Origin of the sequence: Mesorhizobium sp. M0778 (genome assembly GCF_040320105.1) — a bacterium.
GTDB lineage: Bacteria > Pseudomonadota > Alphaproteobacteria > Rhizobiales > Rhizobiaceae > Mesorhizobium.
This window is the reverse complement of the sequence record NZ_JAMYPA010000014.1, coordinates 1-112,530: the sequence shown is the minus strand read 5'-3', so window position 1 is coordinate 112,530 and position 112,530 is coordinate 1. Positions and strand designations below refer to the sequence as shown.

The 112,530-nt window shown below is 61.1% G+C and carries 112 protein-coding genes and 12 pseudogenes (1 of these 124 only partly in view); 63 read left to right on the top strand and 61 right to left on the bottom strand.

What is annotated here, in order from left to right:
• On the bottom strand, positions 1-921 hold the 5' portion of the coding sequence (locus tag NKI22_RS20210) for an ABC transporter substrate-binding protein (RefSeq protein ID WP_031194862.1). The gene continues 558 nt to the left of window position 1, outside the view; the window shows 921 of its 1,479 coding nt (coding positions 1-921); its start codon is at positions 919-921; the stop codon falls past the left edge of the window.
• Between the two features lie 208 nt (positions 922-1,129).
• Here NKI22_RS20210 and NKI22_RS20205 point away from each other — a divergent pair, with 208 nt between their 5' ends.
• The 6 genes from NKI22_RS20205 (at position 1,130) to NKI22_RS20180 (ending at position 8,831) form a co-directional block, all read left to right on the top strand.
• Complete coding sequence (locus NKI22_RS20205) at positions 1,130-1,840, top strand: GntR family transcriptional regulator (RefSeq protein ID WP_023721827.1); 711 nt, start codon at positions 1,130-1,132, stop codon at positions 1,838-1,840.
• A gap of 55 nt (positions 1,841-1,895) precedes the next feature.
• Positions 1,896-3,062 (top strand): mandelate racemase/muconate lactonizing enzyme family protein, encoded by a 1,167-nt coding sequence (locus tag NKI22_RS20200; protein WP_352958755.1) that lies wholly within the window; start codon positions 1,896-1,898, stop codon positions 3,060-3,062.
• A 52-nt stretch (positions 3,063-3,114) separates the two neighbouring features.
• Positions 3,115-4,476 carry a mandelate racemase/muconate lactonizing enzyme family protein gene (locus NKI22_RS20195; RefSeq protein WP_352958753.1) on the top strand — a complete coding sequence of 454 codons (1,362 nt, stop codon included), beginning with the start codon at positions 3,115-3,117 and terminating at the stop codon, positions 4,474-4,476.
• An 18-nt stretch (positions 4,477-4,494) separates the two neighbouring features.
• Positions 4,495-5,694 (top strand): mandelate racemase/muconate lactonizing enzyme family protein, encoded by a 1,200-nt coding sequence (locus tag NKI22_RS20190; protein WP_352958751.1) that lies wholly within the window; start codon positions 4,495-4,497, stop codon positions 5,692-5,694.
• Positions 5,695-6,313: 619 nt separating this feature from the next.
• Complete coding sequence (locus tag NKI22_RS20185; RefSeq protein WP_352452313.1) at positions 6,314-6,742, top strand: YybH family protein; 429 nt, start codon at positions 6,314-6,316, stop codon at positions 6,740-6,742.
• A 1,018-nt stretch (positions 6,743-7,760) separates the two neighbouring features.
• A complete protein-coding gene (locus NKI22_RS20180) occupies positions 7,761-8,831 on the top strand; it encodes a tetratricopeptide repeat protein (RefSeq protein WP_352958749.1) in 1,071 nt (356 codons plus the stop codon).
• Between the two features lie 56 nt (positions 8,832-8,887).
• Here the strand turns inward: NKI22_RS20180 and NKI22_RS20175 are convergent, their stop codons facing one another.
• Positions 8,888-9,049 (bottom strand): hypothetical protein, encoded by a 162-nt coding sequence (locus NKI22_RS20175; protein WP_352958747.1) that lies wholly within the window; start codon positions 9,047-9,049, stop codon positions 8,888-8,890.
• 147 nt (positions 9,050-9,196) lie between these two features.
• On the opposite strand from NKI22_RS20175, the gene NKI22_RS20170 reads away from it, so the two are divergent.
• The 8 genes from NKI22_RS20170 (at position 9,197) to NKI22_RS20135 (ending at position 16,366) form a co-directional block, all read left to right on the top strand.
• Positions 9,197-9,808 carry a cupin domain-containing protein gene (locus NKI22_RS20170; RefSeq protein WP_352859530.1) on the top strand — a complete coding sequence of 204 codons (612 nt, stop codon included), beginning with the start codon at positions 9,197-9,199 and terminating at the stop codon, positions 9,806-9,808.
• A 116-nt stretch (positions 9,809-9,924) separates the two neighbouring features.
• Positions 9,925-10,863: an ABC transporter substrate-binding protein gene (locus NKI22_RS20165; RefSeq protein ID WP_352790407.1), complete on the top strand. Its 939-nt coding sequence runs from the start codon at positions 9,925-9,927 to the stop codon at positions 10,861-10,863.
• Positions 10,864-10,937: 74 nt separating this feature from the next.
• Entirely contained in the window at positions 10,938-11,735 is a 798-nt protein-coding gene (locus NKI22_RS20160) for an ATP-binding cassette domain-containing protein (protein WP_023721835.1), read from the top strand.
• The gene (locus NKI22_RS20155) at positions 11,732-12,736 is read left to right on the top strand and encodes an ABC transporter permease (RefSeq protein ID WP_352548565.1); all 1,005 of its coding nucleotides are present in this window, start codon (positions 11,732-11,734) and stop codon (positions 12,734-12,736) included. Before NKI22_RS20160 ends, NKI22_RS20155 begins: the two co-directional genes overlap by 4 nt.
• A gap of 4 nt (positions 12,737-12,740) precedes the next feature.
• Positions 12,741-13,829 carry a phosphotriesterase family protein gene (locus NKI22_RS20150; RefSeq protein WP_352958743.1) on the top strand — a complete coding sequence of 363 codons (1,089 nt, stop codon included), beginning with the start codon at positions 12,741-12,743 and terminating at the stop codon, positions 13,827-13,829.
• 27 nt (positions 13,830-13,856) lie between these two features.
• Positions 13,857-14,627 (top strand): glutamine amidotransferase, encoded by a 771-nt coding sequence (locus NKI22_RS20145; RefSeq protein WP_352958741.1) that lies wholly within the window; start codon positions 13,857-13,859, stop codon positions 14,625-14,627.
• Positions 14,628-14,630: 3 nt separating this feature from the next.
• Positions 14,631-15,539, top strand: a complete 909-nt coding sequence (locus tag NKI22_RS20140) for a ribokinase (protein WP_352885508.1) — start codon at positions 14,631-14,633, stop codon at positions 15,537-15,539.
• A complete protein-coding gene (locus NKI22_RS20135; RefSeq protein WP_352958739.1) occupies positions 15,536-16,366 on the top strand; it encodes a BtpA/SgcQ family protein in 831 nt (276 codons plus the stop codon). The genes NKI22_RS20140 and NKI22_RS20135 overlap by 4 nt, the downstream gene beginning before the upstream one ends.
• Before the next feature lie 111 nt (positions 16,367-16,477).
• Here NKI22_RS20135 and NKI22_RS20130 read toward each other — a convergent pair.
• A pseudogene (locus tag NKI22_RS20130) lies at positions 16,478-16,725 on the bottom strand (type II toxin-antitoxin system Phd/YefM family antitoxin).
• A gap of 694 nt (positions 16,726-17,419) precedes the next feature.
• Here NKI22_RS20130 and NKI22_RS20125 point away from each other — a divergent pair.
• Complete coding sequence (locus NKI22_RS20125; protein WP_352483924.1) at positions 17,420-18,442, top strand: LacI family DNA-binding transcriptional regulator; 1,023 nt, start codon at positions 17,420-17,422, stop codon at positions 18,440-18,442.
• Here NKI22_RS20125 and NKI22_RS20120 read toward each other — a convergent pair.
• Both NKI22_RS20120 and NKI22_RS20115 read right to left on the bottom strand, forming a co-directional pair.
• Positions 18,430-19,407: an alpha/beta hydrolase gene (locus NKI22_RS20120; protein ID WP_352548573.1), complete on the bottom strand. Its 978-nt coding sequence runs from the start codon at positions 19,405-19,407 to the stop codon at positions 18,430-18,432. The genes NKI22_RS20125 and NKI22_RS20120 overlap by 13 nt on opposite strands.
• Positions 19,408-19,422: 15 nt before the next feature.
• Positions 19,423-20,571: a Gfo/Idh/MocA family protein gene (locus tag NKI22_RS20115; RefSeq protein ID WP_352496437.1), complete on the bottom strand. Its 1,149-nt coding sequence runs from the start codon at positions 20,569-20,571 to the stop codon at positions 19,423-19,425.
• A gap of 433 nt (positions 20,572-21,004) precedes the next feature.
• Between NKI22_RS20115 and NKI22_RS20110 the strand changes: the two genes are divergently transcribed.
• Genes NKI22_RS20110 through NKI22_RS20085 form a run of 6 tightly spaced genes read left to right on the top strand, consistent with a single transcriptional unit; the run spans position 21,005 to position 26,227 of the window.
• Positions 21,005-21,778 carry a sugar phosphate isomerase/epimerase family protein gene (locus NKI22_RS20110; RefSeq protein ID WP_352496446.1) on the top strand — a complete coding sequence of 258 codons (774 nt, stop codon included), beginning with the start codon at positions 21,005-21,007 and terminating at the stop codon, positions 21,776-21,778.
• 10 nt (positions 21,779-21,788) lie between these two features.
• Positions 21,789-22,865 (top strand): Gfo/Idh/MocA family protein, encoded by a 1,077-nt coding sequence (locus NKI22_RS20105; RefSeq protein ID WP_352548576.1) that lies wholly within the window; start codon positions 21,789-21,791, stop codon positions 22,863-22,865.
• The gene (locus NKI22_RS20100) at positions 22,865-23,683 is read left to right on the top strand and encodes a sugar phosphate isomerase/epimerase family protein (protein WP_352496436.1); all 819 of its coding nucleotides are present in this window, start codon (positions 22,865-22,867) and stop codon (positions 23,681-23,683) included. Before NKI22_RS20105 ends, NKI22_RS20100 begins: the two co-directional genes overlap by 1 nt.
• On the top strand, positions 23,683-24,516 hold the full coding sequence (locus NKI22_RS20095; RefSeq protein ID WP_352718084.1) for an alpha/beta fold hydrolase: 834 nt from the start codon (positions 23,683-23,685) through the stop codon (positions 24,514-24,516). Before NKI22_RS20100 ends, NKI22_RS20095 begins: the two co-directional genes overlap by 1 nt.
• Positions 24,513-25,235 (top strand): ribulose-phosphate 3-epimerase, encoded by a 723-nt coding sequence (locus NKI22_RS20090; RefSeq protein WP_352790388.1) that lies wholly within the window; start codon positions 24,513-24,515, stop codon positions 25,233-25,235. Before NKI22_RS20095 ends, NKI22_RS20090 begins: the two co-directional genes overlap by 4 nt.
• Positions 25,235-26,227: an ROK family protein gene (locus NKI22_RS20085; RefSeq protein ID WP_352548581.1), complete on the top strand. Its 993-nt coding sequence runs from the start codon at positions 25,235-25,237 to the stop codon at positions 26,225-26,227. Before NKI22_RS20090 ends, NKI22_RS20085 begins: the two co-directional genes overlap by 1 nt.
• Positions 26,228-26,324: 97 nt before the next feature.
• Here the strand turns inward: NKI22_RS20085 and NKI22_RS20080 are convergent, their stop codons facing one another.
• Complete coding sequence (locus NKI22_RS20080) at positions 26,325-27,086, bottom strand: DeoR/GlpR family DNA-binding transcription regulator (RefSeq protein ID WP_023721854.1); 762 nt, start codon at positions 27,084-27,086, stop codon at positions 26,325-26,327.
• 234 nt (positions 27,087-27,320) lie between these two features.
• Here NKI22_RS20080 and NKI22_RS20075 point away from each other — a divergent pair, with 234 nt between their 5' ends.
• From NKI22_RS20075 to NKI22_RS20045, 7 genes are all read left to right on the top strand, one after another.
• Positions 27,321-28,127 carry a beta/alpha barrel domain-containing protein gene (locus NKI22_RS20075; RefSeq protein ID WP_352496431.1) on the top strand — a complete coding sequence of 269 codons (807 nt, stop codon included), beginning with the start codon at positions 27,321-27,323 and terminating at the stop codon, positions 28,125-28,127.
• Complete coding sequence (locus NKI22_RS20070; protein ID WP_352718079.1) at positions 28,124-29,062, top strand: PfkB family carbohydrate kinase; 939 nt, start codon at positions 28,124-28,126, stop codon at positions 29,060-29,062. Before NKI22_RS20075 ends, NKI22_RS20070 begins: the two co-directional genes overlap by 4 nt.
• A 149-nt stretch (positions 29,063-29,211) precedes the next feature.
• Entirely contained in the window at positions 29,212-30,357 is a 1,146-nt protein-coding gene (locus NKI22_RS20065) for an ABC transporter ATP-binding protein (protein ID WP_023721857.1), read from the top strand.
• A 698-nt stretch (positions 30,358-31,055) separates the two neighbouring features.
• Positions 31,056-32,309 carry an ABC transporter substrate-binding protein gene (locus NKI22_RS20060; RefSeq protein WP_352958734.1) on the top strand — a complete coding sequence of 418 codons (1,254 nt, stop codon included), beginning with the start codon at positions 31,056-31,058 and terminating at the stop codon, positions 32,307-32,309.
• Between the two features lie 158 nt (positions 32,310-32,467).
• Complete coding sequence (locus tag NKI22_RS20055; RefSeq protein WP_198030552.1) at positions 32,468-33,349, top strand: carbohydrate ABC transporter permease; 882 nt, start codon at positions 32,468-32,470, stop codon at positions 33,347-33,349.
• 6 nt (positions 33,350-33,355) lie between these two features.
• A complete protein-coding gene (locus tag NKI22_RS20050) occupies positions 33,356-34,204 on the top strand; it encodes a carbohydrate ABC transporter permease (protein ID WP_352591001.1) in 849 nt (282 codons plus the stop codon).
• Positions 34,205-34,258: 54 nt separating this feature from the next.
• The gene (locus tag NKI22_RS20045; protein ID WP_352590998.1) at positions 34,259-34,498 is read left to right on the top strand and encodes a ricin-type beta-trefoil lectin domain protein; all 240 of its coding nucleotides are present in this window, start codon (positions 34,259-34,261) and stop codon (positions 34,496-34,498) included.
• 87 nt (positions 34,499-34,585) lie between these two features.
• On the opposite strand, the gene NKI22_RS20040 is transcribed toward NKI22_RS20045, so the two are convergent.
• From NKI22_RS20040 to NKI22_RS20020, 5 genes are all read right to left on the bottom strand, one after another.
• Positions 34,586-34,984, bottom strand: coding sequence for a type II toxin-antitoxin system VapC family toxin (locus tag NKI22_RS20040; protein WP_352516340.1), 399 nt, complete (start codon positions 34,982-34,984; stop codon positions 34,586-34,588).
• Positions 34,981-35,247 (bottom strand): AbrB/MazE/SpoVT family DNA-binding domain-containing protein, encoded by a 267-nt coding sequence (locus NKI22_RS20035; protein WP_352718076.1) that lies wholly within the window; start codon positions 35,245-35,247, stop codon positions 34,981-34,983. Before NKI22_RS20035 ends, NKI22_RS20040 begins: the two co-directional genes overlap by 4 nt.
• Positions 35,248-35,647: 400 nt before the next feature.
• Positions 35,648-36,256, bottom strand: a complete 609-nt coding sequence (locus NKI22_RS20030; protein ID WP_352718074.1) for a 2-hydroxychromene-2-carboxylate isomerase — start codon at positions 36,254-36,256, stop codon at positions 35,648-35,650.
• Between the two features lie 645 nt (positions 36,257-36,901).
• The gene (locus tag NKI22_RS20025; protein WP_352718072.1) at positions 36,902-38,032 is read right to left on the bottom strand and encodes an S-adenosylmethionine:tRNA ribosyltransferase-isomerase; all 1,131 of its coding nucleotides are present in this window, start codon (positions 38,030-38,032) and stop codon (positions 36,902-36,904) included.
• Positions 38,029-38,751 (bottom strand): SDR family NAD(P)-dependent oxidoreductase, encoded by a 723-nt coding sequence (locus NKI22_RS20020; protein WP_352718070.1) that lies wholly within the window; start codon positions 38,749-38,751, stop codon positions 38,029-38,031. The genes NKI22_RS20025 and NKI22_RS20020 overlap by 4 nt, the downstream gene beginning before the upstream one ends.
• Before the next feature lie 316 nt (positions 38,752-39,067).
• On the opposite strand from NKI22_RS20020, the pseudogene NKI22_RS20015 reads away from it, so the two are divergent.
• Both NKI22_RS20015 and NKI22_RS20010 read left to right on the top strand, forming a co-directional pair.
• Positions 39,068-39,277: pseudogene (locus NKI22_RS20015) on the top strand (LacI family transcriptional regulator); the annotation flags it as partial.
• 349 nt (positions 39,278-39,626) lie between these two features.
• A complete protein-coding gene (locus NKI22_RS20010; RefSeq protein ID WP_023721868.1) occupies positions 39,627-39,776 on the top strand; it encodes a hypothetical protein in 150 nt (49 codons plus the stop codon).
• 178 nt (positions 39,777-39,954) lie between these two features.
• Here NKI22_RS20010 and NKI22_RS31485 read toward each other — a convergent pair.
• The 7 genes and pseudogenes from NKI22_RS31485 to NKI22_RS19980 all read right to left on the bottom strand — a co-directional run.
• Positions 39,955-40,091, bottom strand: a pseudogene (locus NKI22_RS31485) (integrase); the annotation flags it as partial.
• 161 nt (positions 40,092-40,252) lie between these two features.
• On the bottom strand, positions 40,253-41,998 hold the full coding sequence (locus NKI22_RS20005) for an adenylate/guanylate cyclase domain-containing protein (RefSeq protein WP_352958730.1): 1,746 nt from the start codon (positions 41,996-41,998) through the stop codon (positions 40,253-40,255).
• 344 nt (positions 41,999-42,342) lie between these two features.
• The gene (locus NKI22_RS20000; protein WP_352516339.1) at positions 42,343-42,537 is read right to left on the bottom strand and encodes a hypothetical protein; all 195 of its coding nucleotides are present in this window, start codon (positions 42,535-42,537) and stop codon (positions 42,343-42,345) included.
• A 106-nt stretch (positions 42,538-42,643) separates the two neighbouring features.
• Entirely contained in the window at positions 42,644-42,829 is a 186-nt protein-coding gene (locus tag NKI22_RS19995) for a hypothetical protein (protein ID WP_156948243.1), read from the bottom strand.
• Between the two features lie 70 nt (positions 42,830-42,899).
• Positions 42,900-43,328 (bottom strand): SgcJ/EcaC family oxidoreductase, encoded by a 429-nt coding sequence (locus NKI22_RS19990; protein ID WP_352496563.1) that lies wholly within the window; start codon positions 43,326-43,328, stop codon positions 42,900-42,902.
• Positions 43,329-44,210: 882 nt separating this feature from the next.
• Entirely contained in the window at positions 44,211-45,269 is a 1,059-nt protein-coding gene (locus NKI22_RS19985) for an adenylate/guanylate cyclase domain-containing protein (protein WP_352496562.1), read from the bottom strand.
• A 200-nt stretch (positions 45,270-45,469) separates the two neighbouring features.
• Complete coding sequence (locus NKI22_RS19980) at positions 45,470-45,925, bottom strand: SRPBCC family protein (RefSeq protein ID WP_352496561.1); 456 nt, start codon at positions 45,923-45,925, stop codon at positions 45,470-45,472.
• A gap of 111 nt (positions 45,926-46,036) precedes the next feature.
• On the opposite strand from NKI22_RS19980, the gene NKI22_RS19975 reads away from it, so the two are divergent.
• Positions 46,037-46,333 (top strand): helix-turn-helix transcriptional regulator, encoded by a 297-nt coding sequence (locus NKI22_RS19975; RefSeq protein ID WP_352496560.1) that lies wholly within the window; start codon positions 46,037-46,039, stop codon positions 46,331-46,333.
• A 52-nt stretch (positions 46,334-46,385) separates the two neighbouring features.
• Here the strand turns inward: NKI22_RS19975 and NKI22_RS19970 are convergent, their stop codons facing one another.
• Positions 46,386-46,556: a hypothetical protein gene (locus tag NKI22_RS19970; protein WP_023723176.1), complete on the bottom strand. Its 171-nt coding sequence runs from the start codon at positions 46,554-46,556 to the stop codon at positions 46,386-46,388.
• A 103-nt stretch (positions 46,557-46,659) separates the two neighbouring features.
• Here NKI22_RS19970 and NKI22_RS31480 point away from each other — a divergent pair.
• Together NKI22_RS31480 and NKI22_RS19965 are read left to right on the top strand one after the other, a co-directional pair.
• Positions 46,660-46,809 (top strand): annotated as a pseudogene (locus NKI22_RS31480) (ISNCY family transposase); the annotation flags it as partial.
• Entirely contained in the window at positions 46,760-46,999 is a 240-nt protein-coding gene (locus NKI22_RS19965) for a hypothetical protein (RefSeq protein ID WP_352496569.1), read from the top strand. The pseudogene NKI22_RS31480 and the gene NKI22_RS19965, both read left to right, overlap by 50 nt.
• 130 nt (positions 47,000-47,129) lie before the next feature.
• Here NKI22_RS19965 and NKI22_RS19960 read toward each other — a convergent pair whose 3' ends face one another.
• From NKI22_RS19960 to NKI22_RS19935, 6 genes are all read right to left on the bottom strand, one after another.
• On the bottom strand, positions 47,130-47,846 hold the full coding sequence (locus NKI22_RS19960) for an ABC transporter ATP-binding protein (protein ID WP_352496559.1): 717 nt from the start codon (positions 47,844-47,846) through the stop codon (positions 47,130-47,132).
• Positions 47,843-48,589 carry an ABC transporter ATP-binding protein gene (locus NKI22_RS19955; protein ID WP_352958725.1) on the bottom strand — a complete coding sequence of 249 codons (747 nt, stop codon included), beginning with the start codon at positions 48,587-48,589 and terminating at the stop codon, positions 47,843-47,845. The genes NKI22_RS19960 and NKI22_RS19955 overlap by 4 nt, the downstream gene beginning before the upstream one ends.
• Positions 48,586-49,572, bottom strand: coding sequence for a branched-chain amino acid ABC transporter permease (locus tag NKI22_RS19950; RefSeq protein WP_352496557.1), 987 nt, complete (start codon positions 49,570-49,572; stop codon positions 48,586-48,588). Before NKI22_RS19950 ends, NKI22_RS19955 begins: the two co-directional genes overlap by 4 nt.
• Positions 49,573-49,580: 8 nt before the next feature.
• Positions 49,581-50,453: a branched-chain amino acid ABC transporter permease gene (locus tag NKI22_RS19945; RefSeq protein WP_352496556.1), complete on the bottom strand. Its 873-nt coding sequence runs from the start codon at positions 50,451-50,453 to the stop codon at positions 49,581-49,583.
• A gap of 161 nt (positions 50,454-50,614) precedes the next feature.
• Positions 50,615-51,883 carry an amino acid ABC transporter substrate-binding protein gene (locus NKI22_RS19940; protein WP_352496555.1) on the bottom strand — a complete coding sequence of 423 codons (1,269 nt, stop codon included), beginning with the start codon at positions 51,881-51,883 and terminating at the stop codon, positions 50,615-50,617.
• Positions 51,884-52,511: 628 nt separating this feature from the next.
• The gene (locus tag NKI22_RS19935; protein WP_084643179.1) at positions 52,512-53,321 is read right to left on the bottom strand and encodes a class I SAM-dependent methyltransferase; all 810 of its coding nucleotides are present in this window, start codon (positions 53,319-53,321) and stop codon (positions 52,512-52,514) included.
• 270 nt (positions 53,322-53,591) lie between these two features.
• On the opposite strand from NKI22_RS19935, the pseudogene NKI22_RS19930 reads away from it, so the two are divergent.
• Positions 53,592-53,760: pseudogene (locus tag NKI22_RS19930) on the top strand (integrase); the annotation flags it as partial.
• Positions 53,761-53,883: 123 nt separating this feature from the next.
• Here the strand turns inward: NKI22_RS19930 and NKI22_RS19925 are convergent.
• Entirely contained in the window at positions 53,884-54,402 is a 519-nt protein-coding gene (locus tag NKI22_RS19925; protein WP_352958722.1) for an RES family NAD+ phosphorylase, read from the bottom strand.
• Positions 54,399-54,788 (bottom strand): antitoxin Xre/MbcA/ParS toxin-binding domain-containing protein, encoded by a 390-nt coding sequence (locus NKI22_RS19920; RefSeq protein WP_031195508.1) that lies wholly within the window; start codon positions 54,786-54,788, stop codon positions 54,399-54,401. Before NKI22_RS19920 ends, NKI22_RS19925 begins: the two co-directional genes overlap by 4 nt.
• A gap of 45 nt (positions 54,789-54,833) precedes the next feature.
• Between NKI22_RS19920 and NKI22_RS19915 the strand changes: the two genes are divergently transcribed.
• Positions 54,834-55,073: a hypothetical protein gene (locus tag NKI22_RS19915; RefSeq protein WP_352790366.1), complete on the top strand. Its 240-nt coding sequence runs from the start codon at positions 54,834-54,836 to the stop codon at positions 55,071-55,073.
• Between the two features lie 341 nt (positions 55,074-55,414).
• Here the strand turns inward: NKI22_RS19915 and NKI22_RS19910 are convergent, their stop codons facing one another.
• Complete coding sequence (locus tag NKI22_RS19910; protein ID WP_352958719.1) at positions 55,415-56,098, bottom strand: phosphotransferase; 684 nt, start codon at positions 56,096-56,098, stop codon at positions 55,415-55,417.
• Positions 56,099-56,265: 167 nt separating this feature from the next.
• Between NKI22_RS19910 and NKI22_RS19905 the strand changes: the two genes are divergently transcribed.
• Entirely contained in the window at positions 56,266-56,445 is a 180-nt protein-coding gene (locus NKI22_RS19905; protein ID WP_023723152.1) for a hypothetical protein, read from the top strand.
• An 87-nt stretch (positions 56,446-56,532) separates the two neighbouring features.
• Here NKI22_RS19905 and NKI22_RS19900 read toward each other — a convergent pair whose 3' ends face one another.
• Both NKI22_RS19900 and NKI22_RS19895 read right to left on the bottom strand, forming a co-directional pair.
• Positions 56,533-57,099, bottom strand: a complete 567-nt coding sequence (locus tag NKI22_RS19900; RefSeq protein ID WP_352915321.1) for a type II toxin-antitoxin system VapC family toxin — start codon at positions 57,097-57,099, stop codon at positions 56,533-56,535.
• A gap of 1 nt (position 57,100) precedes the next feature.
• Positions 57,101-57,517 (bottom strand): hypothetical protein, encoded by a 417-nt coding sequence (locus NKI22_RS19895; protein ID WP_352915323.1) that lies wholly within the window; start codon positions 57,515-57,517, stop codon positions 57,101-57,103.
• Positions 57,518-58,245: 728 nt separating this feature from the next.
• Here NKI22_RS19895 and NKI22_RS19890 point away from each other — a divergent pair.
• Complete coding sequence (locus tag NKI22_RS19890) at positions 58,246-59,292, top strand: NAD(P)-dependent alcohol dehydrogenase (protein ID WP_352958717.1); 1,047 nt, start codon at positions 58,246-58,248, stop codon at positions 59,290-59,292.
• Positions 59,293-59,535: 243 nt separating this feature from the next.
• Here NKI22_RS19890 and NKI22_RS19885 read toward each other — a convergent pair whose 3' ends face one another.
• The 4 genes from NKI22_RS19885 to NKI22_RS19870 form a co-directional block, all read right to left on the bottom strand.
• Entirely contained in the window at positions 59,536-61,287 is a 1,752-nt protein-coding gene (locus tag NKI22_RS19885) for an alpha/beta fold hydrolase (protein ID WP_352958715.1), read from the bottom strand.
• Positions 61,288-61,349: 62 nt separating this feature from the next.
• Positions 61,350-62,030 carry a hypothetical protein gene (locus tag NKI22_RS19880; protein WP_352848479.1) on the bottom strand — a complete coding sequence of 227 codons (681 nt, stop codon included), beginning with the start codon at positions 62,028-62,030 and terminating at the stop codon, positions 61,350-61,352.
• A gap of 201 nt (positions 62,031-62,231) precedes the next feature.
• Positions 62,232-63,905 carry a LuxR C-terminal-related transcriptional regulator gene (locus NKI22_RS19875; RefSeq protein ID WP_352484299.1) on the bottom strand — a complete coding sequence of 558 codons (1,674 nt, stop codon included), beginning with the start codon at positions 63,903-63,905 and terminating at the stop codon, positions 62,232-62,234.
• An 801-nt stretch (positions 63,906-64,706) separates the two neighbouring features.
• The gene (locus NKI22_RS19870; RefSeq protein WP_352484298.1) at positions 64,707-65,777 is read right to left on the bottom strand and encodes an NAD/NADP octopine/nopaline dehydrogenase family protein; all 1,071 of its coding nucleotides are present in this window, start codon (positions 65,775-65,777) and stop codon (positions 64,707-64,709) included.
• A gap of 230 nt (positions 65,778-66,007) precedes the next feature.
• Between NKI22_RS19870 and NKI22_RS19865 the strand changes: the two genes are divergently transcribed.
• The 16 genes from NKI22_RS19865 (at position 66,008) to NKI22_RS19790 (ending at position 83,039) form a co-directional block, all read left to right on the top strand.
• Positions 66,008-66,991 (top strand): LysR family transcriptional regulator, encoded by a 984-nt coding sequence (locus NKI22_RS19865; protein WP_352484297.1) that lies wholly within the window; start codon positions 66,008-66,010, stop codon positions 66,989-66,991.
• Entirely contained in the window at positions 66,988-68,457 is a 1,470-nt protein-coding gene (locus NKI22_RS19860; RefSeq protein WP_352848475.1) for an NAD(P)-binding domain-containing protein, read from the top strand. Before NKI22_RS19865 ends, NKI22_RS19860 begins: the two co-directional genes overlap by 4 nt.
• On the top strand, positions 68,454-68,936 hold the full coding sequence (locus NKI22_RS19855) for a CMD domain-containing protein (protein WP_352848472.1): 483 nt from the start codon (positions 68,454-68,456) through the stop codon (positions 68,934-68,936). Before NKI22_RS19860 ends, NKI22_RS19855 begins: the two co-directional genes overlap by 4 nt.
• The gene (locus tag NKI22_RS19850) at positions 68,933-69,496 is read left to right on the top strand and encodes a peroxidase-related enzyme (protein ID WP_352817334.1); all 564 of its coding nucleotides are present in this window, start codon (positions 68,933-68,935) and stop codon (positions 69,494-69,496) included. The genes NKI22_RS19855 and NKI22_RS19850 overlap by 4 nt, the downstream gene beginning before the upstream one ends.
• Positions 69,497-69,551: 55 nt before the next feature.
• On the top strand, positions 69,552-70,292 hold the full coding sequence (locus NKI22_RS19845) for an amino acid ABC transporter ATP-binding protein (RefSeq protein WP_031212966.1): 741 nt from the start codon (positions 69,552-69,554) through the stop codon (positions 70,290-70,292).
• A gap of 24 nt (positions 70,293-70,316) precedes the next feature.
• Positions 70,317-71,144: a transporter substrate-binding domain-containing protein gene (locus NKI22_RS19840; RefSeq protein ID WP_352484295.1), complete on the top strand. Its 828-nt coding sequence runs from the start codon at positions 70,317-70,319 to the stop codon at positions 71,142-71,144.
• A gap of 69 nt (positions 71,145-71,213) precedes the next feature.
• Positions 71,214-71,930 carry an amino acid ABC transporter permease gene (locus NKI22_RS19835; protein ID WP_031194989.1) on the top strand — a complete coding sequence of 239 codons (717 nt, stop codon included), beginning with the start codon at positions 71,214-71,216 and terminating at the stop codon, positions 71,928-71,930.
• A 19-nt stretch (positions 71,931-71,949) separates the two neighbouring features.
• Positions 71,950-72,642: an amino acid ABC transporter permease gene (locus tag NKI22_RS19830; protein WP_352958711.1), complete on the top strand. Its 693-nt coding sequence runs from the start codon at positions 71,950-71,952 to the stop codon at positions 72,640-72,642.
• Between the two features lie 782 nt (positions 72,643-73,424).
• Positions 73,425-74,336: a carbohydrate ABC transporter permease gene (locus NKI22_RS19825; protein WP_352484292.1), complete on the top strand. Its 912-nt coding sequence runs from the start codon at positions 73,425-73,427 to the stop codon at positions 74,334-74,336.
• Positions 74,336-75,235, top strand: coding sequence for a carbohydrate ABC transporter permease (locus NKI22_RS19820; RefSeq protein ID WP_023722149.1), 900 nt, complete (start codon positions 74,336-74,338; stop codon positions 75,233-75,235). The genes NKI22_RS19825 and NKI22_RS19820 overlap by 1 nt, the downstream gene beginning before the upstream one ends.
• 45 nt (positions 75,236-75,280) lie before the next feature.
• A complete protein-coding gene (locus NKI22_RS19815) occupies positions 75,281-76,810 on the top strand; it encodes an ABC transporter substrate-binding protein (RefSeq protein ID WP_352717637.1) in 1,530 nt (509 codons plus the stop codon).
• 65 nt (positions 76,811-76,875) lie between these two features.
• Positions 76,876-78,405, top strand: a complete 1,530-nt coding sequence (locus tag NKI22_RS19810) for a xylulokinase (protein ID WP_352915338.1) — start codon at positions 76,876-76,878, stop codon at positions 78,403-78,405.
• Positions 78,398-79,723, top strand: coding sequence for an iron-containing alcohol dehydrogenase (locus NKI22_RS19805; protein WP_352484289.1), 1,326 nt, complete (start codon positions 78,398-78,400; stop codon positions 79,721-79,723). The genes NKI22_RS19810 and NKI22_RS19805 overlap by 8 nt, the downstream gene beginning before the upstream one ends.
• A gap of 80 nt (positions 79,724-79,803) precedes the next feature.
• Complete coding sequence (locus NKI22_RS19800; RefSeq protein WP_023722153.1) at positions 79,804-80,886, top strand: ABC transporter ATP-binding protein; 1,083 nt, start codon at positions 79,804-79,806, stop codon at positions 80,884-80,886.
• On the top strand, positions 80,887-81,942 hold the full coding sequence (locus tag NKI22_RS19795; protein ID WP_352915341.1) for an NAD(P)H-dependent glycerol-3-phosphate dehydrogenase: 1,056 nt from the start codon (positions 80,887-80,889) through the stop codon (positions 81,940-81,942).
• Positions 81,943-82,040: 98 nt separating this feature from the next.
• Positions 82,041-83,039, top strand: a complete 999-nt coding sequence (locus tag NKI22_RS19790; RefSeq protein ID WP_352642023.1) for a sugar-binding transcriptional regulator — start codon at positions 82,041-82,043, stop codon at positions 83,037-83,039.
• A 52-nt stretch (positions 83,040-83,091) separates the two neighbouring features.
• Here NKI22_RS19790 and NKI22_RS19785 read toward each other — a convergent pair whose 3' ends face one another.
• The 5 genes from NKI22_RS19785 to NKI22_RS19765 form a co-directional block, all read right to left on the bottom strand.
• Positions 83,092-83,823 (bottom strand): ATP-binding cassette domain-containing protein, encoded by a 732-nt coding sequence (locus tag NKI22_RS19785; RefSeq protein WP_352484286.1) that lies wholly within the window; start codon positions 83,821-83,823, stop codon positions 83,092-83,094.
• Between the two features lie 2 nt (positions 83,824-83,825).
• Positions 83,826-84,806 carry an ABC transporter permease gene (locus NKI22_RS19780; RefSeq protein WP_031194994.1) on the bottom strand — a complete coding sequence of 327 codons (981 nt, stop codon included), beginning with the start codon at positions 84,804-84,806 and terminating at the stop codon, positions 83,826-83,828.
• Between the two features lie 204 nt (positions 84,807-85,010).
• Positions 85,011-85,994, bottom strand: coding sequence for a sugar ABC transporter substrate-binding protein (locus NKI22_RS19775; protein ID WP_352848460.1), 984 nt, complete (start codon positions 85,992-85,994; stop codon positions 85,011-85,013).
• Positions 85,995-86,033: 39 nt separating this feature from the next.
• Entirely contained in the window at positions 86,034-87,239 is a 1,206-nt protein-coding gene (locus NKI22_RS19770; RefSeq protein ID WP_352915350.1) for a mandelate racemase/muconate lactonizing enzyme family protein, read from the bottom strand.
• A 15-nt stretch (positions 87,240-87,254) separates the two neighbouring features.
• The gene (locus NKI22_RS19765) at positions 87,255-87,974 is read right to left on the bottom strand and encodes a FadR/GntR family transcriptional regulator (RefSeq protein ID WP_352958709.1); all 720 of its coding nucleotides are present in this window, start codon (positions 87,972-87,974) and stop codon (positions 87,255-87,257) included.
• Between the two features lie 351 nt (positions 87,975-88,325).
• Here NKI22_RS19765 and NKI22_RS19760 point away from each other — a divergent pair, with 351 nt between their 5' ends.
• Positions 88,326-89,315 (top strand): Tim44 domain-containing protein, encoded by a 990-nt coding sequence (locus NKI22_RS19760; protein WP_502897706.1) that lies wholly within the window; start codon positions 88,326-88,328, stop codon positions 89,313-89,315.
• Positions 89,316-89,591: 276 nt separating this feature from the next.
• On the opposite strand, the gene NKI22_RS19755 is transcribed toward NKI22_RS19760, so the two are convergent.
• Entirely contained in the window at positions 89,592-90,707 is a 1,116-nt protein-coding gene (locus NKI22_RS19755; RefSeq protein ID WP_352484281.1) for a Fic family protein, read from the bottom strand.
• Positions 90,708-90,952: 245 nt separating this feature from the next.
• Positions 90,953-91,324: pseudogene (locus tag NKI22_RS19750) on the bottom strand (MarR family winged helix-turn-helix transcriptional regulator); the annotation flags it as partial.
• A gap of 42 nt (positions 91,325-91,366) precedes the next feature.
• On the opposite strand from NKI22_RS19750, the pseudogene NKI22_RS19745 reads away from it, so the two are divergent.
• Positions 91,367-91,616: pseudogene (locus tag NKI22_RS19745) on the top strand (RES domain-containing protein); the annotation flags it as partial.
• On the opposite strand, the pseudogene istA reads toward NKI22_RS19745, so the two are convergent.
• The 4 genes and pseudogenes from istA to NKI22_RS19715 all read right to left on the bottom strand — a co-directional run.
• A pseudogene (istA, locus tag NKI22_RS19740) lies at positions 91,617-92,171 on the bottom strand (IS21 family transposase); the annotation flags it as partial.
• Between the two features lie 968 nt (positions 92,172-93,139).
• Entirely contained in the window at positions 93,140-93,385 is a 246-nt protein-coding gene (locus NKI22_RS19725) for a DUF982 domain-containing protein (RefSeq protein ID WP_352496211.1), read from the bottom strand.
• A gap of 451 nt (positions 93,386-93,836) precedes the next feature.
• A complete protein-coding gene (locus NKI22_RS19720; RefSeq protein WP_023722169.1) occupies positions 93,837-94,088 on the bottom strand; it encodes a DUF982 domain-containing protein in 252 nt (83 codons plus the stop codon).
• A gap of 350 nt (positions 94,089-94,438) precedes the next feature.
• A pseudogene (locus tag NKI22_RS19715) lies at positions 94,439-94,645 on the bottom strand (hypothetical protein); the annotation flags it as partial.
• Positions 94,646-94,711: 66 nt separating this feature from the next.
• On the opposite strand from NKI22_RS19715, the pseudogene NKI22_RS19710 reads away from it, so the two are divergent.
• Positions 94,712-95,499 (top strand): annotated as a pseudogene (locus NKI22_RS19710) (class I SAM-dependent methyltransferase).
• A gap of 55 nt (positions 95,500-95,554) precedes the next feature.
• On the opposite strand, the gene NKI22_RS19705 reads toward NKI22_RS19710, so the two are convergent.
• The 14 genes and pseudogenes from NKI22_RS19705 to NKI22_RS19640 all read right to left on the bottom strand — a co-directional run bounded on the left by NKI22_RS19705 (position 95,555) and on the right by NKI22_RS19640 (position 103,495).
• Entirely contained in the window at positions 95,555-95,899 is a 345-nt protein-coding gene (locus NKI22_RS19705; protein ID WP_023722173.1) for a hypothetical protein, read from the bottom strand.
• A 126-nt stretch (positions 95,900-96,025) separates the two neighbouring features.
• The gene (locus NKI22_RS19700) at positions 96,026-96,202 is read right to left on the bottom strand and encodes a hypothetical protein (RefSeq protein WP_023722174.1); all 177 of its coding nucleotides are present in this window, start codon (positions 96,200-96,202) and stop codon (positions 96,026-96,028) included.
• Between the two features lie 193 nt (positions 96,203-96,395).
• Entirely contained in the window at positions 96,396-96,530 is a 135-nt protein-coding gene (locus tag NKI22_RS19695; protein ID WP_156948257.1) for a YHYH domain-containing protein, read from the bottom strand.
• Positions 96,531-96,655: 125 nt separating this feature from the next.
• Positions 96,656-96,883, bottom strand: coding sequence for a hypothetical protein (locus NKI22_RS19690; RefSeq protein ID WP_023722175.1), 228 nt, complete (start codon positions 96,881-96,883; stop codon positions 96,656-96,658).
• A 444-nt stretch (positions 96,884-97,327) separates the two neighbouring features.
• A pseudogene (locus tag NKI22_RS19685) lies at positions 97,328-97,592 on the bottom strand (hypothetical protein); the annotation flags it as partial.
• Between the two features lie 4 nt (positions 97,593-97,596).
• On the bottom strand, positions 97,597-97,878 hold the full coding sequence (gene cutA / locus NKI22_RS19680; protein ID WP_023722176.1) for a divalent-cation tolerance protein CutA: 282 nt from the start codon (positions 97,876-97,878) through the stop codon (positions 97,597-97,599).
• Between the two features lie 75 nt (positions 97,879-97,953).
• Positions 97,954-98,903 (bottom strand): annotated as a pseudogene (locus NKI22_RS19675) (IS481 family transposase).
• Between the two features lie 983 nt (positions 98,904-99,886).
• Positions 99,887-100,096, bottom strand: a complete 210-nt coding sequence (locus tag NKI22_RS19670) for a hypothetical protein (RefSeq protein WP_084643038.1) — start codon at positions 100,094-100,096, stop codon at positions 99,887-99,889.
• A 269-nt stretch (positions 100,097-100,365) separates the two neighbouring features.
• Positions 100,366-101,214 carry an NAD(+) synthase gene (nadE, locus tag NKI22_RS19665; protein WP_352484276.1) on the bottom strand — a complete coding sequence of 283 codons (849 nt, stop codon included), beginning with the start codon at positions 101,212-101,214 and terminating at the stop codon, positions 100,366-100,368.
• A gap of 20 nt (positions 101,215-101,234) precedes the next feature.
• Positions 101,235-101,858 carry a cysteine hydrolase family protein gene (locus tag NKI22_RS19660; RefSeq protein ID WP_023722180.1) on the bottom strand — a complete coding sequence of 208 codons (624 nt, stop codon included), beginning with the start codon at positions 101,856-101,858 and terminating at the stop codon, positions 101,235-101,237.
• A complete protein-coding gene (locus tag NKI22_RS19655) occupies positions 101,855-102,169 on the bottom strand; it encodes a hypothetical protein (RefSeq protein WP_352496216.1) in 315 nt (104 codons plus the stop codon). Before NKI22_RS19655 ends, NKI22_RS19660 begins: the two co-directional genes overlap by 4 nt.
• Entirely contained in the window at positions 102,166-102,396 is a 231-nt protein-coding gene (locus tag NKI22_RS19650) for a hypothetical protein (protein ID WP_352958706.1), read from the bottom strand. Before NKI22_RS19650 ends, NKI22_RS19655 begins: the two co-directional genes overlap by 4 nt.
• A 16-nt stretch (positions 102,397-102,412) precedes the next feature.
• The gene (gene xth, locus NKI22_RS19645) at positions 102,413-103,189 is read right to left on the bottom strand and encodes an exodeoxyribonuclease III (protein ID WP_352484272.1); all 777 of its coding nucleotides are present in this window, start codon (positions 103,187-103,189) and stop codon (positions 102,413-102,415) included.
• A 123-nt stretch (positions 103,190-103,312) separates the two neighbouring features.
• Entirely contained in the window at positions 103,313-103,495 is a 183-nt protein-coding gene (locus NKI22_RS19640) for a DUF3606 domain-containing protein (protein ID WP_031195005.1), read from the bottom strand.
• A gap of 364 nt (positions 103,496-103,859) precedes the next feature.
• Here NKI22_RS19640 and NKI22_RS19635 point away from each other — a divergent pair, with 364 nt between their 5' ends.
• Positions 103,860-104,270 (top strand): hypothetical protein, encoded by a 411-nt coding sequence (locus tag NKI22_RS19635; protein ID WP_352484271.1) that lies wholly within the window; start codon positions 103,860-103,862, stop codon positions 104,268-104,270.
• Positions 104,271-104,738: 468 nt separating this feature from the next.
• On the opposite strand, the gene NKI22_RS19630 is transcribed toward NKI22_RS19635, so the two are convergent.
• Positions 104,739-104,906 (bottom strand): hypothetical protein, encoded by a 168-nt coding sequence (locus NKI22_RS19630; protein ID WP_352484270.1) that lies wholly within the window; start codon positions 104,904-104,906, stop codon positions 104,739-104,741.
• A gap of 945 nt (positions 104,907-105,851) precedes the next feature.
• Entirely contained in the window at positions 105,852-107,630 is a 1,779-nt protein-coding gene (ligD, locus tag NKI22_RS19625) for a DNA ligase D (protein ID WP_352484269.1), read from the bottom strand.
• A 157-nt stretch (positions 107,631-107,787) separates the two neighbouring features.
• Between ligD and NKI22_RS19620 the strand changes: the two genes are divergently transcribed.
• The 6 genes from NKI22_RS19620 to NKI22_RS19595 all read left to right on the top strand — a co-directional run bounded on the left by NKI22_RS19620 (position 107,788) and on the right by NKI22_RS19595 (position 112,376).
• Positions 107,788-108,030, top strand: coding sequence for a DUF982 domain-containing protein (locus tag NKI22_RS19620; RefSeq protein ID WP_352915355.1), 243 nt, complete (start codon positions 107,788-107,790; stop codon positions 108,028-108,030).
• A gap of 361 nt (positions 108,031-108,391) precedes the next feature.
• Positions 108,392-108,634 (top strand): type II toxin-antitoxin system Phd/YefM family antitoxin, encoded by a 243-nt coding sequence (locus tag NKI22_RS19615; RefSeq protein WP_031195006.1) that lies wholly within the window; start codon positions 108,392-108,394, stop codon positions 108,632-108,634.
• On the top strand, positions 108,634-109,050 hold the full coding sequence (locus NKI22_RS19610) for a type II toxin-antitoxin system VapC family toxin (protein WP_352484267.1): 417 nt from the start codon (positions 108,634-108,636) through the stop codon (positions 109,048-109,050). The genes NKI22_RS19615 and NKI22_RS19610 overlap by 1 nt, the downstream gene beginning before the upstream one ends.
• Positions 109,040-110,212, top strand: coding sequence for a tyrosine-type recombinase/integrase (locus tag NKI22_RS19605; RefSeq protein ID WP_352484266.1), 1,173 nt, complete (start codon positions 109,040-109,042; stop codon positions 110,210-110,212). Before NKI22_RS19610 ends, NKI22_RS19605 begins: the two co-directional genes overlap by 11 nt.
• A gap of 192 nt (positions 110,213-110,404) precedes the next feature.
• Complete coding sequence (locus NKI22_RS19600) at positions 110,405-111,079, top strand: protein-L-isoaspartate(D-aspartate) O-methyltransferase (RefSeq protein ID WP_352484265.1); 675 nt, start codon at positions 110,405-110,407, stop codon at positions 111,077-111,079.
• Positions 111,080-111,671: 592 nt separating this feature from the next.
• Positions 111,672-112,376, top strand: coding sequence for a Crp/Fnr family transcriptional regulator (locus NKI22_RS19595; RefSeq protein WP_352484264.1), 705 nt, complete (start codon positions 111,672-111,674; stop codon positions 112,374-112,376).
• Positions 112,377-112,530 lie beyond the last annotated feature (154 nt).

Here is a 112,530-nt window from a genome sequence, read left to right as displayed (position 1 = left end):
GGGCTGGTTATCGGCCTGCTGGTTGGTGAGCGCCGAAACCGGAACCGACTTGTCGCGAACATACATGTCGTAGGAGGCTTGCAGCGCCGCCTTGCTCTGGGGACTATCGAGCTGGACCTGCTCATAGGTCGGATTCGCGGTGGCTTCGTCGAAGACGCCGCCGCCATAGGCCCACAGCTGTGGCATGAAACGGTACGGCGTATTGCCGGCATTCTTGCGCGCCACGAGGCCGTAGCCGGCAATGCCGAGCTTGTCGTGGATCTGCTTGGAATATTTGACGACGTCTTCCCAGGTTGCCGGAGCCTTGTCCGGATCGAGACCCGCACGCTTGAAGATGTCGGCGTTCCAGATGAACGCCATCGTCTCGTTGTTGGTCGGAATGCCGTAGGTCACGCCCTCCCAGGTCACGGCCTTCATGGCGCCGGGCCAGAAATCCTCGGTCGAATACCCCACATCCTCTGGCTTGAGCGGCGCCAGATAGCCCTTTGAGGCGAACTCGGTACCACCCAGGATTTGCAGGCGGACCGCCATCGGCGCGGCATTGCCCAGGAGCGCCGTGCGGAACTTGTCGAGAAGGTCGTTATAGGTGAGGGCTTGTTCCTCGAGCTGGATGTTCGGATAGGTTTTGCGGAAGGTCTCGAAGAAATCCTTGTAGTACTGGCGCAGGAGGTCGGGGTCGCCCTCGAACACGCCCTGATACCAGAAAGTCAGCCGCCCCTTGTAGTCGAGCGGGGTGACCTTGGCGCAATCGGCCGCCGTGTCAAAATCCTGTGTGCCGGCGATGGAGCGCACATATTCCGGCGACCACTTGCTGAGGTCGACCGGTGGCGCAGCCAGCGCCGATGTGGGCATCAGGGATGCCATCAAAGCAGTGACGACAGTGCCGCGCAGGACCGCACTGCCGAGCGTAATCCTCGTCATAGGTATCCTCCCTGGTTCTCCCATGCCGCCCTGCGCCAAGGCAAAGCGGTCCTTGCTCGTTTCGATCGCGAGGATGCTCAATGTATCCTCCCGATCCCTTGGTACGTTTTCAGATCATGGATTGCCTGTCAACGCGCAGGATCGTACATTGTTTGCGAAAGCCGTGTGTGATATCGGGCAAGGTATGTATTAAGTTGGGGAGCCGGCCTTGGCCGAAATAAGCGATTTCAAAGCTATGCCACCTGTGGGCACCGATCCCATCGGAGCCTCCAGCGAGGGCGCCTCGCTTTATGAATTGATCAGGGAAGACATCATCGAGGGACGGCTCGCCGCCAACGAACGGCTTGTGGTCACCGATCTGGCCCGGCGTCACGGCACCTCGACCAATCCTGTGCGCGAGGCCCTGCAGCTGTTGCGCGGCGAAGGCTTTGTCATCTTTGTCGCCAACCGCGGGGCACGCGTCCGACCCATTGATCAGGATTTTGTCCGGGATATCTACGAGATCGGTGTTCTGATCGAGCCAGCCCTGACACGATGGTTTGTGAATATGGCTACCGGCGAGGACATTGCCGAACTCGAACGTCTCCAAGGCCTGATTGAAGAGAACAACTTCGCCGACACATTCAGGCACAGTGAGCTGGATACCGCTTTCCACACCGTGATGTACCAGCGGCACTATAACCGCCACGCCGCCGAGCTTTGGTGGAAGCATCGCGAAGTGCTGCGAGCCGTGAGCCGTCGTTTCAACTTCACGCTGGCGCGACGTGCCGCGATCATGCGCGAGCACCGCGAACTCATCGCGCTCGTAAAGGCGGGAGAGGCCGACAAGGCGGCCGAACTCGTCTCCCGCCATGTCGAGGGCTCGGGCCGGCATATTCTCGAACAGATGCGTGCGCGCAACGCCGCTCGGGCCGGATAGAATATCCAGTCCAGAACATCGTTAGGCTGACCATTTTCAGACAAAGGTAGTTGCGATGAAAATCACGAGCATTCGGCCGTGGCTGATCAAGTCCGATGCTTCTTATTGGGGAGAGTTCCTGTTCGTCGAAGTGACGACCGACAAGGGAGTGAGTGGCTGGGGAGAGATCACCACCACCACAAGGCTCGCCAACCGCGCTCTCTGCACGATCCTGCGGCAGATCGGTGTCGCCGTGACAGGCGAGGATCCAGCGCGTATCGAGCATCTCTGGCACAAGATCTTCCGCAGCTTCACCTACATGGGCAGCCGCGGCGCCGCCGTCGAATGCGTGAGCGCCATCGATATTGCCCTCTGGGACATCCGGGGCAAAGTCCTTGGTAAGCCGATTTACGAGCTGCTGGGCGGACCAGTACGCGATGAAATCGCGCTCTACACCCATCCCAACCAAGCCAAATTCACGAGCAAGGAAGCCGTGGTCCGCGAAATTCTAGACATTGTCGAGTCCGGACACACTGCGCTCAAGTTCGATCCTTACCCGCACCAGGGTCGCAGCGCCGATGGTCTGCCTCGCGAACAGCGGGACGGCTACCTCGATGGCAGCATGACCCGCAAGGACGAGCGCGAAGCCGCCGAACTCACGGCTCTGATCCGTGAAACGGCGGGACCCGATGTCGACATTCTCATCGATGCCCATGGCCGCTTCGACGTTCCCACCGCCATTCGCCTCTGTCGGAGCCTCGAGGAAGCCGGTCAGATCGACTGGTTTGAGGAGCCCTGCCCGCCCGAGAGCCTTAACGCCCTCAAGCAGGTGCGTGAGAAGGTCAATACCGCCATCTCGTGGGGCGAGCGCGGCCACACGAAGTGGGATTTCGTGCCGGTACTTGAGAACAAGCTCGCCGACTACATCATGCCCGACGTCACCTGGACCGGCGGCATTACCGAACTCAAGAAAATTTCTGCCCTATGCGAAGCCTACTACGTCCCGGTCTCGCCACATGACGCCGCGGGACCGATCAATGTGGTTGCGGGAGCACAGGTGATGATGACCGTCCCCAACTTCTACAAACTCGAAACGTCGGAGTGGAACCTGGGCAAATACGATCACCTGATCGACAGACCACTCGACATTTCGAACGGCAGCCTCAAGCTGACGTCGAAGCCTGGTCTCGGTATTGAGATGGACCGCGACTATCTGCAGGCCCACGAGATTGAGCTGGGCTAGCAACACTCTATGCCCAGGGTACGGGGCGACAAGCCGAAAACGAGGATAAGTCATGGCAAAGACAGGTGGCGCCGACGAGGCGCTCAATCGGGTGAACGCGAACTCCAGGCCATCTCAGCTTCGCATCACCGACATGCGGGTAGCCGAAATCGTCGGCGCGCCGTTCACCTCAACCCTGCTCAAGATTTACACCAATCAGGGCATCGTCGGACTTGGCGAAGTGCGCGATGGCGCCAGCGCCACCTACGCGCTGATGCTGAAGAGCCGGCTGCTTGGCGAGAACCCTTGCGACATCGACCGCCTGTTTCGCCGGATCAAGCAGTTCGGTGGGCACGGCCGGCAAGGCGGCGGCGTCTCGGCGGTCGAAATCGCGTTGTGGGATCTCGCCGGCAAGGCCTATGGCGTGCCCATCTATCAGATGCTTGGCGGCCGGTTTCGGGAGAAGGTGCGCCTCTATTGCGATACCGATGCGACCGTGCCGAGCGGCACCGAGACCGGCAAGCGCCTCAAGCAGCGCATGGCGCTTGGCTTCACCTTCCTCAAGATGGATCTGGGGCTGATGCAGATCGCGGATGTACCCGGTGCGGTCGTATCCCCTGCCGGCTCACTTGAAGGGTACCGCGTCCACCCCGGCCGCGGCCCGGTCAAGACCACGGAGGAGCGGCGCGCCCGCAATGCCGCGTATGATTTGCATAATGTCCCCCACCCGTTTACTGGCCTCCACTTTTCCGACAAGGGCCTCGACCTGCTTGAGCAGTACATTGCCGAGGTTCGCGAAATTATCGGCATGGATGTTCCGCTCGCCATCGACCATGTCGGCCACATCTCACTGCAGAACGGTATTCGCCTCGCGAGGCGGATTGAAAAATACGTGCCAGCCTGGCTCGAGGATGTGATCCCATGGCAGTACACCGAGCAGTACCGACAACTGCAGGCCGCCACCACGGTGCCGATCTGCACCGGCGAGGACATCTACCTTAAGGAGGGCTTCGAGCCTCTGCTCAAGAGCGGCGGCCTCTCCGTTATCCACCCAGACCTGCTCACCAGCGGGGGCATTCTGGAGACCAAGAAGATCGGCGACATGGCACAGGATCACGGCGTCGCCATGGCCATCCATATGGCCGAAAGTCCTATCGCCGCAATGGCCGCGGCACATGTCGCGACCGCGACCGAAAACTTCATGGCGCTCGAATACCACTCTGCCGACGTCGACTGGTGGGACGATATCGTCGCCGGCGTTTCCAAGCCGCTCGTGAAGGACGGCTTTATCACTGTTCCGGACAAACCTGGCCTGGGGATTGACGACGTCGTCGACGAGGTGATCTCGCAGCATCTGCAGCCGGGTGTCACCGGCATCTGGCAGCCCACGGATCACTGGGACGACGAGTATTCCTGGGACCGCACCTGGAGCTGAGGCGAAAAACAACCGAACATGAAGATCACCGACCTCCGCTGCGCCGTCATCGGCAGGCATCCCATCGTCCGCATCGTCACCGACGAGGGCCTCTATGGCCTGGGCGAAGTCGAGTTCACCAAGACCTATCTCAAGCCCTGGGTCCTGCATTTCCGCGAGGCGCTGATCGGCGAGGACCCGACCGACGTCGAGCGGGTGATGCTGAAGATCCGCCAACGCGGCTCTTTCAAGCCCTATGGCGCGGCGGTAAGCGCTATCGAGCATGCGCTGTGGGACATTGCCGGCAAGGCCGCAGGCGTGCCGGCCTACAAACTGCTCGGCGGCAAGGTGCGCGACAAGGTGCGCGTCTATAACGGCTCGATCCGCCAGAAACGCACGGGCGACCGGCCGGAGGATTACGCCGCTGACGTCAAATGGATGATGGAGCAGCCGCAGAACTTCTTCATGATCAAGCAGGGAATCTCGTTCCACTCCGACATGAAGGACACCATCGAGGGCTTTCACTACGGCGTGACGCAGAAGAAGGCCGGCTATCACGGCGCCATGGATCAGGGCGTGATCAGCGAGCGCGGTTTCAACCACATGCTCGACTGCGTGATCGCGATGAAGGAAGTGCTGGGCGACAAGGTCAGCCTGGCGCTCGACTGCGGCCCGGGCTGGATGCTGCCCGACGCGATCAAGTTCGCGCGCGCGGTCGAGAAGTACAATTTGATGTGGCTCGAGGACATGCTGACCGGCGACTATGTGCCGTGGGTCAATCCGCAGGCCTATCGGGAGCTGACCACCTCCACCTCGACGCCAATCCATACCGGCGAGCAGATCTATCTGCGGCACAATTTCAAGGAGCTGATCGAAACTCAGGCGGTGCGCATCATCGGCCCCGATCCTGCCGATATTGGCGGCATTGCCGAGCTCAAATGGGTCGCCGAGCACGCCTATATGCACTCGATCCTGATGGCACCGCACGGCACCGCGAACGGCCTTCTCGGCCTCGGCGCGCTGATCAATGTCTGCGCCACCCTGCCCGCCAACTACATCGCGTTCGAATACCCGAGCGCCTCCGACCCCTGGTGGGAGGATCTCGTAATCGGCCTGCCGTCGCAGATCGTGAAGGACAGCATGGTGGACCTGCTGGAAGCGCCGGGGCTGGGCCTCGATATCGACGCCGAAGCAGCCAGGAAGTATCTCGGGGAAGAGGATGCGGGCTTCTTCGACTGAACCGTCCTTCTTGCGCCACCCTGCACACGCGCACTGATTCTCGCAAATTGGCACCGGAATGACCGTTTCGGGCCGACAGCGGACTGTCGGCTTTTGGACACATGGGGCGAATAGCGGAAGTTGAACTGGAAAGCGCCATATGTGTCGGATTGGCCCACATCACACGGCGTCACGGGCCACCAATCCTAGCCGAACGGCATTGGCCGATTTCCACCGCACCAAACTGTCTTTTTCATGGGTCGAAGTGAGGCGATCCACGCCGACTAACTCGTGAACCACGCGGCATAATGCTGGTGCACGAGTGAAGCCAATAATCGAAATTCTCATGCCGCGTTGGTAACTCGGCTTGAACTAAAGACGCCACCCGCCATGCCCCAACTCAACGCGGTTGATCTCGTTCGACCAGCCATCTTACTGGTCGGTCCCTTAGTCGTATTGGCACTCGCGGTGGGCCACTAGAGCCCCGATGATGCGATGTCCGGCAGATGAGGGGCTCATCACTCTTGATACCACGATGCAACAGCAGCTAGGACCGGCCATGTTTGTCACGAATGGTGGCGTGTCGATGTCGGATTGATCGCCCCGGCCTCGTCGTTCCAGAAAATGAAGGAGCAACTATATGTCTGAAAAGGAAGTCTTGTCTGTCATCCGGGGCCAGGAAGACGCAACTGCCAAGGGGGACGCCCGCGCCAACGTCGATGCCATGGACCCGGATGTCGTGGTTTTCGATCTGCCGCCGCCGCTTGCCTATCGAGGCGAACAGGCACGCGACATCGAAGGGATAAATGCTTGGTTTGCAACGTGGCGCAACGGTGTCACCGTTCACATGGCTGACCCGCAGCTCATAATCGACGGCGATCTTGCAGTGGCCTTCGGGCTGTCGCGCATGACTGGCATTAAGACCGATGGCACAAAGGTCGACTCCTGGAGCCGGCGAACCATCGTGCTAAGGCGCGTCGCCGGTTCTTGGAAAATCATCCACGAACATGCCAGCTTCCCTATGGCTATGGACGGAAGTGGGCGCGCTGTGACGGATCTCTTGCCGTAGTTCCGGAACGCCTAATGTCCTCAATAGGGATGTCGGCTTTCACGCGGCAGGGGTTAGTAGGTGAACGGTCGATTTGTGAGGCGCAGAGCAGACAGGCGGCTTTCGAACCGGAGCGACAAGAGCAGACCTTTGTTCGGCGCAAATGTCGTCCTGACCTGACCCAACGTGGTCTTTCGGCTGCGAGCGTCGCTGGCTGGAGCTGCGTTACTCGATCGGAGGCCAATGGTGTTTTCAATGGAACGCTAATATACATGGAAACCCCAACGAGCAGCGCCTGCCAGATATTTGAGGAATGCCATGCGAAGGCTCATCTTCACGGCAATGTGTATCGCCGCCGCAACAGCAGCTAACGCCCATGATTGGTACGAAGACAAGATTGACCCGCAGACCAAATTCAAGTGCTGCGGTGGTTCGGATTGCCGCGCCGTACCTCGGTCTTCGGTGCGGTCCAGGGTAGACGGTGGGTACACTTATTTGCCGCATAATTTCACCATCCCACGGGACCGTGTACAGGAATCCCCGGATGGACAATACCATATCTGCGAGAATAAATATGTTGTAACCAATCAGCTGTATTGGCGTTGCTTCTTCGCACCTCGTGTCGATGTGTCTATACTTCTAAAGCGCTAAGGCAAATACCACGCTCCGCTTCCGCAATTCACCTTCGCAAGGTGCCAGGCCATTAATTCTGTTGGACTTTCTTTAGAAGTGTCGAAGCTCAAGTTACGTGATTTCGTCCTAGTCCAGGCCCACTTTGGCTGCGCGGTCCCGAGCGCGAGCAAGCCCACAACCTCGCGATCAGCTCAAGTCAATATTTATCAGCCCATCTTCTTAGCGGCGATGCCTTGCGCAGAACCAGAATTTGTTTGATCAAATTGGCAGGAGACCAACAACCCGCAATAGTGATCCGAAATCTGCTGACATGATGTTTGACAGGCGGCCAATCGAACGGTCAATTCAAGCGGGACATCGGGTACTGGCCGGTCTCGTTTTGCTGCTTGCGCTCGGCGCTCCGACCTTGGCTGAGGACGGCGACGATTGCGGTGGCGCCGCTGCAGGCTCACAGCGGATCGCGGCCTGCACGCGGATCATCGAGGACAGGACGCGAAGCCCGGGCAGTCGCGCCATCGCTTACCACAACCGGGCTATGGCCTGGATCGACAGCGGTGACAATGACCAGGCCATGGCGGACTACGACAACGCCATCGCTCTCGATCCGAACGACACTGATGCCTACAACGAGCGTGGGCTGCTGTGGCTCGAGAAGGGTAAGAACGACAGCGCTATCCGCGATTTCGACCGGGCGATCGAGCTTGACTCGGGGAAAGCCATGGCCTTTTACAACAGAGGTCTCGACTGGGCTCACAAGGGCGACGACGCTCACGCCATCGCCGACTACAGCCACGCAATCGAGCTCGATCCGGCATATATGGAGGCCTACAACAACCGCGGCTTCGTCTTCAACAGGATGGGGGAATTCGACCGCGCCATCGCTGATTTCGACGAGGCGATCAGACTCAACCCCCGACACCCGTTCGCCTACAACAACCGGGCCATCTCCTGGGGCGCAAAGGGTGATGCAGAGCGCGCCGTCGCTGACTACAGCCAGGCGATCACGCTCGATCCGACCTATGTCAACCCTTATGGAAGCAGGGGAATTTACTATTTCTACGGCCCGGAACCGGCCAAAGCGCAAGCCGATCTTACAACGGCGGCGACACTTGCACCCGACAATGCCTACTATGCGATCTGGGCGGATCTGGCCGAGCTGCGCGGTGGCGGCGCCAGCCATTTGCGCCGTGTGGCCAGCAAGTTGGACATGACCAGATGGCCGGCGCCGTTGGTTCGCATGTTCCTTGGCGAGCAGTCGCCCGAAGCAGCCTTGGCCGCGGCCGACGATCTCGTCCCGAGCAGGAGGCGCGGAAATCTGTGTGAGGCCAATTTCTACGCGGCGGAATTCCACCAGCTCAAGGGCAATGCCGACAAGGCTTTGCGACATTACCGGCTAGCCGTGCGCCACTGCCCCAGGGATTTTATCGAGTACGTCGCGGCTACCAAGAGCCTGCGCGCCCTGGGCGTAACTCCATAGGGCGCTGCCGCGGGTGACTTCTGGCGGACTCCGCGAATTCGGTGACAGTCCAGATTTTATCGTGTCGGCACGGTCGTGGTTGTGTAGATTGGCTGTGTGGCCGTCTTGCAGGCATTGTTGTTCCAGGTCCACTCGCCACGTGACGCAACGCGGTAGCGGCTGGCGATTTCGGCCACGATGGATAGCCATGCGATAAGGACAACTGGGCGCGGGGTCATCAGCGCGATTCATGCGAGATTAGCATTCGCCAGATGCGGGAGGTCGGCTGCAGTCTCGAATTTGACGCATCAGCACTTGCAAATCGTCGGCCGAGGTCTTTTGCTCGCGCGATAGTTGCCCTTGACCGTTGAATGGTTGGCGAACAGATGAATAAAATCGATCGACGGCGGCCAGAGTCGGAAACGGACGCCACCGTAAATGCCGCGAGACTTGGAACTCGGCTGCGCCTCGCCCGCCAGACACGCGGCATGACGCTGAAGAGCCTGGCCGCGGCTGCGAATTGCTCGGAAAGCCTGCTGTCCAAGATCGAGAACGGCAAGGCTTCGCCGTCCCTGCCCATGCTTCACCGTCTGGTTGAGGTTCTCGACACCAATATCGGCTGGATGTTCGAGCAGGTCGACGACGACGAAGCGATCGTGTTCCGGGCGGGCGCGCGGCCGTTGATCGCGCTCGACGCGTTACGGCGCGGCGAGGGAATCTCACTCGAACGCATCATCCCGTATTCGGCCGGCCACCTCTTGCAATGCAACATCCATCACATCGAGGCAGACGGTGAGAGCGAAGGTCCAATTCAGCATGCCGGCGAGGAAGTCGGCTACGTCCTCGCCGGCCGGGTCGAACTGATCGTCGACGGCAAGCGACATGCTCTCGCCACCGGCGACGCCTTCGTTTTCAGGTCGGAGCTGCCACATCATTACCGCAATATCGGCAAGGAACGCGCCAGCATCTTCTGGGTCAACACGCCGGCGACTTTCTGAGCAACGCTCAGCGTTCATTTGGATTGACAAATATTCAAGTCTCTTGAATGCTTGCCTCGTGCCTGTAGCACCAACGGGAACCAGCCGGTCTGGTCCGCAAGCAAGGGGAACCGAAAATGCGTCTGTTCAAACTTCTCGCCGGCTGTGCCGCCGCCATTGCCATGGGCTCGGCAGCCATGGGATCGGCGCTTGCCGATACGTTCGCACTCGTCAACATCAACCAGCAGGCCCTGTTCTTCAACCAGATCAACGAGGGCGCGCAGAAGGCAGCCGACGCCGCCGGCGCCAAGCTGGTTATTTTCAACGCCAACAATGTGCCGAGCGCGCAGAACGACGCGATCGAGAACTACATCACGCAGAAAGTCGACGGCATCATTCTGGTCGCCATCGACGTCAACGGCGTCAAGCCCGCGATTACTGCGGCCAAGGCGGCCGGCATTCCCGTCATCGCCATCGACGCGCAGATCCCCGACGGCGACAACGTTTCGTTCATAGGTGTGGACAACACCAAGGCCGGCGAGGACATCGGCAAATTCTACGCCGACTATGTTAAGACCGAGATGGGCGGCAAGGCCAAGATCGGCATCGTCGGCGCACTCAATTCATTCATCCAGAACCAGCGGCTCGACGGGTTCAAGAAGGCGGTGACCGAAAGCGGCCAGACCGTCACCTTCCTGGACACGGTCGACGGCCAGAACGTTCAGGAGACGGCGTTGAGCGCTTCGGAAAACCTGATGACCGCCAATCCGGACATGAACTCGCTCTATGCAACCGGCGAACCCGCCTTGCTCGGCGCCGTTTCGGCTGTGACCAGCCAGGGCCGCACCGGCGACGTCAAGGTGTTCGGCTGGGATCTGACCAAGCAGGCCGTTCAGGGCATCGACGACGGCTGGGTGGTGGCGGTCGTGCAGCAGGATCCGGCAGGCGAAGGCAAGGCCGCGGTCGAAGCGTTGGGCAAGCTCAAGAAGGGCGAGAAAATCGACCCGATCATCAATATCCCGGTGACGATCGTGACCAAGAAGAATGTCGACCAATACCGCGCGATGTTCAAGTAAACTGCGTCGGCGACCGAGCCGCGGCGCCGCCTGAAGCTGCGCCGCGGATACCTGGCAATCGCGTGGAATCCCAGATGAGCAGTGGCCAGACCTATCGGGTGCGGATGAGCGGCATCTCAAAGCGTTACAACGCCATCCAGACGCTCGATGATGTGTCGCTGACGCTGAAGCCGGGCGAGGTGCTGGGGCTGGTCGGCGACAATGGCGCCGGCAAGTCGACATTGAGCAAGGTGCTGTCGGGGGCTGTGGTTCCCGACGCCGGCACCATCGAGATCGACGGCAAGCCGGTGATCTTCAGCTCGCCGGCGGACGCACGTGCGGCGCGCGTCGAGATGGTCTACCAGGACCTGTCGCTCTGCGACACGGTCGATGTCGCCGGCAATCTGTTTCTCGGCCGCGAGCCGCGCCGCCGCATCGCCGGCATTTCCTTTCTCGACAAGAAGCGCATGCACGACGAGACGCGCCAGATGCTCGATCGGCTCGGTATCGTCATTGCCGACACGCGGCTCAAGGTCGAAAACCTCTCCGGCGGGCAGCGCCAGTCGATCGCCATCGGCCGCGCCGCCTCGTTCGAGCCGGCCGTGCTGATCATGGACGAGCCGACGGCAGCGCTTGCGGTGGCCGAGGTCGAGGCGGTGCTCGAACTGATCCGCGCGGTCAGCGCGCGCGGTGTCAGCGTCATTTTGATCACCCACCGGCTGCAGGACCTGTTCCTCGTCTGCGACCGCATCCAGGTCATGTATGAAGGGCGCAATGTCGCCGAGCGGCTGATCGGCGAGACCAATATCGAGGACGTGGTCAATCTGATCGTCGGCCGCAAATTCAGTGCGCGTTCCGCCACCAACGGCTATCGCGGTGGAGCGCCGGCATGAGCGATGCGATCCACGCTGCCCAGCCCTCACGAGTGCGCAAGGGCACCTGGCGCGATGCGCTGCTCGCCAATGGCAGTGTCGTCTCGATCGCGCTGTTCTTTCTGGTCGTCTGCATCATCTTCTCGGTGGCGACCGACGCCTTTCTGACGTCGCCTAATCTGTTGAACATCCTGCGGCAGTCGGCGCCGCTGCTGATCGTCGCCGCGGCAATGACTTTCGTCATCACCACTGGCGGCATCGATCTTTCGGTCGGCTCGGTACTGGCGCTGGTGGCAACGCTGTCAGCGACGCTCTTGCAGTTCGGCCTGCCATGGCCAGTCGTTATCCTCGCCATGTTGGCGCTCGGTGCCCTGCTTGGCGCGGTGCAAGGCTATTTCGTCGCCTATGAGGGCATCCCGTCCTTCATCGTCACGCTTGCCGGGCTTTCGGTGATCCGTGGCGTGGCGCTGCTGATCACCGGCGGCTATTCGATCCCGATCGAGCCCGGAAGCGCTTTCACCGTGCTGGGCCGTGCCTGGTTCCTTGGCGTGCCGGTGCCGGCGCTGATCGCGCTGGCGATCCTGGCCATCGCCTATCTCGCCTTCAACGAGACGCCGTTCGGCCGCTATGTCACCGGCATCGGCGCCAACGCTGAGGCGGTGCGGCGCGCCGGCGTCAACACGCGGCAGACGACGCTCTTCGTCTATGTGATTTCCGCCACCGCGGCAGCCCTTGCCGGGATCATCATTGCTGCCCGGCTTGGATCGGGATCTTCGAATGCCGGACAGGGTTTCGAGCTGGAAGTCATCGCCGCCGTCGTGCTCGGCGGCACCAGCCTGTTCGGCGGCCGCGGAACGATCATTGGCACGGTGCTCGGCGCGCTGACCGTGGCCGTCATCGGCAACGGCCTGATCCTGGCGCATCTGTCGCCTTTCCTGACGCCGATTGTCACCGGAACGATCATCCTGGTCGCCATCTGGCTGAACTTCCGCCTGTTCCGCGGCGCCGTGCGGAGCCGTTGAGCCGATGGGCGGTCTGTTCGATGACGCGGTGCCCGGCCAGCGGCTGGCGATCGGGGTCGAAACCGGCCATGTGATGACCGTGCTCGGCCCGGTTCCGGTCGAGGAGATGGGCATCACGCTGATGCACGAGCACATCTTGCTCGATGGCGCACGCAGCTGGAAATGCCCCTGCCATCCCGATGACATGGCGGTCGCCGAGCAGCCAGTGAACATCGAGATCATCGGCGAGTTGCGCATGAACCCATACGTCAACCGCGACAACGTTTCGCTCGACGACGCCGACCTGGCGCTGTCAGAGCTGCAGCGCTATCGCGCACTGGGCGGCCACACCGTCGTCGATGCCACCAATATCGGCATCGGCCGCGATCCCGAAAAGCTCGCCCGCATCAGCCGCATGTCCGGCCTGAAGATCGTCATGGGCACCGGCTTCTATCTCGAACACACCCATCCCGAATGGCTGAAGGCCATGGATGTGGACGCGGTGACCGAATTCATCGTCAGCGATGTCGGCGGCGGCGAGACGCAGCCGCCGATCATGGCCGGGCTGATCGGCGAGGTCGGCGTCAGCAAGGATTTCACCGCCGAGGAGCGCAAGTCGCTCAAAGCTTCGGCGCGCGCTTCGCGCATCACCGGCGTGCCGCTGTCGATCCATCTGCCGGGCTGGGAGCGGCTGGCGCACGAGGTGCTCGATATCGTCGAGGCCGAGGGCGCCGATCTCCGCCATACCGTGCTCTGTCACATGAACCCGAGCCACGACGACCCCGACTACCAGACAAGCCTCGCCCGGCGCGGCGCGTTCCTCGAATACGACATGATCGGCATGGACTATTACTATGCCGACCAGGACGCGCAATCGCCCTCCGACGAGGAGAACGCACGCGCCATCGCCGCCCTTGTCGAGGCCGGTTTCGGCGACCGCCTGCTGTTGTCGCAGGATGTCTTCCTCAAGATCATGCTGACGCGCTTCGGCGGCTTCGGCTATGGCTATATCCTGAAGCATTTCATACCGCGCCTGAAACGCCACGGCGTCGAGCAGGCGGCCATCGACCGCATGCTGATCGCCAATCCGAAAAGCGTATTCGCGCGGCTCTAAGCGGCCTGGAATTACACGGGAGTTCAAATGTCCAAGAAGAAGATCCTGCTTGCCGGCGAATCCTGGGTGTCGACCGCGACCCATATCAAGGGTTTCGACCAGTTCCCGACCGTCACCTACCACACCGGCGCCGACGAATTGCTGGGCGCGCTGAAGGCGACCGATTTCGACGTCACCTTCATGCCGGCGCATGAGGCGCAGCGCGGCTTTCCGCAGACGATGGAGGCGCTGTCGGCCTATGACGCGGTCGTGCTATCCGACATCGGCGCCAACACGCTGCTGCTGCATCCCGACACCTGGGTCCACTCGAAGCCGACACCGAACCGCCTGCGCCTGCTGCGCGATTATGTCAGCGGCGGCGGCGGTCTGTTGATGTTCGGCGGCTACTATAGTTTCCAGGGCATCAATGGCGGGGCGCGCTACCGCAAGACGCCGGTCGAGGACGTGCTGCCTGTGAACTGCCTGGCCTATGACGACCGCGTCGAGGTTCCGGAAGGTTTTGCGCCCGTACCGAAACCAGGGTCGACACATCCCATCCTCAGGGGCCTCGGTTCGGACTGGCCGATCCTGCTCGGCTTCAACGAGGTGAGGCTGAAGGACGGTGCGGAAATTCTGGCTACCGTGTCGTCGGACTATGGCTCGCTGCCGCTGCTCGTCACCGGCCACTATGGCAAGGGCCGCACCGTGGCCTGGACATCCGATGTCGGGCCGCATTGGCTGCCGCCGCAGTTCATCGCCTGGCCAGGCTACAAGACCCTGTTCGAACAGATGCTGGGCTGGGCGACCGGTGAGAGCTGAGCCATGCGCGTCCACGTCGTCGGCAATGCCTGCGTCGACACCATGTTTCGCGTCGGCCGCTTCCCGGCCGTGGGCGAGACCTTGAACGCCGTGAGCTACGCTGACGGCCTCGGCGGCAAGGGCGCCAACCAGGCGGTCGCGGCAGCGCGGACTGGTGCAGAGGTGACGTTCTGGACGGCGCTCGGCAAGGACCGCGAAGGCGCATGGATCAGGAGCTGGCTCGACAGCGAACTGTCAGACCTCGAGGTCAGCGAATTCGAGCTGCCGAGCGACCGCTCGACCATCGTCGTCGATGGAGGCGGCGAGAATTTTATCGTCAGCGGCGTCGCCTGCAGCGAAGCGTTCGATCCGATAGAACAAACTGCGCTTGCCCGCTGGATCGCGCCCGGCGACATGCTCGTCTGCCAGGGAAATTTGCCCCTCGCCGCGACCAATGCCTGCCTCCGAGCAGCAATGGAAAACGGCGCGCGCACCGTCCTCAACGCCAGCCCCATCGATGCGGCATCTGTGCCCGATCTCGGACTGGCGGAGGTTTTGGTGGTCAACCAATCCGAAGCGCAAGCCCTGACCGGCCAGAGCGATATGGCAGCCGCCGCCCGGGCGCTGGCGGCCAGAGGCGCAGGTATTGTCGTGATCACGCTCGGCGGCGAAGGCTGTCTCGTGCTTGGTCCGGACCAGACGGAACCGCTTCGCTTGCCGGCGCCGCGCGTCGAAGCACTCGACACCAGCGGCGCCGGCGATGTGTTCTGCGGCTGCCTCGCCGGCGGGCTTGCCCGGGGCATGCCGGTCACCTCGGCACTGGAGCTGGCGCTCGCCGCCGCCGCAATCGCCGTGACACGGCCGGGCACGCTGGCATCCTGTCCTTCCGCCTCCGAGATGGCGGCGCTCATCGATCAAATGGAGCTCTCATGACCCAGATCGGCCAATCCGGCGGCGACGCGCTCGTGGACCTTTTCGGCCGCACCAAGGTGGTGATCGGCGTCGTTCACCTGGCGCCGCTGCCCGGCGCGCCGCGCTATGATGGCGAGGCGATCGAGGCGATTTACCAGCGCGGGCTCGACGATGCCCGGGCCTATCTCGATGGCGGCTGCGACGGCGTCATCGTCGAGAACCATGGCGACATCCCCTTCGCCAAGCCTGACGATATCGGACCGGATACGGCGGCCTATATGGCTGTCGTCTCAGACCGCATCCGCCGCGAGCTCGGCAAGCCGATCGGCATCAATGTGCTGGCCAATGCCGCCATCCCGGCCTTGGCGATCGCTAGCGCCGCCGGCGCCGGCTTCGTCCGCGTCAATCAGTGGGCGAATGCCTATGTCGCCAATGAGGGCTTTGTCGAAGGCGAATCGGGCCGTGCGGCACGCTACCGCGCCAGGCTGCGCGCCAACGGCATCCGCATTTTCGCCGATGCCCATGTCAAGCATGGCGCACACGCCATCGTCGCCGACCGCCCAGTGGAGGAACTGGTCAAAGACCTGGTCTTCTTCGACGCCGACGCCATCATCGCCACCGGCCAGCGCACCGGCCACGCCGCGGATTTGGGCTACATAAGCATGATCAAGCAGGCCGCCGGCCTGCCGACGTTGGTCGGCAGCGGCGTGACGCCGGACAACGCCAACGATATCCTCGCCATTGTCGACGGGGTCATCATCGCCAGCGCGCTGAAGCACGACGGCGTCTGGTGGAACCAAGTCGACTCTGCTCGAGTAAAGGCGTTCATGGGTGGTCTGAGGCGATAGCTGACTTCAACCCCCCACCGCACCGAAGGGCCGCAGTCACCCGCGCGAGGGGCGGGAGCTCTTCGGGCTCGCCCGCCGCCCAGAGCAAAAGATGGGCATCGAGCAGAAGTTTCATGCGTCGCCGCCAAACAGCTTCCCGATTTCCTCATCGGCCATGCGATCAACCTCGTCTGGAACTGAAAAAACTGCCCGGCCATAAACCCAACGCGACGCATTTCGCCGGCCGCAGGTGCGTCTATGGCAACGACCTTCACCATCGGCTTGCCGGATCTCGCAATTATGAAGGATTCAGCTTTGACCGCCCTGTCGACAAGACGAGACAGATGCGTCTTGGCCTCGTGAATATTGACGGTGTGCATTGCGGGCCCCGCGACTTAGTCCATGCAACTTAGTCTACTCGGGCCGATCTTCAACTATTGAGCGACTTCCTCGCGCCTAGCCGGCTCCTAGCAAGGAAGGGATTTCGACCTAATGACCCGAATTCGCCGTTAGGAATGGCTTGATCAGGATGGTAGCTTCGCTCAACCACAGCAACGAAGTCGAGGCGATCGTTCGATGCTTGTGGGGAAGGCATATCGTCCAGTAGTGTCGTTGGACGCCCGTTTCGACTTCGATGCCGCCGATCTTCACGGATCTCGAGACACAGTAACTGTTTGGAAGTCCCGCATCGCCTCTGCGGATTCGGAGTTGCCAGCCCCAATTCCTTTGGCAAGCCTGTTTGAAGCTGGTTTAGCTGTTCATCGTAGCGTGCCGGCACCACAGGGTCACCGCGCAGGGGTGTCGGCTGATCTCGACAAGGATCTCGCCGGACTGACCAGTTTCTCCATCTCGCGGAATTCGTTCCGGCGCTGCGCTCCCGCCTCGCCGCGAGACTCGAATTTTCCCATTGCTCACCCAAAGATGAATACCGCTTTCACCTTTTGCGTCAATTTATAAATTTACGCATGGAAACTCTTGGACATTATCTGTAAATTCTCGCCTTGCAGTTTGCACGCCTGGCGGGCAGCGCCGAGGAACCACCCGGGAACGGATGTCCGTGACGAGAGGATTTCAATGCCGATGACGCACAAGACCATGGAGGATTTCGCGCGCTCCTGCGGCGTCTCCAGGCCGACCTTGTCGAAATATTTCGAGGATCCAACCAGCGTCAAGCCGGCGACGCGAAAGCGGATCGAGGAGGCACTCCGCTCGTCCGACTATCAGCCCAATCTGTTTGCCCGCAACCTGAACCGCAAGCGGACCCGCAGCATAGGCATCGTGGTGCCGACACTCGCCGATCCTTTCTATTCCGAGATGGTCAGCCGCATCGAACTCAGGCTGCGCCACGAAGGCTACTGGCCGATCGTGATCTCCTCGCACGGCTCGCGCGAACTCGAAGTGGAAGCGACGCGAACCATCCTGTCACTAAAAGTTTCCGGTGGGCTGATCGCGCCGCTCGGCCTGCGCTCGGACCACCGTGCGCTGGAGAAGCTGACGCAGGCCATACCAATCGTCTATTTCGACACCTATCTCGAGAGCGGCACGCCATTCGTCGGCAACAACAACAGCCAGAGCGTTTCGACGATCGTCGATTACCTCTGCCGCTCCGGCGACGCGCCGGTCTATTTCGACATCCCGCACGTCAATCACAATACGCGCGAACGCCTGCACAACTATGTAAGCGCCATGCAACGGCTCGGGCAAGAGCCGGTGATCATTGGCGACACCCATGAATACACCTGGGATTTCGAACGGATCGGCTACCAGCAGATGGAGGCAATGCTCAGCACTGGTGGCTTGCCGGGTAAGACCATTTTGTGCGCCAATGACCGCCTGGCCTTCGGCATCATGGCGGCCGCCTATTCGCAAGGTCGCAAGGTCGGCCGCAAAAGCGATTGCGACCTGCGCGTCGCGGCCCATGACGACCACCCGCTCAGCCGCTACACCTGTCCTGCCTTGACCACCATGGCGCAGGACTTCGCCGCTATGGCGGGACGCAGTGTGGAGACGCTGCTGGCCCTGCTTGATGAGGACGGGACTGCGGTTGCACCCAAGATCAATCTCGACGCGACGCTGGTCATGCGTCAATCGGCCTGAGCATTTCCAAAGGCGAGATCGAAGCCGCGCCATGCGCCGACCGCCGCGCTGACCGCTTGCCGTGCAGCCGGGCCATGGCGGCCCATCGAGACGAAGCCGTGGATCTGGCCATTCCAGCGGCGCAGGGCGACCGGCACTCCTTCATCTTCCAGACGCTTCGCGTAGGCCTCGCCTTCGTCGGCGAGAATGTCATGGCCGGCGATGGCAACAAAGGCCGGCGCCACACCGGCAAGGCTGGCCGCCTTCAGCGGCGACACGCGCCAATCGTCGATATCGCCGGCATGGGTGACATAGTGGTCGCGGAACCAAGCCATGGTTGCCGCAGTGAGACCAAAACCCTCGGCAAAGCGGCAATAGCTGTCGGCCGTCTGCGAGGCGTCCGTATTCGGGTAGAACAGCAGCTGCGCCGTCGGCGGATTCTTGTTTTCGCGCGCGAGCAGGGAGAGCACCGTGGCGAGGTTGCCGCCCGCACTGTCGCCTGCGACAGCGATGCGCTTCGCGTCGACGCCGAGATCGTCGACGGCACTTTGCATGAAGGCAAGCGCCACGCGGCAATCCTCGATGGCCGCCGGGAACTTGTGCTCCGGCGCCAGCCTGTAGTCGGGACAGACGACGACGCAGGCGGCCATGTTGGCAAACCAGCGGCAGATCTCGTCATGGGAGTCGAGATTACCGATCACCCAGCCGCCACCATGCAGATAGAGCAACGCCGGCGCGCCGTGCGCGGAAGCTCCTAGCCCGCGATAGATCCTGAGCGTCAATGGGCCGCTTGTTCCGGCGATGGTGCGCTCGGTCAGCGAGGCGACCGGCTCGCGTTCGCCCTGCAGTGTCGGAAAGCCCTGCTCATAGGCGTGGCGGGCTTCCTGAGGGCTGCCGGCCTCGAACGGCTTGGCGGCCGCCTGCCGGCCGAGGTCGAGCACATGCCGGGCTTCCGGATCGAGCAAGGGCGAAGGCGATATTGTCATGGACGGCCCCCAAACTCAGGCAAGCAGGCTTGCCGCCTCGTCCTCCGCAAGGAGTGGCGGCTGATCGACGGTTCCATTGACTGCAACCGACTCGCGGCTTTCTCCCGAAGCGAGGGTCGCTTCCATGATCTCCAGCACATGCAGCGCAAGGTCGCCGGACGCACGCGGCTTTCTTCCGCTCAACAGCGCGCGTGAAAGGTCGGCGACGCCGAGCATGCGGTAATTGGCGCGATCGGGCGCGGCGAAGGGCCAGTTGCGAGCGCCGTAGAGTTCGCTCTCGCTTGTGAAGTCAGCCCAGTCGGCTCCGCGCTCCGAAAGCGAGACGGTGCCGCCGAATGTGTCCGGATCGGGCAGCTTGAGCGAGCCTTCCGTGCCATGCAGTTCGATCGGATGGTTGGAGTGCTTGAAGACGTCCCAGGAGGCGCCGAAGGCGACGGTAACGTCTGAGCGGAATTCCAGCAGCGACAGGATGTTGGTTGGCGTGCCGACCTTGAAGGTGGTGTTCCTGTAGGGACCCTCTGCGGTGATCAGGCGCTCCTCCTGGCCACGCGTTGCCATGGCCATCACGCGGCCGACCGGCCCGAGCAGGTTGACCAGCATAGTCAGGTAATATGGCCCCATGTCGAAGACCGGGCCGCCACCGGGTTGATAATAGAATTGCGGATTGGGATGCCAATGCTCCATGCCGCGCCCCATCATGAAGGCGGTGCCGGTCACCGGCCGGCCGATCGCGCCCCCGTCCATGAGGCGGCGCGCCCGCCGGCCGGCGGCGCCAAGAAACGTGTCGGGGGCCGAGCCGAGCAGCAGCCCGCGCTTCGCCGCCTCCGTGACAAGACGGCGACCGTCGTTGGCCGAGGTCGCCAGCGGCTTTTCGGTGAAGACATGCTTGCCCGCCGAAAGTGCTGAAAATGAGATGTCGAAATGCGCCGACGGGATGGTCAGGTTGAGGACGAGGTCGATCTCCGGGTCGGCCAGAAGCGCGTCGACGCTGAGCGGACGGATGCCATATTCGCTGGCGCGCAAGGCCACCATGTCGGCGGAAATGTCGGCGCAGGCGCGCAGTTCCACCTCACCGAACAGAGCCGCATTGCGCAAATAGGTCATCGAGATGTTGCCGCACCCGACAACGCCGATGCCGAGCTTTGTCTTTGATTTCCCGTGCATTTCGATCGTACCTCCCAACACGTCAGCGGCCTGGACCGCTGCGAACGGATCACATTCGCAAGCCGCTATACAACATTTTAAATATTGACGCGCGTAAAATTGTTATAGAACATGCGAAAATGCTGACGAACGTCGGGCGCGCTGCCGGCCCTGGGAGGAGAAATGACTGACATGAAAAATCGGCCGGCCGCCGGCTCGAAGCCCGTGCTCATGTGATGATCGCCGACCGCCGGCAATTTCTCACTGGAAGCGCCGGGCAGCTGGTGCAGTAGCGCGGCTTGCGCGCAGGACTGGGCGTTCGCCGGACTCGCGCCAGTCGCGCGCCGAGCTTTGCCAACACCGCCTCGGGGGAGGCTGACGCAGGGCGGCATCAAGGAAGGAAAGGACGGTCGTGAAAAACCTGAAAGTCGGTTGCCAGACTTTTACTTGGGAAATGTTGGGAGACCGCTTTGCCGGCGGCCCCGACGATCTCGTGAAGGCGATCGCGGATGGCGGCTATGCCGGCATCGAGATCACCGACACGATGATCGGCCGCTATGCCGGCAGGCCGGCGGAATTCGCCACCGCACTGAAGGCGACCGGCCTCACCCTCGTCTCCTTTGCCTTCGGTTCGAAGAACGGCTTCACACTGAAGGAGCAGATCGGCGCCGACCTCGAGGCCGCGAAGCGCTGGATCGACTTCGCCGCCGCTTTTCCGGGCGCGATGGTGTCGATGGGCTCGGCCACCGTCGTCTCGGACGGCCGACGCGACGACAGGTTCGCCATCGCGGCCGAGATCTACAACAGGGCGGGTGAGCTCGGGCGCAAGGCCGGCGTCGATGTCGCGGTACATCCGAGCTCGCACCACAACACGCTGCTGTTCGACCGCGCCGATTACGACCGTATCTTCGGGCTGATCGATCCGTCGCTGGTCGGTTGGGTGCCCGACACCGGCCATATATTGCGCGGCCACAACGACATGATCGACACCCTCACAACCCATCGCGACCGCATCCGCTACGTTCACCTGAAGGATGTCGATGCCAGCGGCACTTGGGCAATGCTTGGCAAGGGCGTCTGCGACACCCAGGCAGTGATCGCCATCGCCAGCGCCGCGCCCAACTTCAACGGCTGGCTGGTGTTGGAGGAAGAATCCGACACCGCTGCCGCAGATCCGGCCGCCGCGGTCAAGACCAACCGCCAGACGATGCGCGGCTACGGCGCGTGAGGAACAGATCATGATCCGGAAACAAGACCGCCGCCTTCGTGTCGGTGTGCTCGGCTGCGGGCCGATCGCGCAATTCGCCCATCTCGAATCCTGCGTCAAAGCAAGGAACGCCGACCTCTATGCTATCTGCGATGCCGCCCCCGACCTTTTGGCGCGCATGGGCGCGACCTATGAACCTGAGAAGATGTATGGCGACTACGACGCCATGCTGGCCGACCCGGAACTGGAGGCGGTGATCGTCGCGACCTCGGACGCCTATCACGTGCCGATGGCGATCAAGGCGCTCGAGGCCGGCAAGCATGTGCTGTGCGAGAAGCCGATCGGCGTCTCGGTCGAAGAGGGCCAAAAACTCGCCGACGCGGTCAAGCGCTCCGGCAAGGTGCTGCAGGTCGGCCACATGAAGCGCTTCGACCCGGCTCTTGAGGCGGCGCGCGATTTCGTCCGCGACGAGATGGGCGAGATACTGGCGCTAAAAGCCTGGTATTGCGATTCCACCCACCGCTACACCAACACCGATGCCATCCAACCGCTGCCGGTCAGCAGCCGGCTGGCGCGCAAGCCGGCCGGTAATCCGAAGGCCGATCTCAGGCGGTACTTCATGCTTGCGCATGGCTCGCACCTCGTTGACACCGCACGCTTCCTGTGCGGCGAGATCCTCGCGGTGCGCGCCCGTCTCAACCAACGTTTCGGCGCCTATTGCTGGTTCGTCGAAACGGAATTCGCCAACGGAGCGCTTGGCCATCTCGACCTGACGGTGGCTGTGCGCATGGACTGGCACGAGGGCTTCCAGCTCTACGGCGAAAACGGCTCGGTGATCGCGAAGACTTTCAATCCCTGGTACTTCCGGGCAAGCGAGGTCGATATCTTCCATGAGAAGGATGCAACGTCGCGCAAGCCGCTTGGCGCGGACGGCCATTTCTTCCGACGCCAGCTCGAAGGCCTCTCCGACACCGTGCTTGACGGCGCGCCGCTGCGTGGCGCCGACGTCGAGGACGGCCTCGCCTCGATCCGCGCCATGGTGGCGATCGCCCGCTCGGTCGAAACCGGCCAACGCGTCGAGATTGCTGGCGTAACAGGAGCGGTCTGATGGAGATCGGGGTGTTCGCCAAGACCTTTCCGGGAAGCGAGCCGGCCGGTGTGCTGGCCGCGGTGCGCGACGCCGGATTTGCCGTTACCCAGTTCAACCTTGCCTGCGCCGGCCTGCCGTCGATGCCGGATGCGGTGCCGGATCACGCCATCAGCACTATTGCGGCTGCGTCTGATGCCTCCGGCGTCGCTTTGGTGGCGCTGTCGGGCACCTACAACATGGCCCATCCGGACAGGACGGTGCGCCACGACGGCCTGCGCCGTCTTGGCGCGGTCATCGAGGCCGCGGCAGCGCTTTCGGTTCCGCTCGTCACCCTGTGCACGGGAACGCGCAACGCGGACGACCAGTGGGCGCATCACCCTGGCAATGCCGATCCGTCGGCCTGGGCCGATATGGCAAGCGAGATGGAAAAGGCGCTTGCTCTGGCCGAGCATCACGGTGTCGATCTCGGCATCGAACCCGAACAGGCCAACATCGTCACATCGGCAGCGGACGCGATGCGCCTTATCGCAGAGATGGGCTCGAAGCGGCTGCGCATTGTGCTCGATCCGGCGAACCTGTTCGAACAGGCGAGCACAGGGCAAGCACGCGCCGTCGTCGCTGCAGCAGTCGAAGGCACCGCAGGCCACGTCGCCATGGCCCACGCTAAGGACCGTTTCGCCGACGGCCGCTTTGCCACCGTCGGCCGCGGCGTCGTCGACTTCGCCGATTTCGTCGCCCGGCTCAAAGTGTCAGGCTTTGACGGGCCGCTGGTCACGCACGGCCTTTCAGCCGAAGAGGCACCAGGCGTCGCCCGGTTCCTGAAGGGGCTGGCCTGATGGCGCGCCCGGCCACCTTGTTTCGCGACGATGCCACGCTGCGGATTTCCGATGAGGGCGACGGGCTTGCCGTCGTCTTCCAGCACGGACTGGGCGGCGGCGAGGCACAGGTCGCGCAGGCTTTCCCCATCGACGCCGGCTGCCGGCGCATCACGTTGGACTGCCGCGGACACGGTGAGTCCGATCTAGGCAGCCGCCGACCGTTTTCAATGGCGATGTTTGCGGACGATGTTCTGGCCGCCGCCGACCAGGCCGGCCTGGACCGTTTCGTCGCTGGCGGCATTTCCATGGGCGCCGCGATTGCGTTACGCCTTGCCTGCCGTTGTCCGGACCGCGTCGCCGGCCTGATGCTTGTGCGGCCGGCCTGGACGTTCGAACGCGCGCCAGTGAACCTGCAGCCGATCGCCGAGGTCGCCGGCCTCATCCTCGATCATGGCCCCGACAAGGCCAGGACGATCTTCTCGCGGTCTGAAGTCGCCGCGCGCCTGCAGAGCGAGGCACCAGACAATCTCGCCTCGCTGTTCGGTTATTTCGACCGCCCGGATGCAGCATTGTTTGCGCAAGTCCTGGCCGACATCGCTGCCGATGGAGCTGAGGTCTCGGCAAGCGACGCCGCCACCCTTGGCATTCCTGTGCTGGTCATCGGCAATACTGTGGATGCGGTGCATCCACTATCGGCCGCGCATACACTTGCGGATGCCATCCCCGGCGCGGCCTTTATGGAGATCGCCGCCAAGGCGCTCGACGGCAAAAGGCATTTCGCCGAGCTGCAGGCCGAGATCACCACGTTCCTTCACGCCCACTTCAACATCCGGAGCCTTGTTGCGTCATGACGAGCAAATCCTTATCCGGCCGTGTTGCCATCGCCGCCTTGCCGCGCAACCGGCTGCTCGGCGAGTTTTCCCTGTGGTCGGCCGACCTGGCCAACATGGAGCGCGATCTGAAGCGCATAGACGCTTATGTCGACCTGCATCACATCGACGTCGCTGACGCCCGCTTCACCCCCGGCTTCCTGTTCTTTCCGGATCTGGTGGCACGGATCGCCAAGCTGACGACAAAGCCGATCCATGTGCATCTGATGGTCGAAGCGGAAATCGTCGAGGAGCAAACGCGCCAGTTCATCGAGGCCGGCGCCGACCTCATCAGCGTCCATGCTGAAAACGGCGAGGCCGGGTTGCGCGCCGTGCGGCTGGCGCATGAGCTCGGCGCCGAGGCCGGCGCGGTGCTCAGGCTGGAAACGCCTGTCTGCGCCGTCACGCCCTTCTTGCCCGAAGTTGCCTTTGTGACGCTTCTCGGCACGTCGATCGGCGTCAAGGGCCAGGCGCTGTCCGATCAGGCCTGCCCGCGCCTGATCGAGGCGCGCGCGCTGATGCGAAAAGCAGGTCGAGAGAACCAAATCATCTTGGCTGCCGATGGCGGAATCCGACACGAGACGGTGCCGCGCCTGCGTGCTGCCGGGGCCGAAACGGTGGTGCTCGGATCGCTGGCGTTCGGCGACCCCGACCTTGCGCAACGCATGGCCTGGCTGCATGGGTTGAAGGTCACCGCCTGATGACCAAAGTTGCGCTTGCATTCGATCTCGGCGGAACGGAGCTGCGGGGCGCGCTGGTCGAGCGCAACGGTCGGGTTGTCGCCCGCGTTTCGGCGCCGACGTTGGCGGGTGCGGGATCGGAAGCGGTGATCGGCCAGATCATCTCACTTGCTGGCAGGCTTTTGGTCGAGCGGCCGCAGGCAGAGATTGCCGGCATCGGCGTCTGCGCGCCGGGGCCGCTCGATCCCAAGGCCGGGATCGTGATCGCGCCGCCGACGCTGGCCGGCTGGCACGACGTGCCGCTGCTCGACATTCTGGGCAGGCATTTCGGCCTGCCGGTGCGGCTGGAGAACGACGCCAATGCAGCCGCGCTGGGCGAATGGCGTTTCGGCGCCGGCCGGGGTAGCGGATCGGTGGTCTTCGTCACCGTGTCGACCGGCATCGGCGGCGGCGTTGTTGCCGATGGCCACATCTATCATGGCCGACGCGGGCTGGCAGCCGAGATCGGCCATATGACCATCACCGGCGAAGGCGACCGCTGTTTCTGCGGCGCCATCGGCTGCTTCGAGGCGGTGGCATCGGGAACCGCGCTCGGGCGGCATGCCACGCGGCTGACGGCTCCCGGCGACGGCTCACTGCTCAGGCGTCTTTCCGGCGACGGCGATGTCTCGGCCAGGCACGTCGTCGAGGCCGCTCGCGCCGGCGATATCAGGGCCCTGGAACTGGTCGAGGCCGAGGCGAAGTGGCTGGGCATCGGCTTCACCAATCTGTTGCACCTCTACTCGCCTGATCTGATCGTGATGGGCGGCGGCCTCGCCAACGGCTTCGATCTGCTGGCGCCGCTTGTCAGGGGCACCGTCGAAGCGCGGGCGATGCCCGCCTATCGCGATGTGCCGATCGTACAGGCGCAGCTCGGCGACCAGGCCGGCCTGGTCGGCGCGGCAAGCCTGATCCTGCGGGAGGGCAAGCCAGGAACGTCACTGGCAATGGCGCAGAACGACGAGAGAAGATGACGCCGGCACTCGCCGGGAGCGCTTCGGCCGCAGCGAATTCGAACTCCGGCGTCAAACGCAGCGCGGCACCGAGAGGCTGATGGCAGACGGAAGGCACTCACACGTAGCGCACTTCGACTCCCAGCTTGTCCAATCGGCTACGAATCCCATACGGCATACCAGTGTCGGTGATGATCAGATCGACACGTGACAACGAGAATGCCTTGGACGAGGCGCCGATATCCCATTTGCTTGAATCTGCCACAAGGATCACACGCCTGGCCATACGAACCAGGTTACGCTTCGTACGTGCAATGTCTTCTGAGACATCGACGACGTCGAATGAGTGATCTATCGCATGCGCGCTGACGAATGCCTGGTGAGCCACAAGACCGCCCACGGCCTTGTCAAAATCCGACACGATCGTGCTGACCGTCTCGGGATAGACCCGACCGCCTATCATATGCACGTCCAGTCCGGGACGATACATCAGATGCTGCGCGATGTTCATCGCGGTTGTCGCTACTACGACATTGCTGACCGGAGGCATCTGCATTGCGACCTGCAGCAACGTCGAGCCGCTGTCGAACACCACGGACTGGTTGTCTATGATCTGGCGCGCCGCCATCTGCGCGATACGCCGTTTGGCATCGAAGTTGCGGTACATCCGTTCTTCGAAGGCCGCGGCGGGCGAATCAGCGGGCAAGGCAATTGCGCCGCCATGCGTTTTGATCAACTGCTTTTTTGCGTCCAGAATTTCCAGGTCGGACCTAATGGTCACCTCGGACACGCCGAAGTTTTCCGCCAGTTGGCTGGTGCGCGCCTGGCCGGTCCGTTGAAGCTCGAGCATGATCTGATGTCGTCGTTGTTCCGCCAGCATGTGTGACCCCGAATTGCTGTTTGAATAGCTGCACGCTAACCTTTCGAAAATCGAACCCCAAACCGGCAAGCGTTTGCGAATCCTTGGGATAGCGCGTCATCGTAGCGAACGCTAGCGGTCGCAATCGCAATCTTATATCAAAACGAAAGAAATCGAAATATTGAGTATTGTTTTGCTTTCGAGTTAGGGTCCCTCTCAATGTCAGATCAAAAATCGCGAAGGGACTGCACCGATATGGGCCTTGGAACTAAAATTCGCTTGTCGCGGCTGTTCTCGCATCGATCTGGAAACCTGTTCGGTGGTGCGGTCGACCATTTCGTAGGCTATGGCAACGTCCGTGAGGGCGGCCTTGCGGATCTCCCCGGCGCGCTCAAGCGAGTGATGGCCGGAGAGCCAGATTACATCAGCATTCAGCCTGGTGCGGCGCGTCATCTGTGGCCGGCTTACGCCGGCAAGGCGGCGCTGGTCATTCAGGCGGGGTGCTTTACGCCCGACGATCGGATCAGTCAGTTGATCGCGACACCCGAAGATGCCGTGCGCTACGGTGCCGATGCGCTGGCCGTCGCCATTCCGGTGCGGGGCGATACCGAGGGCCACTACATTCGCTGGCTTACCGATACGGTCAACGCTGCTGCTCGTTTCGAAATGCCGGTCGTTGCGCATGTTTATCCGCGCGACTATTCAAACGGCTGCAAGATCGTCTTCACGCCCGACGAGATCGCCTATGCAGTTAGGATTGGCTTTGAGACCGGCGTCGACGTGATCAAGGTCGGATACACTGGGGACTTCGACTCATTCAAGGAAACGGTCGCCACTTGCCCGGTTCCCATCGTTATCGCCGGCGGCCCGAAGACCGAGGATCTTCTGGGCGCTCTGACCCAGACCTCTGAAGCCCTGCGCGCCGGCGCGAAGGGTGCGGTCGTGGGGCGCAATTTGTGGGGGCATGGTGACACCACGATGGCAGCGCGTGCGTTCAAGGGCGTCATTCACGACGGGATGGCGCCGCAAGACGCTTTGGCGGCTGCGGCACGTGAGCCGTGACCGGCGATCTTCAGGTCTTGGGCTTCGGAGCCTTGGCGATTGACGACATCATCTATGTCGACAGCCCGCTGGGTGCCGGCAAAGGGAGGGTGACAAATCGCACGAGGGACCACGGCGGCAATGTGGCGACGGCACTCGTTGCTGTCGCCAAGTTGGGCGGGCGTGCCGGTTTCATCGGCTGGCTGAGCGATCAGCCACATTCAGATGTCAGCGCCCGCGAACTTGAACGACACGGTGTCGACATATCGTTCGCGCCACGTCGTTCCGATGCCAGGCCGATCCGGTCGGTGATCACTGTGGCGCCTAATGGTGACCGGTTCATCGCCTATGATGATGATGTGCCGCACGGGACCTCGGATGCGCTGGCCGACAGCGTCCTTGCGCAAGCCCAGGTACTGTTGATCGACGGCTACGCCACGCAGGCGGAGATGGTCGTTGCTCGTGCCCGCACGCTGGGTCTGGCGGTGATCGCCGATATTGAGTGGACAATCGGACCTGCAACCGACCGATTGATCCGCCTATCAAATCACCTCGTATTCCCTCTGGAATTTGCGCAGACCTATACAGGCGAAAAAGAGGCGACGGCGATCCTGCGCAAGCTGTGGTCGGATGACCGCTCCGCGGTCGTGTTGACCGATGGCGATCGAGGCGCCTACCTCCGGCAAAGGGACGATGCCGTTTTGTGGCACGTTCCGGCCTACAAGGTCAGGGCAGTGGACACGACCGGCGCGGGGGATTGTTTCCATGGGGCCTATGCCTTTGCCCTTACACAGGGAAAGCAGCCTGTCGCCTGCGTTATTTATGCAAACGCCGCGGCCGCGATCTCGGTAACGGGCCGCGGTGGCCGTATGGCTCTGCCAGACCACAATGCCTGTCTCGCGTGGATGGCGAAAGAAAATGCGCCTGTGCCCATACCGATTACGTCGCCAGACTGAGAATTCATCGCTCGGATATTGCCGCTTCTGGGGGAACGTCCGGGGAGCGCGCCTTGGCTGCGCCGATGACACTGCCGGTTCGATCTGCAGTCGCGCTGGGTGGAGGCTATTCGACGTTTAGCTAGCGCAGATAATAGGGAGGATGTGACGTGGCCGTTGTTGTGTTGGACAAGATTTGCAAGACCTACGGGACGAAATTCCAAGCAATCAGGGATCTTAGCCTGACGATAAACGATGGCGAGTTCCTCATTCTCGTTGGCCCTTCGGGATGCGGAAAATCGACTGCCTTGCGCATGATCGCGGGGCTGGAAGAGATCAGCAGCGGAACCCTGAGCATTGGCGGCGAGAATGTTGAGGATCTGGCGCCGAAGGACCGCGATATTGCGATGGTCTTTCAGAATTATGCCCTTTATCCGCATATGACAGTGTTCGACAACATAGCCTTCTCGATGAAGCTTGCGGGGAAGAGCAAGGCCGAGCGCACGAAGCGCGTCCATGAAATTGCAAAGACCCTGCAATTGGAAACGCTGCTCGACAGTAAGCCGGCGGCGCTGTCAGGCGGACAACGCCAGCGGGTCGCCATGGGGCGCGCGATGGTGCGCGAACCGGCGGCCTTTCTCATGGATGAACCCTTGTCAAACCTCGATGCCAAGCTGCGCGTGCAAATGCGCGCGGAAATTGTCAGCCTGCAAAGACAGTTGGGGGTGACCACGATTTATGTAACACACGATCAGACCGAAGCCTTGACCATGGGCGACCGGGTTGCGGTCTTAAAAGGCGGTGTGCTTCAGCAGGTCGACACGCCAAAGACACTGTACAATCGGCCAATCAATGCCTTCGTGGCGGGTTTCATCGGGTCGCCGTCGATGAACCTGTTCGAAGGCCGTTTGCACAATGGCAGGATCGACCTGCCGACCTTTTCGATCCCGGTGCCGACGAGTGCGTTTGAGCGCTCGCCTGGTCTGACCGCCTTCGAAGGCAAGACACTCATCTTCGGCATACGCCCCGAGGATCTCTACGACAGCAGTCTGGAATCGGGATCGCGCCATGCCACTCTGCCGGCAATCGTAAAGTCGACGGAGGAATTGGGATCCGAGCTTGTCGTTCACCTGAGTGTCGATGCGGTTCGAATCGATTCCGGCGACCCAGATGCCGTTGAAGATCTAAGCGGTGCGGCAAACGCCGTAGCGAGGTTTGAAGCCGTCAGCGCGGTCGGGCCGGGCGAGTTGATTAATCTTGCGATCAACGCGGCCAAGTTGCACTTCTTCGATCCCCAGACGCATCTCGCAATTTAGCGTGATCCGCGAGGGTTGATCCGGAAAGAATCGGACGCGCAAATTTCGTTAGACGCTGGCTCCACTCTGGTGTGCGAACCCTCGCTCGACCATCAAATCGGTTGGTTGAGGGTTATTTTAAGGCCGTGACTTCTAAGCTGCCAGATCGTAGCCGGCCAGGAGCCAAGCATTCGTGGGCGACTAAGATCGTTGGCTTTGCATCAAGGGAAATTTCGGGCCGTCCTCCTTGGCAAACGGTGCAACCCTGCTCGACATCGTTCAGCGTGCGACACGCCGATTTTTTCACCGGGAGCTCGAGATCGTCTCGTGCCCATTGGTCACCCAACAAAGCGACCAAGAGTCGCCTGAACGCCGTCTAAATTGCGACGTCTTCGCAAGTGCGTGACCTCGCCGAAAGCCCGCTTTTCCGTCCGATCGATGCGCCTTTCATTTGTTTTCTTTTTAGCAAACTGGCTTTCGTTTGGTTACGAAATTAGCCGAGAAATGCGACGCGAGCAATGTGTACAATGGAAAAAATACGCCGGAAAGACTCAGAGAAAAGCGCATATTATTCAACTGCTTACATTTATTTCTGGCTTCCCATTTTCCCAGCCATTCTTCACGATCCCAGTTCTTGATTGACACAAAGACCCGGAAGGGAACCTAGTTTGATCGCGATCGGGAGGATCGAGCCAAAACATTGCTCCGAGGAGGGAAACATGAACGTCAGTAAATATATTGTAGCGGCTTCGTCCGCTGTGGCCGTCTGGGTACTATCTGCCACCTGCGCCTTCGCTGAGACCAATCTCGAATTCATCCAATGGTGGGAGCCCGAACTGCCCGCTGGCGCTCTGCGTGGCATCATGGATGAGTTCGAAGCTAAAAACCCTGGCATCAAGGTGACGCTTGTCAGCGGCCCCTACTCCGCCACCCATGATCAGATCGTGGTCGGCGCCGCGTCGGGTACGCTCAGCGATGTCGTCGGCCTGGACGGCGCATGGGTCAACGGGCTTGCAAAGCAGGGCGCAATCGCGTCGATGGACAGCCTAATGGCCGACGCCAAATATGACCCGAGCCAGATCGCTGACATCATCAAGGTCAACGGCCAAAGCGTCATGTTCCCGCTAGCCTCGTTCGTATACCCGGTCTTCGTCAATCTCGATCTGGCCAAGGCTGCCGGTGTCGACAAGATGCCGACTACCCGCACAGAATTCGCCGCTGCCGCGAAGAAGATGACCAATACGGACAAGAACGAATACGGGTGGGTGCTGCCGCTATCGCTGCAAAATCCCGGCGGCATCCAGAACGACGTGATGTCTTGGGTGTGGGCTTCCGGGGCGTCGATGCTCAAGGACGGTAAGCCCGATGTGGAAAATAGTGCCGTGGTCGGTACGCTCGAATACATCAAGTCCCTGCAGGACGCCGGCGTCATATCGCCAGGCATCTTTGCCAAGAAGGAACAGGACAAGGTCGAAGAGTTCGTCAACGGCCGCGTTGGAATGATGATCGACTCGCTGGCACATATCAATCTTATCCGCCAGCGCAACCCCGATCTCAAGTTCGGCATCTCTGCCCTGCCTGCGGTTGATGGCTATTCGGGTAAGCGCGGACTGCCCTATGCCTCGTGGGGCATCGGCATCAGCAACAGCACCGAGCACAAGGCTGAGGCCTGGAAGCTTGTTGAATATCTGATGAGCCCGGAAGTGAACGGCCGCCTGGTATCGCTCGCAAACGCCTTTCCAGGCAATGTGCACGCGAAGCCTGACTTCTCGAAATCGGACCCGCTATTTGAGGAAGCCTTCAAGATCTACCAAAGCGGCCACCTGGCCAACGAATTCGTGGGCCTGCCCGTCGCCGAGGACCTGATGCGAGACATGAACGTCGAAGTGCAAAAGATGTTCGACGGCCAGCAAACCGCAAAGGACGCGGCTGCCAATACGCAAAAGCAGTGGTTGGTTGACTTCGCCAAGTAGGCGCAGCTCCAGACAATTCCGGCAGCGCGATATGGTTCTATCGCGCTGCCGCTGCATCGTAACCAGACGATACGTTCCTACGATCAAACGGGTTACACCTCATGAGCCTCGCCAACGAAGGTCTGATCGTCACGCCAACGAAAGTGCGCAAGCGTGGCATGATCTCTTACAAGACAAGAAAGAGGCTGATCCCGCTGTTTTACGTGGCACCAGCCACGTTTTTGTTTTGCCTGCTCATGCTGTTTCCCATGATCACGGTCCTGCGCTATTCGCTGATGGACGGCGCGATCATGAAAAAGGACGCTGCTTTCGTAGGGTTGCGGAACTACGTGACGATCTTCGCAGATCCGGTTTTCTGGCAGTCGGTCGGGCAGACCCTCTATTTCACGGTGATGAGCGTCATTTTCCATCTTCTAATCGGCTTGGCCTTCGCGCTCTTGCTGAACACCCAACGCGTCCATCCGGTGATTAGAAGCATTCTGCGTGTTCTCTACATCTTGCCCTGGCTCTTTACGGCAGTGATCATCGCGATCATATGGCGGTTGCTTTTGGATCCCAACGGCGTGGTCAACAGCATCCTGATGGCGCTCCATATCGTCAACTTCAAGGTCGAGTGGTTCTCCTCGACGAAAACCGCGCTCCATGCGTTGACGTTTGCGAACATCTGGGCGGGATACCCGCTTTACATGGTCAGCTTGCTCGCCGGTCTGCAGGGCATCCCCAAGGACCTTTACGAGGCCGCAGGCATCGATGGGGCCAATGAGTTCCAAAAGTTCCGGTACATCACGATTCCGCAGCTGATGCCGATCATCATCAGCATCGCCTTGCTGGATTTCATCTGGACGATGCAGGTCTTCCCGCTGGTCTGGATGACAACGGGCGGTGGCCCGATCCATGCGACCGAGGTGCTAAGCACATATACCTATAAGCTTGCGTTTTCGAGTTACGAATTTTCACAAGCCTCGGCGAGCGCGATCTTCATCCTGATCATCTCGATGGGCGCGACTTACTTCTACATCAAACACCAGAAGGCCAGGTGACCGGCAATGGCAAAGCGCTCTTCTTTCAAAAACACCGTATTGCCCACCGTACTGACATATCTGGGGCTCGCGGCCGGTCTGGTCTTTGCAGGTTTTCCCATCCTGTGGATGTTTTTCACTTCGTTGAAATCGAACACCGAGATCTTTGCCCTACCGCCGAGGCTGCTGCCCGACCATTTCACCAACGTAGCCTACCTTTCGATCTTCAATGATCCGGTCAAGGTGCGCTTCTTTCTCAACAGCTATCTCGTCGCGGGAGTGGTAACGCTTCTGACGCTGCTGGTCGCCATTCTTACGGCCTATGGCTTCAGCCGCTATTCATTCCGTTTTAAGAATACGCTTAACGTCTTCATCATCAGCACGCAGACCGTCCCGCCGATCACGCTTCTCATCCCCTATTTCGGCATGGTCGTCGCCTTCGGCATTTTCAACACCTATTTCGCGCTGATTCTAACCTACATGGTGTTCACCCTGCCTTACGCAATTCTGCTGATGACCGGCTATCTCAATACCCTGCCAAGGGAACTCGATGAGGCGGTGTTGGTCGATGGCGGGTCAAGTTGGACAGCGCTGTGGCGTGTGGTTATCCCTCTTTCAGTGCCTGGCATCGTCGCGACTGCGGTCTATACGTTTCTGTTGGCGTGGAATGAGTTCCTCTTTGCGCTCACTTTGACGAAGTCGACAGACATGCGGACCGTTCCAATCGGTATCGAGTTGCTAATGGGCCAACATGCGTTCGAATGGAACGAGATGATGGCAATGAGCGTGCTGGGATCGCTCCCGCTTCTGATCCTGTATCTGATTGCACAGCGTTATTTCCTCGCAGGCTTGGCCGCCGGGTCGGTGAAGATCTGAGCGGCTGGACTCCCAGTTCGCCGCTCTCGTCATCCCGTTGAGGGATTGGCCGGAATGGTGTTGCTGAACACAAACACCCCCAATGTCCGGCTACCCGGTTCGAACGTGATCGTCCATTCCTGCCAGCAGGGAAGCAATCAACGCTGGGATCATACTGGCGGCCAACTTAGGAGTCGTGCTTCCGGCCTATGCTTGACCGCGCATGACGGCGCACAGTTCACTATGGAAAGCTGCACTCCCGGCACGCGCAATCAGATTTGGCACCTGCCTCTCCTGCCTGCCGCACCTAGATGATTGTGGCACGGGACAAACAGAATTCGATTCCTCGCAGCAGCCTCTAACAGACGCGACAGCGCAGTGCGAAAGACCACCGCGGAAAACTTAGGAAAGAAGCTGTACGGATTGTCCCTGCGCCGAAAGCAGTTTGGCGGCCTTCCGGTCAAACGAGACGAAAGTCTCCCCGCCAAGCCAGCCGCCGTCAAAAGCGATCACGCCGTCCGCGAAATCGCCGCCGGCATCGAGGACTGACAGCCCTGCCTCAACTGCCGGCCGGTTGACGACAACATTCGCGGTGTTCAGCAACGCCCGGATCGCCGCGGCAATATTTTCGCGCTCTGTCTGGTATTGCCTGGCCAGAACCCAGGCGAACTCGCACAAGGCCTGCAAGCTCACGGCCACGATGTCCGCTTTGGCCAGCAGGTCGACGGCAACGGCCGCCTGCCCCTCATCATCGGCGACATAGGCGCGCAGCAGCACATTCGTGTCGGCCGTAACCCTCATTCCTTGCCGGACCCGGCCGCGGCGCCCGCTTCCGCTATCGCCTCGTTGATCTCCTCGATGCTGAGCACCTGGCCGTCCGTCTTGCCTCTGAGGAAGCCGTGGAGGTCCCGGAACGACCCTTTCGCCCGTGCCGCCTTCAATTCCGCCCGACCGTCGGGCAGCAGATCAAGCTCGATCTTCTCGCCCGGCTTGATGCCCAGATGTTGCAGCACGTCCTTGCGGAACGTCACCTGTCCCCTTGTCGTCACTGTTAACGTTGTCATATTAAACATTTCCTGTTCATCGCAATAAGATAATGCAAATCTGCATTATTATCAATGCAGATCGTCGGGGCCAAGCTTGGCGTCCATGCGGCGACAGAATCGGATTCCTGCCGTTTAGAAAGCCGCCAGGCACTGTGGATTCGCTCTCGCCCCCTAGTTCGGCAGATTCGTTGATTTCCCAACGTCGAGTGGATCACGAACGGTCGCTTCGAGTATCTCGAGATAGCTTTTTCGACGTTGCGGCCGGTCTGGACCGCTGCCCTCCATCTGCTCTGCGATCTTCTTCAGATTTTCCGCCGCCGGCCAGAAACGACCATCACCTTGGCGAATTCGCTCATAGCGGACAAACAGGGCAGGTCAGCCACGATTGGCGGATCCAAGGGGCTCGCGCACTTCCGTGCTAATGGACATCTTGCAACCGATGCCGACCGGTTGCCCAAGAAAGCGCTTCTTCGAGCCGGTCGTCTCCCCAAAAAGTTTCGCCATTTACCACGAACGCAGGCGAACCGAAAATTCCGTATTCGCGCGCCGCATCGGTTTCCATCTTGAGCCGCTCGTGGGCGGCGGGTGCGTTGGCCTGAGCGATCACCGCATCCACGTCTTTGCCGAGTGGCCGAAGCACGTGTTCAAGGTGGGCTCTGTCGCCGAGGGCCACGCCCTCCAAATACCAAGCCTTGAAGCTCTCGATTGTATAGTCCTCACACCAGCCGCCTTCCGCGGCGACCATAGCAACCCTGTTGGCCAGAAGGTCGGGGTCGGTTGGCCAGATGGGTGCATTTACGAAGGGTAGCGCGTGAGTTCGCGCCCTGCGCTGCACGTCACGCCACATGTATTTGACCTTGGCGGTCTGCGAGCGAAGCGCAATGTTGTTTTCCGCCATGACGGTGCGGACATTGAATGGACGCCATCTGACGGTAATGCCAGCGTCCCTCGCCAAAGGGCCGATACGCATGACGGAGAGGTATGCATAACCACTCCCAAGGAAATAGAAAAATTCGAGTTGCCTCATCCGCTGTCTCCTCGACACTGTCTGGAGCCCGGGCGTTCACGCGATCGTCGACGCCACCACTACGCTGCCAGCTGCCCTTACCAAGACTTCACGCGTCGCCTCCCAGTTTCCTGGTCGTCATGGCGCATCGAAGGCATCCTGCCCAAACATCAGGGTAATTGCTGAGTTCCTGTATTGCGCAAGCGAGATCCCTGTCTTCGCTCTGTGAAAAGGCTTGCCGAATTGCTTCCCAACCACGCAACGTTACAGTGGAAGAGACGATCCACCTGGCATCTTCCGCCTAGGCTGAAGCACAAGCTGCTGCCTTGAACCGATTCACGAGCTGCAACGTATTCTCTCGTGATTGGGCAAAGTCTAAGCTAAAGCCAACTATGGCCTCCTGCCTCCCGACGCACACTATCGCCCAACGTTGGAGCGTAGGCAATATTGTATTAGCGTCAACTTGAATACCGCCATCGTCGCTCCCGGCTCACCCTGGCGCGGCGAATAGGCATTGGTGACGTGGTGGCGATCACCGCGGCACAGGGCGCGGGCCTATCCGCGTCTCAGCCGCAGCTCGCGCGTGACTCCCGGCGGCGAAATTCGAACTCCGGACCCCTAGAGTCGAAGTTACTAGTGTCAAAATAGTTGTTTTAGATGAATTACTTAATCAAAATGTCGTTTTCGAAAGCCTTGGAAATCCAAGATCATCGGATCGCCTAGAGTAGAGGCTTCGTCTCGCGCACTTCCTGGTTCTGTCCGCGATCGATCCAGCCGTTGGCGATTGAGCAGCATGGAATCGCCGAATTCATGCGTGCGATATCGGTGCTCGGCGAAGGCCGCGGAGGCCTTGGCGAGCAGAGCATCGTCGGCAAAGGCGCGCAGCAGCTCGAAATGGCTTTCGCCGGGCTGGTGGACGCCTGTTAGAATCGCATCGACCACGCGAAGTGGGGTGCCCAGCGCGATGCGCCCGGTCGCAATGCCGTTTGCGGCACGCACATTGCCGTCGGGGTTGGCAGCTGCCTCAAGCGCGCGCACCACGCTCGTGCCGATTGCGATAATGCGGCTGCCGCGGAGCTTCGCCCGCGCGACCTGGGCCGCGGTGCGCTCGGGAATGCGGTACGGCTCGTCGAAAGGGAGGCGCAAGTCGAGCGCGGGGTCCCCGGTGGAAGACACGCCCGCGGCATGCGTGAGTGTTGCGAAGCCCACGTCTCGCCGACGCCAGGCCTGGAGCGTGCGCCAGTCGAGTGCGAACCCTGCCGAGGGCGCCTCGAACGCCACCGGCCCGGCGGCAATCTTCGTCCAAACATTCCAAAGTGCCAACGGTTCGCGAACATTGGCATATTGGATCGGCCGGCCGTGCTGCGCCACTCCTGCAAGCACCGCTGCGCGGTTGCCTCGGAAGCGCAATTCGAGAAGGCGAGGATGGTCGAGAAGGCGCTCTATGACGGCTTCAAGCCGGCCGAGCCGGAGGTGATCGCCTGGTGATAGCGGGGGCGGAGGCAGCCGATTTTCCGTGCGCATGCGGTGATCGCCCGCGCCGAAGGCAATCGCCAGGAAGTTGGTTGGGTCGGGAAATGTCAGCCAGCCTGCCAGGCGGATCTCGATCGCCTCGTCGCTGGGAAGGTGCGTGCCGCGCAAGCTGGCAGGCAAGGTCGCGGCGTCATTGGCGATGACAAGATCGCCGGCATCGAACAGTATCGCGAGTTCAGTGCGCGGCAGGTCGCGCGTCGCGCCGTCCGCCTCCACGACGAGCAGCCTGGCGGCGCGCCGATCCGGACGGTCGGCGGCAATCATCCGCGTGTCTCGGCGAGAAGTGTTGCGCCGGCCGGCAACGTATCGAGCATCTTTTCGATGATCTCGGCAGCAGCCAGGTCGGGACGCTTCAATGTCGACGGATCGGCGTCAGGAAGCGCCAGCGCGTGCAGCGGGGTGTCCATATCGCCGGGGTCGAGCGCGAGGTGCCGGATGCCGTCGGCCTTCGCCTCCTCGTCCCAAATCGCCGTCAGGTGAGCAAGAGCGGCCTTGCTCACACCATACGCGCCCCAGCAGGGATAAGCGTTCACCGCCGCGTCGCTGGAAATGTTGATCACCAGCGCGCCACGGTCCTCGCGCGCGGACGCGGCAAGTGCACCGAACAGTGCTTTCGTCAGCCGGAACGCGCCGACGAGGTTGACCGCGAGCGCTTTTTCCAGCTCCTCGCACTCGGTATCGGCAAGGAGCGCCAGTGGAACGGGCCCGAGGCTCGACGCATTGTTGATCAGAACGTCGAGCCCGCCTAGGCTCGCGGTGACCTGCAACGCGATCGGGTAGATGTCGTCTTTTTTGCCGACGTCGCCGACGATGCCATGTGCGCCCGTCTCGTCAGCGATGCGTTCGACGTTCGCGGCAGTGCGGGCAACGAAGGCGACGAACGCACCCTCTCTGGCAAGCTGCCGGACAAGGGCCAGTCCTAGGCCGGACGTGCCGCCGGTGACTGCTACACGAAGTCCCTGAAGATCAATGTTGGTCAGCATTGACGATACTCCTTCAATCCGTACAACTTATTGGTACAAGCTGAAGTTAACTTGAGGTCAAGCATTCATTCCGTGGATCGATGCCGACCAGACTCACGTATCGAGGCGCACCTTCGCCTTGTCGGCCAGCGGGCTGATCGCATGCGAGCGGGCCGGAACGGGCGCAAGCGCAGCCGCGATCATGCCGAGCCGGATCGCCTTATCGTCTTGACGCCGCGTATTGGCTGTCGATCGAGGCGATCGGCTCCGAGTTCACCGTGATTATCAGGCCGGTGAAGGAAGCGTGTCGCCGTGCAAGCGCCATCGGGTTGCGGCGGCGGAAACAATTCTCAGCCTCGCCGAACGCCACCAGTACACTACCAATCTGCAGGCGCGGGGCTTGGGAGGCTCGCGATCGGGCCTGGTCGGACTGATGCCGCCCATCCACGACAATCGCTACTTCTCCGCCATGGCGCAGACTTTTGAGGGACATGTGCGCAGCCGGGGCCAATGCTCGGTCGTGGTCAGTGCCAGCCGCGACCAGGAGAGGAACGGCGGACGCGGAGACGTTTTCTCGATGACGGCGGCTTCTCCGGCTGACCAAGGCCCACCGGCTTCACTCAACCAAAGAAATATGATCATGATCTGGACCGAGACGATCGGCTTCCTCGGAAGCTTCTTCGCCGTTCTCACCTACTCAATGAAGCCTCAATGAAGCCATGCTGTGGCTGCGCATAACGGCGGTGCTGAGATGGTTTGTGCTTTGCCGCCTATGGCGCCCCTCATCGGCAGCTTACCCTGAGCCTGATGGAACTGGTGCTGCTGCCGGTTAATGCCTGGCGCCTGTTCGAACTTCTCCATCAAACTCAGCCGGGCCGGATTCAGGGGGCCCGAAAATGCCAACACCGCATCTCTGGCTGCTGCTCCGGTGGGCGCTTTCCCTCTGGGTGCTCGGCCGGATCTGGCTTGTGATCGCCGCTAGCGACCGCTTTCAGGAAGTGGCAGAGCTCGTCTCAACCGCCGAGACGAGGCGCAAATTCGCCTAGCGCCTCAACGCCGCATAGTTCCGCCTTTGATGGGCGACAGTGGACCGGCGGTTTTCGGGATGACCATCTTCCATGCCGAACGGCTGTGATGCGACGCATTGCGGAAATCGAGCCCCGTAACTGAGCGGTGGCTTTCAGAACATGATGACCTCTCCGCGAAGTCGAGAGGCCATCGTGATCAGATCTCGGTTCCCTCGGCGATGTGAGCGCGTCCCCGACCTCGACATCCGGATGGCGAACCGTATTCTCGATCTCGGTGTGCCCAAGCAGGATCTGAACCGCCCGGAGGTTGCCTGTTGCCTTATAAGAAGCGGATCGAAACCGGAAGTTCGACGCGAATTCAACGGAGAGCTCGCCGGCTGTTCACGCTGCTCTACGCGCTCAGTCCTAAGACAAGCCGCCAGAGAACTGGCCTTCCAGAAGCGACGCAGGTCAAGGGAACGTCGCCTCGCCGGGCATCTTTGCAACTGCGACGATCACTCTGGCACGCCGGAGATGCCCAGCGCCTCGACATAACGCTCGGCGAACACCTCGTCCAGCCACGGGTTGATCTGTCTCTGCAGGGTGAGCGTGTAGGTCGGGAACGCCTTCATAAGACGCCGCGCCGCCGCCTGCGCCTCGTCCAGCCGGTTGAGTTTGACCAGCGCCATGATCACCACCGGGTGCGAGGAGCCGTAGTTCGGCATCTCGTGCAGCGCGCGTTCTCCCCATGCCAGCGCTTCCTCGTAGCGCTCGAGCATCAGGTAGCTCATCCCGATGCCGGAGAGCGCGATGCCCTTCTCGGGGTCGATCGGGCTCAGCCGCATTGCCCTGTGAAAGTGCTCGATGGCGACGAGCGGGCGGCTGGAATGTGCGTTCACCCAGCCGCTGCCCGTATGGCCCTGCGCCGAATTGGGGTTGAGCAGCAGGGATCGCTCGATCGTGCGCAACGCCATCTCGTAGTCCTTCGCGCTGTAGGCGATCACCTGCGCGGCGAAGCGTAGGCTCGTGGGATCGTCGCGCGCTTCCGCCAGTACCTCTCGCGCCATGCGCGCGGCGACTCGGATATCGTCGGGCTCGTGCCAGCACTGGCTCACGGATAGGCTGCGGATATAGGCGCCGAGTGCCTTCGCCAAGTTGAAGCCAGGGTCGATGCTGAGCGCCTCGTTGGTGAGCCGGCGCACGTCGGCAAAGCCTTCGCGCGTCATGCTGTAGAAGCGCGGCAGCGCGCGAAGGTAGAGGTCGTAGGCGCTGATGTACTCGGTCGGTTTCATGCGCGCCTGCTTGATCTCCTGCAGCCGGATGCTCGGTTCGACCGCACCGACGACGCTCTCGGTCACCTTGTCCTGCAGGTCGAAGATGTCGCTCACATCGCCCTCGAAGCGGTCAGTCCAGACATGGTGCCCACTGATCGCGTCCACCAGCTGCCCGCTGATACGCACCCGCGATCCTGCTCTGCGGATGCTGCCTTCTAGCACGTAGCGGACGCCCAGCTCGCGCCCGACCTGGCGCAGGTCTACCGCCCGGCCCTTGTAGGTGAAGGACGAGTTGCGGGCGATCACGAAGAAGGAGTTCACCCGACTCAATCCCGTGATGATGTCCTCCACCAGCCCGTCGGCGAAGTATTCCTGGTCGGGGTCGCCGCTCATGTTGGTGAAAGGCAGGACCGCGATCGAGGGTTTCTCGGGCAAGGGAGGCGATGCAGCCACCGAGGCGCTGGTGTCGGACTCGACGCGGTAGGCGCGCACGGGCCGCTCGATGTTCTTGAGGCGCAGGTTGCCGAGCGGCCTGAAGCCGCAATCGAGCTTGCCCTGAAGGTGGTCGTACGCGGTGCCGGAGACGACCACGGTGCCGGGATCGGCGATGCTTTCGAGTCGGGCGGCGATGTTGACCCCGTCACCGTAGAGGTCGCCGTCCTCCTCGCAGACCACGTCGCCGAGATTGACACCGATGCGCAAGCGAATCCGCTCTTCCTCGGGCATCTCCGCCTCATGTTCTGCCAGGGCCTGCTGAATCGCCATTGCCGAGGTCACCGCGTTAACGACGCTCGCGAACTCGCACAGCATGCCGTCGCCGGTGAGCTTGACGATCCGACCCTGGTGCACAGAGACCAGCTGTTCGAGGAGGTCCTTGCGGTACATCTTCAGCCGCTCGAGCGTGCCGCGCTCGTCGCGCTCCGTCAGGCGCGAATAGCCGACCACGTCGCAAGCCATGATCGCTGCGAGGTGGCGCTGCGTGGTCACTGCACCGCTCAGCCAAGCGCCTGCACGCGGGCCGCCCCGCGTCCATGTCCTGCCAACTTCCAGACGCCCCATGCGCATGGTATCTATCTCTCCCAGTCGCCGCCGTCGCCGATATAGAACGCAGAACGCAGCTCGACCTTGCCTTCACGAGGTTTCGCTAACCCTCTTGCGAGGCGTGGAGCGTTCCAGTCGCCGCGCCCACGCAGCCTCTGGAGACGCTGACACGTCACTCCCAGAAGGCCGGAGATATTTCTTGCCCTGTGTAACCGGTTGACGCCACCGTGGCGGTGCTTTTGTCACGGCGATGTAACAGCGAGATGGCCTGCGAGCGCGCGCATCGGGCATTACACCAGACGTTTGCGCATAGAGGTGCTGAGGTCGGCAGGTGGTGCGGGCGCGACCTTCAGCATGGTCAGCTGCGATGTCTGGCTTTTGGGCGAAAGCAAAATCCGCCTCTGCGGCCGATATTGAAGCGTAAAACTGCCATTCACTTCGTGATAGATGTAGGCCGGCTTCAATTCAGAACCGACCTCGGCCAAAGGCTACCTTTGAGCCAAGATGGCCTTAGTTGCATGTGATTGGGCAAACACGCCGACTTCCTCAGTCGGCTATTGTCAAGCCGCTCGGGCTTCATGTCTTCGCCGCTCACCATTTTGTCACGGCGGAGAAATCGAGTTTGCCTGAGCCGAGGATAGTCACTTTCGCAACGACGCCCACCTCGGCCGGTACCCTCAGGTCCATGGCGCCATGGGCCTTGGCGAAGACCAGGAATTCGGTACGCGTGGCGTTGACGGCCTCGGTGACGAGGATCAAACCAGTCGAATTCGGCATTCCGGCACGCATACGTATTGGTGGTCAGGCTCGCTGGCGGACGCCCTGTTCCGCCTCTGGTTGGCGCGAGCTAGCCTTTCGAGCCGGCTGGGGCGATTGCGCCTGGAACAATATCCGTGTTCTGAGCCACCTTGATTCGCCATCCCGACTGCCCTTCTTGGACAATCAGAAGCAATATGCCTTTCCTAACCCCGGCCGGGGAGCCGTCCGGAGCAAATGCTCCCGTTAGCGTCCAAGTGTAATGAACAGAAGCAAGCCCCGGAGCCAATTTCACAACCGACGAGATATCGCCTTCTAATCGGCTATCCCGAAACATGGTGTCATGGGTGGCTCGGTGCGCCGCTTCGATCTCGGATCGGTTCTTCCACCAAACACCTACGACGTTAACGAAATTAGCATCGGAAGCGAACAGAGACGCAAACTCATCCATGTCATGCCGGTTCCAAGCGTTCGCAAAAGCGGTAGCGACATGCTCGGGCTTATCAGACGTCACGCTCATGACCCACGTCTCCTGCGTACCTCCGCTAAGCATATAGGAGCCCGGACCGGATGCGACACGGCAAAGGTCAAATTTCAAATTGACGCACTAGCGGCAGCGGAGGAATTGCGACATCCAATGTGGGATCCTGTTACGATCCCCTATGGCCATCCGAATAGTATCCTGGCGCTTCTTTCCGCCTTCGCCTACGGATTCGCAAAACTCGTTGAACGTTATGGCGGCGTTGGCGATCAGCCTTCTCCATGTGAAGAAGGCTCAACCCTTGATTGCCCAGACCGCAATGCGCCGCCACCTTAAACCTGAGCCTAAGCATTCGAGCGCGCTTGGAATAGGAAGTCGCGTTCGCGCCAATCAAGCGGAAGACCAAAGTCTGCACGGCAGAAGAGCGAATTGATGGCTATCATCGTGACATGATAGCGTTGCCGCACCTTGCCCGAGGACGGCGTCTTCGCGCCATTCCATGCACATGCCATGCGTCGCAGTTGCGCCACAAATGCTCAGGGCGCCAGTCCGGCCTTCCCCCAAGTGACAATCCTGGCGTCAGGCGCCGCAGGCTGATGGATGTTGTCTGGTCGGTCATCTTTGATGAAACCGTACCGGATGCAGACGCCGAAGGGGGGCGGAAGCCGACTAAGAGCCCGCCAATTTCGTCTAAGTTCATGTCCGCCGTTTGCAAGTAAAAATGCGAAAAGACACTACGATGCAAGGACTTAGCTTGCGTTCTTGAGCCTTCGACCTTTCTCTAGCACGCGGCAGTAGTCCGGAGCAGTGGGTCTGAGTGCCCCTATTCTGCTCCTAGTTTTTGACGTTCGGAGACGACTAGATGGCCAAAATCAAGCTAACCAAATCTGCGGTTGACGCCGCCGCCCCGCAGGACCGCGATTACGCATCCGGCAGGGTGAAGACGGTGCAGGGCGCGGCGATGCCGCGCAGCACGTGTTCGCCCAGCGGCACCAGCGGTGTGGTGATCTCGGCGGCGAGCGCGCCCGAGATCAGCACCGAGCGGCCGAGCGGCCGGCATAGCCCCTCCAGCCGGCTGACCAGGTTGACCGCGGGGCCGATGGCGGTGAAATCCAGCCGGTCGACCGCGCCGATATTGCCCCACAGCATCTCGCCGAGATGCAGCGCCGCGCCGAACGGCAGCCGGGGCAGGCCCTGCGCCTGCCGCCCCGCATCGAGATGGGCCATGCCGGCGCGGGCGGCGACGACGGCGCGCAGCGCCGCCTCGCAGGCCTCGGCCGGCGCAGCGGTGACCGGGAAAATCGCCAGCATGCCGTCGCCGATAAATTTCAGCACTTCGCCCCCAAAGGCGTGCACCGCGCCGGCGACGCGGTCGAACCAGGCGTCGAGCGCGGCGATCACCGTCGTGGGCTCGGTTGACTCGGACAGGGCGGTAAAGCCGCGCAGGTCGGCATAGAGCAGCGCGGCGCGAATGGTTTCTCCGGTGCCGCGGCGCAGGGACCCGCCTTGCACCCGGGCGGCACTGCGCCGGCCGAGATAAGCCTCGAGCAGCGCTGTCAGCGCCGCCCGCGCCGCAAGTGCGGCAAGGGGCGCCGCGGCGAAGCGCGCGGCCTGGCGCAGCCGGGCAGCCTCGGCGGGGCCGAACGGCCGGGTTCCAGCCCAGCCCAGCACCGGACTATCCGGCGCCCGGCCAACCGGGCCCTCCTGCACCGTGCCGAGCTCCGCCAGCCAGTCGCGCCCGGCCTGGCCGAGCGGACCGCCGGCGAAGCTCAGCGCCTCGATCACCGCCCCTGTCTCCGCCCGCCAAAGCCAGGTGCGGCGGGTGATGATGGGATGCGGCACCGCGAGCGTCAGCGCGCCGCCGGCCAGCGGCAGGCCGTCAGCCAGAAGTCGGCCGCCGAGCTCGGCCAGAAACCGGTCGGGGGCGGCCGAGGCGCCGGCCTCGTCCACCAGCCAGGCGAGAGGCGCGGGCAGATCCATGGCGCGATTATGCGGCCACCGCGCCCGGCCTGTCATCCGCGCCGTGACGATGCGCAGCCGGCCCGCCGATCTATCCCCCCGCCCCCGGCGCTGGTACGGTCCGATCCTCGATGGCGCCGGGTTCGACCCGCCCTGCGAGCCGGCATCCGCCGTCAAATTGCAACGGGCTCACGGGCGGCGATATCGCGCGCGGAAGGCCGTCACCGCCTGCCCGTGTGGCCGTATTTGGGATCCGGGCCGGGATCACGCCCGGCTGCAACCTCGCCCAGCCTGCCGAGGTAATGAGCCCAGCCCTCCGCATGGCCGGCGCATTGCTCGGCATTGGGCAGGCCGGAGTGGGTCAGGCGCAGCAGCGTTCCGTCCGGCTGCTCGATCAGATCGATCTCAACCAGGCTCGATCCCGGCGGCACCTCATCGCTCTCTTCCCAGCCGAAGCTGTATGCCAGACGGTGCACCGGCACCACCTCCCGGAAGGTGCCGCGAGCGACGCGAGCCCCGGTAACATTGACGAGATAGAGCCCGCCGGACTGCGGCTCGAGCTGCGCCTCCGTTCCCATCCAGCGCAGGATCTTCTCCGGATCGGTCAGGAGGGCAAACAGCGCAGCGGGGGGCGCCGGGATGTGTGTCTCGCGGCGGACGACGAGGGCCTCTTGCATCGGCTTCCTCCATAGTTGCGACAGTTGGAGCAATTGTAAACCAGTTGGCTGCTCGTGCGATAGAATAGGATCGGACATCTACTCTGGAGTGACAAGTGTGGCGAGATTCCGATGGGCACTCGCCGATCACAGCCGCGGCGCATGCGCTCCGCTTCGGGAGCGTTCGAAGCGTTGGGTGCCGCATCCGATATCCCGAGGATCGATTCTCAGAGATCAGTTGCATCACCGGAGATTGGTTTCGGGCTGACGCCACGCGAGCTGCACGTGCTGCGGCTGGTGGCGACCGGCAGGTCGAATAAGGTGATCGCTCATGAGCTCTGCCTCAGCGGAAAGACCATCGACCTGCACCTCTGCAAATTCGCAGAACCTAAGCGCCAAAACTGGCGCGGTGCTCCTACGCGTAGCTGATTCCCGTCAGTGACCGGGGTTTCGGCGCGGAAACAGGCAAGCTGCGGCAGCTTCATGCCCCGTCGTCGCCCTCACGCCACCAGACGCGGAGCAGTTCGTGCAGTCGCGGCGACATCGTGGAGTGGCGGTCCTTGCGGCCCTTGCCCTCCTGGACGCGGCCGAAGTTGATCGGCCGCAACACCAATGCGCCCAGTATGATGATCGGCCAGCGGGCCGCGGACATGATAGTCCATCAAGAAGTGCTGCAGTGACGCCCGTCGATCCCGGGCTCCTACGCAACATCCATTTCGGGACCATCTCTCTATTATTCTGCAGGCGGACGCGTGCCGGTTCTCAAAGGACGTGTTGAGCGCGCCATCAGACACTCCAGGACCGGCTTGTGAAGGCACTGCGCCTGCGCGTCATCAGCACGATCAAAGGAGACCAATGCTTATGCGCCTGAGTTCATGGCGGACTTCAACGCTCGCTTTGGCAAGGACGATCCTGCCGGTGGCTTCGGCGAAGCGCCGGGCCGGTGATCTGAACATTCCCCTTTGCGGCGATATCTTCGGCATTCCACGAAACGAACGACGGGAGTTGGATATGAGAACGGAAATGTTGCTCGACGCAAAGGTCTCGCCGAGTCGGCCACAGGGCGAGTGTTCAGGTTCTGAGCAGCAGGCTTGAACTTCTGTACGACAACGAACTCAGCCTGATCATTCTCCCAATTGACTGCCGAAAATGACCGCCTTCTTACAACTAACCGCCAAGCCACATTTGGCATTTGCAACTCGCGCTGGGGTGTCGACCGCTTCTCTCACGCTCCCCCCATATAGATTTCCATGATCTGCCGGTCGTCGCGCACGTCCCGACGCGTCCCCTCGAAGCGCTTTTCGCCGGCCGCCAGGATGTAAAGCTTGTCCGCAATCGGCATCGCCTCGCGGATGTTCTGCTCCACCATCACGATGCCAATGCCGTGCGCGGTGAGGGTGGTAATGCGTTCGAGCGTCTCGATGACCATGGCCGGCGACAATCCGGCGGAAGGCTCGTCCAGCAGAATGAAGCGCGGTTCCGAAACCAGTGCCCGCGCCAGCGCAAGCATTGCCTGCTCGCCGCCCGAAAGCGAACCGGCCGCGGTACGCCGCCGCCGTGCTAAAGAGGGATATTGCTCGATCAGCGCCTCGATGCGCTGCTCGACTATCCGCCGGTCCGCGATGGCGTAGCCACCCATGCGCAAATTCTCCATCACTGTCAGGCGCGGAAACACACCGCCGCCCTGCGGCATCAACACCAGACCCTGGCGCACCACTTCATGGACGGCAAGGTTGGAGAGTGTTGATTCACCCAGGCGCGCCGTACCGCTCCACACCGGCAGCGCGCCGACAATGGCCTTGAGCAGGGTCGACTTGCCACTGCCGTTCGGCCCGAAGATGCAGGTAATCTTGCCAGCTTCCGCGCTCAGCGAGACGCCATGGACGATCTCCTGCTTGCCGTAGCCGGCGACGATGTTGTCGGCGGTGAGCGTGGTGCTCATTGTGGCCGCCCCAGATAGGTCTGCATAACTTCCGAATTGCGAACGATGTCGTTGAAAGGCCCGGTGGCCACGACACGGCCTGCATCCATGACAATGACGCGGTCGCACACGTTCCGCACCATTTCCATGTCGTGCTCGATGACCAGGACGGTGGTGCCGCGCTCGCGCAGCCGCGCGATGGCCTCCACGATGATCTTGCGGATGCTGGGATGCACGCCCGCTGTCACCTCGTCGAGCAGAATGAGCGAGGCCTGGCGCATCACAACGCGCCCGAACTCCAGCAGTTTCTGCTGGCCGCCCGAAAGATCGGATGCGCGGTTGTCTGCGACATGCTCCAGCTTGAGCAGCGCCAGCGTATCGGCCGCCCGTTCGCGCGCGCCCCGCCAGTGGCCCTCGGCCGCAGCCGCCAGCAGGTTTTCGGTGACGCTCATATTGTCAAACATGGCCGGAATCTGGAAGGTGCGAGCAAGCCCCAGCCGCGCGATCGTGTGAGCCTTTCGGCCGCCGATTTCGTGACCGTCGAAGCGGATCTGGCCACGATCCGGCGTCACCGTGCCCGATATCAGGTTGAACAGAGTCGACTTGCCAGACCCGTTAGGCCCGATCAGGCCGGCGATCTCGCGCCGACCGACGTCCAGGGAGACACCGTTGACGGCCTTGATGCCGCCGAAATGGCAGTGGAGTTCGCGCACGACGAGAATAGGTTCGCCGGTGCCAGAAGTTTTGCCCTCGGCGGCGCTCAACTGGGCCGTCCCGGGCCGCCGCCGACAAGATTGCCGACCGCCTTGTCCAGCACGGCGCCAGACTTGGCCACGCGCCTCGAAAACATGCCGACGATGCCGTTCGGCAGAAACAGCACCACCAGCACGATGGCCGCGCCCAATATGGCGATATAGAACGCGGTGTCACCCCAGTACATCCAGATGATGCGGTTTACGACAAAGAGCGCCACACCGCCCAATGCCGGCCCCCACAGGCTGCCCAGCCCGCCCAGCAGCACCATCACCACCATCTGATCGGTGATGTCGCCGCCGAAGACGCTTTTCGGATTGATGAACGTGACCCAGTAGGCAAAGATCGCGCCAAATACCGAGGCGGTGACGGCACTGAGCACGAAGGTCTGCAGCTTGACCAGCGAAGTATTGATACCGATAGCCTCGGCCGCCGGCTCATGATCGCGCAGTGCCTTGACCTTCAGCCCGAAACGCGAGCGCTCGAACAGCGCCCACGTAATGAGATAGGTGAGCGCAGCCGCGCCGAACATGGCGAAGTAGAAGAAGCGCTCGTCAAGAAAGGGCGGCAGCCCAATGCCGCCGATGCCGCCGGTGAAGTCCATCACCGAGGCGAACTGTATGAGCACCTCGGCGAAGGCCCAGGTGGCTATGGCGAAATAGGCGCCGCGCAGGCGCAGCGTCGGCGCGCCGATGATGATGGCAAACAGCGCCGTCACCACGATACCGGCCGGGAGGGTGGCGAAGAAGGGCCAGGCGAGCCTGTCGCCCATCAGCAGCGCCGTAACATAGGCGCCGAGCCCGAAGAAGGCCGAATGGCCGAAATTGATGTAGCCGGCATAGCCGCCGAGCATGTTCCAGGAGCAGGCCAGCCCCGCCCACATCAGCGCGCCAGTGGCAATGCGCAGCCAGTAGTTGTTGACCAGCATCGGCAGCAGCGCCAGCACAACGATTACGGCGATCAGCAGGAGGAGGACGGCCCAGCGTGGCTTCATGTCCCGCCTCACAAGCCGTGCCGCAGGATCCCGCGCGGAGACACGAGAAGGACGAGGAATAGGGTGCCGAAGATCGCCAGCAGCGAATAGCTCGACCCGACATAGGTCGCGACGAAGGCTTCGATGACGCCGAGCAGCAGCGCGGCGACGAGGGCACCGCCGACGGAGCCCAAGCCGGCAAGCACAGCCACGAAAAATGCGAACAGAGTATAGCGCAGGCCGACTTCCGGGTTCACTGAAAAGATTGCACCCATTAGTACGCCGGCCATGGCAGTGATGCCTGCGTAGAGCCCGTAAACAGTGGCGCTGAGGCGGCGGATGTTGACGCCCATCAGTGCGGCGTTCTGCCGGTTTTCAGCCGTCGCTCTGATCGCCAACCCATAGCGGGTGCGGTAGAGGAACAGGAACAGTCCGCCGGCGATGGCGATCGCGAAGACCGCCGCGGCCACGCGGATCAGGGGCACCGTCACGGGCCCGACGGCGAGGCTCTCGCCACTCAACACGGTCGGCACGCTGTGGGTATTGAAGCCCCACGCGGTCAGCATGCCGCCGCGCAGTAGCGTGAACAGGCCGAAGGTCAACGCCAGCGCCATCAATTCCGGCCGCGCCGTGCGGCTGTTGCGGACATTGTAGAGGATCGGCCCAATCAGATAGCCGATGGCGCCGAACAGCATGAAGGCCACGGGGATCGCCAGGAATCCGTCGACACCAAGTCCGGCACCCATATAGTAGCCGAGATAGCCGCCCAGCACGACCCAGCCGCCCACCGCGAAATCGATGACATGCAGCACGCCGAAAGCGAGCTGGAAACCGATCGTAAAAGTGGCGATGACGCCGCCGATCAGAAGGCCGTTCAGCAAGGTCTGTAGGAATAGATCCAACGCGGGAACCGTCCGTCAGCCAACGAAAGGGCAGAGTGCCGCGGCAAAGCGGCCGTACACACGATAGCATGGTCCGTCATTTTCCGAGCACGCGCAACCACCGTCATTGCGCCGGGCAAGGGTGATGGCGACGAGGCCGCCCCCACCCTGTCCAGAACCGGCTATTTCCAAGCTGGCAGCGGGTAGGTGAGGTCCGCTGCCGCGGCCTCTTTCGGCCCCACCGCTACGGTCTTGCCACCCTGAATCTGGATCAGCACCGGCACCGGCTGGACGTTGTCGTGGTAGTGGTTGCCTTCCTTCTCGAACTTGATCGGTCCGTAGAAGGTCTGGATGTCGGTCGCGGCTATCGCGTCCTTAAGAGCAACCCTGTCTTCAGGCGTGAGCCCCGGCTTCTTGCCAAGCCGCTTGACGGCATCGCCGAAAACGAGACCGCTGGCCGCGCAGGCCGCTTCGGTATAGTCGGGCTCGTGCCCGGACTTCTTTTGCGCCATCTCGGCAAACTCCTTTGCGGTGCCGAAGAAGTCGTCCTTATATGAAACCGACGGCAGCCACACGGAGACGCCGCAGGTACCGTCGGCGTCCGCGGCGAGCGCCTGGGCGAAGGCCGGGTCGGTGACGCCATAGTGCATTATCAGCGCCTTGGGCCGGAAGTTCAGCGACTTGGAGGTCTTGACGACATTGATCAGCGGCTCCTCATGGCCGCCGACGGCGACGATATCGGGATTGAGCGCTGCGATCTTAGAGATGACGGGGGTAAGGTCGCCAGAGGCCGGCACCAATTCGTAGGCGACGACTTCCAATCCGGCCTCCTTGGCCCCGTCGCGAAAACCTTCGCCGGTTTCCTTCGAGAAGGGTTCGTTGACGCCGATCACAGCAATCGTCTTGGCCATGGGGTTAGACAGTTTCGCCAGCACGGCCAGCGATTTACCCGCAGTGGTGTCCACGGCCGGGATGATGCCGAAGTTGAATTCCGGCTTGGCCTTCCAGACGTTTGGGGATTCCGCGGAGCCGGAAATCATCGGCACCTGGTACTTCTGGCAAATCGGCTGCACGGCGATAGTCGAGCCGCTGGTGTAAGGGCCGAATAGCACGTCGACCTCATTCTGGACGATCAGGCGCTCGGCGGCATCCGCGCCGGTCGCCGGGTTGCTTTGGTCGTCACCGTAGAACATGTCGACCTTGAAACGCTCGCCGGCGACTTCAACCCCGCCCTTGGCGTTGACGGCCTCCGCCCATAGGTCGTAACCGCGTTTGGTCAGGTTGCCGCCGAGGATGTTCTCGCCCGACAGCGAGGTGATAACGCCGGCCTTGAATGTCGTCACCTGCGCGCATGCCGCTCGCACAAACGGGCCCAACGGGCCGGCTGCGAAGGCGCCGGCGCTGACGCCGAGGAACCGACGGCGCGAAAAACGTTTGCTGTTCGTGAACATCACTCAACTCCCTTCATCCGTTATCAGATTGGAAACCGACGATATCTCCTGTTTATACCACTGTATGCCTTTTGTGCGGACAGAGAAGATATGCCTGGGTCAACAGGCAATGCGTAAGGCGGCTTCGGGTCATCAACGCGTAGAGGCGCCGCAGGCTGTGGATGCTCAATGCCTCGTCGTGCACCAGCTTCGTCGACGTATGCCTTTTGGGCGCCATTGGCGCCGCGAGCAGTTGTAGACGCGGCTCCTATTCTGCACCTAGACAAGTTTGCGAGGCATCAAGGAACGAAGGTCTAGTCATTAAGACATTGATTTTTCTGTTGATTTATGTTCCTCGCGACGCTCCGTCGCATGGTAGACAAACCACTTTTTGAGAGGCAAGGCGCGAGATAGCCCTCGGATCATGGTCGCGGAGGGGTGGGATTCGCCGATCATGGCCTCGTCGCCAAGATGACGCCTTCGGCAGCCTTTTGATTTCTTTAAAACGGTCGCCGCAGTTTCGAAGATGGAGCCCCACGGAACCAAATCTGTCCGCTCGCGTCCGGGTTGGCTGGGCAAAGCCGGCCCGGCGCCCGAAGGCAGGCCCAAGCGGACAAGCGTGGCAACAATGCTTTCATTCCAAATTGGGTTACTCGGGCCGTTCTGCCACAAAGAGAGTATCGGAGAGAAGCCCAAGCCGGTCGCGATCCGCGGCGGGTATACGATCTGAATTTATTCGGGTGACCGTAAAGCCGGCGTCCTCGATACGCTCCTTGATATCCGGTCCGTAGGCTCGCACGTGATCCGATCCACCAAAGCGCTCGTCCCGCTCGCTCAGTGACATAGATGGCGTCGCTTCGATCGTTTGGCGATAAATAAGCGGCACCTGGATCCAGACCTGCCCTCGGGGCTTAAGAGATGACCAAAGTTGCCGAAACACATGCCGATCATCAGGTACGTGTTCCATGACATGACTTAAGACGACGATATCGAGATCGCTGGTGCGACGCATGTCCATCAGGTCAATTTTCACGGTATCGGGCCCGTACCGTCCCGGCTCGAAATCGGCTTTGATTAGATTGCCCGCTTGAGAGAGTCTCTTTGAAAGACCCTTCTCGCTCGGCGCAATCTGGAGAATTTCAAGCTGCCCCGCCGGCAACTTGATAAGCCTACGGTCTAGAGCACAAATCAAAAACCGCTCACGATCCACGGCATGACAAAGCGGGCAGATAAGAGTGTACGCTCCGAAACGGTAAAAAGCCGCTACATCGCGATCGCAGGCATTGCAGTGATGAGCCTTGCTCGTCGGGAGGTGCGTCAGGGCAAAGGCTCTGAGCCAATCTCGGTACGAATGAAGTTTGCGTGTGACCCGCCGTACTGTGATACGATCACCATAGCTGCGAAAAAGAGAAAGAAGTCGGCTCTCTCGAACATTGTTCTTCCTTGATGGTTTCAGCATGTCGCCTCTAAGGTTTTTTCACCCAGGGGACGATAATTAGCGCCAGCTGATATGAAGTCGAGTCTGCGGAGCAGCCCGTGCTCCCGATCGGTCGCTGACGATGCAGGGCGTGGGAGCCAGGCCCTCGCGCTAACGCTGGGACAGCGGCCAGCAGGAACACGCGCTGGCGGGGCTGCTAGTCCTAGTTGTCCTATTCGAACCCCGCCTTTGAAGAGAAAAATTCGATCATCGTCATTGCTGCGCCTTGCCCGCTGCTCCTCGACAATGGCCCGCATCGTCAAATTCGCCGGCCACTCGCTGCGCGTTGACCTCGTCGGCCGAGGTCGACGATCGCTATGTGCAAAAACAGCTCGGCCATAACTCCTCGGAGATGACCCGCCGCTATCAGCGCCGCAGAGATCGCTTCCGCATCAACCTGACCAGGGCTTCCGACCTCTAACGAGGCAAAAAACCCCTCCTCTGCCGTTATTCCGCCGCTCAGGTTCGCGCGAACGGCCTCACCCTGAGCGCCAAAAGACTGGTTTTCGGCCATTCGGGCTGCCCCGGAGCCTCCGGGCCTGTTTCATCGCCAGGACAGCTGGTCTTTCGGCAGCCGACCGCTCGGATCGAACACGTTCACTTTGTGCGGAAGATCGGGACCCCAGTCCCATAGCACCAGATTGCGGTCTTCCGTCTCCGCGCCCGGAGCAAAACTCGGCACCAGAATTCCAGCAATGCCTTCAGGCCGCGGCCGGTCATAGATGGACCAGGATGCAGGTCGCTCTCCGTTGCTGAGAGCCGTGGCCCAGGCGCTCCCCATGTCCGCAAGCGTGACAGAAGATTCTCCCCTCCCCTGCTCGGTTGTCAGATCAGTGATGTCCTCGCAGTCCACCTCATAAGAGCTCAGCACGCAGGGGTCGATGCGATGCGCGAAGCCCTGGTTGGCTTCCTTGACAGCCGTCATGACGGTCAGCGCCAGATATAGCGCGGGCACACCTTTGGGATTGAATCGAGCGCCCCTGATCGCCGCTCCATCACCGGAACTCGGCTTGAATGCCCAACGTGGATCATGCGCCCTGTAGCAGGTTCCGACAAACCTCAAGCAAAGCCACCCAGGGCCATGTGATCGAGGTAGTCGCGAATAGCAGCGGCCTTGCCGTCCTTCACGAGGGCTTCGGCGGTACGTCCACCGAATGCCGGCAGCGGCTGGGCTCGGTACCAGGCCATGGCCTGTTCCTTGCCTCCCGCCCAATCCGTCACGCGGCTGATGATTTCGAGCATCTCGCGCAGACGCCCCTGCGTCTTTGCCGTGCGGCTGCGCTCCAGCCGATAGAGGGTTTCGCGGGCAAGCCCGGCCGTCTGAGCCAACTGACCCTTGGACATTCCAAAGCTGTCGGCCACCTGGTCAACGGCAATTTTCCCGGCACGGTCCATATAGGACAAAACCAGGGGTTCATTCTGCATGGATTTCTTGAGGGCTTGCCCCATGGAGTTCCTTGTCATATTAGCAGCCGTATTTACTGTGCAAAACATATGGCGCTTTTCGACTGGTTTCAAGCCCCCAAGCGCATGGCGTTGTTTGGCGGCTTCTGGACGCGTGCCCCGGGCGACAGCACCCGCCAGATCTCGTTCAGCGGGCATGTCACCTTCGTCCTCCAGGGAATTCGGTTTCGCAAGGACGGCACACTCGGCAAATTGCACGAAACGCTGACGTTGTCTTTCAAAGACGAAGGCAAGCGGAGGGAGGAGGTTGGTGGCCGATCAAAAGTTTGAGCGATATCCTCGTGATGTGTGCGATTGGCGCCGCGAGCAGTTGGTTCGGTGTCTCGCGACACTCCGGCGCATGGTAGACAAACCCCGATTAGGAAACGAACGTCCGTCCCGACGGAGGGACTGCGCGATTCAGATGTCCGGATCGTCGAGAATGCGAGAGATCGTGCTGCGCCCCAGCGCACTCATGGCGGGGTTGGTGCGATGGTAATACCAGACGAGACCCATTGCCTGCTGGAATGCCCAAGCAACACCACGCTTCCACCAAAGATCTTCAACCTGAAGGGCGCACCGAAAGGTCGCTCTTCGCTCGCGGTCTAGAAGATGCCACGCGACTACCAAATCTAGCGACGGGTCGGCTGGTCCGAAACTGCCGCCATCAAGCACTCCGACAAGACGCCCGCCCGCACGAGAAGGTTTGCTGGGATAAGGTCCCTATGAGTCATCACGACAGGCCCAGCGGATGGCAACGCCCGGAAGCGAGTCCACAAATCGCGCAGTCGAGCCACATCAAGAAGGCCCTCGCTGTTTTCAAAGCAAACACTCATCCAATCGTCATGATCGAAGAGATGTCCACCACGTCCTTGCCCGTCGAAGCGTCGGCCCCGTGTGTCCGCTTGGCGCAACGATGCCACGAGGTGTACAAGGTCTAGGGCGAACGTCGTCGATCCACTTAGCCCGTGCGGCGTGGCAACCTCGCCTTCGATCCAAGTTTGTAACGCCCATGGCATTGGGTAGTGAGGACCTGGCTCGCCGAGCCCAATCGGTTGAGGCGTCGGAAATAAGCAATGTTCCCCAATCTCGACCATGGCAGCGGCCTCTGACCGAAGCATATTGGCGCATTCGGTCGGATTCATCGCCCTCAGTGGGAACCGCGCCGTGCTCTTCGAGCCAATGCGGAAGATGACATTGACGGTTCCCGACGATCTAACTGAGGTGATGTCTTCATGACGATACTGGGGAAACTGGTCGCGGATCATCTGGCGGGCGATATCGACGTCGATATCCACCTGGTCGTCATGCATCATGAGTTCTCGTCCTGCCGAGCTCGAATATGCGCAGCACCCGAGGCATTCCACACTCTTGTCCTACCTCCACCGATGCCATCAAAATCTCCCTTGCGGCGCTTCGCTTGGCATAGATGCCGACGCCCAGAAATTTTCGCCACGATACCTCAGCCCGCCGATCGCGGTCTATGAGCATCAAGCAGAGGTCCCCCTATTCCCAGGGAGTAAACCGTGGCGACGCGCAGATCGCCGGCGGCCTCGGCAGCATGATGGATGCGTCGATGTCGGGCCACGTCGGCAATGTCGACAATCGCGAGCGCGATGGTGAGTGTCTTTGCTTCAGCACGCCGCGAATGACCGGACGGTAGATCCCAGATCAGGAACCGATTGATAGGGTTCTTGTGCTCCGGGACGCTAAGCAGAGCTTGCAAATGATGGTGTCCCGGGCGTGACGATCAGGCTTGCCGGTAAAACAGCGCCCGTCCGGTCGGAATTAGCTGAAGAAGATAATCGAAGTCGCTGATGTTCGCTGTGAGTACCGTGAACCCTAGCTTCTGCGCCTGCAGGAACAAGACACAATCCTGAAGCGCGCGGAGGCGAGCATCTTTCTGGTAGTCCTGAAGGCGGCACATGATGCCGGACAGCAGCGCAGCTTTTCCAAGCACGTCCGTATCCGGTGCGAAGACACGATGCGGGTGCATGACGCGAATGGTAGCGCCAATCTGTTTGATTGCAGTCTTTGTACCGGGATGCTTGGGGTCCAGCACGCCGACGGTGTGCATGAGTTTCTGGATGGCAACCGTCGAATGATTACTCAGTCTGAGATCGAGCAGATCGGCGACAACATCCGGGGCGTGGCTCTGCAAACCATCAATGTAGACACAGGTATCGAGCATCAGCTCTTGCCCCGCCTCGGCAGTATCACCGAGGAACGGAAGGTCGTCGTCCTTGCGGCGAGACAGCCTTTCCTGAGGATCGAATCGTGCCCAGCGGACAGAACTGGCAAAATCAAAGTCAGTCAACTCAGAACCCGAGCTTAAGCGTCGGATCGACGGTGCCTCTCGTCTTTCTGAACGTCTGTCCGAAATTGTCGTCGAGGGCGACATTCGCGAGGGCGAATTCGATCAAGTCGGTGTCAGTCTTGATCCCGGTCTGCTTCTTGGCTTTTTCGATCAGCGCCGGACTGATACGACCACCGATCCGCGCGCTCTTCTCACCCAGCAGACCAGAACGTTCCGCCGCCTTCATGACGGCCTCAACACGGGTTCTGCTGACCGCGACAGACTTGCCGGTCTTTGTTGCCCGATCAGTCTTCGGAAGTGGCTCGCCGGCCTTCCTCGTCATTTCGATATCGGCCATACCGGCGCGCTTCTGAATGGCAAATCTCCCTTGCCGTTCCGCGCCACCACCCGTGTGTTTCTTCCTCGCTGCCTTCGCCATGACGCAGCCTCCAATGTCTGACATTTCACGATTTCGTCCAACATAACATGATTGAGACAATTTTCAAGGAGCCACCGAAATGCGGCGACGGCTGGCGGTCTCGGAAGCCCGGCAGGGCGAACGCCTGGATGCGATGCTTCTCGCCGACGCCGTGCGGCGCGCCTATGCGAGCGCGGCCACAGTCGGTTCCTCAGCGAGCGCGCCGCTGCCCTCTATGAGGGAAACGGCTTCGTGCGGCTGCCGGACTCCCTCCGGCTGGTCCTACCGATGCACGCAATCCAGCAACTGGTGGAGCCATGATCGACGCAGCACCTACATCGCCTAACGTCAGGCGCTCTGTCGCTCGGGCGGCCAAAGCCGGGCGACAATGCCGCAAAATCGCGTCACCGCATCCCTTGTTGCGCCGCTTCGCCAAAACAGAACCGAAAAATGGGCGACTTTTGTGTGCACCGAGCGTGCACGTCGCCCTCTAAACACTGGCTTCCTGTCCTGTTGCCAACCCATCACTGGATACCTCAGAGCACGCTGGATGATCCAAACGCTAATTCCGCAGCGTCATGGTCGGCCTTCAAAGCCCTTGGCCGGGAAGTTGGTACGCATAGTCGGAATCAAGCAACACCCTTCCGAACTGGATTTTGAAGCCGCGGATAAGCGGCTATGATGAGCGTGCCGAATGCAAGTAAGGTCGAGGAGGCCTCGAACAATCGGCATTAGAGGAGATTACGTCGATGACGAACGTTCGCGCCCTTGTCCTTGAACGCCAGCACGAACTCAAGCTGCGCGACATCGACTTGCCGCAGACGGTTGGCCCGGGCGAAGTGCGCATCAAGATCCATACGGTGGGCATCTGCGGTTCCGACGTGCATTACTACACGCATGGCCGCATCGGCCCGTTCGTGGTCGAGGCGCCGATGGTCTTGGGTCACGAAGCCGCTGGCACCGTCGTCGAAACAGGCGAAGGCGTCGAGCATCTGAAGGTCGGCGACCGCGTCTGTATGGAGCCGGGCATCCCCGACCCGAATTCGCGAGCGAGCCGGCTCGGCCTCTACAACATCGACCCGGCTGTCAATTTCTGGGCAACGCCGCCGATCCACGGCGTGTTGACACCCTATGTCGTTCACCCCGCCAACTACACTTTTAAACTGCCCGATAATGTCAGCTTCGCCGAAGGCGCCATGGTGGAGCCTTTCGCTGTCGGGTTGCAGGCGGCTGCCAAAGCAAAGATCGCGCCGGGCGACACGGCGGTGGTGATTGGCGCAGGGCCGATCGGCACGATGGTGGCGATCGCTGCGCTCGCCGGCGGCTGTGCCCGCGCCATTGTTGCAGATCTCGCCCAACCCAAGCTCGACATCGCCGGCGGCTATCAAGGTGTGATCCCGGTCAACATCCGCGACAAGAGCCTGGCGGCGGAGGTAAAGCGCCTGACCGACGGCTGGGGCGCCGACGTCGTCTTCGAATGCTCGGGCTCGTCCAAGGCATGGGAGACCCTGCTCGATCTGCCGCGGCCCGGTGGCGCGGCGGTGGTGGTCGGCCTGCCCGTGGCGCCTGTGGCGCTCGACATTGCCACGGCCTCGACCAAGGAAGTCCGTATCGAGACCGTTTTCCGCTATGCCCACCAATATGAGCGGGCAATCGCGCTGATGGGGTCGGGCCGGGTCGACCTGAAGCCACTCATTTCGGCGACCTTCCCCTTCGAAGATTCCATCACCGCCTTCGACCGCGCAGTGGAAGCCCGGCCGGCGGACGTAAAGCTTCAGATCCGATTGCCGGATTAAGGGGACGCTGTTTTCTACAGCTCGCCGACTAGGAAGCGATCCATAACGGCAGCCATGACAGCCGCGGCTGGTTCGCCAACCCATATGTCTCGTATCATCTCGTATGGTCCGGCGAACCCTAGGATAAAACCCAGAAACGACTTCGTCGCACCTTGCGCTCCTCCAGGCCCCGGGGCAGGAGTTCGAATCTGTTCGGGCGCGCCACCTTCTCGGCCACCATCCTCCGGTCCATCGCCCGCGCGGTCATTTGGTCCCGATGCCAATATTGACGGGGTTTCTCAGAATGGCCGAAGCGTCATCGCCGGCCCGTTCGCGCACCATGCGATCGAGTGTCTGGCGAATGACCGCGCGCTCGCCTTCGCTCAACGCGAGGCTGCCAAGCACTTCCTCGACAATCGGATTGCTCCATACGATCCAATCCCATAGCTCAGCACCTGACTTGAACGCCGTGCTCTCGGTGATCATCTCGACATTGACGCCGTTCAGTCCAGCCTTTGCCAGTTCGCGGGCAAGCCGCTCCGGATCGCTGAGCTGAAACGGCAGTGGCGGCGGATCCATTGGCGGACCACTAAACTCCGGGCGTACCGATTGAACGGCCCCAACCAAGAAAGTGAGGAAGTCAATTCGATGCGGGTCGCCATAGGCAATGACCAGCACCCGCCCTCCAGGTTTGACAACCCGCGTCATCTCCCGAATGCCCATCGGCATGTCGGGAAAGAGCATGACCCCAAACTGAGATCCCGCCACGTCGAAGCTGTCGTCGACAGAGGCAAGCGCATGCCCGTCCATCACGCGGGCGTCAATTTCCAGGCTTTCGCGGCTGGCGCGCTCTCGCAGCAGGCGGAGCATGACGGGCGACTGGTCGACGGCGACTACCTCGGCACCGATCCGAGCTGCCGGGATACTGAGCGCGCCGCTGCCGGATGCAATGTCAAGAAGGCACATACCTGGGCGGAGCCCTGCCCTGGCCAGACTCTCATTGCCAAGCCACATCTGTGTTTCGGTATTCGTCCGATCGTAACCCGAGGCAATTCGGTCCCAAGCCTCACGTGTGTCCGGCAGCGCCTGAGGAGTCGCGGATCCGGCTGCGGCAAGCGCAGCCCGCAGCACCTTTACAAATTCGGCAGGCTGCTCGATCGGCGGATCATCGGCGGCGCCGTCGATAATGTGGAGCGGCCACCCATATCGGACGCTCGCCGCTTCCGCTACAGGCAATGGGGTGGCAAGATCGTGCCGCCCCCAGATCAGGAAGGTCGGGATTCTGATGCGCGTTAGTTCCTCTGATGGGATTGCGGGAAATCCGAACTGCTCCATCAGACCTTGCTGGGTCGGCTTCAACGCCGGCGCCTGCGCGCGATCGAGATTGTAGGCTCGCAGCCGCTCCCAGTTCTCGCCCATATGATCACGCACCGTGTCGAGGTCGAAGGCGCATTGCTGCCAGAGGCGGTCATGGCTTTCCGGACTTGGCTCCGTGATGAACGCGGCGAGGGCCGCACCGAATTCAGGCGCCGGCTGAAACGGCGCAAGGCCGAGCGCGTCCGACAGCACCAAGCAGCGGAGCTGGCTACCGTGCTTGGCGGCAAAGCGAGCAGCAATTGCGGCGCCGAGAATTTGGCCGACAAGAATGGGCGGTGTTGGGCAGGTGCGTTCGATGAGTTCGCCAAGCCACGCGAGAACACGATCGGGATGAATCGGACCCTCGACGGTCCCCGACGTGCCGTGGCCCGGCAGATCGGGCGCGATTACGTGATGCGTTCTCACAAGCTCCGGAAGAATTCTCAGCCACTTTGCTGCATGTTCTCCTGGGCCATGCAACAGCACGATCGGTGATCCCGCGCCCCCGTCCAGTAGCACGGTCGAGATGCCGGCCAATTCGAGCCGCCGTTCGGCGATCGACAGCCCGGTGAGCAGGCGCTTGCGCGCAGCTTCTCCGGATATGCGGTTCGATTCAATTGCCGCCGGGGTGGCGGTGTAGTCTTCAACGTGAGTCATCATGGCCTCCCTCATGTTGATAGGGCGATTTCGTCTTGCACATGCCGCCTGGCCTCTTGGGTTGCTCACGTGCTAGAGCGCGAGCTGCGAGCGGTTGACACGCTGATCTCGGTTCGCGCGAGCCCCAATCCGAACCACAACGTCCAAAGGGCCATCACGAAAGACGAAGCAACCCAGACGAGGCTGCCCAGCCAGATGCCGAACCACATGCCCAACGGCCAGCCGGCAAAGGCAGCAAGCCCAGCCACAACTCCGACCAGTGACGCCCAGGACGGCGTTATCTGTTGCCGGCTCAGCGCCTCATTGCCGGCGATCACGACAACCGCCAGACACAGGAACATGAATCCGTTGGCCTTGCCTTCGGCGAACGCCCACCAGGCCGTGAAGCGCGCCATATCGTTGGCGGCGGCGGCATCGGCGACGGTGGTGGCCTCGGCCACGGCGGTGGTCATCGTCCAGAGGGCGCCGACCGGCACCACCGCCCAGGCGGATAGGGTCCACCAGTGTTCGGTCAGGCGAGAGCCCGCGGTCAACACGATCAGGCTCGCGACGACGAACAGCGACAGTGCTGCCGCGGCGGCCCAATGCACGACCACCCACAGGGTGACGTTGTTGGCGATGATGTGCATTTGAAGGGCGAGGTCGGGATGAATCGGCCCGTGACCGACCAGGACGAAACCTAAGAGTACAGAAGCAATCGCAAGCCAGGCGCCCGCGACCCGCATCCTGGTATCGGTACGTGACATCGCTTCCTCCTTTCATTGTGGCCGGATGTTTGCAGCGCGATCACCGAGTCCGTCCTGCAGTCTGCAGGCGAGTTGCGCCGAGGCGCCGCGCATCCATAGCCGACAGGTGCAAGCTTAGGCCGGAAGGGAAGGCGGCGCTTCGGGCGAACTACCCAATCGGCGCCGAGATGCATGGGTGATTCCACCCATTGCCGGGCACGCTCAGACTAGGCGGTGCTCGTAGGCCCAAGCGGTGGCGGCGGTGCGAGTGGGGACGTCGAGCTTGTTGAAGATATTGCTTGCGTGCCTGTCCACTGTCTTTCCGCTCAAATGCAGTTCGTTGGCGATTTCCTTGTTGGTTTTGCCAGAAGCGATCAGGCGGAGGACTTGCAACTCGCGGGCAGAGAGACCGCTGGCTTCCTCCGACCGCATGTCAAGCAGAGCATCGATGCGAGAAACGTCGGGCGTGGCACCAAGCTGCTGAAATACTGTCCGTGCTGCCTGCAGCTCCAGTGTCGCGCCGTCTTCGTCACCGAGGGCGCGGCATGCCAGGCCCATGATGACCCGTACGCGCGCTGCTTCGTATGGCGCGTCGACTTGCTGCCACTCCTCTATTGCCCGGCGCAGACAAATCGCCGCGGCCTGCGCTTCGCCTTCTGCCAGTTCCACCGCTCCCCGCGCGTGGGCGGCAAGGGCGCGCAACGGTTCGGTCCCGTAGCTTTCTGCAACGTCCGCCAGTTCGTGGCAGGCACGCCGTGCTTCCTCGATGTCGTCAGCCGCCAGCATGATCTCGACGTGAGCTGGCAGCAGCCGAATGCGCTTCACTTGGTCGGTCGTCGCGGCCATGACGCGCCGGGTTGCGGCCACAGCCGCATCGATGTGCCTTTCGGCCAACCGCAGCAGGGCAAGGCCCGGCTGCGGTTCGAAGCCATATTGGCTTGCACTCCGATATGCCTGTTCGGCCGCTTCAAAGTCTCCACGGAGGCGGTGTACTTCCGCCAACTGGTACCACGCCCCAGCCGTATCTTTTCGATTATTTGACTGCGTCAAACGCTCCACGGCATGCTGCGCTTCGTCGATTGCGTCCTGCCATGCGCCGCTGAGCCGTTTAATTTCAGCGCGATGCATCAGGCAGGTGCCGCTAAAACTGATCAGCTGGGGCTGTTCCGAGCACCATCGCCCCAGAGCGGAAGTCCATTCGCGTGCGCGACCCAGAGCATGGACTTGCTGACACGCTTCGATCACGCTGCAGTAGATCAGGCCGGTAAGCAGCGGCGACAATTCGCCGGCCGTGACCGAAACCATCGCCTCATCGAGAAGCGCGAAACCTTCTGTGGTCCGCCGCTGACGTAACAGAACACGGCCCTGCAGGTGCCGCGCACAGGCAACGAGATCCGCATCCGCAAAGCGCTCGCCAATCTCGACTGCGCCGCTGGCCGCAGCGTAGGCTGCCTCAAGGTTGCCCGCAGCAAGATTCTGTTCGACGTGGGGCAGCATCAGGTAACCCTGTTCGACACAATCATGTGGCTCGCGTTCGAGCAGTCGATGGGCCCGTCCAAACCAGCCGGTCGCCGGAGCCATCTCCCCACGAAAGACAAGACGCAGGCCCAGCCAGAAGGCGCAGCGGGCGGCGCGATGGTATTCGCCAGCGTCGAGATATGCATGATGGGTTCGCTCCAAGGCCCGCAGGTACTCCTCGTCGCGCCCGGTCAAATAGGCCGACATCGCCAGCCGTTCGAGATCATCCACAGCAAGCGGAGCCGTCTCATCGGCGTGCGAGAGGAACCTATAGGCGTCGCCCCACGCCCTTTCTTCGTAAGCCTCACGACCGTGAGCGAGCTGATCCGTCTCTTCCAGGGAGCCGCTGTTGCATTGCTGTCGATCTGAGCTGCCCATCCCATTGGCTCCGCAGACGAACAGAAATCCTAGCCATCAATGGCTACTTTCCGAGGCGGAGTATAGCATGCTCGAAAATGAATGAACGGAATGCACTTAAGCGCTCCGAATGAGAGCGTTCCGGACGACAGCAAACGGGTCGGATCGCGACGCTCATCGCACAAGATGCAAATGTCGTCTCATGACGCGACCAAGCCGTCCGACGACCTGCCGCGCAACGGGCCGACCTTATCCTCCCTCCTGAGCTTGCCATCTGCGGCCGGTGATCTGGCGCGATCTCTGCAGCAAGTGCTCGCTATATTATCGGAGTAGGCTAGGCGCAACCAAAAGCTGCTACTTGCGAAACCTCGACGAGTGGTAGACCACCATCTCCTCACCCGCCTCTTCCGATTGTCAGTAGCCCACAACAAGTCAATGAAATCAAAAGCGATGCGTGCAGGTTCGCCATCTTGGACTTGGCTAACCGAGGGCACAAATAACCTCTAACACGTTGATAAATAACGACAATGGTGGGCCCGGAGCGACGTGGTCTTTTCAACAAAAACAACTACTTAGCGGGTGGTTAGCCCAACCATATCCTTCGTATGTTCTCGCATTTGGTGGCGAAACTAGTGACGACAACTCCGAATGAGGACCGGCTCAACAACAATGGAGAGAGGCCTAAGTCCGGCGGCTCAGTGTCAGAGGCGCGGACGAAACGTTCCAAGGAATGCCGAAACCATGTCCTGCTCGCCGGCGCATTGCCGGCTTATCGGGTATATTGGCTATGCTGACTTCCACTGTTTCCATTGTGAAGAGTTGTTAGAATCCCTTACGGCAAAGGTTTTCAAGATCGGCTTTTGCCATTCCCTCGATGCCGACCGCAGGAAGAATATCATTATCTGCCTTGAGATCGCGACCACAAGCTGCCGATAATATCGAAACTCCGGACTCGTGGAGTATCGCCGGTTTCCCCGTTAGCTTCCCCAGTAGTACGGTCGGCAGCAGTCCGAACGGAACATCCTCTAGAATATAGCGGCTTTCGATGGTTGTTGGGCCAAAGCCGCCACGGCCTTGGCGCTCCATCTCCTGGTTCATCTCCGAAACGGTTCCCATCGGAACATGGAACGACAGTGAAAAATGCTCTCTGACGGTGCGAACGGCGATGCTGAAATGGGCCGCGATGGCCAGCCGTTCGGCATCCAGAGCCTCGATAAGACGGCCGACGGCGGGAGTGACGTTTCCCCCCTGGCTCCATTGCTCGGCCTTCTCCATGCGTGTCAGGTTAAGAAGCGCAATACCTAGATGGTTTTGCGGGTTGAGGTTGCTGAGCGCGATCGCAAGCATCCCGTCGCGCTGGACGAAACGATCGCCGAACAAGGTCGTGCAAAGTTCGTGTCCTTGATCCTGGTAACTGAAAGGCAGCGTCGCCACGTCAAGCTTCTGGCGAATGGTGGTGACATGGACTTCGGTTGGTCCGAGCTGGCGGCCAGTCAATAGTGTTGTGCCCCAAACGACGATCGGCAACGAGACCTTGCGTTCGGCCAACCGCTTGGAGAGATAAAGCGCCGAGAACGAACAATGCGAACTGATGATGACCGGGATTCCATCAATCAGATGGGGGGCGGCGGCATCCATCACCATCTTGTGGCCGTAGGCCGGAAGCGCAATCACCACCACGTCCGCGTTGGCGACGGCATCCGTGCAATCCTTGGCAATGCGCACCGGCACCGTCGCGTCTATATCCCCTGTGGCTTTCAATAATTCACCCGCAGCCAACGCCCTGGTGCGCTGTCCCGACGGTGACCAAAGCGTTGGCGAATGTCCCGATCCTGCCAAATACGCGGCAAGGCCATAAGCAATTGCTCCGGCGCCCAGAATACTCACGCGCATAATATTCCTCCTGTTGCTGGCTTTGTGGTTCGAGAATCCTTGCCGTCGTCACACATGAAAGTTTTCATCAGGAGGTTCCGCAAGCCGGAGTCGCGTCTGCCGTCCTCGTCCGCCTCCGCCAGGGATTCCGGCTCTGAAGCCGGCCAAATGCACAAAGCCGCAACGAACATTAGTTTCCGCTTGACATATATCAAAAACGAATGAGACGATGTCAATCATACGGATTGCGCATGAAGGAGACCATGGAAACCCGGGACCTTCAGACTTTTCTTGCGGTTGCCGCCAGCGGCAGCATCACCAAGGCGGCTGACATGCTCGGGCGCTCCCAACCTGCGGTGACACGCACGATTCAGGATCTCGAGGCCGAGCTTGGCTTCGAATTGCTGCACCGGATCGGCCGACGGGTGCAGTTGTCTGAAGAGGGAGTCGCCTTTGAAGAGGAAGCGCGGCGCCTGCTGATGTCCTTCACCGAACTCGCAGCGCGAGCCAAAATGATCGCCGCCGGCAGGGGACGGATCCTGCAGATTGTCACAACATCTGCGATCGGGACCGGCTTGATCCCGACGGCCCTGGCCGAGCTCCAAGGTGCCGAGCTTCCACACGAGACGCATCTCGGGCAATTTCTTCCTTCGATCGTAGCCCAGGAGGTGCGCAGCGGACGCGCCGAGATCGGGTTTTCAAGCCTGCCGCTCGATACGCCCGGACTGGATGTTCTACGGCTGTACTCGGCGCCTGACGTCGCTGCCGTGCGGGAGGACGATCCGCTGGCTGAACTTGATGTCGTGCCGCTTTCGGGTTTTGCCGGCCGCCGCGTCGCCACGCTGCTCAATCCACTGCGTTTTCAGTTGCACGTCGCCAAAGCGCTGGCGGCTCGCGGCATCGACACCGGCCCAGTGATCCGGACCAATACTGCCTATGGCGCGTTGCAGATCGTGCGTCAGACTGGGGTCGCGGCTGTCATCGATCCCCTCACGGCATACGGCGTGCCCCTGCCCGGTGTCGTCATTCGCCCTCTCGACGTAACCGTTCTCTTTTATTGGGGTGTTGTGGCTGCCGCAAACCGTCCCCTTCGTCCAGTTGCGCAGGCGCTGATGGATGCGGTCGAAGCGGTGGCTGAACGGTCGATCGCCGGTTTCAGGAAACTCGATCCAGCTTTGGCCGGCCAATTGGTCACCGATCCCGCCTCGGGCACAAATAACGGGACGGGAATATGAAGCATATTCCCACCCCGGCAGCATCGAGCGGCCTTGCCGCGCTGGAAGCCCAGCTCGCGCAGGACCTCGACTTTCTCGAGCTGCCCGCCAAGCCTTGGGTCCCCAAGCGCACGCACGATAGCGCCCCGGTCCGTGACGTCGTTGTCATTGGCGCCGGCATGTGCGGACTTGCTGCTACGGCAAAGCTGGTGCTGACCGGGATAACCAATGTCGTTGCCTACGATGCGGCTCCGGCCGGGCTCGAAGGACCATGGGTAACTTTTGCGCGTATGCAGACGCTGCGCTCGCCGAAAACCCTCCACGGTCCGTCGCTCGGGCTGCCGCAGCTCACGTTCCGCGCCTGGTTTACGGCACAATGGGGACCTGAGGCCTGGCAGTCGCTGGACAAAATCCCCAAGGGCCAGTGGATGGACTACCTGGTCTGGTACCGGAAGGTTCTTGGTCTGCCGGTGCGCAACAGCGTGCGCATGACCGGCGTCGCAGCCGTTGGTGATCTGATTGCAATCGATATCGAGGGCGCGGAAGCCGGCCGGGTTCTCACCCGTCGCCTCGTTCTGGCCACCGGTCGGTCCGGTCTCGGCGGTTTTGCCGTGCCCGATTTCCTCAGGGGCATCGATCGCGCCTATTGGGCCCATTCTGCCGACGACATCGATTTCGGTGCGCTGAAAGGTAAGCGTGTCGCGGTCATCGGCGCTGGTGCCTCGTCCATGGACAATGCAGCAACGGCGCTCGAGGCTGGCGCCGGCTCGGTGGACATGTTGATCCGCCGCAAGGAAATGCCACGCATCAACAAGCTGACCGGCATAGGCAGCCAGGGCGTTGTACATGGCATTTATCACCTGCCCGATGCCTGGAAGTGGAAATTCTTCGACTATACCGCCTCGACCCAAACACCGCCGCCGCGTTCATCGACGCTTCGGGTGTCTCGTCGTGCGAATGCCCGGTTCTTTCTCGACTGCGGCATAGTCGCGGTAAAGGAAGATGCCGAAGGCCTTCTGGTCGAAACCACACAAGGGCCGATGCGCTACGATTTCATGATCGCGGCAACCGGCTTTTCCAACGACTTCAGCGACCGCCCGGAATTTGCAGCACTCGCCCCATACATCCGCACCTGGTCGGATGGTCGATATTCGCCGGATATGGGACCGCCGCGTACAGGCATGTCGGAGGCACCAGATCTCGGTCCCGCGTTCGAGTTTAGGGAACGCTTTCCCGGTTCCTGCCCGATGCTGGCGCATATCCACTGCTTCAATGACGCCGCCATGCTGACGCACGGCAAGGTCTCCGGCGACATCCCGGCCGTCAGTGCCGGCGCCGACCGTCTGGTCCGCGGCATTACCGCATCGCTTTTTGCCGAAGACGTCGAAACCCACTTCGCCAATCTCATTGCCTACGACACCCCGGAACTGCTGGGCGACGAGTGGGTGGATTCAACACCCTTGCTACAGAAGGAGGCCGCGCTGTGATCGACGCGATGGACAAGGCCGCCGGTATTTCGCCGAACGATGCACTTTTCGCTGCGCGGCGGTTTCGGCCCGAATTTGTGCAAGGGGCGGAGGAATGTCGCCTCTCCGTCCTGCAGCCGGCAAACGATCAGGGGCTGGCGTCGAATTTGAGGGTTGCTCTGGCCCGTCGCATGGCCGCTCTGAATGCCGATCCCGTCCTGATGGCCGAATATGATGTGCAACTGGCCCAACTTGGTCCGACAGAGCAGCTCAGGGCATTGGCTCGGGGCGAAACGGATCTCGATGAGCCATTGGCGACCATCGCCCGTCACGTCGACCTGATCACGCTGATGCCGAAAAAGGCGGAGGCGAGCCACATCGCCCTCCTCGCTGCGGCCGGACTGAACAATCCTCAGATCGTCGCACTCTCCGAACTGATTGCGTTCGTCAATTTTCAGACCCGAGTGGCGACCGGTCTGCGATTGTTGAGGTTGGCATGATTTCCTCTGTTCGCCTGAAGCCGCTCAATTGGCATCCCCACATCGCACCGGTCGAGCTCTCCGAGGCCACGCCGGAACAGCTCGAAGCGATGAAGGTCACGCCATCGGCCAAGAAAGTTTCGGAGTATGTGCGCACCCTTGTGCATGATCCCGAGAGCTATCTTGCCCGCACCGTCTTGTTCAACGCGATCATGTATGTCGAAGGCGGGCTTGCCCGTCCCGACCGCGAACTTGGCGCATTGGGTGCCTCGATCGTCAATGGCTGCAAATTCTGCGCCGTTGTTCACGCCCGCCGCCATGCAGAGCTGACCAAGAGCGATGATGTGGTCACCGCGCTTTATCTCGACAAACCCGAGGCGCTCGGGCCGCGCGATGCGGCAATCTACAGCTTTGCCCGCCGTCTGTCGGCGGCGCCGTCGGAAGCAACGGTAGACGACATCGCCTCGCTGCGTGCCGTCGGCATGAATGATGCCGAGATCATCGACCTTGTCCACGCCATAGCGATCTTCGGCTGGGCAAACAGGCTGATGCACGTTCTCGGCCACGCGGAGAGCGGATGATGACGCCGCATACGGTCAAAGCAGTCCGTCCCCCACTCTGAAGGACCAACCAGAAATGCTTGAACTCAAAGATGTAAAGCTGTCTTACGGAAGCACGCAGGTCCTGAACGGCGTCAATCTCTCGGTAAAGCGGGGTGACGTGGTGTCGATCATCGGCCCCAGCGGCACCGGCAAGACCACGCTGCTGAAATGCATCAACTACCTGGCCAAGCCGTCGTCAGGAACCATCGCGTTCGACCAGATTCGGATGGACTACCAGCGCGCCGACAAGACCGCTGTCCAGGCGATCCGGCTTCGCACAGCGATGGTCTTTCAGCAGTTCAATGTCTTCAAGAACATGACCGTCCTCCAGAACGTGATGGATCCGCTGGTCGTCGTGCAGCGCAAGTCAACGGACGAGGCGCGTGAAATCGCGCTGCGAGAGCTTGACCGGGTCGGTCTCTCAGCGAAGCGGGACAGCTATCCGTCCCAGCTGTCGGGCGGCCAGCTCCAGCGCACCGGCATCGCGCGTGCGCTGGCGGTTCGTCCCAACGTGATGCTCTTCGATGAGCCTACGTCATCGCTGGATCCTGAACTCGTCGGTGAAGTTCTGAAGGTGATCAAGGATGTCACGTCGTCAGGGATCACTTCGCTGCTTGTGACCCACGAGATGCAATTCGCAAAGAACATCTCGAACCGGATCGTCTTCATGGATCGTGGCGTGGTTGCCGCCGATGGCAGTCCAGCTGAGATCTTCGATGCACCATCCAGCCCACGACTTGCTCAATTCCTGCAGTCAGAACTCGCTTTTCAATAGCTCAACAAGAAGGGAACCTAAGAAATGTCTGCAATCACATCCAGTTTTTCCCGTCGCGCTGCCCTGGCTGTTGCCGGCGGCATCGCAATTGCTCTTGCAACCGCGGGGATCAGCAATGGTCAGACCGTTCGCACGATCAAGATCGCGACGTCTGCCGAATCCAAGCCGCTGGCATGGGGCGCGATCGGCGTAGAGCCGCAAGGCTATGAACCCGATCTTCTGAGAGCGATCAACGCAAAGCTGCCGCAGTATAAGTTCGAAATGGAAGGTGTTTCGGATATCGCGCAGGAAACCGGCCTCGCCACGGGCAAGTACGACATCGCCGTCGGTGGCTACTACAAATCCCCTGAGCGCGCCAAGCAGTTCTTCATTCCGGAAAACCCCATGGGCGCCAGCCTGATGAAGATCTACAGCAAAAAAGGCAGCGGCATCAAGGAAATGAAGGACCTGGTCGGCAAGAGGATCGTTCCGACCACGGCCGGCGGCGGCACCTACAAGTTCATCATGAACTGGCAAAAAGAAAATCCACAATACAAGCTTGATGTTACGGCATCGAGCGCCGGTATTCCCTATCCCAACCGACTGGACGAAGTTCAGAACGGCAAATTCGACGCGCTTGTTCTGCCTTCGAATCTCGGTGAGCAGACCGTCATCGAGGAAAAGAAGCTCGATATCGTGGCGTCCGATCCGGTCTTCAGCAACAACACCTACATGCTGATTCATAGGTCGGACGAAAACAAGGTTTTAGCCGACGATGTGAACAAGGTTCTCAAGGAATTAAAAGACGATGGCACGATCGAAAAGCTCTCGCAGAAATGGTTCGGCGAGGACATCGTCAAATACATGAAGTAACAGGACCTTTTCCCAACCATGTAGCGATAGCCAGCGGTAAGGCTGAATTGCAAGAAGGAGCGTTTCAAAGTGGATGTTTCTGCTATGATTCCCGAGTTGCTCTCGGCGTTGCCGCTGACTCTCGCCATCACCGTTACGGCCATGGTCGTCGGCTTTTGCTTGGCTCTCGTCGCGACAACACTCCGAGTTCAGAGGATACCGGTGATCAGTCACCTGACTGACCTCTACGTGTCCTATGCCCGGAGTGTTCCCGTCGTCCTGCAGTTATTCGTCGCGTTCTACGGGCTGCCCTTGTTGGTGATCCTGTTCGGCGCCGAGGATTTTATTTCTGCAACGATCGCTGCGATGGTGGGGCTGAGCCTCTATCATGGAGGGTATCTGTCGGAAGTCATGCGACCTGCATACCTGGCCGTCGATCGCGGCCAGCATGATGCGGCCGACAGTCTGGGATATACCTTCCGACAGAAGATCACCCGCGTAGTCGGCCCGCAAGCGGTGCACTTCGCATTGCCGGGCTATGGAAACGCCATCATCTACCTGATCCATAACGTTGCGCTGGTCATGTACATCGGGGCAGCGGATGTGATGGCGACCGCGCACTTGATCATGGAGCGCGACTATAACCAGTACCAGTTCGAAACGTACCTCGTGCTGGCGGTTATCTATTCGCTGATGTGCCTCGTCGCGTGGCTCATCGTGCGCTTCTTCGAGCTTCGCTCGCCAATGCAAGCGCCAGAGGCGACGACAACAGCTCAGATCAAGAACGCGGCCGTCGCGAGCGTGTGACGTAAGGGGTAATCCGACCATGTTTGATACCGATATTCTGCTCCAGGACTCGCAGGAAATTCTGGGCGCCGTACCCGTGACGCTCGGCATGGCTTTCACGATTTTCATCCTGTCCACGATCGTCGGCAGCCTTTTTGCGCTCGTCGAACATAGGCGGATCCCCGTGCTGCGACAGCTCATCATGGCCTATAAGGTCGTCTTCAAAGGCGTTCCGATGGTGATCGTGATTTTCCTCGCCTATTTCGGTCTGCCCCCGGCATTCCAGTTCCTGCTCTCGTTGCTCGCGATCAACTTCAACGCCCACGAAACGCCCAACTGGGTAATCCTTGTCATTGCAGTCACCGGCTGCGTTGCGGCGTTCCAAGCGGAAATCATCAAAGGAGCCCTGAACGCCTTCGACACCGGTCAGTCGGACGCCGCCCATTCGCTCGGCTATACAAGCGGCCAACTGTTCCGACGTATCCTATTTCCCCAGGTGGCCCTCACCGCAATTCCCGACCTGACAACCTCGATGATGGTCATCATGAAGGCGCTTTCCCTCGGGTTCGCCATCGAGGTTGTCGATATCTTCGCCCAGTCCCAATTGACCGCCGCGCTGAACTACTACTACCTAGAAGCCTTCGTGGTTGCCGTCGTGATCTACATGGTGATTGCCTATATCGTCACCCAGATTGCCGACAGGCTGGAGCAGGCGCTGAGGGTGCGGACGTGATAAGGATGCGGGATAGAATCGCCAAGCTTCGGATATCGAGCCGCACCTGGGAGACAATTCTTTCGGAGATGAAAAGCTTGAGGAGAAACCCGAGTAGCCGATGTATGTACAGATGATTTTGGTGCGATTTGATTGACCGCATTGTTTGCGCTGCTGGCTGGCTTCATGCCGACTGGAGCCACTGATCGCCCCGACGCAACGTTGCGCATGTACCGACGATAGCGGCAACCCGTAGGAAGATCAGCTTCTCCTCAACTGAAACGCGCGTTCGATTCCGTTTATGTCTCCCATTTGCGCAGCAAATCGACCGGCGGTCCTCGGAAGCCCACCATAAATCAACAATATCAATGCGCTACTCGAAGGTTCGCCAGCTATGACTTGGCTAACTGAGCCAAAATATAGCGCTAAACCATTGATAAATAGCGACAATGACGGACCCGGAGGGAGTCCAAAAAGCCCCGGCGTGTCCTCCCAATCTCCTGGACGCGTTCCGTAGCTTCTTGGGCCGCCAAGTTGGCGGCGGCCCTCGCGCTTTTGATGCTGATACACGGCATTGCCAGCGGCGTTCCCTACAAACGGAACTCCATATCCGGCGATGACGGCGTCCCGTGGGACCGCGAGCAAATCCCTTGAGCGCTGATGGAACCGACACTTGACAAATTGGCGGTCGTCCGACACTTTCTTAACAAAAGGCACAACAAACTTACAAAAGTTCAAGTTGGCACAATCTGGCCGATAGGGAGAAGGCCGATGCATCTCGGTCACCGAGCGGAGACTTGCGCGTGAGCAGCGCAGCCCTCACGCGGCCGACCTCCAGGTGGGCGCTACCCCGGTTCATGACGGCCGAGCATCCTTTCCCCTGGCTCGCGCCGATCACGGTGATGCTTCTCGTTTTCGGCATCTATCCCCTCGCCTATTCGGTCTGGCTGTCGTTTCACAAACGCAATGTCGTTTCCCGGCAGCTCGACTTTGCCGGGCTCCACCAATGGACGCGCGCATTCTCGGACGCGCGTATGTGGCATTCGCTGGAAACCACGCTGATCTACACCTTCGTCGCGCTTGCAGTTCAGCTTGCGCTCGGCATCCTCATCGCGCTTCTGCTTGACACCGATCGCAAAGGTTACGGGGTGCTGCGGGCGCTGATGACACTGCCGCTGGTGGTGCCGCCTGCGGTGACCGGAATGATGTTCCTGCTGATGCAGGACGGCTCTTTCGGCGTCCTGTCGTTCTACCTCTATGCCGTCGACCTGATCTCGCCGGCGCAGCCGATCCTGACGCAGCCCGGAACCGCATTGGCGGCGATCCTGCTGGCAGACATATGGCAATGGACGCCGTTCATGGTGCTCATCATCCTGGCAGGGCTCAGGGCGCTGCCGAAGGAACCTTTCGAAGCCGCGGCGATCGACGGCGCCAGCGGCATCCAGACGTTCTTGCGGCTCACATTGCCGATGCTGCGCAAGGTGATAGCGGTCGCGGTGCTGATCCGCGGCGTCGATCTCTTTCGCATCTACGACTACGTCTACATCATCACCGCCGGCGGGCCTGGCACGGCCACCGAGACGCTTTCATTCTACGCTGGCCGTATCTACTTCACCGGAGACTTTCCCTATGCCGCGACCCTGTCGCTGATCGTGCTCGTCGTCTTGATCGTCGTGTCGAACCTGTTCGTCAGGCTGTTCAAGGTGAGGTTCTGATGGAGTCGTCGCGCGCCCAAACCATCGCCCGTGACGTGCTCGCCGTCCTGGTGGTGGCGATTTTCATGTTCCCGATCGCGTGGTGGGCGCTGTCGTCCATCAAACCCTATTCGGCGATCTTCGACCGCAGCGGACCGGTCTACGTCGATTTCACGCCGACGCCGGACAATTACCGTGTGACCTTGCTTGGCGTTTCGCGCGTCGACATCGGCATGGAACAGGGCGGCGAGGCGGCCGGGGTCATCAAGGGTGGCGCCAGCTCCTACGATTCCCGCCAGTCGCTGCTCGACAGCGCCGTCATAGCCGTCGGATCGACGGCGCTGACGCTGCTGCTGGCCACTCTGGCCGCCTATTGCCTGTCGCGAATGCAGTTCAGCGGCCAGCAGTCCTTCCTGTTCTGGATTCTCTCGCAGCGCTTCATGCCGCCAATCGCGATCGTCATTCCGATCGTTTTCATGTTCCGCGATCTCGGCTTACGCGATACTTATACGGGGCTCATCCTCGTTCACAGTTTGATCAACCTGCCGCTGGCGGTTTTGCTTTTGAAGTCGTTCTTCGACGATGTTCCGCGCGAGGTTGACGAGGCGGCGCTGATTGACGGCGCGACGCGCTGGCAGACGTTCCGACGCGTGGTCCTTCCCATGGTCAAGGGCGGCATCGCTGCGACGGCTGTGCTGTGTTTCATCTTTTCGTGGACCGAGTTCCTGCTCTCACTGTTCCTGACAACGTCGATCCGCACTGTGCCGGTGAAGATCTCCACCTTTGTCACCTCGACCGCGACCGAGTGGGGCTACATCACAGCGCTCGGCACGTCTGCGATCATACCCAGCTTCATCTTTATCCTGCTGGTTCAACGGCATCTGGTCCGCGGCCTCACCCTCGGGTCCCTGAAGGAGTGAGGCGCAGGCGAGAAGAACGACGACAAACGCAACGGAGGAACGATCATGAGCTTCAGAGAACACGACAAGAAGACATTCGTCGCCGATACCTGCAATGACTTTACGGCGCGCCGAATAACCAAACGCGACTTCATGAGGAAGATGGCGCTCGCTGGTGTCGGCTTTTCCGCCTTCGGATCGGCCATGCTAGGTGGCGGCCGCACCAATCGGGGGATGCTGGGGCTCGGGGTTGAAGAAGCCCGTGCCCAGGACGCCGATATGCTGAAGTGGCTGGCCGATGTCGGCAAACCATATGCCGGCACCAAAATCCGCTACACTTCGGAAGCGACGCCGCCAACGATCGTGGCCAACCAGCTTGTCGCGGGTGAATTCACCAAGGCAACCGGCATTGAGGTGGAAGTCGAGATCGTGCCGCTGGAGCAGGTTCTCGCCAAGGCCACGCAAGACGTGCAGGGCCAGCTTGGCACCTACGACGTCTACTATCTCGACCAGTCCTGGATGGCGACATTTGCACAGGATGTCGTCGATCCGCGCGAGTATTATGACCAGAACAAAGAACTGGCGATGCCCAACTTCGACTGGGACGATTTCTCCAAGCCGCTGGTCGACGGCATCGCCATGTACAACGGCAAACAGTGCGGAATTCCATTCGATATTCCGATCTTCATCCTGATGTACCGCAAGGATCTTTTCGACAAACACAATATTGCGCTGCCGACAGATCTCGACGCCTACCTCAAGGCCGTGCAGGCGCTCACAGAGGCAGAAAAAAGCAACGGCATCTTCGGCACAGCGTGCCAGGCGAAGTCCGGCCACTATTCGCTGGAATGCGACTGGACCTTCGCATTGTGGGGCCATGGCGGTTCGATCTTCAACAAGGACAAGAAGTTTGTCGGCAATGACGAGCGCGGCGTGGCCGGACTGCAATTCTATCAGGAGCTGGTCAAAAACTCGCCGCCCTCGGCGACGACTTGGACCTGGGACGGTCAGGGACAGGCGTTGACACAGGGTCAGGCCGCCATGGCAATCACCTGGGGCGAGGATTTCCCCGGCTTCGACGCCAACGATTCCAAGGTCAAAGGCCTGTTCGAGGCCCTGCCCGCGCCCAAGGAGGTTCCTGGCCGCCGCGCCGCCGCCGATTGCGGCTTCAACGAAATCCCGGCCGTCGGCCACCAAGGTGGCTCGACGATCTCGCTGTCGCAATATTCCAAGAACAAGGAAGCAGCATGGCTGTTCATGCAGTGGGTCTGCTCGAAGGATGTGATGGCGCGGGTATCGACGCTCGGCGGCGGCGCCTCGCCGATGCGCAATTCCTCTTTTACAGATCCTCGGGTCAAGGCGAAGGCCGTTGTCGGGCCCGGAACGACACGCCATTTCGACGCGATCAAATACACTATCGACAACCAGATGGGATCGGAGCCGGACATGCCGATCTGGGCGGATCTGTCGAACAACGACATTCCGGTTGAGCTCGGCAAATTGCTTACGGGCCAGGACTATGGCGGCGATGCCAAGGCATGCCTGGATGCCATTGCCGGCATTGTCGACGGCAAAGTCAAGGATGCCGGTCTTTAGCGGCTAGTCGGCGATTTGGGCGAAGGCGGCTTCGGCCGCCCTCGCCGTTTGGCAATGTGGCGGCAATGGTTCCGGATCTCGTCATCGGCATCGATTCCTCGACCTCGGCAACCAAGGCGATCGCCTGGGACCGCAATGGTCTGGCCGTGGCTGAAGGTCGTGCACCGCTTGCAATGTCCAACCCGCGTTCGGGCTATTTCGAGCAGGATCCGGCCGAATGGTGGGCCTCGACGGTCACGGCGCTTCGTTCTGTCGCGGCAACAGTTTCGCCCGCACGCATTGCCGCCCTTGCGATTGCCAACCAACGCGAGAGCTTCGGCCTTTTCGACGAGGAGGGCCAGGCGGTCGGGCCCGCGACCCTCTGGCTCGATGAGCGCGCCCGTGGGAAAGCACGGCGCTTCGGCGAGAGCTTCGGTGCAGCACGTGTCCACGCAATATCCGGCAAGCCGCTGGACGTCATTCCTTGCCTTTACCGCATGATCTGGTTTCGCGAGGAACAACCCGAGATTTTTGCCCGCGTGGAGCGAATGGCCGAAGTCCACGGCTATCTGGTCTTTCGCTTGAGCGGCCGGTGGGTGACGTCCACCGCATCCGCCGACCCGATGGGCATACTCGATATGCGAGCTATGGACTGGTCGAACGAAATACTCGCCGCAGCGGGCATCGCCCGGCGCATGATGCCGGACCTGGCGAGGCCCGGCACCGTTCTGGGCCAACTGACTTCGGAAGCGGCCATTTCGACCGGCCTGCGCGAGGGCACGCCGATCGTCGCCGGCGGCGGCGACGGTCAATGCGCCGGAACGGGCGCTGGTGTGTTGCAGCCGCGATGCGCTTACATCAACCTCGGCACGGCGGTCGTCTCCGGCAGCTTCGGCGCGGACTACGTCCACGACCAGGCCTTCCGCACCGAGACGGCGGTCGCCGATGACGGCTATATCTACGAGACGTGCCTTCGCGCCGGCACTTTTCTCGTCGACTGGATGGCGCGCGAAATGCTTGGCGTCGATCTGCATGGCGCAAGCGATGCTCTGGAGGCGCTCGAGGCCGAAGCCGCTGCCAGCCCGATCGGCGCAGGCGGCATAATGCTCCTGCCCTACTGGCAGGGCGTCATGGACCCGCACTGGGATAGCGCGGCCCGTGGTGTGATTGCCGGGCTATCTGGCTCCAGCCGCCGCGGCGACATCTATCGCGCCGTGCTGGAAGGCATAGCGCTGCATCAGGCCGCGACAAGTCAGCGGGCCGCTGCGGCTGCCGCCCAGACCATCGACCAGTTCATAGCCATCGGTGGAGGAGCGAAGTCCGACCTGTGGATGCAAATTCTGGCGGATGCACTCGATCGTCCCATAAAGCGTTCGACGACGGTGGAAGCCTCCTCGCTTGGCGCGGCGATGGCAGCGGCAAAGGGCGTGGGCTGGTTTTCCACCATCGCCGAAGCGTCGAGCGCAATGGCCAGCGAGCCGGCCAAAACCTTCGAACCGGACGCGAAACGGGCCGAGCTCTACACCGAACTTCTTGCGATCCATGCCGATCTTTGGCCAACGCTTTCAGCCTGGAACCAGCGACTCGCGGCCTTCATGGAGACCAATCATGGCTGAAACGACCAACTGGAACGCGTTGATCGAGGACGTTGTCGCGGAACGCTGGAAAGATCCTGAGACAGGCGAGGCTGCCGTCCTGCCGTTCCAGACGATCGAATTGCTGGAGACGACGGAGGGCCGCGAGGCGGACCTCGTTGCGCCCCTGGCGCTCGGCCGTCGCATCGCTGTTGTGTCCGATGTCAACACCGTCGATGTGATGGGCCGGCGCGTCGCGAAGGCGCTGCGCGCCATCGCCGACATCAGTGAAATCGTGCTGCCTGACGGCCTCGACTGCGATGAGGCAACGATCCAGATGGTCAGGGAGAAGACGCGTCACGCCGACGGGGTCGTGGCCGTCGGGTCTGGCGTCCTCAACGACAGCTGCAAGCATGCAACCTTCCTCGACGAGCGGCCCTATGCCGTCTTCGGCACGGCCGCCTCGATGAATGGCTATGGCGCTTCGACAGCGTCGGTGACCTTGGCTTCAGGGCTCAAGATCTCGCTGCCCTCGCACGCGCCGCGGGGCATCTTCCTGGACCTTGGCGTTTCGGCCGCAGCGCCCGCCTGGCTCAGCGCCGCTGGGCTCGGTGACAGCCTGTGTCGTCCCACCGCCCAGATCGATTGGTGGGCTTCGCATCGGCTGTTCGACACCTACTATTCTGCCGTGCCCTACCTGCTGCAGGCGGGCGATGAGGGACCGATGCTGGCCCATGCGCCTGGCCTTGCCAGGCATGACGTCACCGCTGTCGGGCATCTCCAGCGCGTCTTGACGCTGTGCTCGATGGGTGTGTGCTTTGCCGGCGTTTCCCATCCTGGATCCATGGGAGAGCACCAGATTTCCCATTGGGTCGACATGTTCGCGCAAGACCATCATCCCGGCACCACGCACGGTCAGCAGGTGGGGGTTGCCTCGATGGTCATGGCGCGTCTGCAAGCGCGGCTGCTGGACATGAAAGAGCCACCGCAGGTGAAGCCGACCGCCATCGACGAGGCGGCGATGCTGGCCCGCTATGGGGCACAACTTGGACCACTTTGCATTGCCGAGATGAAGAAGACGGCACTCGACGCCCGCCAGACGGAAATCTTCAACCGCAGGCTTGCAGAAATCTGGCCGGCACTGCGCCAGGAGGTTCGGCCGATGGCGATGCCGGTTGCCCGCATGGAGGCAGCACTCAAGGCTGCCGGGGGGCCGGTCACCGGCACAGAACTAGGCCTGCCGCGCGCGCTTTGGCACGACGCCATTCGCTATTCGCGGGAAATCCGTGGCCGATGGTCCTTTGTCAATCTGGCCGCCGATGCAGGGCTGCTGGAGGAGTTTCTGGAGAGCGAATGGTGAGACCGCATCCGACCGTCGCCAATGACTCGCATGGCGAAAGTTGAACCCAACCGGCAAGGGCAATCGAAGGATAACAATTTATGGCGTCTGTCACCATCAGCAACATAAAGAAAGACTATGGCGCCCTCTCGATTATCGATGGACTCGATCTCTCGATCGAGGATGGCCAGTTCGTCGTTCTGTTGGGGCCGTCCGGGTGCGGCAAGTCCACACTGTTGCGCATGATAGCCGGTCTCGAGCCCATCACGTCCGGTGAGATCACGATAGGAGACAGGGTCGTCAACACACTTCATCCCAAAGACCGCAATATCGCGATGGTCTTCCAGAATTACGCGCTTTACGCGCATATGACCGTCTTCGACAACATGGCGTTTTCCATGCAGTTGAAGAAACGCCCCAACGAAGAAATCAAACAGAAGGTCGGATGGGCGGCATCGATCCTCAATCTGACCCCTTATCTGGAACGGTATCCCCGCCAGCTTTCGGGCGGCCAGCGGCAACGCGTCGCCATGGGTCGCGCTATCGTGCGAGACCCAACTGTCTTCCTGTTCGACGAGCCGCTGTCCAACCTCGACGCCAAGCTGCGCGTGCAAATGCGCACGGAAATCAAGGAGCTCCACCAGCGGCTGAAGACCACCACCGTGTATGTCACGCATGACCAAATCGAGGCCATGACCATGGCCGATGTCATCGTCATCATGCGCGACGGCCAGATCGAGCAGATCGGGCGCCCGCTTGATGTCTACGATCGCCCGGCAAACCTCTTCGTCGCCTCCTTCATCGGCTCGCCCGCAATGAACATGTTCCATGGCGAGGTGGCTTCCGAGCGCGACGCCTGGGTGGTGCGGACCGACGAGCTATCCCTCCCGCTTCCGCCAGAGGCTGCGGTCCGGCCCGGCCAAAAGGTGATCTATGGCATTCGGCCCGAACATCTTCGACCTGTGGCAGACGGGCGCGGCATCCCGGCGAGAATTACGGTTGTCGAGCCGACTGGCCCCGAAATCCATATCTTTGCCGCCATGGGCAACATTGCGATCTGCTCGGTGCTGCATGACCGCATGGAGCTCTCTCCTGGAGCTGTGATCCACCTGGAGCCAGCGCCTGAGCGAATCCACCTGTTCGACCAAGGCAGCGGCGAGCGGCTGGACAAGGAAAGAAGCTGAATGGCGAAGATCATTATCCTCGGCGCTGGCGTCATGGGCTCTGCGATGACGCTTCCGGCCGCTCACGCGGGTAACCGCATCACTCTTGTCGGCACCCATCTCGACGAGGAGATCGTCGGCTCTGTGGCCGACACAGGTCATCACCCTCGCCTCAACATCACTCTGCCTGACGCGGTAGCCGCCTGTTCCTGGACCGAATTCGGGACGGCGATGAACGATGGAGCCGACCTGCTTGTACTCGGCGTCTCGTCGGCCGGCGTTCCTTGGGCGATCGACCGCATTGCTGAAAGCATCAAGTCGCCCATGCCGATACTTATGATTACGAAAGGACTCGCCGCGAGCGACGAAGGCATCGAAATCCTGCCGCATCTGCTTGCCCGCGAGATTGAGCAACGTACTGGCTTGTCGATCTCGGTGATGGCCGTCGGCGGACCTTGCATTGCCGGCGAACTGGCCGCACAGCGCGATACCTCCGTGATCGTGGCTGGGCACGATCCCGACCAGCTGGCCGCGGCGTCACGCATCCTGCGCGCGCCTTTCTATCATGCGCGACCATCATCCGATCTCATTGGCGTCGAGATCTGCGCCGCTTTCAAGAACTTCTATACACTCGCCGTTGGGGCTCCCGTCGGGCTGCTTGAGCGAGACGGCAAGGCGCCCAACGGTACGCTCATGCACAACCTTGCCTCGTCGCTTTTCTCGCAGTCCCTCGCCGAGATGGCGATTCTGGTCGAAGCTCTGGGTGGAAAAATCGAAACAGTGCTGGGGCTGGCCGGCTCCGGCGATCTTTATGTGACCTGCCAGGCGGGCCGTAACGGTCGCATGGGACGCCTGCTCGGCCGCGGCCTGCCCTATTCCGTGGCGAAGCGCGAACATATGAGTTCGGACACGGTTGAGGGGGCGCAACTGGCGCTGGACCTTGGTCAGGCTTTGAAGAATATGATGGGCCGGGGTGTACTTCCCCATGATCGCCTGCCGCTGACGACTGCCATCATCGACGCGATTTGCCATGATGCTCCGCTGGTTTTGTCCTTCGACCGCTATCATCGAGGCTAGCGGAGCCGGGAAACTCGATTGATGCCTCATATCGATGAGCACATGGCTCGGCCGAGCCCGCTCTGAACCCGCTGCCGCGGAGTGGACAGGATGATCTGATGGAGAAACCAGCACGAAAGAAACGCGACGGCCGCCAAGCCGTAACGAGTTCCGTCACGGCCGATCGAGAGGAAGGGCTGCTCGTGCGCGCCGCCTGGCTTGCTTATGTCGGTGACCTCACCCAGGCGCAAATCGCCAAGTCTCTTGGCCTGACCCGCCTTCGCGTCAACCGGATGCTGGCGCATGCGCGCCAGCGGGGGATCGTTCAGATTCGCATCAATTCCAAGGTGGCGAACTGCATCGAGTTGGAGAACCGGCTGCGGGACGCCTATGGTGTCTCGGATCCAATCGTGGTCCCGACACCGCCGGATCCTGCTCTGGTGCCACAGGTCATCGCAGCCGCCGCCGGCGAAGCCCTGTCGCTTAGAATCCGTGACGGGATATCGGTGGGCGTGGGATGGGGGCGGACGCTCCAGCTCAGTCTGCGGTCGGTGACCGTGCGCCCGGTCAAAGGAATGTCGATCGTTTCCCTGCTTGGCGGGCTCACACGTGGATCGGCGATCAACATCTACGAGATCGCTTCCCGGCTCGCGGCGCTCTTCGACGCGGAATGCTTCTACATCGCAGCACCGGTGTTCACGGATACCGAGGCCACACGCGATCTGCTTATGCGCCAGTCTATTCTGGAAGACGCCTTCACTCATGCCCGCGACGTTGACGCCGCTTTCGTTTCGGTGGGCGCGGTGCACAAGGACGCCACCATCTTTCGGATCGGACTGGTAGGAGACGATGATCTCAGATCACTCCGCGAAGCCGGAGCGGTCGGCGATATTTGCGGCCATTGGATCGGCGCCGACGGACAACTCGTCGATCACCCGCTAAACAGCCGCGTCATCGGCCTCGCCCCCGAACATCTGCGCGACGTCGACACTGTGATCCTGCCCTCCGGCGGCCTCGACAAGGTTCCGGTGCTGCGCGCCGTGTTGCGTCTGGGAGTCGTCGATGTGCTGATCACCGACGAGAAAACCGCTGAGGCTATTCTTGCGGAAAAGTCGTAGCGCAGACTGATCTCCACCAGCAGAGTGGCTCGCGAGTAATTGCTGCTTCACGTCACAGCACCTCGTGGATTTCCTCGATCGAAGTCTCGCCGATCGGCTTGTCCAGAACGATCTCTCCGCGCGCCATCGCCACGACCCGGTCACAGCATTCGAAAACATGATGCATGTTGTGGCTGATGAAGACGCTAGTGATGTTCTGGGCCTTGAGGCCACGAACGAAGCCGATCACCTTTCGCGTTTCCTTCACCGAGAGATGGTTGGTTGGCTCGTCGAGAATCATGACTTTCGACTTGAAGTGCATGGCCCGGGCGATCGCCACGCCTTGGCGCTGGCCGCCCGACAGTTCGCCGACCAGCGCGTCGGGCGACCGCAGATGCAGGTCGACGTCGGCGATCGCCTTGACGCTTTCGTCACGCATGCGCTTCTGGTCCAGGATGCCGATACCGAAAACCGAACCCTTCACCGGCTCGCGTCCGATGAAAACGTTGCGGGCGATGGTCATGGTCGGGACCATGGAATTGTACTGGTAGATCGTCTCGATGCCGCGTCCCATGGCGTCGCGCGGGTTAGAGAAGCGGACCGGTTCACCTTCGATCCTGATCTCGCCGCCATCGGGCTTTTGGGTGCCTGAGAGGATGTTGATCAGCGTCGATTTGCCGGCGCCATTGTCGCCGACGAGGCCCAGTGCCTCGTCGGGATAGATATCCAGCGTAACGTTTTTCAAGGCGTGGACGCCGGAATACCATTTCTGGAGTCCCTTGATCGCGATGATGGGCGCCGCCATGATCAGGTCTCCACCTTCATTGCCCTGCCCCGCTTTCGAAGCCATGCGTTCATGACGACCGCGAAGATAGTCAGAAAGCCGATCGCCATCTTGAACCAGTTGGCGTCAACCTGGCTCAGCACCAGTCCGTTGTCGATGACGCGGATAAGGGCAGCCCCGATGATGCCGCCGAAGATGGTGCCGATGCCACCAGCCAACGAGGCGCCACCGATGACGGCAGCCGACACGGCCTGCAGCTCCAGCCCCTCGCCGATCGACGGCAGCGGGGCGCCGAGCCGCATCACCTGAATGGTACCGGCAAAGCCGGCGAGCACCGAACAGATCATGAAGCAGGCGACCTTCACCCGGGCCGTCGGGATGCCCATCGATTGCGCGGCGGGCAGAAAGCCGCCGGTGGCGCGCACCCAGTTGCCGAAATTCGTGTGCGACAGGAGCACGGTCACCAGGATTGCCACGGCGAGAAACCAGAAGAACGACATGCGAAAGAGGTCGCCCGGTCCCACATAGACCGTAAACAGCCATTTGGGCAGAGCGTTAGCTGGTATGACAGGAGGGAAGCCGCCGGAGATTACCACCGTCAGCGAACGCGCGATGAACAGCATACCAAGCGTGGTGATGAAGCTTGGTATCGCGAAACGAATCGTTATGAACCCGTTGAAGAAGCCGATGAGGGCAGCGATCGCGAGGCCGGCGGCAAAGGCCGGCGCGAACGGAACGCCTGCCGCGAGCATCACCGCCATGGTCATCGGGGTCAGCGCAAAGACCGAGCCCACCGAAAGATCAAACTCACCGCATATCATCAGCAGGGTCACGCCGATCGCGACCAGCCCCATTTCGGGCAGCAGCCCAAGCATTCCGCGAAGGTTCTGTGTGTTCAAAAATACGCCGTTCGAGCGAATCTGAAAGACGATGAGGAGCAGGAGCAGGAACACGACCGCCGCAAGCTCCGGCTTCTCCAGATAAATCTTCATCAAACGCTTCATCATTCGCTCCGGCTCGGGATCGTTTCCGCTGGTTATCGCATCGGCAAAGGGGATGGCGGCATTCTGTCTTCTACCGCCCTTGACGGGGAAGATGCCGCTGGAGGATGGGGACGGAGCCAACGCCCAAGACCGTGTTGCCTGGCCCTCCCCCTTGTCCAGCCGACCTCTCCCCGTAAGAACGAGGAGAGGACGCCGGCTTCGTGCCTACCGCACGCCCTTTGCGGCCAGTCCCTTGAGCTTTGGCACGTCTTCCTTGACGATGATGCCCTTGCCGGTGTCGATGTCTGCCGGCAGCAGACCGACGTTCTTGGCGAGATAGGCTTCCATCACCGGCATGAAGCCCTGCATGTAGGGCTGCTGGTCGACCTGGACCTGGATATAACCCGCTTCCATCTGTTGCAGGACTTCCGAGACGATATCAAAGCCGCCCATCAGCACCTTGCCCGGCTCGATGCCGCGATCGATCAGTACCTGGGCGACGTAGGCATGCCAAAGGCCGGTGTCGAAATACACCGTGGTGTCCGGGTGGGCAGACAGATAGGCGCCAACACGATCGGCGACGACGGCGCCATCTGTGCCGGTGTCGAGCCGTTCAATGACCACTTCGCGTCCGCCATTCGCGGCCTTGTATTCCTCAAGGAACTTCATGACGCCGGCAGCGCGCTGTTCCGACCAGTTCTGACCGGGCGCGGAGACGCCGACGAGGGCCCTGATCTTGCCTTCCTTGGGGAAGAACTCGGACATCTTCTTGCCGAGTTCGTAGCCGGCGGGAATGAAGCCCTGGCCGATGAAAGCCTGGCGGGCATTGCCGGCTGCTCCCTCGGTGTCGTCGACATTGGATGCGATGACCGTGACGCCGGCAGCGCGGGCGTCGGCGATGATCTGGTCGAAGGCATTGTTGTCGACGATCGAGGTGATCAGCGCGTCCGGGTTTGCCGCGAGCGCCGCCTGCATGTTGGCCGATTGTTGCTCGATCGAGCCTTCGGTCTGCGTGAAGACCATCTGGCAATTGGCCTGGATCTTGGCGCAGGCGTCGTCAAACCCCTTCTTCACAGCTTGCCAGAACGGGTTTGACGCCGACGAATGATGTGTGAAAACGATTTTCATCGGCTCCTGCGCGCGTGAGCCGATTGCCGAGCCTCCAGCCAGTACTGCTCCCAAGGCTGCCGAGATAAGTAGCTTCTTCATGGTTCTCCTCCTCCGTTGAAAGCTGCTTCAGGTTCATTTTCAGAGAGTCGATGCGTCGGTCACCCGTCGAAGCGCCGTGAAGGCGCGATCGATCTCCGGGTTCAGTTCCATGCCGAGGCCCGGTCCGGAAGGCACGGTGATCATGCCGTTCTTCACCTGCGGCAAAGCGGTCACAAGGTCGCGGTACCAGGTCTTGTAGAAGGCCCTGACACTCTCCTGGACGAGCGCGTTCGGCGCATTGAGCGCCAGGTGGGTCGATGCGCCGAGCACAACTGGACCGGTGCAGTCGTGTGGCGCGACCGGCAGGTGCCATGCTTCAGCCATGGCAGCGATCTTGCGCGCCTCCGAGAGCCCGCCGCACCAGCTGATATCGAGCATAATGACGCCGGCCGCCCCGGTCTCGAGAAGGTCACGGAAGGCCCACCGGGAACCGAGCGTCTCCGAAGCCGATATCGGCGCCAGCGAAGCCTCGGCATAGCGTTTCAGGCTGGACAGGCTGTCCATCCTGATCGGATCTTCGTGCCAGAAGGTCTTGTAGGGGGCAAGCTCGCGGGCGATCTGCATGGCCGGCAGCAGCTGCCACATTGAATGGAATTCAACCATGATGTCCATCTTGTCGCCGACCGCATTGCGGATTTTCTCGAATGGCGCCAGCGCGGAATTCAAATCAGGCTGCGAAATATACAAGCCGCGCGTTTTCTCGGCGGCCATGTCGAAGGGCCAGATCTTCATGGCCGTGATGCCTTCCTCCAACAACGAATGCGCCAGTTCGTCGGCGCGGTGAAGGAAGCCGTTCAGATCATCATAGGCGTCGCCGGGCTTATCGAGCCCGTAATTGGCCGTCGTCTGGCCGGTGGTCTTCTTGATGTATTCGGTACCGGCACAGGTGTTGTAGGTCCTGATCTCGTGCCGGGTGAAACCGCCGAGGAGTTGTGCGATCGGCTGACCCGTCGCCTTTCCGAACAGATCCCACAGTGCGATATCGAAAGCGGAGTTGCCCCTGACTTCCGCGCCCGTCGATCGGAAACCGAGATAGCCGACGAGATCGGCGGCAAGCAGGTCGATCTGCAAGGGGTTGCGCCCGATCACGCACGGCGCGACATATTCGTGCAGATAGGTCTCGACGGTTTCGGCCATGAAGAAGGTCTCGCCCAGCCCAACGGGGCCTTCGTCCGTGTGAACCAGGACCCAGAGAAGGTTCGGCCGCTCCTTGATCCGCAGCGTTTCCAGTTTCGTGATCTTCATCGCGCACCCCGCTCCTCAGGCGATGCCAGCCGCCAGCAGGGCCTTGACGCTCTCGTCAAAATGCCTCGCCATCAGGTCGCGAGCGGACTGAGGATCACCGGTCTCGATTGCTTCGGCGAGATCGATATGGATTTGGATCATCTCCAACTGCTCGGCATCCGAAGGGCGGCTCCGCCAGCCGATCGGCCAGGTCTGGCGCGATACGCGCTCGAACGCGCCGACGATGAGGCTGAAAACCGGATTCTTTGCAGCCTTGGCGATTTCGAGGTGAAAGGCGAGATCGTGCTCCATGACCTGTTCCGGCCGCTGGAAATTCTCGCGCATGGCGAGCGCATGCGTCCTGATCCTTTCCATTTCGTCGGCTGTTCTGCGCAAGGCCGCCAGCATGGCGGTGCGGGTCTCAATCGTGCGGCGCACGTCGTAGATTTGCTGCACCGTGATCTGCTCGGTGTGGACGCCATGCTCGATCACCAGCGACATGGCGCCATAATCCAGCTCGGCGACGGTAGCCCGTCTGCCTGCCCTCAGGTCGATAAGCCGCATGGCGGCGAGCGAGCTGAAGGCCTCGCGAACCACGGTGCGCGAGACGCTCAATTGTCTCGAAAGCGCGGCCTCGCTGGGCAGCCGGTCGCCGGGCCCGAGTTCATGCGCGCGAATATGGCGCGTGATCTCGCCGATCGTATTGCTGACCAGGCTCGCTGCGTCGGAATGTTTTGCGGATACCGCCGTGCTCACGCAATCTCCAGTTCAGGGGGCCAACCTGTATGGCAGGTTTGCCTGAGGTGTTGATAGTATGCAAGAAAGATGTATGTCAAGATCAGGCGGGCCGGCGTCGTCGCCAAGAGACCGATGGCAAGAGGCTTGCACGAAAGATGCTCTTGACGCGACCGTCGCCGGGTCGGCCGGGTGCAGGAGCCCGCGCGGTCGAGCAGGCGATTGTCTGCTTGGTGCGCTCGACATTCTCGTCGTGAACAGCGGCGTGCCGCCGACCATGTCGTTCGAATTTTCTTGGCGGATGATTCACTGATATTTCGATCGACGCACCCCATATGAGCGGAAAGAGTGTCACTTGAGGACTTGCCTATGCTGATTTCGCGTTCAGGACGGTTTGCAATTTTGTTTGCGGGATTGTTCCTGGCATTTTCCATGGTCGCTGTGGATCACGCCGATGCGCGCCGTGGCGGCAGCTTCGGCAGTCGCGGCATGCGCACTTTCCAGCCGGTCCCGCCGACCAGGACGGCGCCACAGCCTTCCGCACCGGTCGAGCGCTCGATGACGCCCAATGCGGCAACGAACAATGCGGCCCGCCTGCCGCAGGCATTCCAGCGCCCAGGCTTCTTCAACGGCCTCGGTGGATCGATGATGCGGGGGCTGCTGCTCGGCGGCTTGATCGGCGTTCTTTTGGGCCATGGGTTCGGCGGCTTGGCCGGCATGTTCGGCCTTCTCCTTCAAGTGCTGCTGATCGGCGGCGTGGTCATGCTGGCCATTCGCTTTTTCCGCTCGCAATCGGCGCAAAACCCAGAGCCCGCTATGGCCGGTGCCTCGCGAGGTGCTGGGAGCTTTGGGCGAAGCGCAGCAGCCCGGCCCGAGCCGAGCAACGTCCAAGCATTCCCCATCCCAGGCATCGGGTCGGGATTTGGCGGAACGAGCCAGGCCAGCCCTTCCGATGAGATCACGCTCACTAAAACCGACCTCGACACGTTCCAGCAACGGCTGACGGAAGTTCAAGAAGCATTCGGGCGCGAGGACCATGCTGCCTTGCGCCGGTTGGTGACGCCCGAGATGGTTTCCTATCTGTCCGAGGAACTTGCCGATAATGCCAAAAAGGGCGTCCGGAATGACGTGTCGGACGTCAGCCTGTTGGAGGCCGATATTGCGGAAAGCTGGCGGGAGAATGACCGCGACTACGCGACCGCTGCTTTGCGCTACGAGTCTCGCGACGTGACCCGCGATCGCATCAGTGACAAGATTGTCGAGGGCCAGGCCGATCAGCCGACAGAGACAACCGAACTGTGGACCTTTACGCGGCAGAACGGCGGTGACTGGAAGCTTGCCGCAATACAGCAGCCGAGCTGATGTGCCCGGCCTTGATGTCTGCCAAGAGTTTTGTTCAGGTTTCTCGCTACCACTCGAAGGCCAGCGCGCCCCTTCCGCGCGCTTCTTTCCCCCAACGCGCGTTGAGGTAACACTATACCACCGGCTTCAACCGGGACCGGACAATCAGCATCGCACCGCGCGACTTTTTGCGTTTCCGGTCTCGTGTAACCCAATCGACGACCTCCTGCCGGGTTGCACCCCGCCACCCCTCGATGCTCAGGCAGGCAGGCTCTTTGACAGCCTGCCTCTTCTGGTTTACGTGCGGCCATCAAGAATGTTCAACGCGTAACGTGTGTGTCGCCGTTCGCCGGTTCTTATCAGTGCACCGTTGGCAACGAGGTCCTGCAAATCTCTTGTTGCCGTCGCGCGCGATGCCTGCGTGATGGCGATATAATTCTCGGCGCTGAGCCCCCCTTTGAACCCGTCGATGCCCGCGCGGAACATCCGGGCGATGACCTTTTCCTGGCGCTCGTTGAAGTGATCCCGGTAGCGTTCGTGAAACTTGGCCTTGACGACGGAGAATTCGACACGAGCGAGCGTTACGCGCTGCGCTTCGAGGATCGTGTTGGCGAAGTAGAGCAGCCAATCTGTTACCGCGTTGCTCGTGTTGCTGGCCTCCAGATGGTCGTAGTAGGCCTTGCGGCGGCGCTCTATCGTATAGGCCAACGCGATGAGGCTGGGCTCACCCAGATTTTGCGCCAGCGCCTTTTCGCAGAGGGCACGGCCTATGCGACCGTTGCCATCCTCGAACGGGTGAATGCTCTCGAAATAAAGGTGCGCGATAGCGGCACGCGTCAACGCTGGGAGCGGTGTCTTGCCTTTGGGTGAGGTATCGTTGAACCAAGTAGTGAAGGCATCCATTTCGGGTTTCACCCGCGCGGAGGGCGGCGTTTCGAAATGAACTTTGGGCTTATCCAGCCGATTGGAAACGATCTGCATGGCATCGGCATGCTGGCGGTAGTTGCCGATGGTCTCGATACGACGCTCACCCGACATCACCATCGTATGCCAAGCGTAAAGAGTGCGATGCGTCAGCGTATCGGCAAAATGCAAGTAGACATCGGCCATCATTTCAGCGATGCCCCGCTCGGCAGGCGGAATACGCCTGGTCTCGCCGCCCAGACCAAGTTGCTGGCGCAGGGATGATTGCAGGCTCTCGCGGTCGAGGTACTCCCCCTCAATCGCGGATGTCTTCAAGGCCTCTTCGCTGATAAGATCGATGCGGATCTGGTCGCGATCGTCGGAACCGACATGACGAAAGACGCCTAGGAACTCGCCCGATCGCAACAGGAACTCGCTTTCCAGCGGTTCCAACGCCTTCTTATCGTAGGTAAAATGCGGCCAGTCCGCCTGCTCCCAATTCCATACCATGAAGTTATAGGGCACCTTTCTATAACTCACGATAGCAACAATTGTGAGCTATAGCAATCTTCTCTATGCCTCAGAAGTCGCGGCTTTGCCCCGGCGCGATCCAACGGCTAACCATCCAGATCAATTTAATCATGCTTGTAGGGCCGCCGCATTGCGGGCCGCGCTCAATCGTTGCTCGAACGTTTCGGTTTTTTCTCCCAGCTCAATGAGCGGCTTAAGTTCTTCATACCCCGCACGTGCAGCGACACGCGACGTGGTGCGACGGGATGACAACGGCGTGTGACCAGGCCGCATGCTTCCAGCCGCTTGAGCAACGGCGTCAGCGTCGCCGAATCAAGCCCAAGCACTTCGCCAAGCTCGCCCACCGTGCTTGGCGCTCGCTCCCATAGCGCGAGCATCGCCAGATATTGCGGGTAGGTCAGCCCCAGCGGATCGAGCAGCGGCCGGTAAAGCCGGGTCATCAGCCCGCTTGCCGAATAGAGCGCAAAGCAGAGCTGCTGACCAGGCCGCCGAATCCCGCCGGAAGCCGCCGGGAGGTCCTCGGGTCTGGTTGTGATCTCTAAGGGGGCATGCTGCCTTTGCCGGAAGTAGCACCGCCGAAAGCGCCACTTCGACATTGCCCCTGATGGCATTGGAGGGGCACATCCGATGCGCCGCCGATACAAGCGATCTATGCGCGACATCCGCTGTCGGGCCGCGGCGCCGAGGACGATTCGATCCAAAGGGCGTACCAGCGCTCTATTCTTCGCTATCGGGGGTGGCGGCGCTGAGGGAAGCCAATCAGGCGGCAGCCTTCAGCCGACCACCCTGCTTGCCTATGACGCCGAGATTGAGGGCATATTTGATAGCCGGGATGAGGACGCCCTGAAAGCTGAAGGGATGGATCCCGCCGCCCTTGCCCACATGACTTGCAAAGGCCCTGTCATGGGCGTCGAACACCATCTCCTGCGTCTCGCGCGGATAGGCCCTGACGAACATCATGCGGCTGTGGCAGAGCCGGACATGGGCGACCTTCACGGTCACCGTCACGTCGTTGATCAGGACGATCTCGTGGCTCCAGTCGAACTGGTAGGCCTCGCCCGGCGCGAAGAACAGCGGCACATAGGCGTCCGCCGTCGCCGACCCCTGCGCCTTCGCCCAGCTCTTCGCGTAGCGGCGGACGGCGTCATAGCCACCCTCGTAGCCGAGACTGCAAAGCTCTTCGTAAATCCGGATCAGTGTCAGTTGCTCGCGCGCCGCCTTGCCACGGTTGCCATTCAAAAACCCGTCAAGCTGATCCTGCCACGGACCGATCTTCGGCTTGGGCTGCCGCTCGCGTTCGTAGGAGAACGATGTCTCATTGGATCTGAGAATCTTGCGGACGGTGTTCCGCGACACAGGCAGCTCGCGGCAAATCCGCTTGAGCGACCATCCCTGCACATGGAAGGCGCGCCGAACCCGGGCAATCGTATCCACCGACTTCATCCCCACACCATCCGCTCGCCACGACGAGCCGATGGTCGCAAATCAAAGCATCAGGGGGGGCAAAATTGGACGCCGATTCCCCGGCTTATGGGGTCAATTTTGCACGCCGATTCACAGCTAAAGTCTTCGACTGTCCCCCCCATGCCGCTCAAGCCCTGCGAGCAGGCTCGCTCGGGCGTCAGCCATCAACTCAAATTGAACGGGACGACCTGTCTTCTGCTGAAACACTATCGCGCGAGTCCGAATTTCGGGACCTGCGACTAACGTGCCGATCCTAAGCTTCACAAGATCACAGCCACGCAGCTTGCTGTCGATGGCTAGATCAAAAAGTGCCCGATCACGCAGCCGAGGGGCACAGGGACACGGGAGACCCTTCCTGATGCTTAGCCAGTATGACGGATAAAGTCGCGTTGCCGTGAGCGCATCTCAGCGAGCAAGGCCGCTTCGTCAGTCATTCCGTCTTGGAACAATTGCAATAGCGTAGACGCGATTATCTCAGCGTCGCCCGAGCTTGCATCGTGGTTGCCGTCTGCGCATATCTCGTCGAACACTCGTTGGAGTAGCGCAAGATCATTCGGATAAAATGCGCTTGTGCCGACGTAGCGCTTAAACATCTCACCTCACGAGGCGAGAGTACGACACCCTCTCAATCGCCGGCTGCCTAACAGTTGGCTGGCGACTTCATGACTGTAGGCTAACGCACCGAAATAGCGAATCTATTCGCCAACGTTTCGCACGAACATCCCCTCCTCCTTAGCAGCAGCCCCGAAGGCCTTACGGGCCTCCTCCGGGGTCGCCCGATCCTCGACGGCGCGTCGATGTATAGTTGTCCAGCCTTCCGCCACTTAGGTCCCATCTTGGTCCACTTCAGGAGTTCCTCGGCGGCACCCTCGACATTGTTAGACCCGTAAGTCGGTCGGTCTTGACGTACACTGGAGGGGAGAACCAATGGGTTGCCACGACACCTCCTACTCAGGGGAGAGATACATCTTGGCCTCCTTTGCGGCAGCCTCAAAGGCCTTTCGCACCACCTGAGGGTCAATCGAATCGCCCTCCAGATCTGACAGGCACAGCGTCACCGCCTTATGCCAGCAGGGTCCTCTCCGGGTCCACGTTTTGAGCTGCTCAAGGGCTGCCCTCGCATTGTTGCAGCCATGCCTGACACCGGTTTCAGTCTTCACGAACACCGGAGGGACGAACCAATGGGTTGCCATGATACCTCCTACTCAGGGGAGAGATACACGTTGGCCTCCTTGGCAGCCGCCTCGAAGGCTTCACGGACCTCTTGGGGGAGGATTTGCCCTCGAGTGCATCGACGCAGGATTGGACAGCCTTGGTCCACCTCGGGCCCTTTGTGTCCCACGCCATGAGTTCCTCGGCGGCTCCCTCGACGTGGCTGACCCCATGGCGAATGCCTGGACGTTTCGTCTTCACGTAGATCGGTGGAGAGAACCAGAAGGGACCCATGAGGATGAACTTAGAGCGGCAAGAGCCCGCTGACCAACCCAGTTGCAGCCTCCGCTGATAAGGGAACAACGCAGGTCTTCGCGGGTTTAGAACTCGCAGCGGTCGATTCTTCGTGGATGCACCCGCTGTCGGGTCCGTCGCTTTTCTCACGGGCGGCGGGCCCTCGTGGCTAGAGACTGACTTTGCAATCGAATTTAGCTATTTGCCGTTGGGGGGAAGTAACGTCCCCTCCTCCTTAGCGGCAGCCAGGAATGCCTTACGGGCCTCCTCAGCTCCCATCTCGTCGAATATCACGGCCATGCAAACGCGCACCGCGAGGTCCCAGCAAGGCCCACGCTTGGTCCACTTCATCAGCTCCTCGCCGGCTTTCTCGGCGTTGTTGACGTTGCGGATGATCCCGGGACGCTCGGTCCTGACAGGGACCGGAGGGTTGAACCAGTGGAGAGCCATACGTCACTCTTTGTCGGCCCTATCAAGTTCCTCCAGCAAATACCTTTGCTCAGCCGGCAGCTCCCGTTCTACAGGCAGATTTAGCATGTTGCGAAGGTAATTGCGGATTACCTCTGAGGTGATCCACCGCCGCACAACTTCGGCAATAACCTTCTGTTTGGCTTTATCGATTTCAACCAGATTCGGGCCTACATCTTAAAAGGACCGAACTGCACCTCGAGCGGATTTGTTCCTTAAGGGGGCCAGAATGTTTGATACAAAAATCTGGGCGGGTGATCGGATAACTGGCTCGCGCGAGGCCCCCCGCGCGCGCCCTGCGTTTCCCACTGGCGAGGCCCTAACAATCCCCGTCAGAGAAGTTGGAACCGCCAAGCTGCTGCCGTTTCGTCCGCGACGCCATCCACCATTACATGACCGATGCCCCGCGAGCAGCGCTCGATCCGCGCCTCGACGCGGTACACATCACGCAAGAGCGCCGGCGTGACGACATCTTCCGGCGTGCCGCAGGCGAACATCCGGCCCTCGGCGATAACGATGCATTTGTCGGCGAACCGGAGGTGTAATCAAGAATTATCTTTTAGAGCAATTCCAATGTACCGCTTTGGGGGAGAGCATTTCGGGTGATGACGGCTCACGCAAACTATTCGCTGCGCGACGAAATTCGGGACTATTGGTCCGATCGCGCCGAGACCTTCGACCTGCAGGTCGGTCACGAGATTTTTTCCGAGCAGGAGCGCGCCGCATCGGATGCGCTCATAAGCAAACACCTCGGACCCGGCGCCGGACGGGTGGCGTTGGATCTCGCCTGTGGGACGGGCGTGATTTCGCATTAGATTCACGATCTGGGGTTTGTGCTGACGGGCCTCGACCTGCTCAGAAGCCATGCTCGCCAAGGCACGCGCCAAGGCACAAAACCGCGGCGCCGGTATACGCTTCATCATAGGGGACGCCGAGCGGACGCTCGAGGACAAGGCGAGCTACGATGTCATCGCCACTCGTCACCTGGTCTGGACGCTGGTGGAGCCGAAGGCCGCGTTTGCCGAATGGTTCGCTGCTGAAGCCCGGCGGCAAGCTGCTGGTCATCGACGGCGATTTTGTCAGCCGCAACTGGGCGACGAGTTTGCGGGAACTTTGGGAGAAGCTCACAACCGGCAAGTCGGGGGTCGTGGACAATGACCTCGCCTCCATGGCCAGACGCCACCAGAGCATTCTTGCCCGTGTCTGTTTCTCGGGCGGCGCACGGGCGGAAGAGATAGGGCGCCTGCTGGCCGAAGCCGGGCTCGATCAGCCCGTCGTCGTCTGGAAACTGGTTGCGATCCATCGCGCCCAAGCTCAACAGATGAGTTGGCCCAAGGCGCTCGAACGCGCCACCCAGCACCGCTTCGCGATCTGCGCGACAAAGCCAAAGTAAACTCCTCGGCGCGCCGGCGTCGGTCGCTCTAGTCAGGGTGGAACTTTAGGGATTTCTAATAATTGCCTGTGACCATTAGGCACGCTCCCTCCACTGCCCGCTGCAGATCGGGCCGCAACCCGATCGGGCCCGCGCTCCCCGCCAGAGGCGCGGGCTTCTTGGTTGCCTCGCGCTTTGCTAGCGTGTGGTGAAAGCAGGCTTCGCTACTGAAGCGTGAACTGCGGGACGCGCAGTTGGCATCCTTCGGTCCGAGCGTGAACAGCCAGACCTTGCCTGCGACCTCCGCCGCAAGCGAGGTCGGGCTTGCAGCGCCCTGGGCCTGCGCAAGCGTCGGGAAACTCTCCAGCCGCCAGTCATTGGCCGTGTGAAGCATCTGCGCGGCGAGGACGACTTGCGGCACGCGTCGTTGCAGGATTTCAGGGACGAAGGAACTACGGAATGAGCACCCGCGGTACGAACTTCTTGCACAAAAGGCTGAGCACGGCCTGCCTGAGAGCCATCTGCCTGCACAAAAGGTAGCATTGTCTTAGCTCCAGATGAACGTGAGGAAGAAACCGGCAATAGCAATTGCCGAGATGACATTGGGCCACCATACGGCATCGTGGGCCGGTTTGGCTGGCTTGTACCTGTGCCCCGTGCGGGGCAGCAGGTCCGGATCGTAGCGCACGTGGCGCTTGGGGTCGTATTTGATTGGCCGTTTCATCGCGGGCCTTGACCACCAGCAAGCTTAAGAGGAGGCGCTGTGCTGGCTGATCAAAAACTTGCGCTCAAGGCAACGGAATAGCATCATTCGAACGAACACTGTTCGTCATGACGAGGAGGGAAGTGAATGCGGTCGGCGGCGCTTTCAAAGCTCTTCCGCAACAGATAGGCGGGTCATTCAGAGGGCCGCATAGTCAGTGGCAGTGGTAGTCGCCTGTCTTGTGGTTCTTGTGACAACCATTGCTGTCGGTGCCGCCGCTGTGTGCATAGGCGCTGGTCGCAAAAGCCAAGGTCAAAGCCGCCAATACGGCCAGAATTGCACATTTCATTTTAGCCCTCCCTCAATTAATCTGCACCAAAGTATCTTTGCAGGAGAGGTCCAAGCAACTTGCCGGAGGCGCGCTAGATCGGGGGCCGGCGCCAAGATCGAAGAGATCACGCCGAAGGTGAAGAGCTAGCCGGTCAGCTTAGTGAAGTCGTGGCGGCGCGCGCGAACATGTGCCAGCAAATTCGTTTCATTGACGACCCCGGATTGAAAGAGAGTCAGCGTCGTCGAGGCCAGAATCTGACCGTCTATCGAGGTGCTGTACCATTTAGCGTCGGCGGTTATTTGGTCGACCACCCGCTGGCAGATCGCCCGATCTTCAGGTCTCAGGAACTGGCTTTGCGGTGCTCGTAGCATCTCGACGCCTTTAAAAGGGGAGTTACTGTGCCTCCCACGCGACACCCATGCTGGTCGCAGACAATGGACCGTAAACGCATTCAGACGGAAAATTGCCATTCATTTGAGCGGTGCAAGCAAGGTCTTAGCGCTTCGCCCTAACGGGGACGGCCCAGCGGCTTGGTTGCGGGGGGACTGGCAGCTGGAGGCCGCTGGGCCTGACCAGCGAGCCTTCGGGGGTGCTCGCCTGGCTGGCGAATACATGCGCTCAAGCTAATAGAATCGAAACATGCGAACGACGTACGTGGTGGAAATTCCGCTGTGTAGAAGCCATAAGGTGCCCCGGAATGGGTCAATGCGTCTGGCACCGCACTTGCAAGGTCAGGTATGGGGGAATGGGGCGGAGGCCCGTCGCTTCGCAAATGTAGCGGCGGGTCTTCTGCATAGAGGTCCCGTACCAGCCTGCGCGCTGCCGTCCGTCTCGCTTTCCTCATCGATCGCCCGGACCGGCAGATAGGCGTTGGTTTCCAGCACGATCTGAATGCGGTCGGATCTACTGATTTTCATTTCAGCCGCGATGGAGTTGAGAGCGTCCTCCGTTGCGGGCGCCGGAGACGTTTCTAAGCATTAATGCGGCGCGGCGCAGGATGACCTGCAGATCCGCGCGTGAGATGTCCGCGATGCGGTCGGCGGCGCTTTCAAGCTCTTCAGCGATAGATTGGCGGGGCATTCGACTAGCGCTGTTCAAGTTCGCTGACTCTAATCTCCAACGCTGCAATCTGCTGCGCCAACTCGCGGAGCAATTCCTGCTGACTATTATGGTTCTCGACCTCTCTGTCGTTAATGTAGTTGACACAGGCGGCCAAGCGCTCGCTGACGCCATTGAAATGGTCAGCTAAATCGCGCGCGATTCTGCTCGCACCTTGCATGCATGTGCTCTTGTCAAAGAGGCTGCTTCCTGCCGGAACTGCGGACAGAACCAGAATTGCCAAAGAGAATATCACCCGACTGCGCATCCCAAATCTCCCGCCTTCATTTCGCGCGAGACTTTCCCTTCCGAAAGAAAAACGCAAGCTCCGCCCGCCGGTGACCTAAGGGTTTAGTCCCGGCATTTGATGGAGAGGATCGAGCCTGAATCGTTTTGGCTCTTTTGTCCAGATTTTGCAGATGAATTCGTATGGTGTGAGTCCCTTCAGGGTCTTTAGCCTGCGTCCGAAGTTGTAGGCGCTGACGAAGTCTGCGAGATGGGCTTCGAGCTGCTGGTGACTGTCCTAGTGGAAGCGTCTGACGGTGGCTTCCTTGATGGTTCGGTTCATCCTTTCGACCTGTCCGTTGGTCCAGGGATGCTTCACCTTGGTCGTGCGATGCTCGATGCCGCTGTCCCGGCAGGTGCGCCCGAAGATGTGCTCCATGGCGGTGCGGTCCTGCTCGCGGTTTTTGAACTGGATACCGTTGTCGGTGAGGATCGTGTGGATTTTGTAGGGAACCGCCGGGGTGAGATGGCGCAGGAACTCGGCCGCGATCATTTTTGTGGCCCGCTTGTGCAGCTCGACATAGGCGAACTTGCTGGTCCGATCGATGGCCACGAAGAGGTACAGCTTGCCTTCGGCCGTCTGCACCTCGGCGATGTCGACGTGGAAATAGCCGATCGGATAGGTCTTGAACTTGATCTTGGCCGGCTTGTCGCCTTCGACTTCCGGCAGGCGACTGATCCCATGTCGCTGCAGGCAGCGATGCAGGGATGAACGCGTCAGGGTCGGAATCGTTGGCTGCAGTGCGTAGAGGCAATCATCGAGCGGCAGCAAGGTGTGCCGCCGGAAGGCGACGATCATTGCCTCTTCCTCGATCGTAAGCACCGTCGAGGAGGGGTTCCTCGGCCCCGTCGGCACATCGGCGACCGACGTCCGCCCCTTCCACTTGATGACCGTCTTCTGGTTGATCCCGTAGCGCTTCGCCAGCGCTCTCAGGCTCTCTTGACTATTTTGATTGCTCGACGGACTGCCTCTGTCGTCGTGGCGCTGCCGTGAAGAACCTGGCCCATAGTGCCTCCTTCGATTCGGAAGAAAAGAATGCACCATCAAAGCTCGGGATCAAACACTTAGGCCACCTTAAAGGCGACCACCCGCTGCCGGCCCTCTCCCGGGCTTTCAAGGGGGTGAGGCATGGTCAGCATCGTAGCTATACGCCCACTCGCATTTCCGGCAATTCCCGCTTCTTGAAATGGCAAAAGGACTTCGCTCCTTTCGACAAACCTGTGCTTCGCTACAAAGTATCGCGCATAGGCGAAGCGCGTCATGGATCGCGGTGTGCACGTTGCGGCTAGCAGCAGCGTCGCCGACCCCATCAGGGCCAGCAGCTTCAAATGGCTGCATGAACAGGCACCCAACCAATGCGCCAGAACAACGAATTGCCTCTTTCAACGGGAGCCATCCACAGAACACATCGCCAGTGAGCACGCTATAGGTCGCGGTTGCCAACGGCCTTATGGCTCGCATTGGTTGATTGGACCAGACGCCAACAGGTTGCCGGACCCTTCAAGCGCCATGCCTGATCTGACCGAACCCGCAAGTGTCAGGATGCTGTGAGCCAATCGCGGAGAGTGGTGGCACTTGCCGTAAGCTTCCTCTTCTGAATGAGAGTACACGCTGCTGACATGACCGGCGATGCAGTGTCAGAAACCCGCAAACTCGGCTGCCTTCCTTCTGAAGGCGGCCGGCGCCTCTGGGGGCGTGGGGTAAGAACGCTTGGCGGCGCCGGCCTGGCGGGTTGGGGTCCGCCACGTGAATAGTAGCGAGCTTGGCGTTTCAGGTAATTCCGCGATCGCGGAAGACGCGTCTACGCGTCCCCATCCGTTTTCGTCGATCTCCCGCCTTGGCAGCTAGGCGTTAGTTTCCAGCCACTCGCGCAGCACGATCGTAATGAGACCCGATCCGCCGATTTCCATTTCGGCCGCTATGCACTGCAAAGCGCCGCCCCCCGCAGGGGCGCGCTTGACGATAGCAGGACGAAGTGACTGGCGTTGATTCAATAACCGCGCGGTTTGGCCTTCGGCTCTGGCGAGCTTTCCGACGGGTTTGCAGCCAATTTTGCAGATCGCCGATCTTTTACCCACAGCGACTTTCTTCTTGCCAGTAAATCGTGGCGATCGCCTTCAGCGGTCGCTCGGCTATGCGTCGCAGCAATGGCATAGTCGGCTCTGTTGGTTCGATAGTCCTCTTCTTTTTGCACAGTCATCGTTTGCTCCCAGTTCGTGGCCCCTCTTTTGCCCTACCGGGAAATTAACTGCCGGTGCATTCCGCGAGTCAATCGATTAAATAATGCACTCTGCAGTCGCGCCTACATCTCATTGTTTTCGATGATGCCGGCTAGCCGTCGGGCAGTTTGGGCGCGGGCGAAGGGGACGTCTTGAGCCTCGCGCAGGCCCTACCATTCTCGCGTGGAATGGCTCTGGCTCGGCTTCGCGGTGGCTGCGGCGAGCACGTCGGCCGTGTATCGTGAGGCAGTTATTGGCGATGCGGCAATGGCGAATTAGTCATGGCAATGGCTGTGACCGGAAGCGCTCGCTTATGCGCTGTGCTGGAATGCACATGAAGTATGCGCGTGCGCGCCGCTTCGTCGATCTCTCGGCCTTCGAGGAAGTCGTCGATCTGATCGTACGAGAGACCATATGCATCTTCGTCCGGCCGAAGCGGAACGAGGTTCTCCAGATCGGCGGTCGGGATCTTGTCAACAAGTTCACACGGAGCGCCCAGATGCGCTGCCAAGGCGCGAACCCTGCGCTTGTTCAACCCGGAAAGCGGAAGAATGTCGGCGGCACCATCGCCGAACTTGGTGAAGAAGCCCATCAATGCCTCAGCCGCATGGTCGGTGCCGATGACCAGCCCTCGGGTGGCGCCGGCGAGCGCGAACTGGGCGATCATGCGCTGACGCGCCTTAATGTTGCCAAGCAAGAAATCCTCGCGGCCGGCATCGCCGAGCTCGACACTGGCCAGCTTGATCGAATCCAGCATCGCGTCGGCAGCCGGCTTGATGTCGACCCGGTGCACTTCATCCGCTCCTATGGTGTCCAAAGCTCGCTGGGCGTCCTTCTCGTCCGCCTGAGTGCCGTACGGGAGACGAACCGCCACGAATCTTGCCTCGTATCCCGCCTTTCGCAGTTCCTCGACGGCCCGTTGAGCCAGAAGGGCCGCGGCGAGTGAATCCACTCCGCCGCTGATCCCCAGCACATACGCACTGAGGCCCGATGCACGAAGATAGGTGACGAGAAAGTCCACGCGCCGGCGCGCTTCCAGCGCGACATCGAAACTCGGAGTGACGCCCAACCCGTCGATGATCATTTCCTGTTCCGTCATGCGCAGTGGTGCTCCTGATGTCACAACATTCCGTCCAGCCGCGCGGCCAGGAGGTCGGCGGTGGTCACCGTCTCGACCTGCATGCCGTAGCGGCTCTCATAGATCGCGAGCATGGCATCGTGGGTCGAGTCAGCTCCGGAACATACCGCATCAGCCACGATGACCACCCGGTAGCCGAGATCGATCGCCCCCATCACAGTGGCGAGCACGCAAACCTCCGTCTCCGCGCCTGACACGATGAGTGAATCAATGCCCGCAGACCGCAGGCGAGCATGCAGTGACCCGTGCCAAGCGGACATGACGGGTTTGTCCTCCAGCAAAGCGGGCGGCACGAACCGCGCCAGTTCCGGAACAAGATCAATCAGCTGAGGATCGAGCCGATCGCGGGTCATCGTCCCCCACTTGTGATAGTACCGCCGCCAGGCGCCGACTGCGTCGTCGGGAGATTGAGGGGGAATAAACCGGGTGAAGATCGTCCGCGCCGGATCAAGTTCGACGAGGGCGACGACATTGGGCAATACACGCTCCATCCACGGCGTGTGCCATTCAGTCGCCTCGGCAAACATCCGTTGCATGTCGACGCAGAGGTGAACCCAGCGCTCACGAAGCGGTCCAAACCGCAGGGCTTGGTCCAATTTCGTCAAGGCCCGACCGCCTCCCTGACAATGCTCTGCGCCTCGGACTTGTCCTGATGACCCACGATCTTCGCTTCCTTGCCTTCGGCGACTTGGCAGCCGACGAAGTAGTCCTCGATATTCTTGAGCTTGTTCAGTGGCATGTAGGCGAACTCATATGGTGGATGATCCTGGTGCAGCAGGAGCGGTGCCGCCAGTAGGCGGTTGTTGCGTTTGGCGGTTCCCCGCTCGACACATCCGCCGCGATTCCTCCGAGGACGCGGCACCGCAGCAGTGAGCCCATCGGAAGATTGGGATCCGTAAGCAGCGACATTTTTCACTGGATCACCTTCGTCAGCTTGCGTCGAACCGAGAAGCCGAACGAAAAAGGCAACGCGAAACCCAAAGTGAGCAGTTTCTTGGCTCGCAACATCCTGGTCTCAGCATCGTGGGCGTTCTGCGTCCGGCCTTCTTGGGGCGTCTCAACCGCAAAGCTGTAGCCGCCGGCCGCGTAGAGAGAGATATTGTCGATTGACTCGTTCATTTCGGAACAATCGGGTTCGACCATCCGTGTTCCTCGTGGTTCAATTGAGCTCGATCCAGGCCGGCGCATGGTCGCTTGGCTTCTCCCACCCGCGAAGCTCGACATCCACGCCGGCATTACGCAGCCGGTCGGAAAGAGAGGGGCTCACCAGGAGATGGTCCATGCGCAGGCCGGAACTCCGATCGAAGCCGCCCCGGTAGGAGAAATTCCAATAGGTGTAGATGCCCTTCTCCGGATGGATGCGCCGGACGGCATCGATCCAGCCACCTTTGAGCATTTTGGCATAGGCCTGCCGGCTCTCCGGGAAATAGACCGCATCGCCCAGCCATCGCCTCGGCACCACGGCGTCGATTGGGGTTGGAACGACATTGTAGTCGCCGCAGAGAACGCTTGGTGCCCCGTCGTCGAGCAAATGCTGGCCGTAGCTGATGAGACGATCGAACCAGCGCAGCTTGTAGTCGAACTTTGGGCCAGGCGCTGGATTGCCATTGGGCAGGTAGAGGCAGCCTACGACTATCCCATCTACCTCGGCCTCGATATAGCGGCTGTGGGTATCGTCTGGATCGCCCGCTAGGCCGCGTCGACGTTCCACCGGCTCGATTCGGCGAGCGAGGATTGCCACACCGTTATAGGATTTCTGGCCGTGCCAGATGGCGCCGTAACCCGCCTCTCTGATCGCATCGACAGGGAACTTGTCGTCCGACGTCTTCAATTCCTGCAGGCAAATGATATCGTAGTCGGTTTCGCCCAACCACTTCAGGAGCACAGGCAGCCGGCCGTTGACGCCGTTCACATTGAAGGTGGCGATGCGGGTCATGTGCATGCCCCCTCATGAGATACTGGCGGCAACCGGCGCGCAGGGGGGCGTGGCCTATCCCGTTGCGCTGAACCCCCAGCTCTTGGTATCGCCAACTTCGCCGGCATCCTGTGCGGCCGAGGTTCACTTCTTGCCCAGCTCGTCTTCGACCTTCTTGCGACTGTTGCCGAGCGACTTCACTGCCGATTTGACGTCAGCTTTGCTGGCGCCGGTTTTGCCCGCCTCGTACTTCATTTCATGATCCTGCCCACCAGCGACCCTGGCACGGTCCTGATTGCGTCCACGTGTTGTTCCAGTGCTTGCCATTTCTTCCTCCGAGGATTGCCGTTCCAGTCCCAACAACGCAGCCGGACTCTTCCGGTTCAATCCTTCGACGCGCGGGCCATGGAACCGAATCCAGGCCGGGTTTGTTGAATCAGCCCATGTATTCGAGGCCCTCAGTCGACCAGGCGCTCACCGACGACGCCCCCGAGCTCGCCGCCAGCCTGCACGACTTGGCCGACCAGCTGCACCCCCCCTGCCCGCCAGCCTGAGCGACCGCGTCGCGCGGCGCAGGCCACCGACCTCGGCCGGGTCGCCAGGGATACCTGCGCGGCGCCGCCCCCGGCGACGCGACAATCCCCGCTGCCTGGCTGGCGCCCTGGTCACCGATGCATCCGGCATCGGCGACGTGCGCGACCTGATCCACGAAGGCTGCGCCTATCTCGACGGCGCCGCCTATGACCCGGTCATCCTCGGCCTCGCCGCCGTCGGGCTCACCATCGCGGTCGTCACGGTGACCATCCTCGGCGCCACCACGCCGGCACGCGTCGGGGCCACGGTTCTCAAGGCCGCCAGCAAGGGCGGCCGGCTGTCGAAGCCGCTGCGTGGCGAATTGGTGCGGCTCGCCGGCGACGCCGTCGATGGCGAGGCGCTGCGCGCCACGGTGACTCTCGCCAGGGCCGGCGATCTCGCCGCCGCCTGCGCCACGCTTAGGGGCGTGCTGCGCCTGCCCCGTTGGCCAGCCTGCGCACAGCCGCCGCCGACCTCCTCGGCATCGTCGCCACGGCGCAAGGCTATCGCGCCACGGCGGATGTTCTGAAGCTCTGGACATCCGCGGCGGACATGGGCCGGTTCACGCGCCTGTCGGCGCGGTTCGGCAGGGGTTCCGGGGCCTCCTCGCCGTGCTCGGCGCCTCGGCGCTGACGCTCGCCGGCCTGACCGTCACGCTCACCAGTTAGCTGGCTGGCCTCGGCCGTGCTGTGGGCCCTGCTCTACTTCAGCTGGCGGCTCCTGCGCCGGCTGGGGCGGTGAGCTACCCCGTGGGGGCTGTCTGCCTGGCTGTCTGCCACCACACCCCCGAGGATATTGTAGGACGGTTAGGATCCTGTTTTCGGAGGTGTCATGGCGCGGAGACGGGCTGGCAGGCGGGCGATCAGTTCGCCGATCGGCACGCCCGGCCGGGGGTCGCTAAGACTGGCACGCTGCATGGCCTCAAGGACGGGTGTGGGTCTCCGCATCGTCGACGCTCGAGCCGCCTTCAGCGGCCGGCACCTGACCAGGCGCGCTGTCAGTCGGCTTCGCCGGCATGGAACAGGGCTGCACCAGGCGTACCCCAAGCCCCCGCCCAGCCTGGCGCGACGCGTGACCGCCCGCCGCGCCTCGCGCTCGGCGGGTTTGTCATTTCCGCCGCGGTGCCCTTTTCCGCCTTGTAAGGGCGGTATCCAGCGACGAACATTTTCTCCACGCTGCTAAGGAGCGATATGACAATTCTTGCGGTTAACTTCCAAGCGATACCCGCCCCCCCTCTCTGATCTGGGAATCACTTTACCAAATCAATGCGCGCTCACATCCGGCGTTAAGGCGGCCGCAACACACGGATTCTTCGGTCGGGCGGAGCTTGGGCAGGTCTACTGCTGACTGATGGCGACCGCCTGGGGTCCAGCCTGTGTGGAACCGCTCGATCGCCATTCGATCGAACGAAAAGCGGGCTTCGGCACCACGTGCATCCTTTTTCTGCGGCGCGGGACGAGCGTTGGATTCCGTCATTGTGCATCAACCGAGTTCGCTGCACGGAACGCAGCGCCGGCCCTAAAAGTTCACCAGCCTGACGGACTCCGCGGAATATGGCGCCTGAAGTGATCCCCGATGCTCGAGACCGGCGAAGTGAATCTTTTCCCACGCTCGGCGGTTAGGGAGAGCCGAGAGGATGACCAATGTCTAAACCAGATGGGAGAGCGGCTTGCGGCCGTGCGGCCGATAAAAGCTCGTTCGTGGCAACCGTGGTGCCGAGACGTTGGCTAGGCGGACGCAGTCACCTTTCCGGAGAGCCGGCAAGCCTACGCCGAAATGCTGGGTAACGGCTGGATTGATGCCGTCCGCCGCATCCATCCACAGAAAGGCATCTACACGTATTGGAACTTCTCCTACCGGGGCGGTTATGAACGGAGTTCCGGCCTCCGAATGGATCATCTCCTCGTGAGCCCATCACTTTCGAACAGGTTACGTGATGCCGGCGTGGACGCTGATTTGCGAGGTTGGGAAAAGCCGAGTGATCATGCGCTCGCCTGGATAGAGCTCGACCTCTGCGGCAAATAGTTGAGTGATCCATTGTTCGGCTAGGCGTCTTCGCCGACTGCTGACAAAAATCCCTGCCGGGAATTTCGTTTCCTGCCCTTGATCCTCACGCTGCCTTTCTGACGGCCGCCCTGAACGGACGGTCGATGGTGAAGGCATCTGGACGGATGGCTGCCTCAACCTGGCTCCAGGTCACGGGATGAGCGATTGGGAAGCCAGGTCGCGCTCGTGGGGAGAAGGCGCCGACCGCCGTGTTGCCGCGCCCATTGCGGAGGTAATCGATGAAGATGCGGCCCTTTCGGGCTGCCGGTGCGGCGGAGAGCAGATAGCGGTCAGGATGAGCTTCAGCGAGGCGCTTGGCGAACGACCGGGCAAGGAGCCGGGCATTGTCGTGCGTGATCTTCGTCGCAAGTGGGGCCATCAGGTGAATTCCCTTGCCGCCCGTCACCTTCGGCCAGCTCTCCAGACCTTCTGGTTCCATGATGTCGCGGAGCGCTAGCGCGGTCCGGATGACCTCATCCCACTCGACCCCCTCACCCGGGTCGAGGTCCAGAACGATGCGGTCGGCATGCTCGATGTTATCAACGGTGGCATTCCAAGGATGCAGCTCTACAGCATCCATCTCGACCAGCCCTAGCAGGCCGGCAAGGTCGTCCACCCACACGCGCACACCTTCGCCACCCTCGCGCTTCTGAACGCGCAACTGATGCACTGCTGGCGGGATCTTCGGCAGCGCGCCCTTGTGGTAAAAGGTTGCGCCGAGAGCATGGCGGACCAGCTTCAGCGGTCGGTGGCCGAGATGGACGAGTGCGTGATCGGCAACCCTCTGCCAATAGCGCGCAAGCTCTTCTTTGGACGGCGAGACCGCCTCGGGCAGCAGTTGCAGGATGTTCTCGCTGGGAACGCCATATTCCCGGGCTGGCCCACGTCGCTTTGATGGCGCAGGAGGCTTGGCCGGGATCGCCACGAGGTCTTCTCGCAGACCCTTGAACACGGCTTCACGCAGCACGCCGCGATCTGTTACGCCACTGAATTGCACCTCGGCCAGCACGTCCGGTCTGACCCATGTCGCCTTCGGTTTCACGATCGGCTCTGACAGAGGTGATTTGTTGATGATCAGCGGGTCAAGCCGCTCTCGAACCAGTCGCGCAGCGCTCAAGGTGTAGCCGCTGCGAGCCTTCCCGGCATAGAGCAGTCGGTCGCCCTCGCGGCGGCCCATGTAAAGCGATGCGATACGGCGCGGGTGAGCGCCGAGCTTTTCCACGAAAGCGACAATGGGGAAGGTGTCGCTCTTGATGCACTTCACCTTGAGCCAACTGGTCTGGATACCCGAGCGGTACGTGGCATCGGTGCGCTTGGAGACAATCCCCTCCAAGCCCATTCGGCAGGCATGTTCAAACACGTCCGTGCCGCTCACCTCCAGATGCTCGGCATAGGTCAGTGTCGGCGCTGAGTTCTTAAGCAGCTTCTCTAGGGCTGCCTTGCGCCTCACCAGCGGCTGCTGTCGTAGATCGCGCCCGTTGAGGTGCAGCAGGTCGAACGCGTAGAAGATGAGCCTCGCCGAGTCTGGATTGCCCAACTCCCGTTCCAAGGCTTGGTAATCCGGCAGGCCGCTGTCGCCGAGAACGACAGCCTCCCCGTCGATGATCGCCGCCTTCACCGGCAAGCCCGCCGCTGTTTGAACAATTCGTCGGTATCGATGCGACCAGTCGTAGCCACGACGCGTGAAGGCCCGCGCTTTACTGCCCTCAATGATCAGCTCGGTGCGGTAGCCGTCGTATTTGATCTCGTGAAGCCATTCGCCGCCCTCGGGCGCATTCTCGACCAGCGTGGGCGACTGGAACTCAATGAAAGAGAGCTGGCCATCCCCAGCTTTGGAACTCATGGCATACTCCTGACCTTCCACCCAAACCTTGCGGCCAGTGAATAGGTTCCGCAACAGGGCTGGCCGGAGGAGCAAGGCCCCGAGCCGGTTTACCCGATCCTTGCTCGAACCGGGCGTGGTTGAGGGAACTCTTAGTTAAGCCGTCGCTTATGTACGAATGTCGCTCCATTGGTTCTCTCCGCCGGTCTCCGTAAGGACCACCCGTCCTGGCATTGCTTATCAGTGCAACAACGTCGAGGGAGCCGCCGAGCAACTGTTGCGGTGGACCAAGCGTGGCCCCAAGTGGCACAGCGCAGTGCAGCTCTGCATGGATGCCATGATCGATCAGGTGAAACCCGAAGTGGTCCGCAGGGCGTTTCTCGAAGCGGCCAAGGAAGAGGGAAACCTAGTGCCTCCTTAGCATCTGCGACCGAAAGCCCTACTCTTGGTCGGGCACGAACCTAACAAAGAGCATCGTCGGCTCTGCAGCGAGGCGGCGGTCGTAGAACTGGCAAGCGAGGATCATTGACTTGCCGACTACCGCTGCGCCTTCAGCGATAGTCAAGCTATCCGGCATTTAAGCTGACTTGCAGGGGATTTTCTCTGGCCTTCTCACTATCGATAATTACCTCTTATCGATAGCGATCAGACCAAGGCTTGACCAATCTGCGGAATCGGCGCTATCGTGGTGCAGAACCGTGTTTGTCGTGCATGGCTGGGCTCAGCGCGACGCGAGTCGCATAGCGCGCTACAGCACAGCAAGCTCCTACGAGGACAAAACAATGACCATCACGGTGAAAATTGGCGAGGCCAAAACCCACCTTTCGGAACTGCTCGCTAAGGTCGAGGCCGGTGAGGAGGTGATCATTTCGCGCGGCAACGATCCCATTGCCAAGCTGTCCCGCCTTCCCCAAAACCAGGATCTGGGCGCCTTGATCGAAGAGGTCCGCGCCGCGCGGGCCCACGCAAAACCTGTCACCACCGAGGAAATTCTGGCCTGGAAGCATGAAGGCCACCGTTACTGATGCGTCTCGTCCTGGACGCGTCCATAGCCGCGGCCTGGCTGCTGCCGGAGGAGCACAGCGCGGTCGCCGAGACCCTGGTTGCCGGCCTGACGGAGCGATCGCCCGTGCCGTCGCTGTTCTGGCACGAGGCGCGCAGTGTCGTGCTGATGGCCGAGCGGCGTAGCCGCATCGCCGCAGGCGAAGCGGCCACCGCCATGGCACGGCTGCGCCGATTGCCGCTGGAGGACGCCGGCGGCGGGTCGGACGGCGCGGTGCTGGCGCTAGCGGCCGCGCACGGTCTCAGTGCCTATGACGCCGCCTACCTTGCGCTGGCCATCGAAACCGAGTTGCCGCTGGCGACCCTCGATCGCAAGCTCGCCGTTGCCGCGGGCGGCAAGGGAGTCCGCATTTTCGGACCGCTCGCCAATGGCAACTGACCTCGTCGCTCGGCCACCTGGCAATGGTGTTCGACGCGCCGAGGCGCTCGACGCATTGGATTCGGTGCTGCCCTTCGACCGGCGCGATCTTTTGGCCGAAATCCTGACCGACGACGATGTCGCAACGCTGCGCCACCTGGCCAAAGAAGGCATCGGCGCAAACTCTCTCCGCGCGCTGGCCTCCGACCTTGGCTATCTCGAGGCATGGTCTTTTGCCGCCACCGGTTCTCCGCTGCCCTGGCCGGCGCCGGAAACGCTTTTGATCAAATTCGTCGCCCACCACCTGTGGGATTCTTCCCGGCGCGAGAGTGATCCGACCCATGGCATGCCGGCTGACATAGCGGCGTCGCTGGTAGCCCAGGGCCTGTTACGGGTGACAAAAAGACCGCATGCGCCGTCCACCGTGCGCCGGCGCCTGTCGAGCTGGTCCACCTTGACCAGATGGCGCGGACTTGTCGGAAACTTCAACGCGCCGGGGCTGCAGAGCGCCATCAGACTGGCGGTGCGCGCCGGCGCCCGGCCGCGGAACCGCAAGAGCAAGAAAGCGGTGACTGCTGACATTTTGACCGCCCTCCTGAAGGCCTGCGCCGGCGACCGCCTCGTCGACATGCGCGATCGCGCGCTGCTCATCACCGCCTTCGCCTCGGGCGGTCGCCGCCGCAGCGAGGTTTCTGACCTCCGCGTCGAACAGCTCATCGAAGAAGAGCCGGTGCCCGCGGATCGCAAGGATTCAGAGGGGCAAAAAATTCCCTGCCTAAAAATCCGGCTCGGCCGGACCAAGACGACACAGGCCGATGGCGACGCTTTCGTGCTGCTCGTCGGCCGGCCGGTGACGGTGCTGCGAGCGTGGCTCGAGCGCGCCGGCGTCACTGAAGGCGCCGTGTTTCGCGGCATCGACCGCTGGGGCAATCTCGAAGCGCGCGCCCTGACGCCGCAGGCCGTCAATCTGATCCTGAAGCGCCGCATCGCCGAGGCCGGGTTCGATCCGCAAGCCTTCTCCGCCCACGGCCTGCGCTCCGGCTATCTCACCGAAACCGCACGCCGCGGCATTCCGTTGCCCGAAGCCATGCAGCAGTCGCAGCATCGCTCTGTGCAGCAGGCCTCGAACTACTACAATGACGCGGAACGCACGCTCGGGCGGGCGGCGCGGATAATCGTCTGAGTCGCAGATCGATCCGACCCTTGCGGCGCGCCCAGAATCTCAAGAGTCGCCGCCGGCGATAGCCTGCCAAGACTGTGACTGTCACCCACGCTTGCCCTGGGCACCCGTAATGGAAATGATCGCGGGCGCTACCGTGACGAACAGGATATAAGGCTCTCTGGCAGCAAGCTGGTTGAGGGAAGCCCCACCGTCATGAAGCCAATGAACGAAGAGCACCTCGCGGTCCTACGCAGGCACATGGTCGAGATGATTGCAATCCATACCGACCTTGCAAGCGAAGAACTCGGCAAGGCGGCGCTCGATGAGCAGGTGATGGCAGCGATGCGGCGAGTGCCGCGGCATCTCTTCGTGCCAGCCTCGGTTGCAACTTATGCCTACCAGGACATGCCGCTGCCGATCGGCTTCGATAAAACCGTCTCGCAGCCTTTCATCGTCGCTCTCATGACCGATCTCCTCGCGCTGCAGCCGCACGAGGCGGTGCTCGAGATCGGCACCGGCCTGGGCTATCAAACCGCAATTCTCGCGGAGCTCGCCGGGCAAGTTTGGAGCGTCGAAATCATCGAGGAATTCGCAAGCCATGCCGAGGCTCTGCTGCAGGGCCTCGGCTTATCCAATGTCGGCATTCGTGTCGGAGACGGGTCGCGCGGCTGGCCTGAGCACGCCCCATACGACAAGATCCTGGTCACCGTGGCGGCTGGGCGGGCGCCGCCGGCCTTGCTTGAGCAGCTCAAGCCGGGGGGACGCCTGGTTCTGCCTGTGGGACCTGAAGATGTGCAGTTGCTGACGGTCATCGACAAGGATTCGGCAGGGCAACTGAAGACTCGCAAACTCATCCCGGTTCGGTTCAGCCGGCTCGAAACGGTCTAATGAGGTGCGACAACTGGCGCGACCGCGCGTTTCCGACCGTCAATCAGATGCCAGCCTTCCGCGTTTCTTCGCCCTTGGTGAACGCGAAGAAACGGTAGAGTCGAGGTGTGGCGCAATGGCGGTAGGTTGAACATATCTGTTTGCCGCCCCTTCGTCTTGTCCTGCCTTATTGATCCAACCTTGGCTCCGTTTCCACACCCCGCTCATCGAACCGGACCTGCAGATCTCCCGCATCCGGCTCTCGGACAAGTACTCACGCCTTCAGCCACGACACGCCACGTCCAAGTCGGGTCAGACGTACGAGCCCGAAGTGCTCGTAAAGATGCGAGTCTGGATAGGCTCCGCCCTTGCTTCGTGCAGGCTAGCTGCTGCTGAGCAATGATCTCACCACACTTCTGCAGGGCTTGGCGTAGATCGTCTCGCCGAAGCCGGAAGACTTGACCGCCTGATGCTTGCAATCCCTTGATCTGAACGCAGTCTACCTCATTCGAACAGACGAGGACAGTAGGCCATGCTGCCTCTACCGTGGGTGGTCCTTCTGTCAAACTCGTGCGGGAGAAATTATTGTAGGTTGTGCGGAAATTGAAGCAACATGCAAACACTGTTGCAGTTCATACACTCGCATCCCGTAGGGGGGACATTCTCGAAGGACGATTGGGGTAACAACGATTTTCTCGGTGTGGCCGCAAGAATTTACAAACCCCATTCGGTGATATGCCGCCAGGATGACAACAACGATGGGATATTCATCGTAAAATCGGGTTGGGCCCTCCTTTACCGCGGACTACTGGACGGAGAACGGCAGATCATCGACACTCCTCTGCGGGGGGACATTGTCGGGTTCCGTTCCGTGGACGGACCCCGTTTAGCGTCCCTGGCGTCCATAACCGAACTAGCTGTATATGAAATTTCCAGCAAGAAACTGGTAGAGGCCATCTTGTCGGAAGGCCGCCTCGGCAAGACTATCGCCTGCTCCCTGGCCCGCCTGAACGCCATCCTTGCCGAACATCTCATGAATGCCGGGCGCCGGAACGCGATGAGTCGCACCGCCCATTTCCTGCTCGAGTTGGAGGAGAGGCTCTCGATCGTTGGCCTATCGGCCCATGGAAGATATGAGTGTCCCCTTACCCAGCACGAATTGGCCGACATCCTGGGAATGACCACCGTTCACCTCAATCGGACGTTGAGGGAACTCCGCAAGGCCGATCTCGTCGCTTTCAAGACAGGCCATGTAGAGGTGATCAACCGCAAGAAGCTGGTCAAAACAGCCGGATTCGACAGCGAGTACCTCAGGTAAAGGTTATTACCTCTAGCTCGGGTTCAACCGTCTTGTCTTATGATTTTCCGTCGTTTCGAGGCCAAAGTGGGTTGCCGCCTGCGGGCCTTTCCCACCCCCCCCGCGGCGGCGGGGGGGGGGGGGAGAAACCTCGGTCGGTAGGGGACCCCCCAAA

Bases quoted from the DNA above. Each gene is read 5' to 3' on its own strand.
- NKI22_RS20200 (WP_352958755.1), top strand. From the start codon at position 1,896: ATGAAAATCACGAGCATTCGGCCGTGGCTGATCAAGTCCGATGCTTCT.
- NKI22_RS20195 (WP_352958753.1), top strand. From the start codon at position 3,115: ATGGCAAAGACAGGTGGCGCCGACGAGGCGCTCAATCGGGTGAACGCG.
- NKI22_RS20190 (WP_352958751.1), top strand. From the start codon at position 4,495: ATGAAGATCACCGACCTCCGCTGCGCCGTCATCGGCAGGCATCCCATC.
- NKI22_RS20185 (WP_352452313.1), top strand. From the start codon at position 6,314: ATGTCTGAAAAGGAAGTCTTGTCTGTCATCCGGGGCCAGGAAGACGCA.
- NKI22_RS20175 (WP_352958747.1), bottom strand. From the start codon at position 9,049: ATGACCCCGCGCCCAGTTGTCCTTATCGCATGGCTATCCATCGTGGCC.
- NKI22_RS20170 (WP_352859530.1), top strand. From the start codon at position 9,197: ATGAATAAAATCGATCGACGGCGGCCAGAGTCGGAAACGGACGCCACC.
- NKI22_RS20165 (WP_352790407.1), top strand. From the start codon at position 9,925: ATGCGTCTGTTCAAACTTCTCGCCGGCTGTGCCGCCGCCATTGCCATG.
- NKI22_RS20160 (WP_023721835.1), top strand. From the start codon at position 10,938: ATGAGCAGTGGCCAGACCTATCGGGTGCGGATGAGCGGCATCTCAAAG.
- NKI22_RS20155 (WP_352548565.1), top strand. From the start codon at position 11,732: ATGAGCGATGCGATCCACGCTGCCCAGCCCTCACGAGTGCGCAAGGGC.
- NKI22_RS20150 (WP_352958743.1), top strand. From the start codon at position 12,741: ATGGGCGGTCTGTTCGATGACGCGGTGCCCGGCCAGCGGCTGGCGATC.
- NKI22_RS20145 (WP_352958741.1), top strand. From the start codon at position 13,857: ATGTCCAAGAAGAAGATCCTGCTTGCCGGCGAATCCTGGGTGTCGACC.
- NKI22_RS20140 (WP_352885508.1), top strand. From the start codon at position 14,631: ATGCGCGTCCACGTCGTCGGCAATGCCTGCGTCGACACCATGTTTCGC.
- NKI22_RS20135 (WP_352958739.1), top strand. From the start codon at position 15,536: ATGACCCAGATCGGCCAATCCGGCGGCGACGCGCTCGTGGACCTTTTC.
- NKI22_RS20125 (WP_352483924.1), top strand. From the start codon at position 17,420: ATGCCGATGACGCACAAGACCATGGAGGATTTCGCGCGCTCCTGCGGC.
- NKI22_RS20120 (WP_352548573.1), bottom strand. From the start codon at position 19,407: ATGACAATATCGCCTTCGCCCTTGCTCGATCCGGAAGCCCGGCATGTG.
- NKI22_RS20115 (WP_352496437.1), bottom strand. From the start codon at position 20,571: ATGCACGGGAAATCAAAGACAAAGCTCGGCATCGGCGTTGTCGGGTGC.
- NKI22_RS20110 (WP_352496446.1), top strand. From the start codon at position 21,005: ATGTTGGGAGACCGCTTTGCCGGCGGCCCCGACGATCTCGTGAAGGCG.
- NKI22_RS20105 (WP_352548576.1), top strand. From the start codon at position 21,789: ATGATCCGGAAACAAGACCGCCGCCTTCGTGTCGGTGTGCTCGGCTGC.
- NKI22_RS20100 (WP_352496436.1), top strand. From the start codon at position 22,865: ATGGAGATCGGGGTGTTCGCCAAGACCTTTCCGGGAAGCGAGCCGGCC.
- NKI22_RS20095 (WP_352718084.1), top strand. From the start codon at position 23,683: ATGGCGCGCCCGGCCACCTTGTTTCGCGACGATGCCACGCTGCGGATT.
- NKI22_RS20090 (WP_352790388.1), top strand. From the start codon at position 24,513: ATGACGAGCAAATCCTTATCCGGCCGTGTTGCCATCGCCGCCTTGCCG.
- NKI22_RS20085 (WP_352548581.1), top strand. From the start codon at position 25,235: ATGACCAAAGTTGCGCTTGCATTCGATCTCGGCGGAACGGAGCTGCGG.
- NKI22_RS20080 (WP_023721854.1), bottom strand. From the start codon at position 27,086: ATGCTGGCGGAACAACGACGACATCAGATCATGCTCGAGCTTCAACGG.
- NKI22_RS20075 (WP_352496431.1), top strand. From the start codon at position 27,321: ATGGGCCTTGGAACTAAAATTCGCTTGTCGCGGCTGTTCTCGCATCGA.
- NKI22_RS20060 (WP_352958734.1), top strand. From the start codon at position 31,056: ATGAACGTCAGTAAATATATTGTAGCGGCTTCGTCCGCTGTGGCCGTC.
- NKI22_RS20055 (WP_198030552.1), top strand. From the start codon at position 32,468: ATGATCTCTTACAAGACAAGAAAGAGGCTGATCCCGCTGTTTTACGTG.
- NKI22_RS20050 (WP_352591001.1), top strand. From the start codon at position 33,356: ATGGCAAAGCGCTCTTCTTTCAAAAACACCGTATTGCCCACCGTACTG.
- NKI22_RS20045 (WP_352590998.1), top strand. From the start codon at position 34,259: ATGGTGTTGCTGAACACAAACACCCCCAATGTCCGGCTACCCGGTTCG.
- NKI22_RS20040 (WP_352516340.1), bottom strand. From the start codon at position 34,984: ATGAGGGTTACGGCCGACACGAATGTGCTGCTGCGCGCCTATGTCGCC.
- NKI22_RS20035 (WP_352718076.1), bottom strand. From the start codon at position 35,247: ATGACAACGTTAACAGTGACGACAAGGGGACAGGTGACGTTCCGCAAG.
- NKI22_RS20030 (WP_352718074.1), bottom strand. From the start codon at position 36,256: ATGAGGCAACTCGAATTTTTCTATTTCCTTGGGAGTGGTTATGCATAC.
- NKI22_RS20025 (WP_352718072.1), bottom strand. From the start codon at position 38,032: ATGATTGCCGCCGACCGTCCGGATCGGCGCGCCGCCAGGCTGCTCGTC.
- NKI22_RS20020 (WP_352718070.1), bottom strand. From the start codon at position 38,751: ATGCTGACCAACATTGATCTTCAGGGACTTCGTGTAGCAGTCACCGGC.
- NKI22_RS20010 (WP_023721868.1), top strand. From the start codon at position 39,627: ATGCCAACACCGCATCTCTGGCTGCTGCTCCGGTGGGCGCTTTCCCTC.
- NKI22_RS19995 (WP_156948243.1), bottom strand. From the start codon at position 42,829: ATGCCGAATTCGACTGGTTTGATCCTCGTCACCGAGGCCGTCAACGCC.
- NKI22_RS19990 (WP_352496563.1), bottom strand. From the start codon at position 43,328: ATGAGCGTGACGTCTGATAAGCCCGAGCATGTCGCTACCGCTTTTGCG.
- NKI22_RS19985 (WP_352496562.1), bottom strand. From the start codon at position 45,269: ATGGATCTGCCCGCGCCTCTCGCCTGGCTGGTGGACGAGGCCGGCGCC.
- NKI22_RS19980 (WP_352496561.1), bottom strand. From the start codon at position 45,925: ATGCAAGAGGCCCTCGTCGTCCGCCGCGAGACACACATCCCGGCGCCC.
- NKI22_RS19975 (WP_352496560.1), top strand. From the start codon at position 46,037: ATGGGCACTCGCCGATCACAGCCGCGGCGCATGCGCTCCGCTTCGGGA.
- NKI22_RS19970 (WP_023723176.1), bottom strand. From the start codon at position 46,556: ATGTCCGCGGCCCGCTGGCCGATCATCATACTGGGCGCATTGGTGTTG.
- NKI22_RS19965 (WP_352496569.1), top strand. From the start codon at position 46,760: ATGCTTATGCGCCTGAGTTCATGGCGGACTTCAACGCTCGCTTTGGCA.
- NKI22_RS19960 (WP_352496559.1), bottom strand. From the start codon at position 47,846: ATGAGCACCACGCTCACCGCCGACAACATCGTCGCCGGCTACGGCAAG.
- NKI22_RS19950 (WP_352496557.1), bottom strand. From the start codon at position 49,572: ATGAAGCCACGCTGGGCCGTCCTCCTCCTGCTGATCGCCGTAATCGTT.
- NKI22_RS19940 (WP_352496555.1), bottom strand. From the start codon at position 51,883: ATGTTCACGAACAGCAAACGTTTTTCGCGCCGTCGGTTCCTCGGCGTC.
- NKI22_RS19935 (WP_084643179.1), bottom strand. From the start codon at position 53,321: ATGCTGAAACCATCAAGGAAGAACAATGTTCGAGAGAGCCGACTTCTT.
- NKI22_RS19920 (WP_031195508.1), bottom strand. From the start codon at position 54,788: ATGGGGCAAGCCCTCAAGAAATCCATGCAGAATGAACCCCTGGTTTTG.
- NKI22_RS19915 (WP_352790366.1), top strand. From the start codon at position 54,834: ATGGCGCTTTTCGACTGGTTTCAAGCCCCCAAGCGCATGGCGTTGTTT.
- NKI22_RS19910 (WP_352958719.1), bottom strand. From the start codon at position 56,098: ATGATGCATGACGACCAGGTGGATATCGACGTCGATATCGCCCGCCAG.
- NKI22_RS19905 (WP_023723152.1), top strand. From the start codon at position 56,266: ATGAGCATCAAGCAGAGGTCCCCCTATTCCCAGGGAGTAAACCGTGGC.
- NKI22_RS19895 (WP_352915323.1), bottom strand. From the start codon at position 57,517: ATGGCGAAGGCAGCGAGGAAGAAACACACGGGTGGTGGCGCGGAACGG.
- NKI22_RS19890 (WP_352958717.1), top strand. From the start codon at position 58,246: ATGACGAACGTTCGCGCCCTTGTCCTTGAACGCCAGCACGAACTCAAG.
- NKI22_RS19885 (WP_352958715.1), bottom strand. From the start codon at position 61,287: ATGATGACTCACGTTGAAGACTACACCGCCACCCCGGCGGCAATTGAA.
- NKI22_RS19880 (WP_352848479.1), bottom strand. From the start codon at position 62,030: ATGTCACGTACCGATACCAGGATGCGGGTCGCGGGCGCCTGGCTTGCG.
- NKI22_RS19875 (WP_352484299.1), bottom strand. From the start codon at position 63,905: ATGGGCAGCTCAGATCGACAGCAATGCAACAGCGGCTCCCTGGAAGAG.
- NKI22_RS19870 (WP_352484298.1), bottom strand. From the start codon at position 65,777: ATGCGCGTGAGTATTCTGGGCGCCGGAGCAATTGCTTATGGCCTTGCC.
- NKI22_RS19865 (WP_352484297.1), top strand. From the start codon at position 66,008: ATGAAGGAGACCATGGAAACCCGGGACCTTCAGACTTTTCTTGCGGTT.
- NKI22_RS19860 (WP_352848475.1), top strand. From the start codon at position 66,988: ATGAAGCATATTCCCACCCCGGCAGCATCGAGCGGCCTTGCCGCGCTG.
- NKI22_RS19850 (WP_352817334.1), top strand. From the start codon at position 68,933: ATGATTTCCTCTGTTCGCCTGAAGCCGCTCAATTGGCATCCCCACATC.
- NKI22_RS19845 (WP_031212966.1), top strand. From the start codon at position 69,552: ATGCTTGAACTCAAAGATGTAAAGCTGTCTTACGGAAGCACGCAGGTC.
- NKI22_RS19840 (WP_352484295.1), top strand. From the start codon at position 70,317: ATGTCTGCAATCACATCCAGTTTTTCCCGTCGCGCTGCCCTGGCTGTT.
- NKI22_RS19830 (WP_352958711.1), top strand. From the start codon at position 71,950: ATGTTTGATACCGATATTCTGCTCCAGGACTCGCAGGAAATTCTGGGC.
- NKI22_RS19820 (WP_023722149.1), top strand. From the start codon at position 74,336: ATGGAGTCGTCGCGCGCCCAAACCATCGCCCGTGACGTGCTCGCCGTC.
- NKI22_RS19815 (WP_352717637.1), top strand. From the start codon at position 75,281: ATGAGCTTCAGAGAACACGACAAGAAGACATTCGTCGCCGATACCTGC.
- NKI22_RS19810 (WP_352915338.1), top strand. From the start codon at position 76,876: ATGGTTCCGGATCTCGTCATCGGCATCGATTCCTCGACCTCGGCAACC.
- NKI22_RS19805 (WP_352484289.1), top strand. From the start codon at position 78,398: ATGGCTGAAACGACCAACTGGAACGCGTTGATCGAGGACGTTGTCGCG.
- NKI22_RS19800 (WP_023722153.1), top strand. From the start codon at position 79,804: ATGGCGTCTGTCACCATCAGCAACATAAAGAAAGACTATGGCGCCCTC.
- NKI22_RS19795 (WP_352915341.1), top strand. From the start codon at position 80,887: ATGGCGAAGATCATTATCCTCGGCGCTGGCGTCATGGGCTCTGCGATG.
- NKI22_RS19790 (WP_352642023.1), top strand. From the start codon at position 82,041: ATGGAGAAACCAGCACGAAAGAAACGCGACGGCCGCCAAGCCGTAACG.
- NKI22_RS19785 (WP_352484286.1), bottom strand. From the start codon at position 83,823: ATGGCGGCGCCCATCATCGCGATCAAGGGACTCCAGAAATGGTATTCC.
- NKI22_RS19780 (WP_031194994.1), bottom strand. From the start codon at position 84,806: ATGAAGCGTTTGATGAAGATTTATCTGGAGAAGCCGGAGCTTGCGGCG.
- NKI22_RS19775 (WP_352848460.1), bottom strand. From the start codon at position 85,994: ATGAAGAAGCTACTTATCTCGGCAGCCTTGGGAGCAGTACTGGCTGGA.
- NKI22_RS19770 (WP_352915350.1), bottom strand. From the start codon at position 87,239: ATGAAGATCACGAAACTGGAAACGCTGCGGATCAAGGAGCGGCCGAAC.
- NKI22_RS19755 (WP_352484281.1), bottom strand. From the start codon at position 90,707: ATGGTATGGAATTGGGAGCAGGCGGACTGGCCGCATTTTACCTACGAT.
- NKI22_RS19725 (WP_352496211.1), bottom strand. From the start codon at position 93,385: ATGGCAACCCATTGGTTCGTCCCTCCGGTGTTCGTGAAGACTGAAACC.
- NKI22_RS19720 (WP_023722169.1), bottom strand. From the start codon at position 94,088: ATGGCTCTCCACTGGTTCAACCCTCCGGTCCCTGTCAGGACCGAGCGT.
- NKI22_RS19700 (WP_023722174.1), bottom strand. From the start codon at position 96,202: ATGAAACGGCCAATCAAATACGACCCCAAGCGCCACGTGCGCTACGAT.
- NKI22_RS19695 (WP_156948257.1), bottom strand. From the start codon at position 96,530: ATGAAATGTGCAATTCTGGCCGTATTGGCGGCTTTGACCTTGGCTTTT.
- NKI22_RS19690 (WP_023722175.1), bottom strand. From the start codon at position 96,883: ATGCTACGAGCACCGCAAAGCCAGTTCCTGAGACCTGAAGATCGGGCG.
- cutA (WP_023722176.1), bottom strand. From the start codon at position 97,878: ATGCGCAGTCGGGTGATATTCTCTTTGGCAATTCTGGTTCTGTCCGCA.
- NKI22_RS19670 (WP_084643038.1), bottom strand. From the start codon at position 100,096: ATGACTGTGCAAAAAGAAGAGGACTATCGAACCAACAGAGCCGACTAT.
- nadE (WP_352484276.1), bottom strand. From the start codon at position 101,214: ATGACGGAACAGGAAATGATCATCGACGGGTTGGGCGTCACTCCGAGT.
- NKI22_RS19650 (WP_352958706.1), bottom strand. From the start codon at position 102,396: ATGGTCGAACCCGATTGTTCCGAAATGAACGAGTCAATCGACAATATC.
- xth (WP_352484272.1), bottom strand. From the start codon at position 103,189: ATGACCCGCATCGCCACCTTCAATGTGAACGGCGTCAACGGCCGGCTG.
- NKI22_RS19640 (WP_031195005.1), bottom strand. From the start codon at position 103,495: ATGGCAAGCACTGGAACAACACGTGGACGCAATCAGGACCGTGCCAGG.
- NKI22_RS19630 (WP_352484270.1), bottom strand. From the start codon at position 104,906: ATGTTCGTCGCTGGATACCGCCCTTACAAGGCGGAAAAGGGCACCGCG.
- ligD (WP_352484269.1), bottom strand. From the start codon at position 107,630: ATGAGTTCCAAAGCTGGGGATGGCCAGCTCTCTTTCATTGAGTTCCAG.
- NKI22_RS19620 (WP_352915355.1), top strand. From the start codon at position 107,788: ATGTCGCTCCATTGGTTCTCTCCGCCGGTCTCCGTAAGGACCACCCGT.
- NKI22_RS19615 (WP_031195006.1), top strand. From the start codon at position 108,392: ATGACCATCACGGTGAAAATTGGCGAGGCCAAAACCCACCTTTCGGAA.
- NKI22_RS19610 (WP_352484267.1), top strand. From the start codon at position 108,634: ATGCGTCTCGTCCTGGACGCGTCCATAGCCGCGGCCTGGCTGCTGCCG.
- NKI22_RS19605 (WP_352484266.1), top strand. From the start codon at position 109,040: ATGGCAACTGACCTCGTCGCTCGGCCACCTGGCAATGGTGTTCGACGC.
- NKI22_RS19600 (WP_352484265.1), top strand. From the start codon at position 110,405: ATGAAGCCAATGAACGAAGAGCACCTCGCGGTCCTACGCAGGCACATG.
- NKI22_RS19595 (WP_352484264.1), top strand. From the start codon at position 111,672: ATGCAAACACTGTTGCAGTTCATACACTCGCATCCCGTAGGGGGGACA.